This is a genomic window from Alicyclobacillus sp. TC (assembly GCF_016804365.1).
Classification (GTDB): Bacteria; Bacillota; Bacilli; order Alicyclobacillales; family Alicyclobacillaceae; genus Alicyclobacillus_I; species Alicyclobacillus_I tolerans.
In genome coordinates, this window is sequence record NZ_CP044434.1 from 1,728,124 (window position 1) to 1,843,466 (window position 115,343).

Here is a 115,343-nt window from a genome sequence, read left to right on the forward strand (position 1 = left end):
CTTCTCGATTGCGTCGATTCCCGTAAGGGTACGATCTCGTTTCAGCAGGCGCCTGCTCTTGCTGACGCAATTTAGCCTTTTCTGCTTCCAGCCTTGCTTCTTCTTGCAAAATACGTGCAACCTCAGCTTGTTGCTGTTCAGCCAACTGCTCTCTGAGCGCCTCTTGATACTCTTTGTTTGCCAATTCTTCAATAAATCGAACCGATAGATCTTGTCCGAATAAAGTAGAGATGGCTTCCTGATAATAAATATCTACTTTCTTTTTTTGAAGCCATTCCTCAGCGCCAGCCTGTGCCAAATGAGCTACAGCAATCCAACGTTTTTCATCTTTAGAGGCTGTCTGTCCAGATTGCAACAACCAGCTTGCCTGCTGCAGAAACCGCCCGGCAAGCGGTTCTATGTGTAAATAGAGTGTGGTCAAAGCTTCTATGAGGGAAATAGCTATTTGTTCAAAATTTTGTGAAAGCCATTCATCCTCTAAAAATTGATATTGCACCCCTAAAGGAGTTAGTGTCTCATCTGTTTTGTGAAGCAATAGGAAGCCATTTTGCAAATACTCCGCCAAAGATTGACGAACTTCATTTGGAGAGTCTTCAAGAAGGGATTGAAGAGGAGGCAATCGAAGTGCTAATTTTTTCTGTGATGAAAATACAAAAACGCGATCGACAAAGGAATGGAGAGAAGGGCTTTCCATCTCCATTCCTGAAGCAAATAGGGCGCAAAATGAGCGGATAAAATTCACTTGCTAGACTACCTCCTAGACATTGCTGTTCTGCTGAGTGAAAGGTCGTGGTCCGCAACGCCAGGTACAACACCCATCATCCAACCGTTCAGAAAAAACGTGTGACATCCCGATAGGTTATGACAACGGTCAAGAGCATTAGTAATCCAAAACCGACTAAATGAACCAACCCTTCTTTACGCGGGTCGATAGCTTTTCCACGTATCAACTCGACAAGCATAAAAAGCAATCTGCCACCATCAAGCGCTGGTATGGGAATTAAATTAAAGAGACCAAGATTGAGCGATAAGAGTGCAGTGATATACATCACCTGCCAAACACCTGTTTGTGCTTGCTGGGAAATGACATCTGCAATGCCGACAGGACCAGATAAATCGTTGAACTGATGACGTTCAATCACTTGAGCATAGAGATGAATGGCATTCACACTGTTGGTGTAAACAGATTTAAAGCCTTGGGCAAAAGCATCGAAAGGATTATGTGTCAAAGTACTGTCTATGCCTATAATGGGTGTAGACTGGTATAATTCCGGCCTCACCAGAAGCCATTTTTGATGCCCATCGCGCTCCACCAAAAGCGGGATGGGTTTGGGAGGATTCGATTTGTCAGCAACAATCACTCGCTTAAGATCGTACCAAGTTTGAATAGGCACTCCGTTAGCCTGAACAATTCGATCGCCTTGTTGCAAATGAGCTTCAGCGGCAGGTGTATTCGGTAGCACTGCACCCACGACAGGAGCGCTCGATGGAACACCTACATGCAAGAAAACAAGTGAGAAAAGAACTCCTGCCAACAAAAAATTCATCACTGGGCCGGCCAAAATAATCGAAGCACGCGCCCATAGGGACTTACCAATCATTTGCTCCCCTGGGGAGACTAGAGGAATGCTGGAACGGAGACTGGTCTGCAAACGAGCATGCGGTCTGACTGAATAGGAGCGAATACCGTCTGCTGTTTCCATGGTAATAAACATGTGCTTGGTCAAATCCAGATTAACCAACGTCCCCACGGTCCGCCCTGGCAGTGAGTCGGGCTCACCAATGGCGTCCATACGACCGCTGGAATCAAGCGAGAAAGCTAGCTGCTCACCTTTTTTGAAGTATGCATCCTGTGGCATTTCACCCGCAAGTTGTACAAAGCCGCCAATAGGAAATAGGCGTAACGAATACTCTGTACCGTTTTTGCGAAAAGCAAATAATTTGGGCCCCATACCAATAGCAAATACAGGCACGGCTACTCCATTACGTTTGGCAACATAGAAGTGGCCAAACTCATGCAACATGATGCATACCACAAAAACCAATACTATCGCGATGACCGAACGGAGCGTGTGCACCAACGGCAACCACCACATGGATACACCCTCTTTCCCTACTTAAACATCCTGCCCTAATTCTTCTTTTTGTATAAGAAGCCAGGCACGACGTCTTACATCTTCATCAATATGGAGCGCATCTGAAATCGACCGAGGTACCGCATAATCACTAGACTGCAACAGTCGCTCTACAATCTCCGCTATATGGAGATAGCCAATGCGCTGTTCAAGAAACGCTTGTACAGCCACTTCGTTGGCTGCATTTAACACGCAAGGCATGGCGCCTCCCGCTCGACCTGCTTCATATGCTAAACGAAGGGCTGGAAAACGTTCCAGGTCAGGTTCTTCAAACGTCAATTGACGCAGCTTGACAAAATCAATTCGTTCTAAATCCAGCTTTACTCTGGCAGGATACGTGAACGCATATTGAATGGGCAAACGCATATCATGGTTGCCTAACTGGGCAACAATTGAACCATCTACATACTCCACCATGGAGTGAATAATACTTTGCGGATGGACGAGTACCTTTATTTTATCATATGGCGCAGAAAATAAATGATGCGCTTCAATGACTTCTAAACCCTTATTCATAAGCGTGGAACTATCCACCGTAATTTTGGCGCCCATTTTCCACGTCGGATGCTGTAAAGCCTGTTCTAGGGTAACCGACTTCAATTGTTCCATGCTGTAAGTGCGAAACGGTCCCCCGGAAGCTGTTATGTAAAATGACTCTACTTCTTGACGTTTCCCGGCCAGAAGCGCTTGAAAAATCGCAGAATGCTCACTATCCACAGGAACTAGGCTCGATCCGTTGACAGACACGTGCTCCATGATTAAATCTCCTGCCGCCACCAACGTCTCCTTATTTGCCAGCCCTACCACAGCACCTTGAGAGATAGCGCGCCAAGTAGGAGCAATTCCTGCAGCACCGAGCACTGCAGAGATCACAAGATGGGCTGGAACGGAAGCAGCTTCTTCCAAGCCAGCCTGACCGACGCCCACATCACAAGGGAGTCTGCCATGAAATAGTTGAATCAGTTCTTGCCGCGAGTGTTCATCCTGTACAGAAACGTACTGAGGTGCAAACTCATCTATCTGTTGTTTGAGCAACCTCATATTCTTTCCTGCACTCAGAGCTACCACCTGCCATGCAGGAGAGAGGCGTCGAACAACATCTAAACTGTTACAGCCAATGACTCCAGTGCTGCCCAATATGCTGACCTTCGACACAGAATCACTTCTTTTCTTTCCAGTATGTTCAAAATTTCTAGGAAAAAGAAAACCACAACATACCATATGTATGGACCATATAAAACATAAACGGAGCAGCGAACAACAGACTATCTACTCTATCCAAAATGCCGCCATGTCCGGGTAACAAGGTACCCGAATCTTTGACTCCTGTACTTCGTTTGTAAGCTGATTCAATCAAATCGCCAAGCTGAGATAAAATAGAAATTCCAGCACCTAGCCCCAGTAAAGCGACCAGATGAATTTGTCCTACAGCTAAACCAAACAGAGCCGCACCTACTGCTGCACCCAAAATGCCGCCGAGAGACCCGGAAATAGTCTTCTTTGGTGAAATGTCAGGCCATAATTTAGGTCCTTGCAACCAACGTCCGACAAAAAAAGCAGTAGTGTCACTCATCCATACCGCGATTAAAAAGGACCAAAGAAAAAACCAGCCATGAGGAACCAATCTTAATTGAATCATGCTGTGTCCGCCAATGCCGATATACAGCATTCCAACAAAGATAGGAGCAACTTGGGCCAGATGGTTGCGATTTCGAGTCAAAACAGGCCACAATAGGCAAAGAGCAACCATAACTGCAAGAGAAATGGGATGGTACCATCCAGTATCAAACTCTATATAAGTGACAGCTATTACAGCCAAATACATCAAAGATTGACGATAAGAAACACCAAACATCCGCACAAACTCCGTAACACCTGCGGCTGTCACCAACCATACCGCAATTTCCCATGGCCAAGCATTGGGCAGGAGCAAAACGATCAAGATTACAGCCACACCAATGGTCGCTGTAAGTACGCGCTGTTTGATCATTCTCTCACCTACCTATATCGCCAAACCGGCGCTGCCGGCCACTGAATTCTTGCAGAGCCCGGAGAAGATGCTGCCGATTAAAGTCAGGCCAGAGTACGTCGGTAAACCATAATTCAGCATATGCGGATTGCCAGACGAGAAAATTGCTGAGCCTTATTTCTCCGCTGGTGCGTATGATAAAATCGGGATCAGGCTGATGGGCGGTGGAGAGTTGAGCAGCCAAAGCACTTTCATCAATATCTTGTGGAGCTATTCGCCCCTCTGCCACTGCTTCGGCAAGTTTACGCACGGCGAACACAATATCCATACGCCCTCCATAATTGAGAGCAAAATTAACGTTCATCCCTGTATTTTGTTTGGTTCTCTCCAACGACTGCAATACTGTCTCACGTGTATCGGCAGGTAATTGTTCAGTATCGCCAATCACACGAATCCGCACATTGCGTTCCATTAATTCATCAATTTCCGTAATAAAAAACTGGCGAGGCAACTTCATGAGAAATTCCACTTCACGCTGTGGCCTCTTCCAATTCTCGGTAGAAAAGGCATAGAGGGTAAGATATTCAATACCTAAATCATCACAAGCCCGAATCGTCTCTTTCATAGCTTGCATACCTGCATGGTGACCAGCGATTCTCGGCAATCCACGACGCCGCGCCCAACGGCCATTGCCGTCCATGATGATACCAACATGCTTAGGCCGAACTGCAAGCGAATCGATGTCAGGATTCTGTCCTCGGTTGTCCCAACCCCATCTCCAGCGCACCGATCATCCCTCACAATCCGGCGACAGTTTGTTAAATCCAATAATTTCCAATCTTAAACCTATACTTCAAGCAGTTCTTGCTCTTTACCAGTCGCAGCTTTGTCTATTTCACCAACGAACTTGTCTGTGAGCTGTTGAATCCGCTCCATCAATCTACGAACATCGTCTTCCGAAGCATCTCCATTCTTTTCAGCTTTTTTCAACTCGTCATTAGCATCTCGCCGAACGTTACGAATAGCCACGCGTGCTTCTTCAGCCATCTTTTTAACCTGCTTGACAAGCTCTTGGCGTCTCTGTTCCGTAAGGGCTGGAATAACTAAACGAATAACAGAACCATCGTTGGCAGGATTCAGACCCAAGTCAGACTTCTGAATAGCTTTTTCAATCTCACTCAACATACTTTTCTCCCAAGGAGAGATAACCAACAAGCGCGGTTCTGGAGAAGTTACACTTGCAACTTGTGGAATGGGCATCTGTGAGCCGTAATATTCTACGGTTACTTTTTCAAGCATAGCCGGCGTAGCTCTACCCGCCCGAATTGACGCCGCATCCTTGCGAAATGCTGCTACAGCCTTTTCCATACGTTCTTCTGCATGCTTCACAATTTGCTCTGTCATACTTTCACTCTCCTGACCATTGTACCTACCGCTTCGCCCATGACTGCTCGGCGAATATTGCCCGATTCTCCCAAAGCAAAAACAAGCAAGGGAATATTGTTATCCATGCAAAGCGAGGTTGCTGTAGAATCCATAACACCAAGACCTTGATTTAAAACATCCATAAATTCTAATTCATCATATTTGACAGCTGTTGGATCTTTGAGCGGATCAGCCGTATAAACACCATCCACTCCATTTTTGGCCATTAAAATGACCTCCGCTTCAATCTCAGCGGCGCGCAGCGCGGCGGTTGTATCTGTAGAGAAATATGGATTACCCGTACCACCTGCAAAAATAACCACTCGTCCTTTTTCTAAATGACGAATGGCTCGTCGGCGAATATACGGTTCGGCTACCTGACTCATTTCCACCGATGTTTGCACCCGTGTATCGACACCCAATTTTTCCAAAGCATCCTGGAGCGACAAAGCATTCATGACGGTTGCCAGCATTCCCACATAATCCGCTGTTGCTCGATCCATTCCACGAGCACTGGCCGAAACACCTCTCCAGATGTTTCCTCCCCCGACCACAATAGCCATCTGCACACCTAAATCCGCAACTTCTCGAACCTGTAACGCAATGTTTGACATCATTTCAGAGTCAATGCCATATCCCTTATCCCCTGCCAGAGCTTCGCCACTCAGTTTGAGAATGATCCGCCTGTACTTAGGTTGGGGTGTCGTCATAAATTGAGAATGCCTCCTCATGATAAGAACTCATCCAATTTTGAGCCCTATGGCTTTATATATTGCGGGGACCAAGACAATACCTGGTTTGCAAAAGGGGAACACATAGTGTCTCCACGCCGTGTTCCCCTGCTTATACCGCAAAGGCCAGTGCCATTAAACGCGAACCTGCGACATGACCTCTTCAGCAAAGTTACTCTCTTTCTTTTCAATACCTTCACCAACAACAAAACGTGTGAAACGGCGGATAGAAATATTCTCGCCTATTTGGGCAATTTTCTCACGCACCAACATCTCCACTGTCTTATCTGGATCTTTGACAAACGGCTGGTCTAGAAGGCAAATTTCTTTCAAATATTTTTCAATACGTCCATCCACAATTTTATCCACAATATTTTCCGGCTTACCTTCATTCAAGGTTTGCGCCCGAAGAATTTCGCGTTCTTTCTCTATAAACTCACTCGAAACTTCATCGCGACGCACATAAAGTGGATTAGAGGCAGCAATATGCATAGCGATATCACGAACCAATTGACGAAAATCTTCGTTTTTGGCCACAAAGTCAGTTTCACAATTCACTTCAACCAAAACGCCAATCCGTCCACCGCCATGAATATAAGCTTCCACCAATCCTTCCGCAGCTACACGACCCGTTTTTTTAGCAGCAGATGCCAGTCCGCGCTCGCGCAAAACTTCCATCGCTCTCTCCATATCCCCATCGGCTTCAGCTAAGGCGCGCTTACAATCCATCATACCTGCACCTGTTTTCTCACGCAATTCTTTGACCATTGACGCTGTAACTTCCATCTCATTTCCTCCTCAATTCAGCAAAAACTTAGAATACCATTTGAGCACATACCTAACGAAGTTCTTTCAACACGCATTAGTGCACAAAAAAGGTGACGAGCCACAGATGCTCCCGTCACCTACTAGCTCCAATCAGGCAGTGGTTTCTTCCCCTTGACCTTGAGCGCCTTCTAATACAGCATCTGCCAACTTGGCAGTCAACAGTTTAACAGCCCGAATAGCATCATCATTACCCGGAATCACATAATCAATTTCATCCGGATCACAATTGGTATCGACGATGGCTACAATTGGAATACCGAGCTTACGCGCTTCTGCAACAGCAATCCGTTCTTTGCGCGGATCAATCACAAACATAGCGCTCGGCAATTTCTTCATACCTTTGATGCCGCCAAGAAAACGTTCCAAACGCTCAGCTTCTTTGCGAAGCAAGATAACTTCTTTCTTAGGCAAGCGTTCAAAAGTCCCATCTTCCTCCATACGCTCCAACTCTAGCAAACGCTGGATACGTTTTTGGATGGTTGGGAAGTTGGTCAATGTACCGCCCAGCCAGCGCTGATTGACATAAAACATACCACAGCGTTCTGCTTCTTCTTTTACAGCTTCTTGAGCCTGCTTCTTAGTGCCAACGAACAGGATGGTTTCGCCATTCGCAGCAGTGTCACGAATAAAATTATAAGCTTCTTCAACTTTGCGAACAGTTTTTTGCAAATCGATGATATAAATCCCATTGCGCTCCGTAAAAATATAACGAGACATCTTGGGGTTCCAGCGACGGGTTTGATGTCCAAAATGAACACCCGCCTCCAACAATTGTTTCATAGAAATAATCGCCAAAGATAACTCCTCCTAAACGGTTTGTCCTCCGCCCTCGTCATATGAACCTGCGACCAGTTGGACCCGCAAGCCATCAGATAAGCGTGTGTGCTCCACTTCACTGTGGGCATTGCACCGTTCTCCAATATATCACAGCCTGCGTAAGACTGCAATGACCCACTCCATCAATTCAGAGTCGGCGGCATATGCAAGGCTTGTTCCACACGTAAAACCTCAGCAACTGGTAAGGATAACTGTTGAGCAGCCTGTTCTACAGTCAAGCCTTGAGTTAAAGCATCGAGAATCTCAAAGTAACGTGGAGAAAAGGAAGGAGATTCAACTGTTTCTGCAGCTTCAGGTTTCTGAGCATTCAATGCTGCACCAACCTCTTCTCGAGACATTTCTATTAACTGTTTCATCAACAGTTGTTCACCCGCCAATGACTGACCCACATCATCAAATCTCGAAACAACATGCTCATTCTTTGAAAAAAATTTTATATGGTGAGGTTCGTCTTTTTGAAGCATCTCTTCCAATTGATTGAAACGTTCTTCTAATTTGCCAACACGCTCATCCATGGTTCGTTCTAACGCGTCTAAATTGGATCGCAATTCCATGTAAATATCTTCTAAAATTTTCACAACTTCTTCATTAACTGCGGAAATCATAGCTTGCGGACTTTCCTTTGCTTGAATGACTTGTGGATTGGCCAGAGCACCGGAGCGCAGCCAACGAAAAATACCTTTTAACCCACCATATTGTTTCCATCCCCCCGTAGAAGTATAGAGTACGACGACCATAGCCGCACAAAGTAGACCCATAGCTCCTGTCAACCACATATCTGTTCACCTCCTAGTATATTACCGAAGTACTGGCGGCCTTCATCGCTAAACACAGCCGGAATCGCCTGGGCCTGGATAATGCAGAAAACCTCAAGTCTGTTGCCGCCGCGCCACTGGGCATTGACACGGCAGTGGATGCGTACCGACTGCATTTGCGCCTGCTTCTCCAGTAAATTCGCTTCACAGAGTGGCCCTTAGAACGACTCCATGCCGAGATCGAAAAGCGCCTCAAAGCTGCTGTTGCGCGCAAATTGACATACATCATTCATGCCTTGTTGCGTGACAAAAAGCCATACGAACCAATCGCGTAAGATCATATATTGGACTGAATCTGCAAACCCGTCTGTCTCTGACAGGCTTATATTGATACCCTCAAAAATCACTTCCCTTCATAGGTCTTAGAACTCAATAGAGTACTTAACATTAGATAGATGATCTTTCTTCAAATCGTATATGTACCCTTGATAGCAGTACGAATTTGTAACAACTCTGTCTGCAAATCAAACTCAATAGTTCGACCCGTATTGCCTCCAAAATCAGTTGAAACCAACTCTACTCCAGCGTCTCGCAAATAGTTTTCTACTGCTTCAGCATTACGCGGGCCCACTCGGAGAATATCGGAATTGGCCGATCCGCTAAACATTTGCGCACCACCCGCAGCTTTGGCTTTCAACGAACTGGGCCGCAAACCCTGCTTTGAAAATTCATCCAACAGCCAATCCAAAGCGAGATCGGCATATTTACATACGTTTCCTGAAAAATTAGGTGGTGATTGAGGAAGCATAATATGAACTAAACCGGCTATATTTTTCCTTGCATGGTATAAAACCGCGCCAACGCACGAACCGAGACCCGTTGTCCCAATTCGATCTGGCCCTGAAACGATTGCCCCTTGAGCAATACCTACCCGAATCAGTTGGCTTTCTTGAATCGAGGGTAAGGTGAATTCACACATCATTATCCCACCCCAGCGCACTGAACAGCTTGACCATAGATTGTGGGTGAGGGAGAAGGAAGAAATGGCCATCGATGTTCATTTGTCCTTGCCATATTTGCGTGTTAATCAAAATCGCTTGATCGGCTATATCACCAGAGAAAGCAAGGCCGATGTCGAGAATGGCACCAGCCATGTCCACAGCAATCGACGGTACTGAAAGAGTAATTTGCAGCGACGCGAGTTCACTGATGGCGGTGACATAGCTGCCAGAAAGAATATTTCCAACTTCCGCCAGCGCTGAAAGCTGCAATTCTTCAAAAAGAAGCCCTTCATGACCTGTCAAATTCAGCTGATGCAATAGATGTTCCGCACTTTGCATGGGTAAAAGCAGAAACATGCTTCCATTCATCTGCCCCCAATTTGTAAAAAGATGCCGACAACAGGCGCCTCTGGACCGCCAGCAATATCTGCAATCTCGTCAAACGGGCATAATCTAGCAGCTGTGACGGACATTTGTACACTTTCTTGCAACAATACAGACAACGCAGTAGCAGCATGACCAGCGCCCACATTGCCGACTTCACGGAGAATATCTTGCTGTCGATCATCCAGATTATAGAATACACTCATGTTTCTTAACGTTCCTCCTGCTCCCGCAACTCCTTGAGCTGCAACTGTTCAGCATGATTAAAAAGGCGAGGCAAATGGAGGAGAATCAGCACTTGTTTCTGATGTTCTGCAATCCCCTGCAAAAATTCTGCGGAAAGTCCACCTACCATCGAAGGAGCAGGTTGAATATCCGAATCTGCAAGTGTCACTACATCTGTAACCGCATCCACTATCATACCTACCATCATATCTTCCACTTGTACAATGACTATACGGGAATCATCTTGCTGCAAGGAAGAAGCCAATCCCAGACGCTCACCGAGATCGACCACAGGCACAATGGTGCCGCGCAAATTCACAACACCTTTGATAAATGCGACCGTACGCGGTACACGTGTAATTTCCATAGGCTTCTCAATAGACAATACCTGGGTTACTGAGGCACCGTATTTTTCCTGACCTACAGCCATGACGACAAATTGTTGCTCCATGTCTATCACTCCTTACCCCGAATTTTTCGACTGCCAAAATATAAAAATCAATTCAAGTCTTTGAGAGTTTGTTAGCTTCATGCTGATAGCCAGGCATCGAGATCGAGAATGAGTCCCACCGTACCGTCGCCGAGAATGGTCGCTCCAGAAAATCCTCGCACGGACTGCAGATATTTCCCCAATGGTTTGTTGACAATTTCCTGCTCTCCAACAATATCATCGACAAGTATCGCCAAACGACGATTGCCTTCTTTACAGAGAATGGCTGACCAAGGAAATTGAATGGCCGACGATTGTTCGTAAAAAGCATCCCCCGCATCCAGCAGCGGGATGAGCCCATCTCGATGGCGCAAAAAACGTTCTCCACCAATGGCTTCTAAATCTGTTTCGTAGACTTGCAATACTTCTTCCACACTGCCAAGAGGGACAGCAAAAGATTCGTTACTCACCATAAACAGCAAGGCAGGTAAAACAGCCAAGGTCAGAGGCAACTGAATACGAAAAGTAGTCCCCTTCCCCTTTTCCGAGAGAATTGAGATTTTACCGCCCAACGATTGCACTTTATTACGTACCGCATCAAGCCCTACACCACGTCCGGAAATATCGGTGATTTTTTCAGCAGTAGAAAATCCGGAGGCAAAAAGAAAATCATAAATTTGTTCAGGCTTAAGCATAAGTGCAGATTTCTCATCGACTAATCCGCGCGCAATGGCTTTGTTTAATACTGCTTCCGAATCAATACCTCCGCCATCATCAGCAACTTCTATGTAGACGTTTTGTCCGGAAGAGAAAGCAGAAATTTTTAATGTCCCTGCCTCTGGCTTGCCCGCCTGGCGACGTATATCCGCTGACTCAATACCGTGATCGGCCGCATTGCGAATAATATGCACCAAAGCTTCACCCATCTCATCGACAACAGTCCGATCGAGTTCTGTTTCTCCCCCTTCCATAAGAAAATGAATTTCTTTTTGTAATGACTTGGAGAGATCTCTAACTAAACGAGGAAAACGTTGAAATAACGTATCTACCGAAACCATGCGTAAGGACATGAGTCCAGATTGTATATCGCCAGAGATACGGCCAAGTCTATCGACCATTTCTCGAATGACAGCCGTCTGTCCAGCCTCAGTAGCACTGGCTAGTTGAGAGCGAGCAATCACCATCTCACTGAGACGATCGAGTAGATGATCGATTCTCTCGATGGGTACACGCAATGTCCTCTCTACCTTCATGGGTGCAGCAGGTTGCTTGGCAGATTCTTTCTGCGAATCCACCTGATCTGCTGTAAGACTCGGGGTTGGTGAATGGGCTGCCGCAGAAGTTGTAGTTGGATCTGTCCGATGTGTCGAAAGATATTCTATAAGCGGTACAAAAGTTACATTAACCACTTCAGAAATATTAGAGAGATTGCGCATAGCCTCTTCAGCAGAAATTTCTCTTAAAACAGCAAGAAAGGCAATGTTTTCAGAATACCGGCCATCCTGTAAATGTTCTGCACTCGGTGAACATTCAAGAATATCTGACCACTGCTCCAATTCTCGCATGACAACCAATGCGCGGACTGATTTCATCTGACAGTCTGGAGCAATATTCACAGTCAGAACTCCAGCCAAGAGTCCCGCTTCTGCAGCTTGAGATGCAATGTGCAAAGCAATATCGGTGAAATGTCCTTCTGTGGTATCCACTGTCGCCGCAACCTCTGGATGAGGTGACACTGCTGCGTTTGTTAGACGTTGATAGAGTTCCTGCAACGAATGAATAATAGCATCGTCTGAACCCGTTTCATCTATCCCACTGTCAATAATTCGTTCTAACTGAAGAGAAAGCTGATCAATCCCCGACAATAGAATATCGGGACTATCTGTGGTCAACCGTCCTGGATTTTCTCGAAACACGCCAAGTACATCTTCAAGGCGATGAGTCAAAGTGGCCATTTTTTGAAATCCCATGCTTGCGCTCATTCCTTTGAGTGTATGCGCAGCACGAAACATGGCCGCAAACAATTCATCCGACGAGCCCTCAGATTCAAGACGTAGACAGAGATCATTCAGAAGTTGCAGATTATCGCTTGTTTCTTCTATAAAGGCTTGTAAATACTCAGCGTTTTGCAAAGCTGGCATACCCTCCCGCCAATTTCTGTTTTTATCCTTATGTTTAGGCTGGCTTTATCCAGTTGAAAAAAACGACTTTCCAGGCCAAAACCGATGCAGAAAACCTCTCCACCCGCCTCGATTCGGCTCATTAAGGCGCAGAAAATTAGCCGCTATCTGCTCCATACAGCGCGAGGCCGTACTGTTGGGAAACGATATCAATACTGGCACTTGACGCATCACTGCTTGCGAAACAAAATCATCCTCCAAAATAAATCCAAGCGTTTCCAATTTCCACTCCAAAAATTTCAATGCCGCGGCAGACAATCTTTCAGATGCCTCTCGTGCGTCAGTCAATTTCAATGCGCGATTAATCACCAGACGAACAGCCGGCAATTCGTCAAGAGGTCTTTCCTCATACAGCAGCTTAAGAAAAGCATAGGCATCAGAAATTGCCGTAGGTTCTGGCGTCGCCAGTAAAATCAATTCGTCCGATCCGGCAATCCACTGAGCTGATTGATGATTGATGCCCGCACCAAGATCAATAATCACTGTGTCAAAATGGTTGGATAAATTCGCCAATTGTTCCTTAACTCTGACCATAGCCGCATCGTCCAACATATCGGAGTGCAAGCCGCTACCTCCAGATAAAAAAGAAAGGCCATGAGGACTAGTAGAGATGACATCAAAGAGTTGTACGTCTTTCGCTAAATCAAGAACTGTGTGAAAGGGTCTGGTATTGAGCAAAAGTTCAATGTTGGAAAACCCTACATCAGCATCCACGATGAGCGGCGTCTTCCCTTTTGCTTTTAATGCCAGCGCAAAATTGACACAGAAATTGGATTTACCCACTCCTCCCTTACCACTGGCAACAGCAATGACACGTGTTTTGGCAGGCAGTCCCCCATTATCCATGCTTCTTTCTCTCATTTTGCTGCGCAGGCTTTCGGCTTGATCGCTCATGGATGCCCCTCCCCGAAAACAGATTTTAAAACAAAATCTTTTGTGCTCGGTGAGATATCATCAGGTACATTCTGTCCAGTCGTAATATAGGAAAGCGGCTTTTTAGCCTTCCAAATCAATTCTGCCGCCACACCATAAGAAGAAGTTTCATCTAATTTAGTAAATAAAAATTTATGAAAAGGAATGGTAGAAAACGCCTCTAACAATCTATTTAAATCTTCAGCTTTGGAAGTTAGCGAAAGCACAAGAACAATCTCATCAATTGGCGCTATAGAAAGTAACGTCTGAACGTCTTGCGTCGAACGTTGGTTAAAGTAATTTCTTCCTGCCGTGTCCATCAGTAATAAATCACAATGAGAGAGTGAATCAACAGCTTTGTTTAAAGAAACAGCGTCTGATTCGGCCACTTCCAAGGGAATGCCAAGAATTTGCGCATAGGTTCGCAATTGCTCAATAGCTGCAATGCGATAAGTATCACAAGTAATTAATCCAACTTTTCGTTCACCTGAAAGTACATGCAGGGCTGCCAATTTGGCAATTGTAGTCGTCTTGCCCACTCCAGTAGGACCGACAAAAGCAACAATTCGCGATGTGGATTGAATAGGGGATGGTACAGCGAAAGTCTGAAACTGTTGAATAAACCAATTACGAAAAGATTGAAGCAAAAGTTGGTAATCCCCAACTTTAGGCATAGATAGCACACCGGACTCCTGCATCCATTCTCGAACAGTGTCAACCGAAATACCTTGTTGGACCAAAAGTTGCTGCAATTGAAAATGCTCTTGATTCATTCCGCCTACAAAGACAGTATTTTGGGAAGACAATTGTTGTAATCGATAGGTTAACTTTTTCATTTCGTCGAGGATAGGCAACAAAACTTGCCTTGTATCCTCTTGAGCCGATGTTATACCTATAGTAGAATTTGCAGAATGAATCTGAACGTCCCCTATTGACTGCATAGACATTGTTGAGGACATATTGGATGTTTCCCCTCGCAAAATGCGTTTCTGTTCCTCGGCTTTTTCTGAAACATTCTCTGGTTTGGCAGCAACTTGTCCATAAGCAGATGGATGATAGGCTGGAATTTTAACAGGTAAATCACCTGCTACCGCAGCCATTACTTCAATACGCTTACTCCGCCATATCAGCCATTTGCGAACATGAATACGTTTGCTGCTTAAAATGACAGCATCTTTCCCCAAATCAGAGCGTATACGCAATAAAGCTTCGGGCATGTCACGAACCACATAGCGTTTAACCATCATAGATTAACCACCCCGCCACTCTCAACTTCAAGCGTCGGATCCAACTCACTGTAAGATAACACCGTCAACTCCGGTAAAAACCTTACCAACCAGCGTCTAACAGCTAAACGCAATGTAGGATGAACCAAGAGTATAGGTGATTTGCCTTGCGCAGAGAGACGATTCGATTCTTCCCGCAGTTTTTTGTAAATTTTTTGCGACAGTGCAGGATCGAGTGCAACAAACACACTTTCCTCTTGATGAATCAATGATTCTTGGATCTTTTCTTCCACACTCGGAGAAAAAGTAAGTACTGTTAATGGTTGGCCTGGCACTCTGAATTGATGACAAATTTGCCTGCCCAATGCCTGTCTAACCTGTTCGGTCAACATATCGGTATCTTTGGACTGGCGACCAACATCCGCAAGAACTTCTAAAATAGTCGATAAGTCACGAATGGATACTTTTTCATGTAGCAAATTGCTCAATACTTTTTGCACTTGACCAAGTGTTAAATTGTTATTCAACACATCATCAACAACCGCAGGAGCTTCCGTCTTTAAGTGATCCAACAATTTCTTAGTTTCCTGTCTCGTCAACAACTCATGGGCATGTGCACGCAATGTTTCTGTCAAATGAGTTGCCATAACGGAGGACGGATCAACCACTGTATATCCAGACATCTCTGCCTGTATTTTCATTTCCGAATTGACCCATAAAGCAGGCAAACCAAAAGTAGGTTCTTTGGTAGAAATCCCAATAATAGTTGGATCTTCAACTCCAGGAGATATCGCTAGCCAATGCCCAAGCAAAACTTCTCCTCGAGCAATCTCTAACCCTTTTAAGAGAATGACATATTCCGTAGGTTTTAATTGCATATTGTCGCGCAAACGGATAGCAGGAATGACCAACCCAAGTTCAAGTGCCAATTGCTTTCGAATCATGATAACTCTTTCTAACATGTCGCCGCCCTGTTTAGCGTCCACCAACGGCACAAGACCGTAGCCAAACTCCAGTTCAATAGGCTCAACATGGAGCAGAGACAAAGCATTCTCTGGTTTTTTGTTGTCCTCTGTACGGCTCTTGAGCAATTGTTCTTGCTCTTTTTTTGCCGATCTTGCCGCATTTACCTGTACACGCCAACCAGTCAAAAAAGCGAGTGCAGAAATAGGAATCACGGGGATGACTCCAATTGGAGTAAATACACCCAGCAATAAAATAGCTGATCCAACCATATAGAGGGCACGCGGGAATTGAAAAACCTGGCCAAAAATATCCGCTCCCAAATTTGCTTCAGTAGCAGCCCTAGTCACCATTAATCCAGTGGCTGTCGAAAGCAACAAGGCTGGAATTTGACTGACCAGACCGTCCCCAACTGAAAGTAAAGTATACTGGTGGAGCGCTGTTGAGAATGAATCTTTGTGAATGACCATACCGATAATAAAACCACCAACAATATTGACCGCTACTATTAACATAGAAGCAATGGCATCGCCTTTCACAAATTTAGAGGCTCCATCCATGGCTCCGTAAAAATCCGCTTCCCGTTCAATATCTGCACGTCGCTTGCGCGCAGTGGCTTCGTCTATCAGGCCAGCGTTTAAGTCCGCGTCAATAGCGATTTGTTTTCCAGGCATTGCATCCAAGGTAAAGCGCGCCGCTACTTCAGCAACACGTTCAGCGCCGCGAGTAATAACAATAAATTGCACAATAATAATGATAATAAATACGATAAACCCCACAACTGGGTTACTGCCTATTACAAAAGACCCAAATGTATTAATGACAGCTCCAGCATTACCCTGCCCAAGAATTAATCGTGTGGTGGAAATATTCAGAGAGAGTCGGTAGAGCGTCATAATGAGTAAAATTGAAGGGAAGACAGAAAAATCAAGTGGTTCTTTCGTATTGATGGCCACGAGAAGAATGGTCATGGAGACGAAAATATTGACTAACAACAGTACGTCAAGTACAGGCCGACTCATGGGTATAATCATCATGACAATTATCCAGAGCAAAGCTGCCATGATTCCTAAATCTGAACGTTTCACGAATTCACCCCATTGCCTGTAAAGACTTTTTGTTGTTTCATAGCGTAAACATAAGCTAAAACTTCTGCGACTGCCTGATAAAGCTCCGCAGGAATCACTTGGCCAATTTCCACATCGCGGTATAGCGTTCTTGCTAGTGGTGGATTTTCTACAATTGCCACATGATGTTGTTCCGCTAGTTCACGAATTTTTTGGGCAGTATAATCCTGCCCTTTCGCCAGAACTTGTGGCGCTTCCAATTGGTCTGGTCGATACCAGATAGCTACCGCATAATGAGTCGGGTTTGTAATCACTACATCTGCTTTCGGTATATCCTGCATCATTCGACGCATGGCCAAAGCCCTAGCCCGCCTACGAATATTGGATTTAATCTGTGGATCTCCTTCAGTTTGGCGAAATTCTTCACGAACTTCATGTTTGGTCATGCGTAATTTTTTTTCATACTGACTCTTTTGAAAATAAAAATCCAATGCAGATAAAAGAATCATCAATACGGCAACTGTTATGGATAAGCGAAAAACAATACTGCCAAGCCAAGCGATGAGCGAATTGACGGAGAGAAAAGATAATTGACCTATACTTTGTGTCACTTGATGCAGCGACATATAGGCTGCGGCAACCACAATCGCCAGCTTGAGAATCGACTTTAATCCTTCCATAGCTGTCTGCGGTGAAAAGAGACGACGTAGTCCAGCGATAGGTTGGATTCTCTCCCATTTAGGTAACAATAACTTGGGAAGGAATAACGGGCCAACCTGTACAAAACCAGTAAAAGCAGCCGCAAACCAAAATACAAGTAGCAAGGGTAATAAACTACCCGCCAATGCAAGAAATTGACCACCAAACAAACCAGGAACATTTTGTGCAGTCAATGAGATGGAGCCTGCATAGGTAAGGTCTTTGTGAGCAAGAATTTGCCAGACCTCCCAAACCTTTGGTCCTAAAATTCGCAGGGCTGCCAAAGCGCCCAAAAGCATAATCGACGAAGTTAATTCGACACTTTTCGGCACATTTCCTTCTCTTCTTGCTTCCTGTCGTCTGCGTGGTGTTGCCTTTTCAGTCTTGTTTCCTGAGTCGCTCTCTGCAAATCTTTGCAGTTTAAGAATTAACATGGCTCTGTGACCTATCTCTCCAATACATGAAATAACTTATTTTAGGATTTGATTTTAGAACTTTTATAAAACGTTAAATATTAGAAAACCATATATCATCCTGTTAATTGCATAAAAGCAGTGACTTGACTGAATAGAAAGGTAAATAGAACATGAAATATAGACACAAACGCTGGAACTGATGCAGCAAAAACAGATAAACCAATAAATAATTGAATCGGTAACCCACTGAAATATACATTCATTTGAGGAACCGCTTTGGAGAGCAACGCAAACGTGACGTTGGTCAGCAGTAAAGCAACCAACACGGGAGCAGCCACTTGAACAGCATCTGCCGTAATCAGGTCCATCAATTGCTCAAAAGCTAAACCGAAAGTTTGCGGCAAATGAAATTGCCCTAAAGGAATGAGCTTATAACTATCCATTCCAGTTAAAGCCAGCCCATCCAATCCATCAGCACCTAAAAAAAACAGAGTAAAAATCATATTGAAAAATGTACCTGAAAGTCCTGTCACAAATGAGCTTTCTGGATTAAACAATTCTGCAGATGCAAAGCCAATTTGTACATCAATGATTTGACCCGCTAAATTTAAAATTGAAAAAATAGAGGTTGCTATAAATCCCATAAACAATCCTGTAACCAATTCCAGAACCAGCAAACCAACATATAAACCTGTTTGTTGAAAAGGAGAAGGTACTTTGGCTTGAACAGTAGGTAAAACCCAAAGAGCTAAAAAAACTACTAGACCAATTTTTACTGTTCTCGGCACAGCAGTCATGGAAAATAAAGGTGACGCTCCAATAAAACCTGCCATTCTAGCCATAATAAGAAAAAAATAACGGGTATTGCAGGACAGCTAAGTTCAACATATGATCACTGCACGTACTGCATAAGATGACCGAGAATCGATTGCGTAAAATCTAACATGCTGGTAATCATCCATGGCCCAAAGATGAGCAAAGCCACGATGACAGCAGCAATTTTTGGAATATAGGTTAGGCTTGGTTCCTGGATTTGCGTAGTAGCTTGAAATACAGAGACGATTAACCCAGCAGCCAGTCCTAAACCAAGAATCGGACCTACCAACTTAATAATCAACCACATGACCTGGGAACCTAACCCGACAATAAATTCTGCATTCAATCTTATTCAACTCCTACTCTCGTTTCATCGGCACTCCATACAACAATTCCAATTAGCTATAACCAGACAGAAGTGATTGCACAACCAAGTGCCAACCATCTACCATGACAAACAGCAAAATTTTAAATGGCAAGGAAATGATAACAGGTGGTAACATCATCATTCCCATAGACATTAATGTCGTAGAAACGACCAGATCGATAACTAGAAATGGTAGATAAATCATAAAACCGATCTGAAAAGCTGTTTTCAATTCACTGATGGTATAAGCAGGTACAAGTGCCGACATTGGAATTTGATTGACATTTTTAGGAGTCTGCATGTGCCTAAATTGCAGAAATAATTGTAAGTCATCAGGTCTCGTCTGTTTAGCCATAAATTGCTTAAACGGTATTTCCGCCTGACGCAAAGCAGCGCTTTCTGACAACTTACCTGCTAGAAAAGGCTGTAATGCATGCTGATTGGCTTGCTGAAATGTTGGTTCCATAACAAAAAAAGTAAGAAAAAGCGCTAAGCCAATCAGAACCTGATTGGGTGGAGATTGTTGCAAAGCTAGCGCACTTCGAACAAAAGAAAGCACCACAATCATCCGAGTAAAAGAAGTCATTAACAGCAAAATTGCCGGCGCAACCGACAGAACGGTCAGTAACAAAACAATTTGAACCGTACTGTCTACTGATTGGCGCGAATTAGATGTTCCCAACGACAAATGAAGACCCGGCAAAAAACTGTTGGTCTGATTGGAAGCGGTTGCTGCATATAAATTGGGATGATAAGCAAAAAAACAGATACAGACGGAAAGCAGCAACAAAGTGATTTGCCAATGTCTTTTTTTCATGATTTTCTCTCTTTGCTGTCCTTTCCCTTGGATTCCGCATAACGTTGACGAGCGTTTTCGACAGCACTCGACAACGAAGCGGCAAACGACTGTCTCGAAGGTTGGAGAGTAGCTTCCGATTCATCCCACGGTTCGGAAATCTGATCGAGCAGTGTAATATTTTCTCCAACCCCAAGCACATAGCGTTTTCCAGAGATTTCAACTACCTGTATAGAGCGATTTTGAGCTAATTGGCGGGCTGCAAGTACCTTAATCGTTCCGCGTTCAGCCACTGACGTCCGTCTGGCTAAAAAACGAATAACAACGATAATCAATGCAATAATAATCACAAACGAGAGTACAAATTGAAAATAAGTCATTAAAGGGGGACCGGCATTGGGCAAAGGCGGGCTAGAATTCTTGCTAGCTGCATATGCTACCACAGGCAACATGCCCATCTCATTAACGAAAGCTAGAAAAAAACTTCCCGCCATGACTGTAATTTTTCTACGCAAGTGCTTTTCGCACCGCTTCCACAACGCGATCGGCCTGAAACGGTTTCACAATAAAGTCTTTTGCTCCGGCTTGAATAGCATCGATGACCATAGCCTGTTGTCCCATAGCCGAACACATAATCACTCGAGCGTTCGGATCAATGGAGCGAATTTTCTTTAAAGCTTCTATGCCATCCATTTCAGGCATGGTAATGTCTAAGGTAACCAAATCCGGAGTTAATTCTTGGTATTTTTCTACTGCTTGGTTGCCGTCCGCCGCTTCTCCGACTACTTCAAAATTGTTCTTAGTAAGAATGTCCTTAATCATCATTCGCATAAATGCTGCGTCGTCGACAATCAAAATCCGGTTTGCCATGTTATTATTGACCTCCACATTTTATCTAATTTTATAAATTCCTCACTCGTTCAGAGGGGCTAATGATATCCGTAACCCGGACGCCAAAGTTTTCGTCAATGACCACAACTTCTCCTGTCGCGATTTTTTTATTATTTACAAGAATATCGACAGGTTCGCCAGCCAGTTTGTCCAATTCAAAGATTGAACCAGGTGCCAAATCGAGAACTTCGCGTATCATGCGCTTCGTTCTGCCGAGTTCTACTGTGATATTGAGTGGAACATCAAACAACAGTTCTAAATTTCGCGGTTGTCCATGAGAAGTTACTTCCAATCCGCCAAAATCCACAAATTCCGGACGTTGAACGGTGGTTGACGGACGATTTTTTAACGCTTCTGCCGAAGCTGCAACCTCTTTTTTTGCTGCATTTGGGATTTCTTCTTGTATCCCTGCAGTCAGATTTGCTGAAGGTTGTGAAGAAACCGTGTCGGTAATTTCCGGGCTCATATTTTCAGTTGATGAATCAGATGCATGAAATCCTAGTTTATTCAGCAATTCATCTGCAAATTGGAGAGGCATTAACTGCATGATGCGCGAATCAATCAGCTCCCCGACTTTCAAGGCAAACTCTACGTTGACCAACCACCCTTTAAAGCCAAGGTCAATACTGTCATCACTTGCCAAATCGACTACTCTGACATTCGGTGGAGAGATATCAATACGACTGCCAAAAATCTGTGACATAGAAGTAGAGGCGCCGCCCATCATTTGATTCATGGCCTCACCCACGGCACTTAGGTGGAGTTCATTTAATTCACCTGAAATATTCGTTCCATCTCCACCAAGCATCAAATCGGCTATCGTTTTGGCATCATCCAGTTCAATGGCCAGTGCGTTCGAACCTTTTAATCCCACTGTATATTCTACAGTAACTAACACATATGGTTTGGGAAACTGATTAGGCAGTTCTTGAGCATTTATAATAGAGACACTAGGAGTAGTAATCTCCACCCGTTGTTGCAACAAGGTTGACAATGCTGTGGCAGCTGAGCCAAAAGAAATATTGCCAATTTCCCCAAGGGCATCCGCCTCTTCATTGGTCAATGCCTGATTTTTCTCGGATGTTTGATTTCCTCCTCGAAAGAGTGCATCAATTTCTTCCTGGGAGAGTGCTTGTTGATCGCTCATGATCCGCCTCCTCCTTCCATTCTCTCAGTATGCGGATGGCCATTTTTCCGCGCATTTTGCCAATTCTAGCTGTAAATGTGGGCACTTCGTCTACGTAAACCGTGACAGGCGCAGAAATTGGATGATTGAGGGGAATCATATCCCCCACCTGTAACTCCAAGACATCACGCACTGTCAATTCAGCCTGACCCAGAGCGACAGCCATAGAAACTTCCATACCTTGCATATGGTTGGCGAGTTTCATTTGTTCGGCTGAGCTCGATTCCCTGTCGCGTAAACCATCCATGAAAAACTGGGTGGAAAGATTATGCATAATAGGCTCTATCGTCACATGCGGAACACAAAGATTGATGAGTCCTGTGACTGGTCCCACTCGGGCACTTAAAGTAATCACAAGCACCGTTTCGTTAGGTGTAGAAAGTTGCAAAAATTGCGGATTACTTTCCACAGAAAGAAACTCAGGTTGTAAATCAACCACATTGTGCCAGGATTCGCGAAAAAACTGCTCAGTCTGTTCAAGAAATGGTCGCATCAGAGCTTGCTCAATCTCTGTTAATTCTCGTTCTTTGTAAGGCCCTTGCACAACACCGCCCATCATCCTATCGATGATGGCAAAGACAATTTGCGGGTTGATTTCCATCACAATTTTTCCTGGCAACGGATGAAACGCCAACAGTTCTATCACTGTTAATATCGGGATCGAGCGAATAAATTCCTCATAGGGAACTTGATCGACCGACTCCACTTGAATCTGCACCACACTTCGCAACTGTCCGGATAAATATGTGGTCATCAACCTGGCAAAATGTTCATGAATGCGCGAGATAATGCGAATGTGATCTTTCGAAAAACGCATAGCACGCCGAAAATCATACGTTCGTACACGAGTAGAAGCTGCCTCTTCACGAATGTCTTCTGCTTTGACTTCGCCTTTCGTAAGCGCTGATAGCAATGCGTCAATCTCAGATTGAGAGAGCACCTCCGACAACCGACTCTCCCCCTCTCTATTGAACGACAATTTGCGATAAATAGACTTTTGTCACATCGCCATGCGGTAACTCTGCATTAACGGTCTTTTGAATGGCCGTACGCAATTGATTAAATCCCGAGACTTGCTGTAGTTCACTAGCCGTAAACTGACGCATTAACCCATTCACGGAGTTCTCAATTTCTGGCATCATGACATTGATTTCATTCTTGGTGCTGCTTGAATCCGCCTGTAAAGTCATGGTGAATTGAATCAGTCCACTTGACCCTAAATTTGTTGTCATTTGTGGAAATGAAACCTGCAACTGGGCTTCCTGTTGAGGAGTCAAAGCAGGTTTGGCGGCAGGAGTGCGTGGGTGCAGCAAAAACAGATAAGCCCCTACGCCAAGCACACATAATATAGCAATAATTAACAAAATGATGACCATCCAAATCAGCGGCTTTTTCAAACGCTCTCTCCTCTCCTTGCCACCATGCCCAGCATACCTACCTGTTGCAAGAAAGCGGCAACACGCTGAGTCACTTCTTCTGGGCTCTCATGAATGACGTATTTGTGGCCATTTGTCAGAGTAATAATGGTATCGGGCGTTTTCTCAATTGATTCAATCAGAATAGGATTCAACCATAGATCTGAACCATTAATTCTCTTTAAGGCAATCAACTCTACCGCCTCCATTGGGCGGCCACCCAGAAGGTGGCCGCAGCGAAAAGATATCAGACGTTATTCATCAGCGTCTGAAGAATCTGCTTGTCCGTAGAAATGACTTGTGAATTTGCAGCATAACCATTCTGGGCGACAATCATTTCCGCAAATTCTTGAGTTAAATCCACATTAGACTGCTCAACAGCACCAGACTGTAAAGTACCACTAGTAGAACTCGGCTGGCCAAAAGTGGCCTGCCCTGAATTGCCTGTTACGCTCCACTCTGAATCGCCAATTTTTTGTAATCCACCGTAATTGGGAAATGTAGCAAGCGCCAGGTAGCCAATTACGTGAGTATTTCCACTTGTGTCAGTGACCGTAATGGATCCGTTTGAACCAATGGTGACGTTTGGATTAGAGGCAAGGGTCCAAGAACCAGTGGTCGAGCTTGAATTGGGATTGCCTCCAGCCTGGGTTACTAATGTATTAATATTAATGGGTACTAGATTACCTGTATTGGGGGAAGAATTGCTGGAACTGGTTACCTCGTAACCCAACACCACATTGCCATTAGGCAAAACTAAATTGCTGTTGGCGTCCAGTGAAAAATCTCCTGCACGCGTATAGTAGACAGAGGAATTAGAACCAGATAACTGATTGTTGGTAAGAGCTATGCTGCTATTCGGATCGGGTGTTACAGCAAACAATCCTGCACCATTGATGGCCACATCCAAAGGATTGCCCGTCGTTTGATCCGCTCCTTGCGTCCATTCATTTTGAATGGCTTCAATTTGTGTCCCCAGTCCAACTTGCTGTGCGTTTACACCGCCCGATAAATTGGTGCTAGTAGAGGTAGCACCTGTATACGTTGGCGCAGTCGCACCTGACAAAGTTTGACTCAGCATGTCAGCAAATACCGCACGTGCCGATTTATAACCAATGGTATTGACGTTCGCAATATTGTTGCCAACTACATCAAGGTCAGTCTGAAACGCATCCATTCCAGACACAGCAGAACCTAATGAGCGTAACATGGTTCATCCTCCTCGTTGTCCACAGAATTTTATCCTAATATTTTTCGAGATCTCTTTGCTTTTCATTGAAACGGTTCAGTCGCTCCCCGTTTCACAGTCTCCCTTGCGGGTCCAACTGCGGAACCATGACCACACTGTCGATTTTGGTAATCACTTCATTGGATAGTTCAGACCAGGAAGTAATGACCGTACGACTTGGCACGTGCACTAGGAAACCATTTTTCCCATACATCAATAAAGCTTCCTTACCACCTTTGGCTGCAACGCGATCGACCCCTTGCCCAATCTGCTCCCAATCCTTTTTAGAAAGCTCTATACCCCTTTCGCGCAATCTCATTGCAGCATGACCACTGATTTTCAAATTGGCCACCGATTCGCTCTGCTTGTTTTGAACCGATTCAGCCTTCTGTAAAAAATCCGCAAAAGGTGAGACAGATGGAGCTTGGGAAGTTTGATTGGCCGTTGAAGAAGTATTGTACAACTTCGCATTGGCACCAGACTGCAACCGGCCGACTAAGGAATACGGCAACGGCTCGCCTTTCATTTAAGAGTTCATCTCCTCAACATCAGACAACGGGTACGCCTGTTGATTAATCAGCACTTCAGGACCGTTTTGTCCCATCTGTACTCCGCTCACCTGACCAGTCACTGTTTGACTGCCGTTTTTGATTTGGACAGTGGTACCAAGTAATTGATGAGCCAATAGCATACTGATATCCGTCACTAAATTTTGTACTTCTGTCTGAGTACTACTTGTGGATTGAGCTACAGCAGTCATTTGCTGAAGCGCTGTAAATTGGGCAAGTTGAGATAGAAATTGGGTATTCGACATAGGGTTCAGTGGATCTTGATATTTCATTTGTTGAACCATCAGTTGCATGAATGAGTTTTGACTCAACTCCTGATTGCTCAGTATGCTCGATCCATTGACTGACATGATATTCCCTCCTTAAACTTTGATGTCAATACGAGAAATTTGAGCCTCATGACTACCCCGCTGCCCGATGGACCATCGGGTTGCAGTACTCGATACAGCCAGTTCTGCAGATGGCACACTTTTGCTAGAACGGCTAAAGGGTCGACCTGAAGATTGCTGCCCACCCGTAAAGGACTGACCATTTTGCAATCCCACTGCTAAACCACTCAGTTGAATTCCGCTTCCTTGCAAGCTCGTTTGTAGTTCGGAAATTTTGGATTGGAGCCATTGCAAAGTAGCGGACTGTGAGGCCAACATTTGTATTTGGATGCCCGCATCCGTTTTTTGAACTTGAATGGAGATACTCCCCAACCCTTCCGGATGAACCTGAACGGTCAATTGCTGAAGATTTTTTTGTTTACCAAGCACGATAAACTGATTCATCATCTGCACGGCATCAGGATGCTGCAAATGAAACTGCAGTTGCCCAGATGTACTGCCCGAAAATGGATCCAAAGACATTTTCGTGATTTGTGCACTAGTTGGTTCAATCCATAGATTTTGTTGCGAACTAGGAGATGCGGTTTTCACAAGCAATTTTTTGAATGATAGAGTAGAAATGCTCGATTTTCCACGATTACGGGAAACATTCTTTGCTGAATTGGACAACCCGGTAGACTGATTCACTTTCAATAACCTCTGTCGATGGCGGATGGAACGACTTAACGTAAGACGAACATCCGTTCGAGACAAATTTGTAACAATAGCTTTAGCAGATTCAGCCTCCATCGATGATTGTTGCAATATCCCTCTTTTGATTAGGGGTTTTTGGGCTGAACTGCTTTCGTCAGCATTGACAGTCTGGTTCCATAAGGATTCCGGTACCGCCGTTTTTTTATCCTTATTGGATCCTTCAACAGAAATCTTCCCATCCGCAAGATAAGAGGTTCTAGAAACCGCAACACTTGAAAACTTTTGAGCAGTAAGCAATATGTCGGATCGAACAGACAAGTGTTTAACTTTCTTTACTAGACTTGAAAGTAATGTTAAGGGTTCTTCACTCATTGCAAAAAAATCTTTTGGCTTTTTTCCATTTGCATGTATTTGCTCTGTAACGGCCCTATGCGCTCGATGAAACGAATTTTTGTTCAACATCCTCTGGGTTTGCACCGGAACTGAAAAAGGCACAGACGCAGAAACAGGTTCTTGTTGAACAGAAGAACTTGCATGCTTTGCTACTCTGGTTGACTGCCCATGCAGATCATTGGCATTGCCTTTCTGTCGTAAATGTCCCTTAGCCTTTCGGGATAAACTATTGTTCGCATCTAACTTTTCCATCCCGTTACCCAGCAAATGGTGAAAAGAGATTTGCGAAAGTCTATGAGATTGGGAAGATTCGTTCGATTTTATCTTCTCTGCAGAAAGTTGGCTTTCAGAAGTACCCTGTTGGAATAACGCATTCATATGACTCATCATCATGTTCGTAATCACCTCCTTTCAATGTTTTTGAAAACAAAGTTTGTTATCCGAAAGATTTCATTGTCCTCACTTCAATTAAGATTGATTCTGCGGTGCAAAACTTGCTGCCATACTCAATAGTTCACTTGCCAAGTTTGGGGGAACATCGGCTAAAATCGCTCCCGAATCACTTGCAGGCATTTGCGCAATCGTCCTGGCTGCTTCTTCGGGAGTCATTTTTTCCAAGACTGCCGCTGCACTTTGGGGATCCATTTGAATAAGGATATTACTTTCTGCTTTAGCGGTTGCATTGGCAGAAATTTGTGATTTCAACTGACTTTGTAATTTATCAATTTCCTGCTGCAGCACATGTATTTGTTGAATATCCGAGTCCACTGAAGCTTGCAGCCGGTTATCGGTCGATCGCGCTACAGACAGTTGACTTTGCAAAGATACAACTTCCTGTTGCGCAGCAGTTGAATGAGATGTTTGTGGCTTCCCTTGAAATAGCCGCTGAGCGGTTTTCATCACTGGAAATCCCACGAAAGACAGTGCTCCACCAATTAATCCAACTGCAATGAGCACAGTCAGTATCAAGAGCAATCCCCATATTAAAATGCGCTTCACTATGGAATTGGACCCCGCAGTCATATCCTTAGCCACCGGCAGTTTGACTCCTTCCAAAGCGAATCATTGCAACTTCATCTGCTTCACGCTGCACACTCGCTGCAACTTCAGCCTGCCACTCCTCGTCCAACTTACCCACAATAGATTTCCATTTCTCAGATTGTTGATGAGCTTTATGGAGTTGAGTACGTTTTAGATTGGCTTGACCTTCCAATTCAGAAAGCCATTCCTGATACCTCATGAGTTGTTGTTGTAAATATCGAACACGCTGTTCCCATAAGGGCCAGTCTTGAAGCAAAGAAATATCGGCCCGATTGTGCATCGCCATCGTCAATTCATCTTTCAAAGACGCCATTTGCTCGGTGACAGATACGATTTGAGAAAGCGCATACGCATACTCTCTTTCTGCCTGTTCTTGCAATTTGCCTTGAATCTTTCCAAAACGTTTGGAAAATCTATGAAAATCATTCATGTCGTTACCCCCACCAACTCAGCTAATCTGCGCATTGTTGTGGAATAGTCTTCTTTTTCTTCTTTGTCCTGGCGTAGAAACTTTACAATCTCAGGCATTTTTCGAATAGCCATGTCAGCATCAGGATCGGATCCTGGTTGGTAAGCTCCTATACGGACTAAATCTTCCACATCTCGATAACGCTGTAGCCAACCTCTCAAAACACGTGTCGCTTCCAACTGTTCTGAACTAGCAAGAGTCGGAAAAAGCCTGCTAATACTAGCTAAAACATCAATTGCCGGAAAATGTCCCGAATGAGCAATTTTTCTTGAAAGAACCACATGGCCATCTAGAATGCCGCGGACAGCATCGGATATCGGATCATTTAAATCATCTCCGTCCACAAGAACAGTGTAGAAAGCGGTGATGGTACCACGATGACCGGCTCCAGCACGTTCGAGAAGCTTCGGCAAAGCTGCAAAAACAGAGGGAGTATAGCCTCGACTGGTTGGTGGTTCTCCAGCGGCCAACCCCACTTCACGTAAAGCCATGGCAAAGCGAGTAATCGAATCTAACATGAGATTGACGTGTAAACCTTCATCACGAAAAGACTCTGCAATCGCTGTAGCCACATGCGCCGCTTTTAATCGGACAAGCGCAGGCTGATCTGATGTGGCCACTACTACAACACTTCGCGACAAGCCTTGCGAACCAAGATCGTGCTCTAAAAACTCCCGAACTTCTCTTCCCCGTTCACCAATGAGGGCAATGACACTCACATCCGCTTCTGCATGTCTTGCAATCATGGAAAGAAGTGTTGATTTGCCAACGCCGCTCCCAGCAAAAATCCCCATTCTCTGCCCACGTCCTACCGTCAACAGCGAATCGATTGCACGTATGCCTGTAATAAACGGTTTATCAATCATCAATCTCTGCAACGGATGAGGAGAAGAAGTCTCCAGCTTAGCTTCTCCCTCTTGATCATCCAGACTGGGTCCATCATCCATCACTTGACCCAAACCATTCAACACGCGTCCTAACAATTGCATGCCTGAGGGAACCACAAGTGAACTCCCGGAGACAATGACATCCGCTCCAGGAGCTACTGCGCGAATTTCACCCAACGGCATTAAGACAAGGCGCTCATCGCGAAAACCGACAACTTCAGCCAGGCACTCTGTTCCCAGTTCAGATACAATTCGACAAACATCACCCACCATAGCACGAGGACCGATAGACTCAATGGTCATACCTACAACTTTCGTTACTCGACCAGTCAAGCGAAACAACCGTGTCTCAGATAATTGTTGAAGAAATTTATCCAACGGCTGACTCATGGCAAGACACTCCGTTCAATGAATTCCTTGAACAAAGGGTGTAATAGCTCTATTTTTGTCTCAACCGTTGCATCCACACGCCCCACATTACTGCGTATCTCAAAACCACCTTGAGTCACCGTTTCGTCTGTAATCACGATTATTTCTTGTTGTAGACCTTGTTGATGAACGCGATCTAAAAACCACTCAGGTAGACGCCGATAATCATCTGGATGAAGATGAATTTCAATTTTTCCAGCATCAAGAACGACACGGAGTGCTGATTTTATTTCCTCTTCAATTTCTGCAGGTTGCAAATGCAATTCTCTATCCAAGAGGCGACGCAAAGATTCCATTACTGCAGTCGATAAAGGTTCAACGACATGACCAGCAATCTTCGCAGGCAACTGACTACATTCCATCATCAACTGAATGAATTCATCCATATATTTTTGATACTGAACCTCAAATTCTTGATAAGCATGCCATTTCCCCTCTTCATAACCACTCTCATAACCAGCCTGACGAGCTGACTCAGTAATACTGGCAGCATCCAATTTCGCTTTTTCCAAAAGCCGTTGAGCGGAACGTTCCGCCTCAATGAGCAAAGCTTCTACTTTTCTTCGCTCAGCTTCCCAAAATTCAGCTAGTCCAAACTGATGTGGTTCACAAGTATGATGAGCAACCAATTCACTGACTGATTCTGTCGATCGCAATTCTGGCGCTGGAATTGCAGTTGAGCCACTGATATGAATATTTTTAAGGGTGTGCTTCATAACATTAGACAATGATATCGTCACCCCCGCCCCGAGCCACAATGATTTCTCCAGATTCCTCAAGTCGACGAATGACACCTACAATACGTTGCTGGGCATCTTCCACATCCCGCAAACGGACAGGCCCCATAAATTCCATATCTTCCTTAAAGGTCTCGACCATCCTCTTTGACATATTTTCAAATACAATATTCTGAACTTCTTCACTGGAAACTTTGAGCGCAAGTTGTAAGTCTTTTGGATCGACATCGCGAATAACGCGCTGAATGGAACGTCCATCCAAAAGCACAATATCTTCGAAAACAAACATTTTACGTTTGATTTCATCAGCCAATTCTGGATTTTCCAATTCAAGAGTCTCCAAAATAGCTTTTTCTGTACTGCGATCTACACCATTCAAAATTTTAACTACCGCATCCACACCACCAGTTTGCGTACTGTCAAACGAGGCCATAGTCGATAATTTTTCTTCTAAAACTTCCTCGACATTCGCAATTACATCAGGAGAAGTGCCGGACATCAGAGCTATTCTGCGAGCAACGTCTGCTTGTAAATTGTGCGGTAAAGCCGAGATAATAAGGGATGCCTGAGCCGGTTCTAAATAAGTAAGCACCAAAGCCATAGTTTGCGGGTGCTCATCTTGCAAAAAACTCAACAATTGGTTTGGATCAGCTTTTCGGGCAAAATGAAAGGGACGTACTTGCAGGCTTGCCGTCAATTTTTGCAAAATACTCTCTGCTTGCTCCGCACCCAGAGCTTTTTCTAATGCTTCTCGAGCAAACGAGATACCACCTGTTGTGATATATTCTTTAGCCATGGCTATATCCCGAAACTCTTTCAGAACAGACTCCCGTTGTTCCAAATCCACTTTACTCAAGTTGGCAATTTCAAAGGTCAGTTGTTCAACCTCTTCAGGAGTCAACTGCTGATAAATTTTGGCTGCCACTTCATGCCCTAACGAAATCAGCAGAATCGCTGCTTTCTGTCGTCCAGAAATTTTTCGAGCCTTTTGCACAGAAAAGCACCCCCTTCCTCATCAGGAATCCATTAACCAAGAGCGAAGCAAACTAGCGAATTCTTCAGGCTTTTTACTTGCCAAAGTTGCTAACTGTTCTTTCATTTTTTCTTCATCACGTAAAGGCAAATTTCCCAGTTCTTCAACCGCATCATTAGCAAAAACAAGTTGTTCATCCATCTTAAGTTTTGATCTTTGATTGCGCCTGTATAAGAAAAAGCCCCCACCAAGAACAATTAATGCCAGCAAACCAAGACCAGCATAGAGTAAACTGTTGTTTTTCTGCGGAAATTGCACTGGCTGCTGCTTATTGAATGGCATAACCGCAACTGAGATAGAATTTCGATTACCAGGCGCAGCTTGTCCAACTGCGTTTGCAACAAAATTTTTAATTTGATTTAAAGTGGATGATGGAATCGACTGACTAGTCCCATTGAGAAACACAGCCACCGAGTATCCATTGATTTGGACCGGATCGGCAACCTTTGTTGTATTGACATAACTGTTTGCATAATTCGTTGTGGACTGTGAACTAGTGGAAGTGCTATTGCCAGTCGAACCGTTTGCCGCATAAGTAGACAACCCTGGATTTGTGCTCGCTTGTCCAGCCGGTCCACCTGCTGCACTGCCATTTGTCGAAGAACTGCGTATTGTCTGAGTACTGGTTGGCAGACCTGTAGTTTGGCCTGGGGCAGGCTGTAGAATATGTGATTTAGTAGTTACCTGATTAAAAGAGATATTCGCATGAACCATAACCACCGCGTTGCCAGTACCCACTATTTGATCCAATCCTGCTTGCAATTGTTGAGTCATACTTTGATCAAGCTGTTGACGAATAGCGATTTCAGAAGATGTCGTAGTGGAAAGACCCAATGCTCCATTAGCCGAATCAGAAGAGGATAGCGTAATTCCGTTTTGATCAACCACCGTAACATTATTGACACTTAATCCCTTGACTGAATCAGCGACCAATTGCTGTATCCCAGCCACTTGTGCAGGTGACAATTGAACTCCTGTCCCTAACTGAAGGAAAACGGAAGCTTTAGCTGTACCCTCCGGCTGCGAGATGAAAATTTGCTGCTGAGGCATAACAATGTAGACTTGAGCACTCTCTACCCCATTGATACTTTCAATAGTATTGCTCAGATTTTCTTGAAGCGCATTTAAAACTTGTAAGTTGAACTGATCCTGCGTCATTCCAAACGAAGATGAAACCGAACTGTATCCTATGTAACCCGATTTTGGCAATCCCGCCATAGCGAGCTGAATCCGAGCTGTATTGGCATCGTTTTGTGGAACCAATACGGACGAACCCTCAATCTCGGAAGGAATTTTTAAATTTTCTAATTGTGTTTGGACTTCCCCCAAAGATTGATTGTCAAGACCAGACATTATCGTAACGTAGTTTGGACGCAAAGCAATCCAAAGGATTGCTATGAGCGCTACCAAAAAAGCCACTATCGCAATCAGTATGTTTCTCTTTTGATTAGGAGTAAACGAAGACCATCGACTTCGGATCCTCAATGCGTAACTCTTGATTGTCTCGCCCAAGTTTGCCCACCTTGTCCTTTATCTAGCTGACCCTTGCCCACATGAGGTAGAGGAATACTGCGGCAATCTCACTACACTTGCATATTCATGACTGTGTTGTAAGCATTAACCACACGATTATTGACCTGAACCAGCGCATCCAAGGCAATCGACGCCTTTTGTTCAGCAACCATAACTTGATCAATAGAAATATTGCCACCTTCAGCATAATCGATTGCTGTTTGGTCGGCATTCTGAGACAGTTGATTCACTTGTCCCAATGCATTCTGAAGATATTGCAGGAAATTTTCACCTGAAGTATGGTGAGCTGAAGATTTGGACGATGTTTGTAAAGAAGGGATGATTTGAGAAAGGCCAAATACAGGATTTACCGTCATCACTTACCCCTGCTTTCTCTATAAAATCTAACTATTTACCAAGATTAATAGCAGACATCATCATACTTTTTGTAGCATCAAACGCTGTAGCATTTGCTTCATAGGCACGACTGGCGGACATCAAGTCTACCATTTCAGTGCTTATATTTACATTAGGCATTTCCACATAGCCATTTACCGCATCTGGAGAAGAAGGATCGTAAACGAGCTTAAATGGACCAGGTGCCTGTACAATCGCAGATACTTGAACACCGTCCGTAGCGTTCGATACATTTTGAACACCAGCTTGTTGCAAAGCGTCAGCAAAACTACCCGAAGCAGCAATGGGTTGCAATATAGCAATCTCTTTACGATAAGGGCCACCTTGAGGAGTACGAGTAGTATCTGCATTCGCGATATTATTAGAGACAACATCCATGACCAAACGTTGCGCGGTCAGCCCAGAAGCACTGATGGATAAACTCCCCATCCATCCCGCCATCTTCATCAGCCTCCATTGATTGCAGTTTGCAATCTTTGAAATCTCATTTGCATATCTTGAACTAACGCATTATAACGAATTGCATTTGCTGCCATTTTGGCCATCTGACTATCCAGACTCACATTGTTACCATTATTTTCAATACTAGTATTCGAGGTTGTAATAACTGGATTACTTTGTAAAAAAGACGAAACATTGAGATTCGCAGTGTCTGAAAAGATTGGAATATATTTTTGCTGCATGAGTTGCGAGGATTGATTTAGAACATTCGAGAAAGTCACATGCTCGGTTTTATAACCCGGAGTATTCACATTAGCAATATTATTGGCATACACCTGTTGGCGTAAATCGGCAATCTGCAGCGCTTTATCCAAAGCGTCCATTGCTATTCCATCAAGCACATAAACTCCTCCAAACCTTTTCACACATCACACAGTCAATATCAAGCTTTATTTCTTCAGTGAACGCTACTTTATTCGTCAATAACCGACAAATTCCTGCACAAAAATCCATTATCTCAAAACAAGTGGATAAGAGTTTTTTACTCCAGTTTTGAATCCAGCATCGAGAATGGCAAAAAAATAAAGCGCCCCAAATCCGGGACGCAAAAACAACTCGAGAAACTTGCTTATATTTACTGAGTATCTATGAATCAGATTTCACTTGGATTGAAAAAATCATCGTTTACGCTAAAGACTTATAGAATATATTGACTCAGATCACGATTAACAACAATATTTTTCAATTTTTCATCCACATATTCAGGTGTAATTGTCACTTGTCCCAGATGAACCTCAGGAGCTTCAAAAGACAAATCCTCTAGTACTCTTTCAAGTAAAGTATGCAAACGTCGGGCTCCAATATTTTCAGTTTCCTGATTGACTTTTTCCGCCATCTCAGCAATACGCAAAATCGCTTCTTCTGTAAATTCAACATGAACCCCTTCAGTTTCCAGAAGAGCGGCGTACTGTCTAAGCAGCGAATGTTTAGGTTCTTTTAAAATTCTCACGAATTCTGCAGCGGTCAATGGTTCTAATTCAACACGAATGGGAAAGCGTCCCTGTAATTCCGGAATTAAATCAGACGGTTTAGCCATGTGAAATGCTCCTGCGCCAATAAATAAAATATGATCTGTTTTGACTGCCCCATATTTAGTGGCTACAGTAGAACCTTCAACTATTGGAAGTATATCTCTCTGCACTCCCTCCCTTGATACATCCGGACCACGAGAATCTTTGCCAGCAATCTTATCTAATTCGTCTATAAAAATAATGCCTCGATTTTCTGCACGAAAAATGGCTTCCGATGTTACTGAATCCATATCGATTAACCTTTGGGCTTCTTCTTGAGCAAGAACTTCTCGAGCTTCCCGTACGGTCATTTTTCTTCTCTTACGATTTTTAGGTAGTAGATTTCCTAAGGCTTCCTGTAAGTTGCCAAGCCCTTCCGCTCCAATTCCCGGCATAAAACCAATCGGAGCCTGAGTTTGTTCTTCAACATCTATTTCAATCAGGCGTTCTTCCAATATCCCCATATCCAGTTGTTGTTTCATCCTTTTTCTCTCATTACGAACCGATTCAGAAGGTTGATGGTTATGCTGTTGACCACCAGCAAACAGCATCTCGAATGGATTGACACCTGATTTTTTAGACTCCGGATCGGGAACAAGCGCCTCCAAAATCCGTTCGTCAGCAGCTTTGCGCGCTTCATCTTGCACACGTTGCATTTGTTCAGATTTGACCATGCGTATAGCTGTTTCAACGAGATCGCGAATCATCGCTTCAACATCTCGTCCAACATATCCTACTTCCGTGAATTTTGTCGCTTCAACCTTAATAAAAGGCGCGCCAACCAATCGACTTAAGCGTCTCGCGATTTCTGTCTTACCTACGCCTGTTGGTCCAATCATTAGAATATTTTTGGGTGTGATTTCTTCCTGCCATTCCACATTGAGACGACCTCTTCGATAACGATTACGCAATGCAACAGCAACAGCTCGCTTCGCCGCCTTTTGACCGACAATATATTTATCAAGTTCTTCAACAATCTGCTTTGGGGTCAAATCCTTGTCCAATCCAATTCCTCCTGTATGAACTTTATTAATTTTCTCACTCTCCAACTGATTCCACGATAATATGATCATTTGTAAATACACATATTTCGGAAGCAATTTGTAATGCGTTTCTGGCGATTTCCGCTGGTTTCATGGAAGTATTACGAGCCAACGCACGTCCAGCTGCCAGCGCATAAGCTCCCCCTGAACCAATGGCACAAATACCATCATCAGGCTCAATCACTTCGCCGTTTCCTGAAACAATAAAGAGAGCGTCTTTATTCATAGTCAATAACATCGCTTCTAAATTTTTTAAAACTTTATCGGAACGCCACTCTTTGGCCAGTTCCACTACAGAACGGGCTAAATTACCATGAAACTCTTCCAATCGCGCTTCAAATTTCTCAAATAAAGTAAATGCGTCTGCAACCGAACCAGCAAAACCAGCTACAACGGAACCATGGTAAAGACGACGAACTTTGCGAGCCCCTTGTTTCATGACCATACTATTCCCAAGAGTGACTTGGCCATCTCCAGCCATGGCACCTTGGCCATCTTTTAATATGGCAAATATCGTTGTTGCATGCATATTCATCAATTATCATTCTCCTTTAGATAAAGCACGGGGATGCGTTTCTTGATAAACTTTTGAAAGCCGTTCACGTGAGGTATGCGTATAGATTTGAGTACTGGACAAACTTTCATGACCTAATAATTCTTGAACTACCCGTAAGTCTGCCCCCCCGTCCAGTAAATGAGTAGCAAAAGAATGGCGAATCTTATGGGGACTTAAGGGCTTCATACCATATTTCATTTGTTCGACTCTCTTTTTTAAAATTCTCCTGATACTGCGATCTGTCAGTCGAGTCCCGTCTCGCAAATTGACAAATAACGGGTCACTAGATGTCAAATTTTCACTTCGTTTTTGAAGGTATTTTTTTAAAGCAGACACAGTTTGAGGGCCAAACAAGACATACCGTTCTTTCCTGCCTTTACCTCTGACGAGTGCCAATCCCTCATTCAAAGAAATATGGCCAATATTTAAATTCATGCATTCAGATACTCGTACACCAGTAGCATACAGGAATTCCAACAAAGCCCGATCTCGTAAATCTGCCAGAGTATCCCCATGAATAGAATCGAGTAACTCATTCATTTCTTCTTGATAATAATACTGAGGAAGTTTTTTTTCCAAACGAGGTGCGGAAACTCCATCCATTGGATTGTGCTTGATCATAGAACGATCAACGAGGAATTGAAAAAATTTTCTATAGCAAGAAATTCGACGAGCCAACGTAGTTTTGCTCATACCATCCTTTCGTTGAGCAGCAAGAAATGTCCGAATATCCAAACTGTCGATATCCGACCATTTTTCAATTCTCTGCTGAAAAAAATCAAGAAGATGGACTAAATCTCCAGCATATGCACGCAATGTATGATTGGATAAACGCATTTGAAATTCTAATTGAGTTAGAAATTCATCTATTGCTAGAGACAACCTGCTATCATTTTTCAGTTTAGACATAATGTCCCACTCCATGCAAAAATTTCTGCAAGTCATATAAAGCTCTCTCTGACAATTTTTCGGCTCGCTTTTTTTTATCAACAATTTTTTCATCGAGAGGAGGGAGCAGCCCAAAGGTAGCATTCATCGGTTGAAAATATTTAGAATCCGTTTGGGTGATATAGTGAGCCAGACTCCCAATAGCTGTAGTTTGGGGGAAAACGAGAGGATTTAAATTTCGGGCTAGTCGACCCGCATTAATTCCAGCTACCAGTCCAGCCGCAGCTGATTCCACATATCCTTCTACTCCTGTCATTTGGCCCGCAAAAAACAAATAGGGATTCATCTTGGCTTGATAAGTAGGATTGAGTAATTTAGGACTATTGATATATGTATTGCGATGCATCACACCAAAACGAACAATTTCCGCATTCTCGAGACCAGGAATCATTCGAAATACCCTGGTTTGTTCTCCCCATTTAAGATGTGTCTGAAAACCTACCATATTTAACAAAGTAGCAGCTGCATTGTCCTGTCTAAGCTGCACAACAGCAAAGGGACGCTTGCCTGTCCGCGGATCAGTCAAACCCACAGGTTTCATAGAGCCAAACAGAAGTGTCTGTTTTCCTCTTTTCGCCATAACTTCTATAGGCATACACCCTTCAAAATACTTCTCTTCTTCAAACTCTTTAAGAGGTGCTGTCTCAGCATGAACAAGGGCGTCATAGAAATCATCAAATTCCTGTTCTGTAAAAGGACAGTTTAAATAATCAGCATCTCCTTTGTCATAACGAGATTGCGCAAACACTTTATCCATATTGACTGATTCTCGCGTTAATATTGGCGCAGCAGCATCGAAAAAATACAAATAATCTTCTCCCATTAAACGGGCAATCTGCTCCGACATGGCTTGAGATGTCAAAGGCCCAGTGGCAACGATACAAAGTTGATTTTGTGGTAATGCCTTTACTTCTTCCCTATAAATTCGAATAAGCGGATGATTTTCTAAAGTTTTGGTAATATCTGCAGAAAATTGTTCACGATCGACCGCCAACGCGCCCCCCGCTGGAACCGCTGTAAGATCAGCTATACGAATAATGATTGAGTCTAGCCTTCGCATTTCTTCTTTAAGTAGTCCCACTGCATTTGTCAAGAGATTCGAGCGCAGAGAATTGGTACAAACAAGTTCAGCAAAGTACGGAGTATGATGGGCAGGAGTACTTTGTGTCGGCCGCATCTCATACAAATCCACTTCTATTCCGGCTTTAGCTAATTGCCAAGCGGCCTCTGAGCCAGCCAGCCCCGCTCCGATCACAGTAACCCGAGGCACCTTCATCTTCCTCTCATTATCCACATAGATAGGTTATTTCTGTTATATTAATTCGCTATAGTCTACAATCATTTAGGAACAGAGCCAACAATCTCCACAGAAGGATGCGCAGACTCATTACTACAAGTTATCCACGTCTTACCCTTCGATGTTTTTTCAATCATTGGATATCCACAGACAGGACAATCCTGACCCGTTGGTTTATTCCAAAGAACATAATCACAATCAGGATATCCTGTGCACCCATAAAAAACTTTTTTCTTACCTCGCCTTTCTACAAGCGGTTTGCCACACTTTGGACAATTAACCCCAACTTCTTTCACCAGCGCTTTGGTGTTACGACATTCAGGGAAACCAGGGCAAGCTAAAAACTTACCGTATCTCCCCGTTTTATACACCATCATTCGTCCACATTTATCACACTGCACATCTGAAACTTCATCTTGAATTTGTACATGTTCAAGAGAAGCCTCTGCCTCAGAAAGTTCTTTCTCAAATTCTTTATAGAAATTTTCCAGAAGATTGACCCATTCCGCTTTACCTTCCTCAACCAAGTCCAGTTCAGACTCTAATTGAGCAGTAAAATCCACGTCAATTAATTGTTGAAAATTCTTCATCAATAAATCAACCACAATTTCTCCTAATTCCGTAGGTACAAACCGTTTATTTTCCAAAACAACATAACCACGTTTTAAAATGGTATCCATAGTTGGAGCATATGTGCTCGGTCTACCAATTCCTAATTCCTCCATAGCCTTGACTAAGCTTGACTCAGAATATCGCGGGGGTGGTTGAGTAAAATGCTGTTCCGGAACATAATCCGGTTTATCAAAAGATTGATTTTCTTTTAAGGCTGGTAACATCTTCATTTCATCTTCAGATACATCATCTTGCCCTTCAGTATATAAAGCCATAAAACCAGGAAATCTTACAACCGAACCAGTTGCCCTAAAAACAGCTTCTCCAGCCAAAAGATCTACAGAAGTAGTCTCAAGTTGAGCAGAAGCCATCTGACTGGCTACAAATCGCTCCCAAATTAATTTATAAAGCTTCCACTGTTCTTTAGAAAGATAAGGCTTAAGAGACTCTGGATCACGTAAAACAGACGTAGGTCTTATCGCTTCATGCGCATCCTGTGTAACGCCTTTGGATGTATACTGCCTTCTCTCAGAAGGAACATAATCTTTTCTGTAGCGCTGCTCAATCCAATGAGCAGCCTCATTCTGCGCAGATTCAGCAACTCTGGTTGAGTCAGTTCTCATGTAAGTAATTAAACCAACTGTACCTTCATCTCCAACATCTAAACCTTCATAGAGTTGTTGGGCAATAGCCATAGTTCTATAAGCCCGAAAACCGAGTTTGCGAGCTGCTTCTTGCTGTAAGGACGAGGTAATAAAGGGTGCACTTGGATTGCGCTTTCGATCTGTTTTTTTAATGCGTGAAACCACCAAAGGTAGATCTTTAACATGTTCAAGCAATTTCTTAACTTCTGCTTCATTTTGCAAAACAGTTTTTTCATTCCCGTAACCATAAAAACGAGCAATAAATTTTTGTCGACCTACCGTTAGATTGGCATCAACCGTCCAATACTCTTCAGGTTGAAAAGCGCGAATCTCGCGCTCTCTATCCACAATGAGTCGAACAGCAACCGACTGTACTCTTCCTGCAGACAATCCTTTTTTTACTTTTCTCCACAGAAGTGGACTCAGTCGATATCCTACCAATCTATCAAGTATCCGGCGAGTTTGCTGCGCATGAATTAAATCTTTATTCAATTTTCTTGGTTCCTGAAAAGCGGCCTTGATAGCATCTTTGGTAATTTCATGAAAAACAACCCGACAAGGAGTATCTTCTGGGATATCCAGAATGTTTTGAAGATGCCAGGCAATCGCTTCACCTTCTCGATCCGGGTCGGCAGCCAGAAAAATTTTTTTTGCTTTTTTTCCGGCATCCCTTAAACTCTTAATGACATCTCCCTTTCCACGAATAGTAATATAATGCGGTTCAAAATGATGTTCTACGTCAACACCAAGTTGACTTTTCGGCAAATCTCGAACATGTCCCATTGAAGCTTTCACTGTATATTTTTTGCCAAGATACTTCCCAATTGTTTTCGCTTTGGCTGGCGATTCAACAATGACCAAATAATCCGCCAAACCGTTTCCTCCTTCGTGGGCCAACTACAATACTTTATCCAAACAAGTATCTGCAAAAATGACTAAAGTAGCATCTTTTATAAATCTAAGACAAAACACGAAAATGTATTTTACTAGATAGATGGATAGTAACCTATTTTATTGAAAATTCTTGAGCGTCTTGGTTCACCCATATTATCATCCGAGGAAAATTGTTTGCAAACGCATTCTACTGAACTGATTCACCAAATCACGTCATCCATTGATTTACTGAATATTTTTCCGAATGAATCTTCCTCCAGGGAGACGTTCCACCCACCCAGACAACTCCGTTTCGAGCAGTATGGCATAAATACTCTCTTTTGGCCAACGGAGAATCCTCATCAGTTCATCTATGCCAAGCGGTTCCTCTAGTTGTTGAAGAAGGATTTTCCAATTTTCTGGTAACGAATGAAGATTGCTCTTGTTCTTTTCTATGCCCATTTCGAGCAAAAATTCTTCAGGATGAATCAATGGTTTAGCTCCATCATATAATAATTGGTTACTTCCTTGACAATGCACACTCGTAATGGGTCCCGGAACCGCATAAACTTCTCTGCCAAGATTGAGTGCTAATTCAGCAGTTGTCAACGCTCCAGAATGATGTCCTGCTTGCACTACAATCAGGCTTTCCGAGAGAGCTGCTAATATCCTATTGCGTTCAATAAATTGATATTTCTTCACCCTTACATTGGGTGCATATTCGGAGACACAAAGCCCCTCTTCACTTATCTTTTTTTGAAGACTGGAATGCGTTACGGGATAGGAGATATTTAAACCCGAAGCCAGTACAGCAATAGTTTTGCCCGGACCTTGCAAAGCCGCTTGATGAGCTTCACCATCTATTCCTAATGCCATCCCAGAAACAACAGTAATATGTGCGAAAGAAAGCACACCAGAAATCCATCGACACGCTTCTAGTCCATATGGAGATGCTCTGCGTGTGCCAACCACACCTACATTTTTTTGATTTAAAAGTTTTTTATTTCCTTGATAGAATAGCCATATAGGAGGCGAGGAGAGATTGAGGAGACGCATAGGATAATCCCTGCTAACTTTACAAATAAAACCAATATTTTGTTTCTGTAGCTTTTCCTCAATCTTTTCGATTTCTATGCTCCTTCTCCAGAGACACCATTTTTCCAATTTGTATGAATATTGAGGTATGAGAGATTGAAGTTCTTGTATATCTGCTCGCCATAGATAGGTGACATCCGGAACTTGCTCCAGCCAATGACGAGTTGTATTTGGCATTAAGAAAGGAGCACAGGCAAGTCCTAGATACATTTGACTCACATCCAATTCTCTATCCCCTCCTCAAGGTTTTATCTTGTCCCTGCTAATATTTTTTGTCGATAATAAAAAAGAGAATTCTACTCCTTAAAGTAGAATTCTCCAAAAATATCGATATAGTTCATTAACGTTTTATTTTACAGCGCTCCAACAATCCCTTCTCTTCCAATACCGAGTAGAGCGTAGAACCCATCTCCGACGGTGTAGGAGCAACACGAATTCCACATGATTCCATAGTTTTAATTTTTGATTCCGCTGTACCACTGCCTCCAGAAATAATTGCACCAGCATGCCCCATACGGCGTCCAGGAGGTGCAGTTGCACCTGCAATAAAGCCTACTACAGGTTTGGTCATGTGATCACGAACAAATTCAGCGGCCTGCTCTTCAGCTGTACCACCAATTTCACCAATCATAATCACAGCTTCCGTATCGGGATCTGCCTCAAACATTTTCAAGACATCAATAAAATTCGTTCCGTTTACTGGATCGCCACCAATACCCACTGCAGTAGATTGTCCAATATCACGCACTGTCAATTGATACACTGCTTCATAGGTAAGTGTTCCACTGCGAGAAACAACGCCTACTTTTCCAGGTGTGTGAATATATCCTGGCATAATACCAATTTTGCATTCTCCAGGAGTGATAACACCAGGACAATTAGGACCAATTAAACGAGTATGACGCCCTTCCATAAAGCGTTTAACTTTAACCATATCCAGTACAGGAATCCCCTCGGTAATACAAATCACCAAGTCTAGCTCAGCATCAACCGCTTCCATAATAGCGTCAGCCGCAAACGCAGGCGGTACATAAATTACAGAAGCATTAGCGCCCGTTTCACGCACAGCTTCAATGACCGTATTAAACACAGGGATTCCTTCAACAGTGCTTCCACCTTTTCCTGGAGTCACACCGCCTACCATTTGAGTACCATATTCAATAGCCTGTTTAGTATGAAATAAACCTTGCGAACCGGTAATGCCTTGCGTAATAACGCGTGTATTTTTATTCACTAAAATACTCATTCGGTTTCCTCCTTAAACCAGAGCAACCATCTTCTGAGCTGCATCGGCCAACGAATCGGCAGCAACAATATTCAGCCCGGATTCGTTCAAAATTTTCTTACCCAACTCTACATTTGTCCCTTCCAAACGCACAACCAACGGTTTATCAAGACCAATTTGTCTAGCTGCTGCTACCACACCATTGGCAATAATGTCACATTTCATAATCCCGCCAAAGATATTGACCAAAATCCCTTTGACCTTACTGTCGGATAAAATAATTTTAAATGCTTCTGTAACCTTTTCTTCACTTGCTCCGCCGCCAACATCCAAGAAATTGGCAGGTTCCCCACCATAGTATTTAATGGTATCCATAGTAGCCATGGCCAACCCAGCGCCATTTACCATGCAACCAATATTGCCATCTAAAGCAATATAGGAAAGTCCAAATTTAGAAGCTTCCGTCTCTTTGGGATCTTCCTCATCTAAATCGCGCAGTTCCTGAATCTCAGGATGGCGATACAAGGCATTATCATCAAAATTCAACTTTGCATCTAGCGCCATAATCTGCCCATCCCCTGTTTCAACCAAGGGATTGATTTCTGCAATTGAACAATCTTTATCCACAAATGCGTGATAAAGAGCGGTCATAAATTTGACGGCTTTATTAACCAACTCGTTAGGAATACCAATAGAAAATGCCAAATTTCTTGCTTGATAGGGATTGAGTCCCGTTGCCGGATCGACCGTTTCTCTAAAGATTTTTTCCGGTGTCTTAGCGGCCACTTCCTCAATTTCCATACCGCCTTCTGCCGAAGCCATCATGACAACGCGTCCACTTGCACGATCGAGAACCACGCCTATGTAGTACTCTTTTTTGATATCGGTCAATTGCTCAATCAATAATCTTTTGACCACCTTGCCAGTTGGTCCCGTCTGATGGGTAACGAGTACCTTCCCCAACAACTCTGAAGCATGAGCCTTGACCTCATCTAAAGATTTGGCCAGTTTGACGCCCCCTGCTTTACCGCGTCCTCCCGCATGAATCTGAGCTTTTACGACTGCTTTCCCACCAAGCGCTTTGGCGGCCTCTACTGCTTCTTCCACTGTAAAAGCGACACTACCCTGTGGAACAGCAACGCCATACTTGGCGAGCACAGCTTTCGCTTGATACTCGTGAATGTTCACTCTCCACGGCCTCCTTAACATTCAAACAAAGCGCGCGCTGAACTGATGTCAGTGTTTGTTCAGCACACGTCCAACCTCTAGCATAGAACAGCAAAAAAGGAATTACAACTTTCCGATCACGATGTCTGTGAATCCAATGAAAAAAGCTGCACTAAAGGCAGCTTACATGGTATTTTTCAAGAACAAAACTTTTCTGACCGAGCCATCTTGTTCCATGAGTAGTTACCCAGTTAACCAATCTTACAACTGATGCGCCTGAACAAGCGAAACAATATAGCCGAGTAACATACAAAGAGCAAGTACAGCAAAAGAACGGGATGATGAACGGGCAGTATGAATAAAAGAAAGCCAGAATGCTGGAATAAAACCAATACTGGCGAAAAAAATAGCTAATATGACCCAGCGTTCAGCATGAGGTAGGACAAAAAAAGTTGCGATAGAACATATAGCAGAAATGGCGCAACAGAGATATGCAAGAAGCGTAAGGACAAAAGGTAATTTTAAATACGATTCTCGCCAAGTGGTAAGACGTCGCTTTTGACGAAATGTTCGCAAATCCACCACTTGGCTGCGTTGACCCTCTGCTTGCCTCGATTTAGCCGTTTTCTTGTTGGGCTCTTGCATAAGCTCACCTCGCTGCACCAATATTGTTGCTCTGATGGTATCTCTCCGGTGTCTTTCTTGCAATAGTTATTCTGGATAATTTGAAACTATCCGTTACATGATGGCAAACCATTGCTCTTTTGATATATGAAATATACACAGAGTGTAGACAGAATTCACAAAGTCCATATATCGGTTGTGGAGGTTAACACAAATTGATGGGAAAAACGTATAGTGCAGTTTTAGATGGAATTGATAGTTTACCGGTAGAAGTAGAAGCAGATGTATCCAGAGGATTACCTTCCTTTCAAATTGTTGGGCTACCAGACTCAACTGTGAGTGAGTCTAAAGCCAGAATCCGTTCTGCCATTAAAAACTCCGGAATTGAATTTCCCAACAAAAGAATTACTGTCAACCTCAGTCCTGCTGGAATTCGTAAACGCGGGGCAGGTTTAGATCTGGCCATTGCTTTGGCTATTTTGCAAGCAGCAGGACATGTTGAAAATTTCCCTCAAAAAACAGCCTGGATTGCTGAACTAGCTTTAACAGGTGAACTTCGACCTGTACCTGCCGCATTGAGGTTGACACAAGCTTTTTGCATTGATGAGTGGCATCATGTTGTTGTTTCTAAACATCAGCATGATGCAGAGTGGTTACCAAATCCAAAAATTTGGCTATCCGCCGACAACTTGCGGCAAATATTAGCATGGTTTCAAGAAAAAATCCAACTCTCTAGTCCGGATTTACTTGCTCCAATTCAATCTTTTTCATCAAATAATGATTTTTCACACATTCACGGATTGGATTGGGCGAAAAGAGGCTTGGAGATTGCTGCTTCCGGCAGAATGCATACCTTGCTGATCGGGCCACCGGGCAGCGGTAAAACAACATTAGCACAGCAAGCAGTCTCTATTTTCCCTTCATTGTCTATGTTACAAGCTCAGGAAGTCATATCAATTCACAGAGCCTATTCACGCGAGATTAACAATTCACTTATGGCACCTGTAGTTCAGCCCCACCATTCATGTTCTGTGGCTGCTATGATTGGTGGAGGCAAACCCATTTATCCTGGAGAAGCCACTTTTGCACACCATGGGATTCTGATTCTAGATGAATTGCTTGAATTTCCCTCAACAACCTTGCAAGCTCTTCGCGAGCCTCTAGTTGAAGGGACCATTCGTTTAGCCAGAGGAAATGGAGTTAAATTGCTACCAGCCCAATTTACACTGATTGCAACTACTAATCCTTGTCCGTGCGGAGAGTATGGATTTGGAGAATGTTCTTGTACTTCTCAACAACGAGAGAAATATTGGAAAGCGGTACGTGGTCCGCTTTTAGACAGATTCGATCTGTGTATCAGTGTAGGACGTCAAACATATAAAGAAAATGATGCGTATACTATAGAAACCTCCAAAACCATTCAAAAACGAATTGTTAAAGCCAGGGAATTACTTGATAAAAACATACAAATACCCTGGGAGAAAACTACCAAGAAGCTTTTAGACAAATGGGCCGAGCAACTGCGTTTTTCTTATCGAGCCGTCCTCAGTGTTCAAAAAGTAGCCCATATAATCGCATTACTTGAGCAAAGTTCAAGTATACATCACTCCATTCTTGAAGAAGCTATTTCCTATCGCAATACTTCCATAAGGTGAAGCAAAGAAACTTAAATGTAGACCAGTCTATGACAGCACATACTACAAGAATCAATTTTCATAGGTAAAATGTGAAAAAGATATAACTTCTTCTCGATACATGACAATATCAATCCAATCCAACTGGATTTCAGGAAACTCAATAGAGTTGAACATAGGTTGCTCGTGCACCAAATAATATTGCAACAGCTTGAACATTCTTTTAATTTTCTGGGTAGTAGCCGCTTCATTGCTATAACCCATAGTTAACGATGCACTTCTGGTTTTAACTTCTATGGCAATGATTTTATTGGATTTTTGTGCTATGATATCCAATTCACCGAAAGAACATCTCCAATTATGAGATAAAATATGCCATCCCAAGGTTCGTTTGACATATTCCCTAGCCAAACGCTCGCCTTTCTGTCCTAATTCACGATTCCCGCTCATTGGCAAATAAATAGGCCAAAATATGAGCCACTGGCTCATATAATTCCTCAGGAATAACATCATCAATTTCTAATTTCAATAATGAATGAACTAATTTTTCATCTTCCCAAATCGGCACATGGTTTTGATGTGCGGAGTCTATTATTGCTTGAGCGACTTGTTCAACGCCTTTAGCCAGCACGCGCGGAGCAGCATCAACTTGTTGGCGGTATCTTAACGCAACTGCCTTTTTGACTTTCACTCTGCATCACCCGGTTTTTCAAAGTGATAAGACCATTGTTTCAGTTCCCATCCCAACGGTTGTAAAATATTTTTAACCACCGCGCCTAGCGATTGAATTTTCTTCAAAAATTTCTCATGTCCAGTTTCGATATGAACAAATAAAAGAGGTTGTAAGGTTGTAATATGCATCACCACCGGCTGTCGCTCATAGACAAGGTTAAGCACCATATGATGCATAATCTTTCCACCCACTGCTAACTTTGTCTGTCGTTTCGCACGCCATGGGAAAACTCTTGCTCGTTGGCTAGAATGCGTAGAATAGGAAAGGAGACCTGCACCATTCCGTTCAAATGGATTAACCACCACTGCAGATGAAAAACGATTCAACAAGATTTCTTTACGAATAGGGAGTACCCATGGAGATTTCATATCGTCCAAATTCAGTTTGGCAAAGGAAATAAACTGGGCTAGTCCATCTCTTGTACGAATAAACGAAAAACGGTTCTCTCTGATTTGAGGTTTGTCCATTATACCTGTTCGCACTAATTTTTCCATATCATTTTGACTCACCAATTGCTCTACCATAGACCAATAACGTTCAATCATGGGATGAATAATTTGTTCCAGACTACCATTTTTTTGGTCACTCGCATTTTCCGCTGAGGCTATACTCCCTGCCATCCAGTCAAGGATAACTTTTCTCCAGCCCCATTCGGCTTGCTGAATCTCTCGGCTTTTCCAAAATTGTGCCGGCCAATCATGCAACGTATTCGATTCAGGTTCATTAAGAGCTTGAATTGAAGTCGCTTGATGCAAGGTTGCTGGATTTTTTGTTCTTTCAGCTATCGTACGACTTTCAGTAGAAATTTTGGCAGATGGTTGAGTTGATGAAATATTGGAAGACGGTGATGTGGGATGAGATATTTTATTCACGGAAAGTCATCCTTCGCGATTTCTCATTATCGTTTGAACAGGAGAAAAAGATTGACGATGATGGGGCGAAATACCATAAATATTCATAGAATCAAGATGTTGAGAAGTGCCGTAACCCACATTATTTTCCCAATCATAGAAAGGGTATTCCTTTGAAAGATTTTTCATGTAACGATCTCTCCATTCCTTCGCCACAATAGAAGCGGCACCAATGGATAAGCATCGTATATCCCCTTTAATAACGGACAGAGTTAGTGAGTTCACTCTGTTTTGTAAACTATCATTTCCATCTACCAATACCCAGTCTGGTGTCCATTTTAACTCTTGAACAGCCCGTTGCATAGCTAATAAACTAGCTTGACGTATATTCAAATGGTCAATTTCTTGTACACTAGCCGCCCCTACTGAAATATCGAGAGCAATTTCCTGAATTTTCTCCAGTAAAACCTCTCTTTTTTTGGCGGTCAACTTTTTCGAATCTGTGATACTCTGAAGTTCTGCTATTGGAACATCTGGAGAAAAAATAACAGCTGCTGCAACAACAGGCCCCGCTAAACACCCCCTACCTACTTCGTCTACTCCTGCAAGTAAAACTTGTTTTGAACCTACAAGCCAACGTTCCACTTGCCAAGAACGAACCAGCATGTACACCACCTTTGATTTTCAAACTTTATCCTTTCAATAAAAAGCAATTTTGCCATATCAACTTAGCAACCGTTTAACATTGAAAAGACACTGCTTATTCTATCGAGATCATCAATAATAATCTATCCGTTAATGGCTGATTCATTCTACTCAGCACTCTATTCTTGCCCGTGTACCCATTCAAAAGACACTCTGCCCAGTTTACCCGTCTGCAGTTCACGAAGTAGAGACTCTGCCATACGTTCTAAATCCGGACGCGCACCAGACATTAACATGCCTTTCATACGGGTCATTTTTTCAAACAAATCTAAAAACGCTTCCGCTCCTTCAGGTTCATCGAGAGAATATGAATCATAGGAATGCGCTTCAATTTGCCATCGTTCTTCAACCAGATGCGGGTAATTTCGAATTAAGAATTGTAGTGCATGTAACGCCAAATCTACATGATCTAAAATTTCTGGTTTTATAGCCCCACTCATAGCCAAGAGATACCCATCTTCAGGGGAATCTATTTTGGGCCAAAGCACTCCAGGGGTATCCAGCAATTCAATGCTACCTATACGTACCCACTGCTGGGCTTTTGTAATTCCCGGACGATCACCTGTTTTTACAGCAGAACGTTTGGCCAATCTATTGATTAACGATGATTTGCCCACATTGGGTATACCCACCACCATAGTACGCAGAGGACGTGGTCGCATGCCCCGGCGCGCTTCCCGTTCGCGTTTAGCCTTAGCTGCCATTTCTAAAGCAGGAATAATCCGCTGTACTTGACTACCCGTTTGCGCATCGACAGCTATAGCTGAAATACCTTGATGTTCAAATTTCTGTAACCATTGCTTCGTTTGGCTTTCATCTGCCAGATCCTTGCGAGTCATCACAAGCAAGCGTGGCCGTGCTCCAATTAAATCTTTCAGCAAAGGGTTGGAACTGGCCATTGGCAATCTCGCATCGACTAACTCAATAATTGCATCAACCATTTTTATGGAAGCTTGAATTTCCCGACGTGCTTTGGCCATATGTCCAGGAAACCACTGAATCGTTTGCAATATCTTTTCACTTCCATCACATATAATTTTCTGTTGAAATCAGATCCGATAAACTACCACAGATGAAACTATACTGAAATACGAAAACTAAGAAAGGGCCACCCGGCCCTTTCCTAACGCATTTACTTTTACTAACGCAAATCAGCGTACGGCTTAAACTAGCGAATTTCTTTAATGCGTGCAGCCTTGCCAGACAATCCACGCAAATAGTACAACTTCGCTCGACGAACTTTACCGCGACGCATAACTTCAATCTTTTCTACCTTTGGAGAGTGTAATGGAAATGTTCTTTCTACACCAACACCATAAGATATTTTGCGCACAGTATAGGTAGCACTGATGGCTGAACCACGACGCCGAATGACCACGCCTTCAAAAACCTGAATACGCTCACGCTGACCTTCACGAACTTTCACGTGCACACGCAACGTGTCTCCCGGGCGGAAACTAGGAATATCTGTACGTAATTGTTCCCGCGCTACTTCTTGAAGTAAATTCATCTAGGATTTTCCTCCCTTACCTTCGACGTTCATGCTTGTTTGCAAGCAGCGGACCGTCGAGATCACGCGCGATAATATACCATATAAATTCATCAAGGTCAATTTTTTAAAAATTTCACCTAATATAAAATGGTACAATAGAACAGGTAGTCGTACGACTACCTGTTCAAAATGCATGTATTAAGATGGAGACGTGCGAGTAGAAAACTTTACTTTTAGCTTTTTGTCTTCGTCCAGCATTTTAGAAACTGAATTCCGTTCTTGCTGCGAGGAACGCATCTTCCTCAAATGATGCAAAATCTCCATATCTCGCTCCCACTGTGGGAGCTCTGCATGTTTGTTCATGCTTACCAACTCCCCGATGGAAAAGTCCATCGCGGCATTCCTAAAAAGAAGCATTTCTTAAAAGTTACAATTGACGATTACTCGCCACCATTGTAAAACTGCCCGCAACGCTTACGGAGTTAGCTGACGGGTTCGGGAGCAGGCATTCCCTACATCAGTGAAAGACTGATGATTCACCCCTGTGATTGGGTTCTCCGCTTCTCTTAGGAATTCAGCGACGGCATACTTTATTATATGCCTCTTTGCTTGTTTTGCCAACTGATGAGCATATCTGAAATGATATAAACTCTAATCTTTGAATTGTTTTACAAGTGACAAAGGAATGTTTACCTTGGCGTATTTTTTATTCAGGTTAAACAGAATGGTGTCTGTAGAAATTTGTATAGGTCCCACTTCCGATATAGAACCCACCGAACTCGTTTCTACTTCACGAATTTGACCACTGCGTTTTCCGACCATGACCGTCATTAAAACATGCGAACTGGCTGGAAACACTTCTCCCGCATCCCATGTGGCTAATTTTTCCACATCCACACCAGGGACAATCATGGTGAACACCCAGCAATACTCGTCTACTACATATTGTTGAGGCTGCAGATACACAGGCGTTCCCATCTTCTCTACACCTTCTAGCACTTTAGCATACGTTTGAAATACATCGGGGCTTGGCAAAGGATCAGAAGGTGCCCAGTGACCATTGACAAACGAGAATGCGGACTGCCCTTGCTGAAAAAATTGAATATTCGTGTCTCCCTCATGTACACCTAACGAAACTTCATTTGGTTTTTCAACTGAACCATAGACGGTAAATGATGGATTTATAGAATTATCAACTAAATTAACACTAGCCTTAATTTGATATTGATGAAGTTGAAGCCCCTTTTGAATAGCCGTCTGAATGATGGGCCATGCTTCAGCATCCGTTTTCGCTAAAGAAATGGGTGGCACTTGATTTAAGGTGGTCAGAGGTTTTGGCGAACATCCAACCAGTCCAAAACAACCAAGCAATGCAGCTACAATCCATAGCTTATTGGACTTCATCTGCTTTCACCCGCTTTCTTCTGTCATTCAAGCGCAGTCCCCAGCCAATGAGACCAATGATTATAAAAATACCAATAGAGACTGGGAGTACTGGCGTATACGAACGTTGAATGATTAAATATTCACCCGTTCCGTATATGGAAAGAGCTAAATCAACCTTACCTGGTTGCCAATGAACAGGCTCTACATTGACAACGTTGGTTCGATATACACGCCAATTTCGATAAAGTTGATGATCTCGATATAGATAAGAAGAGAAATATCGAGTTGGCACGTCTCTCATCGCACTTGGATCATCCGTGATAATTTCAGGTGCTCGATTTCCAACAGAAGGTAATACAGCTTCAAAACGCAACGAGGAACCAAGGGGAGCCTCATATACTGTACGAAACTGTCCTGCACTATTGACCGACAAAATATAGGCTCTTTGAGCGTTGACAAAAATAGCATCTGGTCCACCCTTGGTAAGCGGACCAATCACAATATCATGCGGTAGTGATTGTGTCAACGAAGCATGGAAGCTAGCTACTACTTTATTTTGAGTTAAACTGACAATTTGCAGTAAATTGGCTCCTTCGAGCAATACCTGATTGGCGCCTGGTCGAGTAAATGAGCCTTCACCAAGAATAATTTGCGTTTTGACTGGAACTTGCACTGTATGACCTTGCCAACTTCCGGTCAAAAGTCCTCCTTGAATCTGCAAGGGTGGATTTGCAGGTGTAACATTTGCGTCAGATAATAATTGATTCCATTGCTCTTGATCTTGCTCCCAGGTTTGTGCAGCCAAAGCCAGAAAATTGCCTGAATAACTGGCTGGTTCTAAACCTAATGCTGCGGCGCTGGCAGGTGAAACTGGAGCCGTCAAATACATAATGGCATGTTGATTGACAATCTTCCAATGTGAAACTGACAAGGGGAATGTAGGCGCCACCAAATTCCAAAGTGAAACTTGAGCTAAATCACTCAACGGTAGCGGTTTAACTACTGCTTTGCCGTGATCCGAAAGTATTTCCATTAACTCATACTCGTGTTGAGCGGTCTGTAAAAGATTATACAGAGAGTCAGGCTTACTTGTAGCTTGACTAGCTAAATCACTAAGTTCTGCATTGCTAGGTAATACACGATTGAAAGTGACAAGTGCAGGTCCTTGCGGAGTTGAAATGGTCGACCAAGGCAATGCAGGAATATCTCCAGGAATCAAACTCATTTTTCCATATTTTACGATCTTAAAATGTGTCAAAAACGGCCATTCACTGTAGGGAAGCCATAGATTCACCAGCAAAATTGCAGCCGCAGAAACCAGTACGGTCTTCCAACCTGCTTTCGTAAACCATATAGCCAAAATACACAATCCCAGAAGCATGATGACAGTAAAAAGCACACGCAACCCTGTAGGATAAAAGGATACGCTTGAAATTCCTTGACCAAGCAAAAGAGCAAACAGCGTGAAAGTAATCCATTTTTTGCGCGATTGGATGCGAATAGTTGTCAGCCAGAGCACAATAATCACGATGACAGCCAGTACGCCAAGCAAAGCAAAATCTTCAACCAATGGTTTAACAACCCAAATATTCATAGCATTGACAAACAGCGCCCAAAGCAGATAGACAATCCAAAGCCATCGACGACTACGCTTCAATGTTTTGTCCATCTTGCACCTCCTTGCCAAACCGCCCATATCCCCAAATCAGTAAGAGAGTTGAAAAAGCAAAATACAGAGCTGTCATGGGATTGTATTCCCATACATTTTCTGTGAAATTATGAATCACAACCGCTAAAATACCTGCAAATCCTCCAATAGCTAAAAACTTATCTCGTCCCCAAGCTGCTTTGGCAACTTTTTTATACAGCTCATAAAGAAGGGAAAGTTGCATACCAGCAAACAGAACAAGCCCCACCAATCCAGATTCGCCCAATGTCTTTGCGTAGTAATTATCGGAGTAGATTCCACCTCGATAAGTTGCAGCAACTTGTCCTCCGTAATGGCCTAAGCCTGCGCCAAAAAGAGGATTTGCCGCCATATGATCAAACGCCGTTAACCAACGGGCAATGCGGCCTGCTTCAGCTGATTTAAGAAAATAGACCGGTGAGAACAAATCAGCAAATCGATGATGTATAGATGGTAGAAAGAATGCCACAACACCTACGACTAAAAGAATCAGTAACAATCTCCGCTCAAAAATGAGCGCGGTAATCAACAATGACAACGCAAAAGCTAACCAAGCTCCTCGTGTATAGCTGAAGAGTAACGAAGCTAGACAAAAGACAGCGCCAAGAATATAAAACATTTTTCTCCAGCGATTGGTTTCACGAATAGCTAAGCTGATTAAAAGTGGTGAAGTCATAGCTGTAAATGCGCCCATTTCATTCGGACTCTGTAATACAGAAAAGACACGCGTACGAACATGTTCGTTGACGTCATTAAACGCTTGGGGGACCGGAGCTTTGGTGACATACTGATAAATTCCATTTGCTCCAATTAGAACAGCGGTAGAAGCAAGAACATGAAGTAACTTTGGCACATCTTCTTCATCGACAACAAAAGGCATTAAAAAAGTATAGAGCATGTAATAAATGTCATCCCGCAACCCTTGAACAGCAAGAATAGGTTGTCCAATATTAGAAAACATCATAGCGAAGCAGAATAGAATGTACCAGCCGGCAAATTTTTGCCAGAGAAATAATTTGGGTTTTTCGCCTGCCAACCAACGTCGCAATGCTACAACAGCTAATATGAGTAGCACTACGACATCCCAAATAACACCAATGGGATGGATATGCGGTAGACGCAATGCATAATCGACAATGGGATACGCCATGTATAATACCATGGCGTATCTAGCAACGCGGTGATGCTTGAGACCTAACCTGGCATGGCGCGGAAGATGTGATTGATCGCGCTCAGACTCCTGCATTAACAAAGAATTCACTCCCGTTTCACTGATTAGGAACAACCCCGCCCCTTATTTCACGAAAGCCATTAAGTTCAGCGAATCTGAAGTTCGAAAGCGGGACGAATCTCTCCTACCAAAGTTCCGCTGTGATTAACGAGAGACGGCCGATGCCAGCGGTTTAACGCATTTTTCTCTTCTGCGGTTAAAAGCTGCAATTGACTCAGCGCTTCAATTACAACTGGTCCCACCGCACGGCTGTTACCATCGTCAATCTTTAAGCAAAGTCCTATTCCTTTTTCTACCCATCCTACACAATAAACGCCTTCTGCTCCGGCTTTTGCAACTACTCTGCCAGGCATTGACATCATTAAATCTGTACAAAGTCGTTCGCTACCAGCTACAAGTTTAGGATTATCCATCATAGCACTTGCCAAACGTTTTAAAGCCCAGGCAATTTTTTCTTGCGGATTTTCCTGTCTAACACTCTCTGCCAGCTTGGCATATAGCAGCGCAAAACGATGAATGGGCATAGCAAACACTGGTACACCGCATCCATCGACTCCCCATTTCACTTTGTCAGACTCTATTTCACAAACTGCTTGCAATACTTGAAAAATATGCTCTTGAACTGGGTTATCGCGCTGGTCATATGTATCCAGTGGAGCATTTAAAAATTTTGCTAGCGCAAGCATCCCGGTGTGCTTTCCAGAACAATTGTTATGCAACGCGGTGACTACTTGACCATTTTTCAACATCGTCTCATAGGTTTTTTGATGATAAGGAGCATGGACACCACAACGCAAATCATCGACGGAAAGACCCAGACGAGCAAGTAAACTTTGTACAAGTTCAGTATGCTCCGGCTCACCACTATGTGAAGCACAGGCTACAGCCAGTTCCGCACTGGACAATTGAAAACTGTCAGCAGCTCCTGTCAATAGAAGCGGCAATGCTTGCAAAGGTTTGGCTGAAGAACGAGCAAACATAACACGATTAGGATCGCCAGTTGAAGCAATCAGATTGCCCTTGAAATCTATCACGACTAAATCGCCGCGATGTACACTTTCTACAATTTCACCACGTGTGACTTCAACGAGAAGTTCGCTCATTTTGTGCCAACCTTTCCATTTTACGCTGCTTGCGATATTCAAAGCGAGCAGGCGCAGTTTGATAATGCCATTTCTCCTCTTCCGTTTCCGGAATCACACCAGGTACAGGAGCAGGTCTTCCATCAGGCCCCAGTGCAACAAACGTCAAATACGAAGCGCCTGTTTGTTTGACTTGCCCAGTCATCAAATTTTCGGACTCTATACGCACAAAAACTTCCATTGAAGTTTTGTGCGTATATGTTACAAACGCCTCCAATCGAATGGCTTCCCCAGCTTTAATAGGTTCCAAAAAATCCAGGCTATCTGAAGAAGCTGTAACCACTGGCATACGGGCGTGACGCATTGTGGCGATGCTTGCTATTTTATCCACATAAGCCATCACTCGCCCGCCGAAAATAGTACCATAATTATTGGTATCTGGAGGTAGCACCAAGTCCGTCATAACGGTTCTTGAAGCAGATACTGGCTTGCTTTTCACTGTTAGGCTCCCTCACTTCAAGAAAGTTCTCTTTTCGACAAAATCCATCATCAAAAAGTCCCTTCCCAATTGTAGTGCCAAGAGCCGTTGGCTTCAACTTTTTACCCTCATGACCGTCTGTTTTTGACGTTCCCAGGAAGCTAACATGGACGAAGGGCTAAAAGCCCACTCACGATGTCCGATCTCTCGGTATATTCCAAAATGCAAATGGGGTGGAAACTTTCCAGCCGTACCAGGTGGTCCGTATCCTGTTGAACCAACATAGCCAATCACTTGACCAGGACGCACTAAACTGCCTTGTTTCACGCCTTTTGCAAAAGAAGATAAATGAGCGTAATAATAGTAGTAGTTATCTCCGTCTCGTATCCCTACACGCCAGCCGCCAAAACGATTCCAACCCATCAATTCTACGTATCCGTAACTGCAAGCCAGCACGGGTGTACCGTAAGAAGCAAAAATATCGACACCTTCATGAATTCTTCTACCGCCAAAACTTCTTCCCGCACCAAATGTATGCTTGACAGTATAATTATAACGTTTATCTACTGGAAAACAGTGACCCTCTGGATGCAAACCAAATGTCTCAAAAATACGTGAGAAGGCAAAGACTCTGTCCATTGCCACAGGATCTTGAAACAATGCCCACACGCATTCATCCAAATCACTCTCACCGCTTTCCAAATCAATCCAAGAGGCAAGGGCAGCAATTCGATCTTCTGCTTCAATTTGACTGGCAATCCGATCACGATTGGCATCTACACCTAGACCTCCGAATAAACTAATGGTCATCGGATCGATATCGTGACTATTTGGATTCGATAGACCAGACCAGGCTACATCATCAAAAGCATATCCATAGAACGGATGCTCATTGCGATCAGCCTTTGTCTTGGACAATTCAGCGTATCGATCGATCCCTGCTAAAATCCCCCAAGGGACATCAAAACGCTTACCGTACTGTTCATAAATAGGCTGTAATTTTATTTCGGCTTTCGTAGCTGCTTGAGCAATGGATGTGGTTTGTCCCCACGGAACAAAAATTGTGAAGGAACAGAATGTGGCCAAGAATACTTGCAGTTTGGGCTTATTTAGAAATCCCATGCGATTTAAATATCCTCCCTTCCTGCTCTTCTTAAACTCCAGAAGTGTTTAGAATTCATTCCACGACCATCTCATCTTTACCATTTCCCAAGTCAACGCGGATATGCTCTTTTGTGGACTGGAAAACGCATGATAAAATATCCATGGACGTAAATAGCAGATACTAAGGAGAAGTGAAGATTGAAATCTTTTTCTAAAATTGAGTTTCCCGTTCGTTCCACAGATTTGGATGTAAATGCGCATGTGAATAATGCGAAGTTTCTCGAGTATTTGGAGTGGGGACGAGAAGATTGGTTTGAACAACGCGGTTTTAAATACGACGAATTAAAAAAACAAAACCTCATCACAGTTCTTGCTCGTATGGAAGTTGACTATCGTCGGGAAGCTAGGCAGAACGATACAATGACCGTCTATACTTGGTTAAGCGCCGTCGGTCGCAGCAGTATGCAAATGGAACAAAAGATTTTGAACCAGTATGGGGAAATGGTCACGGAAGCAAAGGCTACAGTAGTAACTGTAAGTGCCAAAGAGCGCAGACCCATAGCCGTACCGGATGAAATCCGAAAACACATAGCTTTGGAATCACCTGCGCTAGTGATAAATTAATCAGAAAAAGGATTATATTTATCGATCTCGTTAATTTCAAAAGATGAATATCCCATTTTCTGTAATTTATTCCGAAAATCTTTAGGCAACGGATCGCGCACAATATGTCCATCGGCCATTTGCAACATAAAGGCGTGCAGCCATTGATGGGGTGCTTTATCCGCATTTTCATTATTCAATTCTCTAATGGCGCGGCCTCCCTGATATTTAACATCGTCAACCAGAGCATGTCCAATATGTTTCATATGGGCGCGTATTTGATGTGTCCTGCCAGTAATGAGTTGCAGGCAGACAACTGTCGATTTACCATTGCTTACAATAGGTTCAAAATCCGTTCGAGCGGGTCGAGCATCTGATGCATCAGATATAACGGTACGATTGTTTTCTCGACGTGAAATAGCCAACTGAATAGACCCGCGATGCTTAATCTCTCCGTGTACTAACGCTATATAATACTTCTCAATCTGACCATTTTGAATCTGGCGAGAAATTTCCTTAGCCGCCCAGCCATTTTTAGCAAAAAGAACAATCCCGCTTGTATTTCTATCCAAACGGTGAAGAGGTGCCGGACTGTATGTATCCGAATCTGCATCACCTTTTTGATAGAGATATGCGGCAACTTGATTGACTAATGTATGCTTGTGCTCGCCCGCCGCACCATGTGTTAAAACACCTCCTGGTTTGTGCACAGCCAACCAATCAGAAGTTTCTTCTAACACTTCAATATCTGTTCGGATGCCGGAAAATTTATGAGGCGACTTTTTGACATTCTCATAGTCATCACGATGAATAAAGAGAATTAAACGATCACCCGTATCTACAATTTGATCCGGTTTCGCTTTTTTTCCATTGAGTTTAACGCGGCCTGTACGAATCATCTTATATATCCCTGACAAGGGAATACCGGGAAGCATCTGCCGAACCACACGGTGTACCTTTTTACCAGCTTGCATTTGGGTAATTTCATGTTCTATCAAATAACATCCTCATTTCCAACTTTTATAGCATTAAGGTTTCCCACAAGTTAGCTCTTTGAACCGGATCGCCATGAGCTGGACAAACCCAATTAAATGACAAATTCCCGACTTCTTTTATCGATTTACGCAATGCTTGTTTATCCCAAGTTAAGAACCCCGGTGATGGCTTTAATTGACCACGACGCGTTGTCACCAAGTCCCCAGCAAACAATATATCATTGTATCGTAAAGAAACATGTCCCAAGGTATGACCAGGAGATGGAATAATTTCAATGCCACCTATCTGTTGCCCAGCATGGTAAGAATGAGTGATGTGTGGACGCTCAACTTTCATAGTTCTTTGAATCAAACCCCTTACTCCCTTTGCCTTCGCTTGTCCATGAATGTAAGGAATCTCTATTTCGGGAGCCCAAATGATAGCTGATGATTGATCCTGAAGCCATTTTGCGTTTCCAATATGATCAACATCCATATGCGTTAACAGAACATGCGCAATATCTTTTGGAGTCATTCCTAAATTGGCCAATTCTTTTTTTAATTGATCTCTTTTGGATGAAAGACTTGTATCAATCAATACAGGTTCATCGGATAAAACCAAATAAGCATAACTACCTTTAGTAGAAGTTAATAAATGTACATGAGGAGCAATTTCCATCTCATCACCCACAAGGAGAAAAATGTATAGGACTATAATTCGTATCATACAAAAAAACTGTCAGGAGTTCAGCTCTGTTTATACAGAGCATTCTCCCAACAGCCACCTGTACTCCTGTTGCCTGGCAACGACCTAGGTTCCCAGGGGTCTTCACCCCAAGTATGCTCGGCGCTGGAGGTCTTCACGGTCGTGTTCGGGATGGGTACGCGTGTATCCCCTCCGCTATGGTCACCAGACTCTTCTTTCCTTTCCAACTGTCTCAGCAAGAGGGATTTTCCTTGGTGAAGGCCTCGACCGATTCGTATCCGTCCGCTCCACGCCTCACGACGCTTCCACGCCGGACCGATCTACCTTATCGTCTATAAGGGGTCTTCCTTCCTTGACGGAATGGGATACGTTATCTTGAGGCAGGCTTCGCGCTTAGATGCTTTCAGCGCTTATCCCTCCCCGACTTGGCTACCCAGCTGTGCCCTTGGCAGGACAACTGGTCCACCAGCGGTCGGTTCATCCCGGTCCTCTCGTACTAAGGACGAACCCTCTCACGTATCCTCCGCCCACGGCAGATAGGGACCGAACTGTCTCACGACGTTCTGAACCCAGCTCGCGTACCGCTTTCATGGGCGAACAGCCCAACCCTTGGGACCGACTTCAGCCCCAGGATGCGATGAGCCGACATCGAGGTGCCAAACCTCCCCGTCGATGTGGACTCTTGGGGGAGATCAGCCTGTTATCCCCGGGGTAGCTTTTATCCGTTGAGCGATGGCCCTTCCACGCAGTGCCACCGGGTCACTAAGCCCGACTTTCGTCCCTGCTCGACCTGTCCGTCTCGCAGTCAAGCTCCCTTGTGCCTTTACACGCCCCGCGCGGTTTCCATCCGCGCTGAGGGAACCTTTGGGCGCCTCCGTTACCTTTTAGGAGGCGACCGCCCCAGTCAAACTGTCCGCCTGACACTGTCCCCACACCCGATTCAGGGTGCCAGGTTAGAAGACTAGCATCTCAAGGGTGGTATCCCAACATCGACTCCACACAGGCTGGCGCCCATGCTTCTGTGTCTCCCACCTATCCTGTACATGACATGCCCGTCTCCCATATCAAGCTACAGTCAAGCTCCACGGGGTCTTTCCGTCTAGCCGCGGGTAACCTGCATCTTCACAGGTATTACAATTTCACCGGGTCTCTCGTTGAGACAGCGCCCAAGTCGTTACGCCTTTCGTGCGGGTCAGAACTTACCTGACAAGGAATTTCGCTACCTTAGGACCGTTATAGTTACGGCCGCCGTTTACTGGGGCTTCAATTCAGAGCTTCGGGCTCTCGCCCTCACCCCTCCTCTTAACCTTCCAGCACCGGGCAGGCGTCAGCCCCTATACTTCGCCTTTCGGCTTCGCAGAGACCTGTGTTTTTGCTAAACAGTCGCTTGGGCCTTTTCACTGCGGCTCTTCTTCAGAGCGCCCCTTCTCCCGAAGTTACGGGGCCATTTTGCCGAGTTCCTTAACGAGAGTGCTCCCGCGCGCCTCCGTGTTCTCCACGCGCCCACCTGTGTCGGTTTCCGGTACGGGCAGATGCATTCTCCCTAGAGGCTTTTCTTGGCAGTGTGACCTCGAGCGCTTCGGTACTCTTCTTCCCTCCCCATCACCGCTCAGAGTTCTCGCCGCGCGGTTTTCCCTGCGCGACCCCCTTGCGGATTGGACGGCCTCTTCCATCCGGCCGCTCGCTCTAGCCTCCTGCGTCACCCCTTCAGTCATGCAAATCCATCTGGTACGGGATTCTCAACCCGTTCTCCTTCGACTACGCCTCTCGGCCTCGCCTTAGGTCCCGACTAACCCTGGGTGGACGATCCTTCCCCAGGAAACCTTGGGCTTTCGGCGGAGGGGATTCTCACCCCTCTTTTCGCTACTCATACCGGCATTCTCACTTCCATAACCTCCACCTTCCCTCTCAAGAAGGCTTCTCCGCTTATGGAACGCTCCCCTACCCTGTGGTCTTCCCACAGCCATAGCTTCGGTGTGTGGTTTAGCCCCGTTACATTTTCCGCGCAGCGTCACTCGACCAGTGAGCTATTACGCACTCTTTCAATGATGGCTGCTTCTAAGCCAACATCCTGGTTGTCTATGCACCGCCACATCGTTTCCCACTTAACCACCCTTGGGGACCTTAGCTGTTGGTCTGGGCTGTTTCCCTCTTGACTACGGATCTTAGCACTCGCAGTCTGACTGCCACGGTTCAATGAAACGGCATTCGGAGTTCGACGGAGCTTGGTAACCCTGGTCGGGCCCCGCACCCCATCGGTGCTCTACCTCCGTCCCTCATCCGTGACGCTAGCCCTAAAGCTATTTCGGGGAGAACCAGCTATCTCCGGGTTCGATTGGAATTTCTCCCCTACCCCCAGTTCATCCCCCGGCTTTTCAACGCCGGTGGGTTCGGGCCTCCATGCGGTGTTACCCACACTTCACCCTGACCAGGGGTAGCTCACCCGGTTTCGGGTCGATGGCAATCAACTTCTCGCCCTCTTCAGACTCGCTTTCGCTTCGGCTCCGGCTTCCCTGCCTTAACCTCGCTCATCACCATCACTCGCCGGTTCATTCTACAAAAGGCACGCCGTCATCCTTTCGGACTCCGACTGCTTGTAAGCACACGGTTTCAGGTTCTCTTTCACTCCGCTCCCGCGGTTCTTTTCACCTTTCCCTCACGGTACTCTCCGCTATCGGTTGCCAGGGAGTATTTAGCCTTAGGAGGTGGTCCTCCCTGATTCCCACGGGGTTCCTCGTGTCCCGCGGTACTTGGGGCCTGCGCTACCTCCCTCGACAAGCTTCGCCTACGGGGCTCTCACCCGCTCTGGCCGACCTTCCCATGTCGTTTGGCTCCCTTGTCTCCTTCGGCCCAGGCAAGACCCTGCCTGGCTGCGCATCCCCTCTACCCCATGATGGCAACGGGGGTCCCCTTCTCCACCATCATGGTTTAGGCTCTTCCGCGTTCGCTCGCCACTACTTGCGGAATCACTCTTGTTTTCTTCTCCTCCAGGTACTGAGATGTTTCAGTTCCCCAGGTTCCCTCCGTCTATCCTATACATTCAGATAGCGGTACCGGCCCATCACGACCGGTGGGTTCCCCCATTCGGACATCCCTGGATCTTCGCTCGCGTACAGCTCCCCAAGGCATTTCGGTGTTCGCCCCGTCCTTCTTCGGCTCCTGGCACCTAGGCATCCTCCGTGCGCCCTTTCTACCTTCACCTTTCTTCCCTCTTGCTGATTCAGTTCTCAAGGTCCTTCGAGCTTATCCCTCTCTCAAGGCATAAGTAGCTTTCGCTAAGTTCTCTCCCGAGAACCCTCAAAACTAAACACGCACGCCTCTCCACCAAACCCCTCTCTCTTCCCTAGAAAGGAGGTGATCCAGCCGCACCTTCCGATACGGCTACCTTGTTACGACTTCACCCCAATCATCGACCCCACCTTCGGCGGCTGGCCCCCTTTCGGGTTACCCCACCGACTTCGGGTGTTGCCAACTCTCGTGGTGTGACGGGCGGTGTGTACAAGGCCCGGGAACGGATTCACCGCGGCATGCTGATCCGCGATTACTAGCAATTCCGGCTTCATGCAGGCGAGTTGCAGCCTGCAATCCGAACTACGAGCGGTTTTCAGGGGTTCGCTCCAGATCGCTCTCTCGCTTCCCGTTGTGCCGCCCATTGTAGCACGTGTGTCGCCCAGGACATCAGGGGCATGATGATTTGACGTCATCCCCGCCTTCCTCCGACTTGCGCCGGCAGTCACCTGTGAGTCCCCACCTCTACGTGCTGGTAACACAGGTCAAGGGTTGCGCTCGTTGCGGGACTTAACCCAACATCTCACGACACGAGCTGACGACAACCATGCACCACCTGTCTCCTCTGCCCCGAAGGGACCTACCATCTCTGGTATCGTCAGAGGGATGTCAAGCCCTGGTAAGGTTCTTCGCGTTGCTTCGAATTAAACCACATGCTCCACTGCTTGTGCGGGCCCCCGTCAATTCCTTTGAGTTTCAGTCTTGCGACCGTACTCCCCAGGCGGAGTGCTTATTGGGTTTCCTTCGGCACTGAGGGTGGTACCCCCCAACACCTAGCACTCATCGTTTACGGCGTGGACTACCAGGGTATCTAATCCTGTTTGCTCCCCACGCTTTCGTGCCTCAGCGTCAGTCACTGTCCAGCAAGGCGCCTTCGCCACTGGTATTCCTCCACATCTCTACGCATTTCACCGCTACACGTGGAATTCCCCTTGCCTCTCCAGTACTCAAGTCCTACAGTTTCCAAGGCATTCCCAAGGTTGAGCCCTGGCCTTTCACCCCAGACTTGCAGAACCGCCTACGCACCCTTTACGCCCAGTGATTCCGGACAACGCTTGCCCCCTACGTATTACCGCGGCTGCTGGCACGTAGTTTGCCGGGGCTTCCTCTCGGGGTACCGTCTCGCAAAGAGCATTCCCTCTCCTTGCCGCTCTTCCCCCTTGACTGAGCTTTACAACCCGAAGGCCTTCCTCGCTCACGCGGCGTTGCTCCGTCAGGCTTGCGCCCATTGCGGAAGATTCCCTACTGCTGCCTCCCGTAGGAGTCTGGGCCGTGTCTCAGTCCCAGTGTGGCCGGTCACCCTCTCAGGTCGGCTACGCATCGTCGCCTTGGTAGGCCTTTACCCTACCAACTAGCTAATGCGCCGCGGGGTCCTCTCTCAGCGATGCCGTAGCATCCTTTCCCGCATCAGGCATGCGCCTCATGCGCCTATCCGGCCTTAGCACCCGTTTCCAGGCGTTATTCCGGTCTGTTAGGCAGATTCCCCACGTGTTCCTCACCCGTCCGCCGCTGGTATCTTTCGATACCCGCTCGACTTGCATGTATTAGGCACGCCGCCAGCGTTCGTCCTGAGCCAGGATCAAACTCTCAATGTCTAATTCCTTCTCCCTCGCTCCCTCGAGCTCGGGCACTTCTTCTCTGGCGTTTGGTGATTCTTGTGCGTGTTTAGTTTTCAAGGTTCTCTCGCTGCCAAGGCTCTCTTTCGCGTCCCCTCTTGCAGCGACAGCGACTATCTTACCTTCTTTTTGTCGAAAAAGCAATAGCTTCTGTCGAAAAAAATCGGTTTTTTTCATTGCCTGCGAAATAATTTCCTAACAGATGGTCAAATCGTGTGATTTTCAACCATCAAGCCCGCTCCAATCTCCTTTTTCAAATCGTTCAATGACAACGTGATCGGCCTCAGACAAATTTGCATGAAGTAACATATCGGGTCTTCGCTTCCAAGTACGATATAACGACTGCATTCGTCGCCATTCAGCAATTTTCCCATGGTGTCCAGAAAGCAACACTGGCGGCACGGATATTCCACGAAACACAGCAGGCCGAGTGTATTGTGGATACTCCAAAAGTCCATGGCTATGCGATTCTTCCGCTAACGATTCTTGATTACCAAGCACACTTGGAAGAAGTCGTACAACCGAATCAATAACTGCCATAGCCGCTATTTCTCCGCCTGTCATGACGAAATCTCCCAGCGAAATTTCGTCAGTTACCCAAGTTTGGCGAACGCGATCGTCCATTCCTTCATAATGTCCGCAGAGAATAACCAAAGATTTCTTTTGTGAAAATTCCTGAGCCATACTTTGCCGATAAGTCTTTCCTTGGGGAGTCATGAGGAGAATTGCATCTGGTGTCTCACGCTCTTGTAAAGCTTCAAGGGCACGGAAAATGGGTTCTGGTTTAAGAAGCATACCTGCACCGCCACCAAACGGATAATCATCCACAGTGCGATGCCGGTCAGTTGCATAATCCCGAAAATTTATACACTGAAGCTGAGTGGCTCCCGAATCTTGTGCACGTTTGATAATACTTGTCTCGAAAAAGGGAGTAAATAGTTCTGGAAACAATGTTAAGACGTGAAATTTAAGCATGTTGACCTTCTCCTGTCTCTTCCTCAAGCAATCCCGCGAGAAGATGCACTGTCATCCGCTTCTCATCTAAAGAAATATTTAATACGCATGAAGGAATGGCAGGAATCAAAAGTTCTTTTGTTTGATCTGACTTTTTCACAACATACACATCATTCGCACCCGGTTGCAGCACTTCCATTAATTCTCCTAAATACTCGCCAGAGTCTCGATATACCTGAAGACCAATTAATTGGTGAATGTAGTAAGTCCCTTCCGGCAATGGCTCCAGCATCGATTCAGGAATACATAATTCTGTTTTACGCCAATCTTCCACCTGAGAAATAGACTGGATGTGTTCAAAAGTGAGGATCCAAAATTTTTGATGTTTCTTGGCTGATTCTACAAAAACTTCTTGAAAGGGGTCTTGATTAGGACGACGAATCCATAATTGAGAACCTTTCGAAAATCGAACTTCTGGGAAGTCAGTACGAGGATATACCTTAACCGCCCCTCGCAAAGCATGCGGCGATACTATCACACCCACAGTAAAAAATTTTTCTCTCATGTAGATCCTCCTTTCTCCTTGATTGGAGGTTTGTCCAATCTATTTATCTTTATAATATTTGAATGCTAGATCACCCTATAGGAATATCACAACGCAAAGAATGGGCAAAAGCGCAACGCCCGCCCATCCATTCTATGATGCTTGGCGAAAAATTCCGTCCCAAATCAAACAAGTTTATTCTTGGAAGGATTGACCTCCACGACGGATATCAACAACCACACCATCTTTCACAACAATTTCCGATCCCATTAAAATTTTACTCCAGTCATCTCCTACTCGAACATCAACCACTGTTTCAACATTCATATTTTGAATCTCCGTCCCCAACTCTAGCTGTTGAATTTGTTGCATTTGTTGGAGAAGTTGTTCGCGTTGCATGAGACGATTGTTTTTTTCCGTCTCCACTTGCTCGCGAACCTGTTTAGCTATTTCGCCACCTTGACTCATAGCTTGTTCAATCGCTTGCTTACCTTGTTCCTCAATTTGTTCTAACTCATGCCCAAGTTGCTCAATCTGTTTGCGATGTTCCTGGATAATTTGCTGCTTCGCCATCTCTGTCAAAATAAATTTCACCGCTACTGGTTGACGAATTTGCACAATATTCGCTCCTTTAAATTTCGAACTGCGCTCTACTTCTATTTTAACGCTGATCGCTGTTTTAACGTTTTGCTTCAATTTCTAATTGTACTCGAAGTCCTTGACGATGTGCAGAAGCTGCTAGTATTTGACGCAACGATTTTACAATACGTCCTTGGCGTCCTATAACTTTGCCAACATCGTCCGGATGCACATAGAGTCGATACGTGACAGAACCCCCATCGATTGTATGAGCATCTATTTGAATGTCCTGTGGATAATCGACAATAGCTTCTACCAGAAAGCGAATCAATTTTTCCATCAAACCCGCTCCTGACACCCGCAGATAAAATCAATGACTGGAAAATTCGATGATAAATACAAGCAGCCAAAGCCGGCAAAATGCCGGCCTGGCTTACTGATGAATTTATTTTGCTTGCCGAGCCTCATGAAATTTCTTCAATACCCCCTGCTTACTTAACAGATGACGCACGGTGTCAGAAGGTTGGGCTCCCGTTGAAAGCCAATGCAGGGCACGTTCTTCATTAATGCTAATTTCCGCAGGATCCTTGAGCGGATTATAAGTACCAATCTCTTCAATAAAACGTCCATCACGAGGCGAACGAGATTCCGCAACAACCAAACGATAAAAAGGAGCTTTTTTAGCACCCATTCTTTTCAAACGAATTTTGACTGCCATCAATTATCATCCTTTGCATTCATTATTTTTTCTTTTTCTTATGATGTCGACGAGATTTTGGAAAATTGGAACCCTCTGCTGAGAGAGGGAATTTGCCCAATTCATCTTGTAAATTAGGAATTCCACCATCCATCCCGAGCGACTTCAGCGCACTAAGCGCATTTCGGCGTCCCATTTTTTTGCCAATTCCTGAAAATTTTTTCATCATCTGACGCGTCTGCTCAAATTGATTGAGAACTTGGTTTACCTCACGAACGGTGGTCCCACTTCCCATTGCCACTCGCCTACGCCGACTTGCATTCATGACATCAGGATTGGCACGTTCCTCTTTTGTCATGGAAGTAATGATAGCATCCATGCGCAAAAAACGCTTATCACCGAGATCGACATTCTCCAAACCCTTCATTTTGTTCATCCCGGGAATCATTTTCATGATTTGATCGAGTGGGCCCAAATTGCGAACTTGTTGGAACATCTCACGAAAATCATCCAGCGTAAAAGATGCGTTGCGCATCTTTTGCTCCATTTCCCGCGCCTTTTCCATATCCACTGTTTGTTCGGCTCGTTCAATCAGGCTAAGAACATCTCCCATGCCTAAAATGCGCGAAGCCATACGATCGGGATGGAAAGGTTGCAACGGTTCAATCTTCTCACCGAGACCAACATACTTGATGGGACAGCCCGTGGCAGAACGAATCGTTAATGCCGCTCCTCCACGCGCATCGCCGTCTAATTTGGTGAGAATGACACCCGTGAGACTGAGCCTTTGATGAAAAGTTTCTGCCACATGTACCGCGTCCTGCCCAGTCATGGCATCAACCACAAGCAAAACTTCATCCGGCTCAGCGAGAGACTGGATATCTTCCAGTTCTTTCATTAAATCCTCATCAATGTGCAGGCGTCCTGCGGTATCGACAAGTACAATGTCAGCCCCTTGAGCTTGTGCAGCGCGCAATCCTTGCCGAACAATCTCTTTGGGAAGTTGGGACTGACCCAGTTGAAAAACTGGGACATCAATCTGAGTTCCTAGAACCTCCAACTGTTGAATGGCTGCTGGACGATAGACGTCTGCAGCAATCAGGAGCGGACGGTGCTCATGCTGTTTGAAGCTAAGGGCAAGCTTGGCAATGGTGGTGGTCTTACCAGCACCTTGCAGACCGACCAGCATGATAACCGTGGGCGGCTTGGCTGCCATCTTGATTTTCGCTTGCTCGCCACCCATCAACTCGGTCAACTCTTCATAAACAATCTTGACGACCTGTTGTCCAGGCGTCAAACTGTTTTGCACATCTACGCCTACTGCACGTTCCCGAACGCGATCGACAAACTGTTTAATCACTTTTACGTTGACGTCCGCAGCAAGCAGTGCAAGACGAACTTCCCTCATGGCGAGAGCAACGTCTTCTTCTGTAAGTTTGCCTTTACTGCGCAGCTTGCTGAGCGCTTTTTGCAAACTGCTTGACAATGCTTCAAACACGCAGATCCCCCCTCTCCTCGCCAAACAGGAATTGCTTCCACTCTTCCAATATCCTGTTTATTGGCTCCATTTCTTCGTCTGACAGGTCAGGATGATTTTGAGTCACACGATGCCAAGCCGCCTGCAAGCACTTCAACCATTCCTGTTGACGCTGATGGTGCGCCAGCAAACCAAGTTGTGACTCATACCGTTCCAGCACTTCTTCTGCACGCGTGAGATTGTCATGAACAGCTTGTCTGGATACTCCATGCTGGGCGGCAATCTCTCCATACGACCAGTCATCGAAATAATGAAGTTCAAACATTTGTTGCTGGCGTGATGTGAGAAGCTGACCATAAAAGTCATACAACGCATTGACACGTGCGACCTTTTCTATCATATTCGGCTCCCGCCCCACTGTCAACCTCCTCACCTTGACAACATTATTCTGCCTCGCAAAGACTCTCCGCAAATGCGCGCGCTGAAAAAGGTTGAAGATCTTCCTTGCTCTCACCAAGCCCAACCCATTTCACAGGAATGCCTAGTTCCTGTACAATCGGCAAAACCACACCGCCTTTGGCTGTGCCGTCCAACTTGGTTAACACAATGCCACTGACTTGAACCACTTCGCGAAATACTTTTGCTTGCGAGATGGCATTTTGCCCGGTCGTTCCATCCAACACTAACAAAACTTCATGAGGCGATCCCGGTAGTTCCCGGGAAGCAACTTTGTAGATTTTAGCCAATTCTTTCATAAGGTGATCTTTATTCTGCAAACGACCTGCCGTATCACAAAGAATAAAGTCCACTTTGCGCGACTTGGCCGCCTGAATGGCATCATAAACGACTGCAGCCGGGTCGGCTCCTGCCACGTGACGCACTACATCGCAACCAACACGCTCGCCCCAAGCGACCAACTGTTCCGTTGCGGCGGCTCGGAATGTGTCTCCTGCAGCCAATAATACTTTTTTCCCTTGCGATTTATAATAGTGAGCCAACTTGCCAATCGAAGTTGTTTTACCAGCACCGTTGACACCGACAACCAAAACAAGTGTAGGTCCGTCCGCTGCTACAGATGGTGTTGGATCAACTTTCTCCAATGCTTCAGTGAGCGCTTGCGCCATTAAAGGCGGAAGTTCAGATGGTTGTTGAATTTTATTTTCTCGAGCTAATCGACGAACGCGTTCGACTACTTGAAGCGAGGTTTCCATACCCATATCGGCAGCCAAAAAAGCTTCTTCCATCTCTTCATAGACAGAATCGTCCAATCTGTTGGAAGAAAACAAGTGGCCTAATCTGCCAAACAACGCTCCTCGACTTTTCTTTAACCCCTGCTTAAATCGTTCAAAAATACCCACATTATCCCTCATTTCTCTGGCCCATAAGCTTGACTATTCAAGAAAGTTTAGGCTGGTTCATCTTCCCAGTCTTCCGCTATGCGCACACTCACCATGGAGGATACGCCTAATTCTTGCATGGTCACACCATATAGCACATCAGCGGCTTCCATAGTACCGCGACGATGCGTGATAACAATAAATTGTGTTGCTGCGGCGAAAGCTTGCAGTTGTTGAGCAAAACGACCTACATTGCCTTCGTCGAGAGCAGCCTCCACCTCATCAAGAACACAAAATGGCACAGGTCGAACACGCAAAATGGCAAAAAGTAACGCCATGGCTGTCAAAGCTCGTTCACCACCAGAAAGCAAATTGAGACTCTGCAATTTTTTCCCTGGTGGTTCAGCGATAACCTCAATACCTGTTGTCAACAGATGCTCTGGATCTGTCAACTGCAAATCTGCTCGTCCACCTTGAAACAATTGACGAAATACAATCTGAAATTCAGAGCGAATCTGTTCAAAAGTTGCTTGAAACCGTTCTTGCATCTGCTCATCAAGATTTTGTATGACATCTAATAATTGCGCTTTTGCTGCAAGAACATCATCTCTTTCCGATTGCAAAAATTGCAGACGCTCTGTTAACCGATTCCACTCTTCCCAGGCACTCACTCGCACATGACCCATGGATTGCAATTTTAAACGAAGGTTGCGTACCGTTTCCCTGGCTTTCTCCACATTCTCCAGACGTTCAAGTTTAGAGATAGCCCACTCGTAAGTCATCTCATACTGTTGACCCAACTTTTCGAGGGCATGGCGCAATTCTGCATCTGTGCGCTCTTCAAGCACTGCCAAGCGATGAGTCCGCTCTTCCACAGCTGCTAAAGCAGCTCTCGCTTCATGGACTGCTTTGTCCTTGACGCGCAAAGAAGACTCTAAAACTTGACGTTCCTGGCGCAACCAGAGCATGCGATGCTCTATCTCTTCTTTTTCTTGAAATGAATTTTTCAGACGCTCCTGCAATTCTTGTTCCCGCTCGGCAAGTTGGGCAAGTAAGGCAGCAAACTCGCTTAAATCCTTGTCTGCCGTCTGCAAGCGCTGTTCTAATTTTGCCTTTTCTCCTGACAATTCCTGAAGACGCTGCTGATTGGCGCTCTTCTCCTGTTCAAGAGTAGCCATTTGGACTCGCAAAGCAGTCAATTGCTCCTGCGTTTGTTGAGCATTTTGATCCCAATCTTGAATTTTTTTGCGAATTTCTGTTAATTGCTGTTCACCTTGTTCAATACGTGCTTCCGTCTCTTCGACTTTCTCAGCTGCCTGTTGCAGACGAGTACGGCGCAATTCGTCTGATTCCTTACTTTCTTCTATTTCAAATTGCACAGCTTGCCATTTTTCTTCCGCATTGACCAAACGCAGTTCTGCATCACGAATGGATGCTTCGGCCACCGTCAAACGTTCGGCTATTTCCGTACGTTCCTTGGTCAGCGTCTGTCCCAATCGTTCTATTTCACGCATGCGATTCTCTACAAGGGCTAGTTCTGCTCCTGCCTGTTGTTCTTTTTCCTGCAACTCTGCAAGTCGTTCTTCGGTTTCCTGTTTTTCACGAGTACGTCCCAGCAATCCAGGACCTTTTCGTGCATGGCTACCACCTGACATCAAGCCACCTGGAGCTACCACATCACCTTCAAGCGTCACCAACCGTACCCGATAGCGCAGCTTACGCGCCAAACGATTGGCGTCTACCAAAGTTTTCGCCACTACAACATTGCCAAGAAGATGAGCAATCGCCTGTTCGTAATTTGAGTGATATTGAAGCAACTGGCTGGCCACACCAAGCGCGCCCTCATCTTGCTTAACAATGGCCGCTTCTTCCTCAGAAAGGTAACGACCTCGAATCACAGAAAGCGGCATAAACGTAGCTCGACCCGCATGGCGTTGCTTCAAATACTCAATTGCCCGTCGCGCATCTTCTTCTGAAGCCACCAGCAAATTTTGAACTGCTCCACCCAGTGCGGTTTCAATGGCTAACTCCAACTCTTTGGGAACCCTGATGAGGTTGGCTATACTACCATAAATATGTTCTAAACGCCCGGCATCTTTCGCCTGAAGCACCGTTTTTACCCCGAGCGCGTAACCATCATAGCCAGATTCCAAATCACTCAATAATTCAACACGTGATTGTAAGGCCGCCAGTTCCTGACGCAAACGCTGGCGTTCTTCTTTCCATCGGCTATCTTCTTTACCTAGCTCGCGAAATTGTTGCGAAACTTCCGATAAACGCTGATCCATGGAAGCGAGCCCTTCACGCTCTTTTGCCGCCATAACCTTGTTAGCTTCTAATATCTCTTTTGCCTCTTGGCGAAGCTTGTCCAAACGCTCTGCCTCGGCCACCAGCCAAGCTCGCTGTTTGCTATCGGCGGCATCCCGTTCTTGTAAAGAACGATAGATATTGCGCGCCGTAGCAGCTTCTTGATGCCATGTAATATAAAGGTTATTCAGTTCTTCCAGCTCTCGCTCTAGCTTTGTCCTGTTTTCCGTCAATACCAAGGCTGAAAGCGTCCGCTCTTCTTGACGCATTTGCGCCCAATCTGCCGCGATTTCACTCTGGCGCAAGTCTATATGCTTTTGACGCTCCGCCAGTTGATTTAATTCACGACGCGCCTCTTCTACTTGATTTTGCCGATCCGCTTGAGCTGCGAGCAGATGAACGCGTCGTTCTTGATAGACCGCTGCCTCGCGAGTCCATTCCTCACGTTGCGCTGTGAGTCTTGCAAGCTGCTCTTGAACCATTTCCATTTCTTCTTGCTTTTGTTCCAGTTGAAGATTTTCATGCTTCAGTTGCTCTTCTGATTCACGAAGCCGATCTTTGGCGGCAGAACGTTGGGACACCAAAGAACTCGATTCGGCAGCCAACTGCTTTCGTTGCTCAGAAAGACTATCGATGTCGTGCATGAGAATTTGAGCTTCAGTTGTCTTCAATTCAGCCTCAATATCCAGATATTCGCGCGCACGTTTAGCTTCGACAGCAAGCGGCCGCTCCTCCCGTTCCAACTCAGCAATGATATCGTCAATACGGGTGAGATTGGCATCTGTCTCCCCCAGTTTTCGCTCCGCTTCCTTGCGGCGATGTTTAAATTTAACAATCCCTGCCGCATCTTCAAAAGGGCCACGCCGATCTTCGGGGTGCGTCGAGAGCATTTCTTCAATACGTCCCTGACCAATGATGGAATAAGACTCTCTGCCAAGCCCAGAATCCATAAAAAGTTCTAAAATATCTTTTAAACGGCAAGGCTGTCGATTTAATAAATATTCACTTTCCCCTGAACGATAGACACGGCGTGTGATATTAACTTCTTTGTATGAAACAGGCAAGTGCCCATCTTCGTTATCCAGCGTAAGTGAAACTTCACAAAAATTCACGGCACGTCGCGTTTCACTGCCAGCAAAAATAACATCTTCCATACGATTGCCGCGTAAAGATTTGGCACTTTGCTCACCAAGCACCCATCGAATAGCGTCTGCCACATTGCTTTTGCCACTGCCATTGGGCCCTACAACCGCCGTCAGTCCAGGGGAAAACTCCAACGTCGTCTTATCGGCAAACGATTTAAATCCTATCAAATCAATCCGTTTGAGAAACATTTTCTCGCACACCGCCTGATGAACGGACCAGATGATCGTAAGCTACATGAGCCGCTTGCTGCTCCGCTTCTTTTTTGGAACGCCCAGTCCCCATACCAAACTGTTCGCCTCGAATCAAAATTTCCACCACAAATTCGCGCGCATGCGCTGGTCCGCGTTCTTCAATTGTTACGTAGCGCACCATCTCGCCTTGCATATGCTGCTGTACCCACTCTTGAAGCAATGTTTTGTAATCTGTACCCAATGTGGCTTGATCCAAATGAGCTAACATATGTTGCTGAACAAAGTTCCAACAAGCTTCTATTCCTTGATCGAGATAGAGTGCGCCGATAAAAGCTTCAAAAACATCGGCAAGTAAAGCAGGACGCATGCGTCCGCCTGAACGTTCCTCTCCACGGCCAAGCCGCACATGTCTTTCAAATTCAAGTATTTTCGCAAAACGAACTAAGGAAGGCTCGCAAACTAAACTAGCTCGCATACGCGTCAGTTGTCCTTCAAGCAAATCAGGGTACTGTCGATATAAGTAGTCACTGATCAGCAATTCCAAAACTGCATCACCCAGAAACTCTAACCGTTCATTGTCACCTAAACGAGATTTTCGATGTTCATTGCGATAAGAAGCGTGCGTAAAAGCCTGAAGCAATAATTGCGTGTCTCGAAACTCTACACCACATTTTTTTTGCAGTTCTCCTAAAGATTGATCACGAGTGGAACGATCTCGTTGTAAAGTATCGCCTGTATGTTTTTTCATCTTGGTGACCTTCCCCTACTGGATGTTGAGGGACAGGCGCTCACAAATAGAGCAAGTGACTGTCCCTCAACATCCCGTCCTTTTTCTTGTTCGGTTATTGAGTGGCCTGGAAAGGTAAATGAACCTCTCCAGGCATTATAAACTTAGTTTTCCATAAAACGGCGGATAATAATCGAGGCATTATGGCCACCAAATCCAAACGAATTGGACATGACCGTATCCACCGCCTGCTCACGTGCCTTGTTGGGCACATAATCTAAATCGCATTCTGGATCAGGGGTTTCATAGTTCATAGTAGGTGGAATCATTCCGGTTAAGATGGTCATGACACTGGCCACAGCTTCAACGCCGCCAGCGGCGCCAAGCAAGTGTCCTGTCATAGATTTAATGGAGCTCATACTTAATTTGTAAGCGTATTCTCCGAATGTTGCTTTTACAGCCATGGTTTCTAATTTGTCGTTCAGATCGGTAGATGTACCATGAGCATTAATATAGTCTACATCTTCTGGACGCAACCCAGCATCATCGAGGGCTGCTTGCATCGCCAAAGACGCTCCAAATCCAACCGGATCGGGGGCAGTAATATGATGGGCATCTGCAGACATACCATAGCCAACGACTTCTGCCAGAATTTTTGCACCGCGGGCCTTAGCTGATTCTAAGGATTCCAGAACCAAAACACCAGCACCCTCACCCATCACAAATCCATCACGATGAGCATCAAAAGGTCGACTCGCTTGCTCAGGACTGTCATTTCGTGTAGATAGTGCCTTCATATTGGCAAAACCGGCCAGCGCTAAATCACAGATTGTAGCTTCTGCACCGCCGCATATCATTGCATCGGCAGCACCGCGAGCAATAATCTTGTAGGCGTCGCCCACAGCATGTGTACCTGTCGCACAGGCGGAAACAGGGGCCAAATTGGGACCTTTAGCCCCAAACATAATTGATATTTGGCCACTTGCAGAGTTAATCATCATCATAGGTACAAGAAATGGAGATACTCGTTTAGGACCGCGATCGCGCAGAACGTTGTAATTTTCAAGCATGGTCTGCAAACCGCCAATACCGGAACCAATGTAAACACCTACGCGGGCCGCGTTCTCTTCCGTAATCTGCAAACCAGACTGGCGGAGAGCCTGTACAGCAGCACCGACCGCAAACTGTGCATACATATCAAAGCGACGAATTTCTTTTTTCTCAATGTAATCTTCCGCCTGAAAGCCTTTGACCTGTCCAGCAATTCTTACTGGATACTCACTCACGTCAAAACGATCGATTAAACCGATTCCCGATTTGCCCGCAAGCAAATTCTGCCAAAAAGATTCCACGGTTGAACCGACTGGGGTAACTGCACCAAGACCTGTTACAACTACACGTTTTTGCACAGCTTCACCTCCTCTGTATATAACAGAAAGCCCCGGCAATTGCGCGGGACTCCGTATCACACCACTTCACTCCATAATTATTGGTGGGAGGAGATGTAGTTTACAACGTCGCCAACTGTTGTAATTTTCTCAGCATCTTCATCTGAGATTTCCATATCAAATTCATCTTCCAATTCCATAATAAGTTCTACAACATCCAAAGAATCCGCGCCAAGATCTTCTTTAAAAGTAGCTTCCGGAGTCACTTTGGCCCCGTCAACACTCAGACGGTCAACAATGATGGTCTTTACTCGTTCGAAAACGTCAGACATGCTATCACCTCCCGCGAAAGAGTATACTACATGACCATTCCGCCGTCGACATGCAGAACCTGCCCTGTCATATAAGCGGCGGCCTCAGAGGCAAGAAAGGCTACCACTCCAGCCACATCCTCCGGTTTTCCCGCGCGCCCGAGTGGAATGGACGCACTCAATTTCTCCAGTGTTGCTTGGCCTAACACATGGGTCATATCAGTTTCAATCAGACCTGGCGCAACCGCATTGACAGTAATATTGCGAGGAGCCAACTCTCGCGCCAGCGATTTGGTAAAACCAATGAGCCCTGCTTTAGAGGCCGCATAATTTATTTGTCCAGCATTACCCGAAATTCCTGCTACGGAAACAATAGAAATGATTCTTCCACTGCGTGCTTTCATCATAGGACGGGCAACTTCTTTCGCCAGATAGAACGCACTGCTTAAATTCGTGTCCAGAACCTCCTGCCAATCCTTGTCCTTCATGCGCAAGAGAAGATTGTCGCGTGTAATACCAGCATTATGAACAAAGATATCTAATTTCCCAAACTTTTCGATTGCTGTTTGCACTAGTTTTGTACATTCTTCCGGACGGCTGACATCAGCCTGCACAAGATAAGATTCCCCACCTGCCGCTTGTACGAGATGTGCAGTTTCCTCAGCTTTTTCAAGGTGACCCGCGTAATTTATGACAACTTGCGCACCTTGCTTGGCAAATTCCAAAGCAATCGCTCTTCCAATTCCACGCGAGGCTCCTGTGATTAAAGCAACTTTAGACATAGCTCACCTGCTCCTACATAGCCAAAAACGGCTCAAGTTAAACTAGATGTTATTTCCTACGAGACAGCATCACTCTGTTAATGCCTGCAATGTCTCATGCAAAGAAGGCTCATCCTCTACGCGCAGCGTGCGAACATTTTTGTCAATCTTTTTAATAAGTCCACTCAGCACGCTTCCCACACCAAACTCCACAAACGTCTGTACACCTAAATTCACCATGGTATGAATATCATCCACAAAACGCACAGGAGAGTATAATTGACGCGACAGCGCTTTCCTCGCAGCATCAGGAGTTTGATATGGCTCAGCATCTACATTGGCAATGACGGGGACGTCACCATCTCTAAAGGGGGCTTCTTGTAGCAAGCTATCAAACGCTGCAGCAGCAGGGCGCATCAACGAACTGTGAAAAGGTCCACTAACAACCAACGGAATAACTCGGCGCGCTTTATGCTGTTTTGCCAGTTCAGATGCATTGCTGACTGCTTTTTGGGTTCCGGAAATAACAATCTGGCCAGGGCAATTTAAATTAGCTAACTCCACTACGTCCGATCCGTTAGACGCTTCTGCACAAATGGCCGCCAGTTCCTCTTCTTCCAGGCCCATCACCGCTGACATAGCCCCCTGTCCAGCGGGTACAGCTTCGTTCATCAATTGTCCACGATGATAAACCAGTTTCACAGCATCAGCAAACGGCAGCATGTTTGCCGCTACCAAAGCGGTATATTCACCAAGACTATGTCCTGCAACTGCAACTGGCCGAATAGAGGATTGAGACTGAAAAACTCTCCAAGCAGCTACACCTGCTGTAAGCAATGCTGGTTGAGCATGATAGGTCAGGCGCAATTCTTCTTCAGGTCCTTCCAGACAAAGCTTGGTCAGCGAAAATCCGAGTGCTTCATCCGCCTCAATAAACGTCTGGCGAGCTAAAGGATAGTTTTCTATCAGTGATTTACCCATGCCCACTGTCTGGGCACCCTGTCCTGGGAAGACAAATCCAACCGTCATCCTTCTGCACTCCTTACCTTTCTTAAAATAAAAACTACACAACCTGTTTATCTAGGTCATACAACTGTTTTAGAGACGAATGGCTACTGATCCCCAAGTCAATCCGCCACCAAATCCAACACAAACAACCAAATCCCCAGTCTTTGCACGACCTTCGCGAACAGCCTCATCTAAAGCTATGGCTATGGAAGAAGCGGAAGTGTTGCCGTATTTGTCAATAGTGACCATCACCTTGTCTTCCGGCAATCCGAATCTGCGCCGCGCCGCGTCAATAATCCGAATATTGGCTTGATGAGGGACAAGTAGTGAAATATCTTCTTTCTGATATCCAACTTTTTCTAGCACTTCTTCTGTAGAACTGACCATCGCATTGACAGCAAACTTAAATGTCTCCTGTCCTTGCATTTTCAGATAATGCAAGCGCGCTGCCACAGATTCTGCTGAAGCAGGAATTCGCGAACCACCTGCAGGCATGTTTAAAAGATGCCCGCCCGACCCATCTGAGCCAAGCGAAAAACCAAGTATACCAGCCTCTTCACTCTCTTCGGCGCGTCCAAGCAGCACAGCACCCGCTCCATCACCGAAGAGCACACAAGTAGAACGATCTTCGTAATCAGTAATTCTTGACAACAAATCCCCCGCAACTACAAGCACATAAGAAAAGTGGCCACTTTCGATAAAAGAAGCACCAAGCGACAATCCATAAAGAAAACCGCTACAAGCAGCAGACAAATCAAACGAAGCTGCTTTTTTAGCTCCAATAGCATTTTGAACGAGATTAGCTGTAGCAGGAAACATCATGTCAGGAGTGACCGTGCCGCACACAATCAAATCCACTTCCGACGCATCAACCCCAGCTGCAGTAAGCGCCCTTTCGCATGCTTTGGCCACATAATCGGAAGTGGCTTCGTTTGCTTCTGCAATGCGACGTTCTCGAATACCTGTTCTTGTTACAATCCACTCATCGGATGTATCAACCATCTTTTCCAAATCCGCATTAGAAAGCACTCGCTGAGGCACCGCTGAACCAGTGCCTAAAATTTTTGCACGCACTCCCACGTTATACCATCCTCCTAAAATGTCTTCATCTCGTTCAAACTTCCTCTAAATTCAGAAATGCCTCCGATAATTTCCCTAGCAAGTTCTTTTCCACAAATGCCTGTGCCTGCCCAAGTGCCACGTACCAAGCGCGTACATTGCTGCTGCCGTGGGCTTTGAAACATCCTCCATTAACACCAAGAAACGGGGCGCCACCATATTCTGAATACTCAAATCGATGAAAAAACTGTTTTAATTGAGGTTTTACAAGCAAAGCGCCCAATTTGGTCTGAAAAGAAGAAACTAACGTAGAGCGAATCCCGGAAGCTAATCCAAGCCCTAGACCTTCAGCCAATTTTAATACCACATTGCCGGCAAACCCGTCGCATACCAGTACATCACAAATACCAGAGAGCACATCGCGAGCTTCTACATTGCCGACAAAATGCAAATTCGATTTTTTCAGCAACGGAAAGGTTGCCTTCGTCAAAGCATTTCCCTTCCCTGCCTCTGTTCCTACGTTCAATAGTCCAACTCGCGGTCGACTTGTGCCAAGAATCATTTCTGAATAATAGCTGCCCATAAAAGCAAACTGGCGCAAATTTTCTTCATTGGCATCCATTGTGGCGCCTGCATCTAAAAGCAATACCCCTCGACCATCAAAGGTCGGCATGACAGGAGCTAAAGCAGGGCGTAAAATTCCCGGTACGCGTCCAATAATCAGTAACCCAGCAGCAACAATAGCTCCTGTATTGCCTGCCGACAGTAATGCGTCTGCTTTGCCTTCGGCCACCATTTCAGCAGCTATAACTAATGAGGCATTTTTTTTTCGCCTTACAGCACGCACTGGCTCATCAGTACCGTCTATTTGCTCCGTGGTGTGAACGATTGTTACATTGACTGGAAAAGAATGAGAAACTGCACGAATTTTCTTTTCATCTCCAACCAGGATATACTCCGTATGCATTTCCTTTGCGGCAGCATCTAAAACAGCTTGTACAGGCGCCTGCGGTGCCAAGTCTCCCCCCATCACATCGACAACAAGCTTTGCCAAACATCTCCCTCACTTTCACAAGCCAAGCCATACTTTCAACAGTCATTGATAATTTAGAAATGGACTTTCAGGCATTCCATACCGGACCAGCAATCATCCAAATTTGACCTTTCAAAATAATTTTCTTTTCTACATGCGCAACGGCAAAACATCGCAATACATGCTTTCGTCTCGCCACAACTTCTACCCGCGCATGCACAGTTTCCCCTAGATAAGCTGGATTGGCAAATCTCAACTCGCTTTTGGCGGTCACTGCAATATCCGCATCCACCATGGCTGTCGCAAGAGAATTGACCTGAGCAAACAAAACATGGCCGCGAGCAATCTGATAGCGATGAAAGACGTGCTGCGCTTCAATCGTCAATTCTGACACCGCGTATTCATTGAGACGAAGCTCTTTTAATTCCCCAGTGATTTCTTGTTGATCAAGCGAGCGCAACGCATCATGGGATGTCTCTGCCAGACGGCGAATACGCTCGCGCGCTTCAGGAATCGCTAATTTTTGCCGATCCAATCGAATGGTGGCCACACTTACGCCAAAATGTTCAGCCAATTGCTCATCCGTGGCAAAGGGATGTTTTTGAATATACATCCTCAAGAGTCCGTGGCGCTCAACCCTTTTCAGTTTACCATCCATCCTTTAACACGTGGTCGGCAAAGAGTTGCAGAACTCAGTCGATATTGTAGAACTCAAGTTCATCTGTACCGGACACACTCTATGTTGATAATGACAACAATCTTAACTGATATTGATTTTTTTAATAACTGGTACTAATGCTAACTGCCTGTAGACCTACTGACAAGTATAAAGTTTCACCAAAAACAGACGTTTGTTGACAAAATGACGTCGCAAGTGAAAGAGAGTTGATAGGTCATCATTGCAAAACCGAAATATTTTGACCTTATCATCTTCCGATAAATGAAAAAAGCCAGCCTGTCGGCTAGCTGTGTTTTTACACTTTACTTAACGGACAACACTGTTCTGCCCTTATAAGTGCCGCAATTTTTACAAACATGATGAGTCAGTCGATATTCGCCACATTGCGGACACGGCTGAATTTCCGGAGCCGTCAGTTTAAAGTGAGTGCGACGCAGACGTTTGCGCGTCTTGGACGTTCTATGTTGCGGTACAGCCACGTACAACACCTCCCTTGCCACTACCGTTCAACATCTTACTCTGATTCAGGGGAAGAAAGCAAGTCTTTTAAAATTTCTAATCTCGGGTCCACTTTTCGCTTTTCACAAGAACAGTCGGCCATATTCAAATTTTGCCCACACTCCTGGCACAATCCGCGACAATCAGCCCGACAAAGAGGCACCGATGGGAGGGCGAGCAATAATGATTCTTCCACCAAGTCATCCAATATAACTTTATCATCAGGCGCATAAACAGCATCGATTCGTTTGGCTTCCTGCTCATTCCAGCTATAGCGTTCTTCCACTGGAGCATGCAAACTAGCCGTAAAAGGCTCAAGACATCGCGCACAGCGGTACTCAACTTCAGTATCGGCAGCACCAGCCACATTCGCAAAGTTATCCACCATCGAAACAGAGAGATGGACATCAGCCACTTTGGCTTCCAATACATCTTCAGAAGCCGCCACCATCTGGTTTGTAGAAAAGCTCTCATCCATCAGAAGACTTTTTTGGTCTATCAATGTTTTTCTAGAAAACTCCAAAGTCATGACCATCACCCCAGCACTGACTCCAATCCATTTGAGCCGAAGTACAAGCATTAGAAATTATGACGCACCATCATACGTTTCACAATGATTATCCTTTTCCAGTTCTCGTAAAACTTCTTCCATTTGCGCTTTTGCTGACTGATAACCAATATCAATCGCAAGTGCTGCTTTCGAAAACTGCGAAATCCCTATACTGGTCAGTTGCGGCGTAATCGCTATATCCGCTGCACTGCGTACCGATTGATAGACCTGTTCCTGCATGATATCAAGAGATTGAAAAAAAACATCAATCATGGATTGAGGTAAAGTGGTCTGGGAATTTACAGAAACATCCACAGCGATGACTTTCGAAGCGCCCAGATTGCGAACCGCTTCAATCGGAACGCGATCGAGCACCCCTCCGTCTACAAGCACAGCGTTTTCCGTAAACACGGGAACAAAAACGCCAGGAATGGCAATGCTGGCACGCACCGCCTCGGCAATGTTGCCATGGGTAAAGACAACACGCTGTCGGCTTAATAAGTCGGTTGCAACAATCGCTAAAGGAATTTTCGCCTGTTCAATATTTTGACCTTTGGTGAGCATATGGACCATCTGCTTCACCTTTTCACCATTTACCATTCCCATTTTAGGAACAGTAAAATCTACCCAGTGACGCCAACGAAGCGTGGTGGCAAGCTGCTCCATAAACACAGTGCGCATGCCTGTCGCATAAAATGCTGCAATCAGGGCTCCCATGCTCGATCCGCTGATGTAATCAATGGTGATTCCTGCTTCTTCAAGCGCTTTGATAACACCTACATGAGCAAATCCTTTTGCACCACCAGAGCCTAAGGCTAGCCCAATGCCCACCCTATCGTCACCCCACAGACATTTATGATTGAGAACGATGCAATCTGGCGGCAACGGCAGCAGGAACAAACGCATCTACCCTACCACCATGTTTCACGATATCCTTTATCAAAGAGGAGGCTACATGCCCTGTTTCCGGAGTCGCATAGAGAAAAAGTGTAGGGATGCCGGACAATGCCTCATTCATGTGTGCCATCCGGCGTTCTGCGTCAGTATCCAAACTGTCACGCAAACCGCGTATGATTGCCACTGCCTGCTCTTCGCCTGCCAAGTCAGCAACCAATCCACAATACGAACGCACCCGAATTTTCCCCTTCACTTCTGCGGGCACCGACTGCTCTAGTAGCCACTTCCTGTCTTCTGCAGTAAACATCGGTTGTTTATCAGGGTTTTCCATAATAGCCACTACAATTTCGTCAAAGACAGGTAAAGCACGCATCAAAACACTAAGGTGTCCATTGGTGGGCGGATCAAAACTGCCTGGATAAATTGCACGTTTCACCTGAATTCACTCCATGTTTATCCTATTTCATTTCATCTTGTCTCTTGCTCAACCCATCTCTTCAATAGCTACAGGTTCATATACGGTTACAGCGATATCGCCATAGACGCGGTTTTTTTTCATTTCAATTCGACCGATTTGTTCAGGGAGTTGCACCTGCTTGGGACTTTCCAAAATCATTTTGGCAAAGTGCAAAGGATGGCTGGCGACCCATTCCAATATGGGCAGCCATAAGCCTTTTGCGTAAGGCGGATCGACAAAAATCCAAGACAATTTCCGTTCTTCTTGAAGCACACGACAGAGTGTCTTCTGCCAATCCGATTTCCATACCTGCACGCTCTGTTCTGCACGCAGTCTTGCCAAGTTCGTTCGAACGACAGACAGACTCACCGGATGCACATCCGCAAAAATAGCTTCAGGAGCCCCTCGACTCAAAGCCTCAATGCCAAGTGCTCCCGATCCGGCAAACAAATCCAGTACTGTATCCCGAGGAGAACTCGGACCCAACAAATGGAACATTGATTCTTTGACGCGATCGGTCGTAGGACGCGCAAAATCACCGGGAGGCGATTGCAAAGGATGTCCGCGCCACAACCCGGCAATGACACGCATAGCGCCTCCTCCCCCCTCCAGCAAATCACGTTTTTCTCACAAACCCATCCTTACATACTTCTCCACTCTACCACAAGCAGCCAAGTGTAAAAAATCTCCTATTTGCCGTTTAATTTATCATTCATCTGTCTAGGATGAGAGTATCAGCCGATGATGGCTGTTGAAAACCTGAGTTGCGCGAGGTTTCCCCATCCTCACGAACTTGTGGTTTCTCCTCTCCCAGAGAAACGTGCCCAAGGCTGATCGCTTTGGGCACGCAAAAAATCCGCGCTTACCCGGGCGCGGGTTTTTTGTTGTCTCTGTCAGCATAACGAGTCAAGAAGTCTGAGAAGCTTTCATTTAATTCTTCTGAAAAATGGATGCTAGAAATGGAACTCCCATAGTATAATTCTGAAAAGCACATAAGGAGGAGAAGCCTCTGTTTATCCGCAATTGTTTAACCAACGCTTCCGAATTGACCATCGTTCATCCCAACAGTACGATTCAATCTGCACTACATCACTTGCAGACCCATCTTTCCTTACCCTGTGCAGATGAAAACATGCAGTTTCACGGACTGATTAGCAAGCGTTCTATTTTTGACGGATTTTTGGCTGCCCATGAAAATCATATCAGTTTTTCAGAGTTTTGCGAGCAACCGGCAACGCATTGTATTCTTAGAAATGTCAAAACATTGACCTTGGAAGATCCATTTGAAAGCACCATTGAGATTATTACCGAACAGCCTTTTGTTCCCATTGTGGAAAATGATTTGTTCCTCGGAATTGTCAAACGTTCTTCCATACAAAAAGCGCTATCCGTGGCTTTCGCCACTCACATCCCTGCCGATCGCCTGCTGTTAGGTGTTGCTGAAACAGAAGGTGCATTAGAACGTTTGTTTAATATTACGCATCGCTTATCCTTGAATGTGGTAACCTGCGTAGCTCTCGATGCTGAAGAGTCGGCACTCAACCGTAGAGTGATACTCAAAGTAGAAAAAACACCCAAATTGCCTTTGCTAGTTCAACAATTAGAGAAGGCTGGTTACTTGATTATCAAAGTCAATTAAAATCTTGTTTTTCTATGAATACTATATCCAGGCCCCCAGGGAGCAATCTGGGAAAATAAGGAAATGAAGTGGCCTGAAGAATTGATTTGAAATGAGGTTTTTTCATTGACAGGCGAATATTGGACGCTTACCAAGGCACATCAAGCACTCGCGCGGCGACAGTTGTCGGCGCGCGAATTGGCTGAAGCGCATCTTCAACAGATTCATGCGCACAACAGTCAACTACGTGCTTTTTTGTATATCAATGAAGATATTTTACAATTAGCGCAAGAGCAGGACAAAAAACGAGCACAAGGAAGTTTTCTGCCTCCCTTGGCCGGACTCCCTATCGCGATTAAAGATCTGTTTCACACAAAGGATATGCCCACCACTTATGGCAGTCGTTACTTTGCCCATCATCAGCCACTCGCCGACGCTCCAAGCGTAGCCCGTTTACGAGAACTTGGCGCCTTATTGATAGGCAAAACACATTTGCACGAATTTGCATTCGGCACGACAAGCGAGAATATCCACTATGGACATGTCCGCAATCCATGGAATCGTTCTAAAATTGCTGGTGGTTCCAGTGGCGGATCGGCCGTGGCGTTGGCAAGTGGTATGAGTTTAGCCGCCCTTGGCACAGACACGGGTGGTTCCGTGCGTATCCCCGCCGCTTTAACAGGCACCGTCGGTCTGAAACCCAGCTTTGGCCTCATTTCAAAAGAAGGCGTCTTCCCACTTGCTCCATCGCTCGATCACGTTGGACCAATGACACTTTCTGTAGACGATGCTGCCTGGATGCTGAGTTTACTCACTGCTTCGTCCCATGAACAGGCTATGCGCATGTCGCCAGACGATCACCCCTATCTCCCTTACTCACTTCCTGAACCGATTCGCGCCGGTGTGATACGTCCTTATTTTTTTGATCGCTGTCATCCTGGGGTGGTAGACAAAATCACATCCTTGTTGCGTGTGTTGGAAACCCGATGGCTAAAACGCATTGATTTATCTTTGTCCGGTCTAGAAAGAGTACAAGAATATCAGCGGGTATTGATTACCACAGAAGCCTATGCTCTTCATCGACAACGACTTCAAGAAAACGACAGCCTGTTTGGAGATGATGTGCGTGATCGCTTGAACAGCGCTAAATCGCTAAGTGCGATTGAATTTTTAGATGCACTGCATTTTCAAAAAGAATTTACAGCCGAAATGACGGAGAAATTCGCAATAGTGGATGTCCTTGTTATGCCAACGGTTCCTATTCCTGCTACGGATATTGGTCAATCAAAAGTTTTTGTGGGTTCCCATGAAATGCCCGTGCGAAGCCTGCTTAACCGCAATACGCAACCGTTCAACTTCACCGGTTTGCCAGCACTCAGTATTCCTGTCGGGCTTTTGGATGGCCTGCCAGTGGGCTTGCAGTTGGTAGGACCGCTTGGTTCAGAGAGAAAGTTGCTTTCCATTGGAAAGTTTATAGAAGAAGCGGTGCAATGGAACCCTCTGGCCCCTATGCACCGCACTTGAAGAGAGAAAATAGAATGATGTGACGAATCAAATCAGTATAGTGCAACTAAGATCGACTGAGCGGCATGGCACGCACCGGAGCCGTCCGAATACCAAGTACAGACTGGTAATGTTCTATCAACTGACGAGTTGGGCGTTGCCAGTCCAACTCGGATGCAATCTGTGCAGCGTGGGAGCAGATATGGTCTCTCCACTCACGATCTGCAAACAGTTGGTTGACTTTCTGCAAAAGATCCCCTGCCTGCTGGCTGTTGTATATAACGCCAGCTTTTCCATATTCCAATACTTCCCGCGTAGGTGGACTGTCTGCTGCAATAATCGGCAAACCGCTTGCCATGGCTTCAAAAAGTACCAATCCTAGCGTCTCCGTCGTGGACGGGAAGACAAAAGCATCAGACGATTTATAAGCTTGCGCCAGTTCACGACCATGCAAATAGCCGACAAACGTGGTTCGTGTACCTGCAAAATAACGTTCCAGTTCAGCACGATGCGGTCCATCACCGACGATGGCCAAATGATACGGCTTGTCCTCTTGCACGCACTCCAGTAACTGTTCGATCCGTTTTTCAGAAGCCAATCTGCCCACATACAAAAGCAATTTATCCGTATCTTTCGCGTTTGGCGCTAAACGATGCCTCATTTCAGGAGAAGGAGAGGTTTCTTGATAGAGCTTCAAATCAACTCCGCGTTCCCACAGACCTACATTTTTAAAGCGTTGAGCCAACAATATTTCCTGTGTAGCTTTAGATGTGCATAAATTAAGAACAGCCCGATTATGCAAAGTACGAAAATACCACCATAAAGCCGGTTCGAGAAAATCCAAATGATAATGACGAGCGTAAGCTGGTACATTCGTATGGTAAGAAGCGACTAACGGCAAGCGCAATTTCCATGCGTAATAGATAGCCGACAAACCGACGAATGCGGGATTGACGGTATGAATTAAATCAGCTTGAAACTCTTGGAGAGGTGCACCGATTTTCCTGGACGGCATGGGAAACTTTTTTTCAGGATAGAGAAAAAAGCGCATTGACGGCAAGGAAACAATTTTTGCTCCGGCATATTCTTTTGGCGCACCTTCAGGCGCAAACAGCAAAACCTCGTGGCCTTCTGCATGCAACTTTTCCAACGTTGCACAAAGACGCGTGACAATGCCGTCCGTCCCCGGCAAAAAAGTTTCCGTAAACATCGCAATGCGCATTCGTTCCTACCTCCAGGTCGCAGTTGGCGCAATCACATTTGTTTGAATTCGATCGCGATAGCGCTCTGCTGTCTCAATCAAGTCGCGAATCAACTCGTCCGAGAGCAGATGAGGTTGCAGCCCCAAATCAAGCAGTTTTGTATGAATGGCGTTGTAATAATGTTCTTCTTTTTCTACACGAGGATTCTCCAAATGATCAATACTCACTGTCAATCCCATCTCAGCAGCCACACGTTGTACACGCTCTGCCAATTGAAGGACTGAAAATTGTTCGGTAAATTGATTGAAAACACGGAACTCACCGCGATCGGCCGGATGAAGCGCTGCTAATTCAACACACTGCAAGGTATCGCGAATATCGAGAAAAGCCCGTGTCTGTCCGCCTTTTCCATAAACCGTCAAGTTATAGCCAATGGCAGCCTGGATACAGAAGCGATTAAGCGCCGTACCAAATACTCCATCATAGTCGATTCGGTTGTAAAGACGTTCATCCCGTTTTGTCTCCTCGGTCCACAGTCCATATACGACTCCCTGATTTAAATCAGTGGCTCGAATCCCCCACGATTTGCAGGCGAACATAATATTGTGACTGTCATGAACTTTAGAGAGATGATAGAAAGAAAATGGCTGTTTGGGATAAGGGAGAACATCCACTCGCCCCTTATGTTCAATACGGATATAGCCTTCTTCAATATCAATATTCGGCGTGCCATATTCACCCATTGTACCCAATTTGATGAGATGGCAGTCAGGAACGAGTTCTTTCATAGCAAAAAGCACGTTTAAATTGCCAACTACATTGTTCACCTGGGTGAAAACAGCATGTTCCCGATCGATCATGGAATAGGGTGCAGAGCGCTGCTCACCATAATGAACGATTGCCTCAGGTTCAAACGCTTTAAAGGATTCGTGGACAAATTCGTAATCTTGCAAATCTCCGCGGAAAAGCGTAATCGTTTTTCCTGTGATCTCTTTCCAAGCAGAAATACGCTCTTCAATAGATGCAATCGGCGTCAGTGACTGTGTGCCAAGTTCTACATCCCATTCTCTGCGTACCATATTGTCTAGAATGGCTACTTCATGACCTCGCTCTGAAAAATAAAGCGCTGTGGGCCAGCCACAAAACCCGTCTCCACCAGCAATCAAAATTTTCACTGAATACATTCACCCCGTAGATGAAGTTCGGCAACATACACCGACATCCGCTGACTGTCCCATTTGGACAAGCCCTCAGTTCATCTACACTCTACAATGTTTGTCCGTTCTCGGCAAGCGCAGTCTCTTCCAATTGAGCTCCGTGAATTGGAAAACCTCTCGGAAAATTTATATTCACATGGTCGCCAACTTATCGATTTCCTATTCCTACATTGGCCAAAACGCTTCCCATTTTTACTCGCTGTCCGACAGTTTGGAGATTGTTCACCACAAAACCAGGAGAAGTCAGCAAAATAACCGTAGAACCAAGTTCAAATCGACCAAACTCTTCTCCTTTCAATTCTTCAACAGCTCCTTGAAACAAAGATTCGCTATGGTGAAGAAAACGATGACGGAATGGATGCATGCGCGGCATATGACGCAAACGTACGGAACCGACACCAAACGCACCAATCGAAACAAGCACATAAAAATGTTGGTCATTGACACGAAATTCTGTTACAACTCGTTCATTTTTCGCAAAAAGTAACGATGTCATCTTTTCGCCCAGCGAATTGACTGGATAAAGATGGCCTGGAATATGACGATGGGATACCCAAAGCCCTGAATAAGGAATATGAATTCGATGATAGTCGCGAGGACTTAGATAAATCACCCAAAACTGACCTCCGGTCAATCGATGAGCCAAATCTTCATCATGGAGCAAATTAAAAAGAGAATAAATTTGACCTTTAGCTTCAAACTGTTGTTGATCGTCAATTAGACCTGTACTGGTAACCAATCCGTCTACAGGTGAAACCAGTCCCTCTTTTGCCAGTGGTCGGGCAAAGCTGTGCAGCGATCGACAAAAAAAACTGTGCAAATTAGGGTAATCTTCTACTTTTCGGTCGAGCTCCCAAACATTGATTTGGTACTTGCGAACATACCAGGGAATCACTTTTCGACTCAGGCGCATCCTTGAAAATTTACCCAAAAAATACGTTGTTGTACTTCTTGGAATAAGCTGCATAGCAATTCTTTGCAGACGCTGCATGGGTCACCTCTAGTTTGGATACTCATCCAGCCAAGGATGAATTCCATATGGTTGTATGATCAAGCATACGGTCTGGAGATGTTCTTCACAAGATAAACAAAGAGGAGCCACCCTCCAGTCAATTTGACATGACCTTCGTGGTAGCTCCTCTGTTCTTCAACAGGACCCTTTTTGTCTGGTATCCTGATTAGAAGTTCTGACGACCCGACAATTGCTGTTCAGCGTAGGCCACCAGACGTTTGGTGATTTCTCCACCAACTGAACCGTTCTGACGAGAAGTCGTTTCAGCGCCGAGCTGAACGCCAAACTCAGAAGCGATTTCGTATTTCATTTGATCGAGGGCGCGAGAAGCACCGGAGACAACTAGGTTATTGCTACTTCCGTTTGCCATTTCCTTTCACCTCCCCTGCTCTTGGTACACCTATTATGAGAAGAGAACACTAGAAATATGTTTGCCACATTAAGCCAATACAAAAGTTGTACGGCCCCCGCTAAAACCCGTCCCAAAACTGTACAATTTTTAATATTTTAGCCCTGCCGAATCTGCTTCAAACAGATGTTTACGCAAACCTTCGTAAACCGGGAGCAGCCAAAATTCGTTTTCCTGCAATAGTTTCTCTGCCTCATCGCGAGCGACTTGCATGATATTTAAATCGCGAGCCAAATCCCCTACAGTAAATTCCGGCAATCCGCTTTGCCTTACGCCAAGAAACTCTCCTGGACCGCGCAACTCCAAGTCCTTTTCCGCAATCAAAAAACCGTCATCTGTACCAACCATGGTTTCAAGACGTTGCTTGGCCACATCTCCAGGCGGATCACCAAGAAGAATACAAAAACTTGCATTCGCACCACGACCAACGCGTCCGCGCAGTTGGTGCAACTGGGCAAGGCCAAAACGCTGGGCATGGTAAATCAACATGATGGTGGCATTGGGAACGTCAATACCGACTTCGATGACGGTTGTAGAAACAAGCGCTTGAATTTCACCTGCTATAAAGGAACGCATGATGGCGTCCTTTTCTTTCGCCGACTGACGCCCATGCAACATACTGACTCGATAGCCGGCCAAATGCGACTGCATCTGCTCGTACAGCGACACAGCCGATGTCGCCTCCAGTTTTTCCGAATCCTCCACAAGTGGAGCGACTATATAAGCCTGCCGACCTTTAGCCAGTTCACGACGAACCATGCGAACTGCTTTGTCTTCTTCACTGCTTCGCAACCAATATGTACGTACAGGCTGCCTGCCTTTTGGACGTTCGCGAATCACGGAAACATCTAAATCTCCATAGATGGCAAGCGCCAATGTACGCGGTATGGGCGTGGCAGACAGATAGAGAATGTCGGTGCGCTCCCCTTTTTCTTGCAACGTACCACGCTGTGCAACGCCAAAGCGATGCTGCTCATCGGTAATGACCAGCCCTAAACGAGCAAACTCCACATCTCCTGTCAGCAAGGCGTGTGTGCCTAAAAGGAGATCGACCTGATGGGCCGCCAGAAGTGCCAGAATCTCTCTGCGTTCGCGAATACCTGTGGAACCTGTGAGCAAAGCTACACGTACACCCAGTGGCTCAAGCCGCTTGCGAGCTTCAAGAAGATGCTGCTCGGCGAGAATTTCTGTAGGAGCCATCATAGCCACTTGCCAGCCAGCACGTACCATAGCATAGGCGGCAAAGAAGGCAACCCATGTTTTGCCCGATCCGACATCCCCCTGAAGCAGTCTCGTCATGGCACGTGGACTATGGAGATCATGATAAATCTCTTGCATAGCATCGTATTGACCATCCGTTAGCGTAAATCCTTCCAGCGCATCAGCAAACTTTTCGAATACATCAGAAGGTACATGACGGACGACTCCGTCTGACTGCAATTTGGCTTGAACACGATATCGCTGCAGTTGCAACTGGAATAAAAAAAATTCTTCAAAAGCAAGTCGCCGGTGGGCTTGTCGCAACTCCTCCCGGGTTCGGGGCCGATGCATGGCAAGTAACGCTTCATAACGATTTACCAGTTTATAACGCTGCCGCAATTCAAGCGGCAATAAATCAACAATTTGATCTTGAAATTGCGCCAGTGCTTGTTGTATAAAAGCAGCTATTTGCGGCGAAGAGATTTGTTTGCTTGAACGGTAGACAGGGTACATGGCCGCTTCTTCTGAACGTAGTCGCTGGTTGCCAAACTCTGTATGAGAAACGGCGATACGACGGTAACGTTCGCTCCATTTTCCTTGCAGAATGACAACTTCGCCTTCGCGCAGACGTTTTTGTAAATAATGTTGGTTAAACCACATAGCGTACGCAGGGGTTTGAAAATCAACCAGAACAGGTGCCTGGAGAATAGATTTTCCATTTTGCCAACGCAGTTTAGGCGACCCATTAATGGTCACCTGAACGCGCACCCTGTCACCATCCGCATAAGACAGCAGTGGACGAATACGCAAATCGTCATAACGGTAAGGAAAATGCGTGAGCAATGCAGCAACATCATGAATGCCAAGTTCGGCCAATGCCTTGGTTTTGGCCGGTCCTATACCAGCCACATGTGTGACAGGCACCTTTTCAAGCAAAACCGTTCACTCCACCGTGATAAAATAATCAAACACCGATTGACCGCCCTCTTGAAACTCCACTTCTATTTCCGTAAGCGCCACAATTTGCTGTCGAAGCAAGGACAAATCCGAAGTGGAAGCCGCCGATCCGGTATAAACGGTAATGAGTTCTGAATCTGGCTGAACAAGCTCTTTTAGTAAATAGACAAGGGCATCATTTGCATCTGGCAGAACGTTCAACAGTTCATCTTCAAGAAGTGCTAGAAACTGTCCTGCACGGACTTCACGATTTTGATAGACAGAATCACGGCTTGCTTTGGCAACCATTCCCACTCGACATTGAGAAACCGCTCGTTGCATGGCCAGATTATTTTCATCAAATCCAAGATGAGGAGAGAATGCAAGCAATGCAGCGATACCATGTACCGGAGTGCGCGTTGGAACCACAGAAACCCGTTTGTTTGCTTTTGTCATCAGTTGAGCAGCCTGCTCAGCAGAAAGAAGGACATTTTTATGGTTGGGTAAAAGAATCACTTGCTCTGCGCCACTCGCCTCAATCGCTTTGGACCAGTCTTCAATGCTTGGATTGGCCAATGGTTCTTGCCCTACCAAGACTGTCACACCAAGCGATTCATAGACTCTACGAAAACCTTCTCCATTGATAGCAGCAACAATCGCCATCTGGTCAATGTTTTGCACTTCCTCCGTAGAATCTTGAGCCGCTGGATACGGCCTTGAGTCTTGTTCAACTTGATGCAAATGGGCATTTTGCTCTGTCATGTTCTCTATCTTAATCTGCACAAGGGGACCGAACTGCAATGCCACTTCCAACGCTTGACCAGGATGCAGCGTGTGAACATGCATACGCAAATATGGAGGTGACGTTACCAATACCAAAGAGTCGCCACCTTCAGCCAGTAACTGATGACGCAAAGATTCGCCAGCTCTATCCACATCTCCAGCTTCTATCCGAATTAGAGCTTCTGTACAGTAACCGTAATGTCTGTGAGATTCAACCAGCTCATGAATAGTATCGCTGCTGATATTTTCAACATTCTCGGCAGGATAAAAGCTCTTCTGCTCTAATTTTGATGGATTAAAAGTATCCGTTTCCGTGTACTGGGGAGATGCCTGATCCTTATTCCATCTCGACACTGCATCCGCCATGCCTGCGAGAATATAGACGAGGCCCTGCGCACCAGAGTCTACCACTCCTGCTTGTTTTAAGACAGGCAACTGTTGCGGTGTAGCAGCCAAACTCTGTTTTGCACTCTCTACGATGACGGCAAACAAGGATGTCCAATCAGCATTCTCTTGGCGCGCTTCTTTCTGAGCGGCTTGTGCAACATCTCTTGCCACAGAGAGAATCGTCCCCTCAACTGGCTTCGAAACAGCTCGATAGGCAATTTGCACTCCTTCAAAGAAAGCTTTGGCAAACTGGTTTACACTAAAAGCGGTTACATCCACTTGACTGAAACCACGGAAAAGTTGAGAGAGAATAACCCCCGAGTTACCTCTAGCTCCCATTAAAAGGCCTTCCGCAAATATTTTACTGACTTCTGCACAGGTCTGAAACGATTTTCCGTGCAACGCTTTAATGCCTGCCGTAAAAGTGAGATTCATGTTGGTTCCTGTGTCACCATCTGGGACAGGAAATACATTCAAAGCGTTAATTTCCTCTTCATGCAGAGAAAGCTCAGCGTGCGCAGCGCCGAGCAGGATTTGCCATTGATGAGATGAGAGAAGAAAAGATGGATTGGCCATGCAGTCCTCCTATGAGTTGCTGGAAACGCGAACACCCTGAACGTAAATATTTACCCGACTGACTTCCGAACCAACACTTTCCTGCAGCATATATCGAACCTTCTCGCGCAGATTTTGAGCAACTTCATAGATGTTTGTACCATAGGAAACAATGATGTACAAATCTACTTCCACATCGCCATTTTCATCAATGCGAACTTCCACACCACGTCCTGGATTGTCCCTGCCTAACAGTTCTGTCAGGCTATCCTTGACCTGTCGTCGAGAAGCCATGCCTACCAAGCCATAACAATCCATTGCGGCATAACCTGCAACAGTGGCAATTACCTCTTCCATCACGGTCACTTGACCCAATTCCGTTTCAAAAGTCTTCGGCATGGGCAACCTCCCTATCTCCAACCAGCTATTTACTGCCCATTGTACTATATCAGGATATTGAGGAAAAGCGACGCGCAAAATGATTGCAGTCCAGTGACCCATATGCTAAGATGTCTGGGGTTAACGATCGACTGCAAATTCTGCCTTTGGGCAGCATTCGTAGCCAAGGAGGTGCTCCATCATGGCGAGACGCTGTGAAGTGTGCGGCAAGGGTCCGCAGGTTGGCCACAAAGTCAGCCACTCCCATATTCTCACCAAGCGCCGTTGGCTCCCTAACCTTCAGCCCGTTCGCGTCAACGTGAACGGAACCGTGAAGCGGATGCGGGTTTGCACAACATGCCTAAAATCCGGCAGGGTGACCAGAGCGGTTTGAATTTGGGTTTAACCATTACTGATGAAGAGGATTATTTCATTCAGCGAAAAAAGCACTCGTTTGCACGGGTGCTTTTTTTGTTCCCACTGACCTGCTCTGCAAAGTTGAAATGAGTCAGCAAATTCCCATCTCATGCTAGCTATACTATACATTTGACATTCATTAGTCCTTGGAAACCGTTCCCAACACTGCTTTGACAATACCACCTAGAAATTTTGGAAGTTTAATCGTGTAAAATTTCAACACACTTTCCCTCCCCTTTGGACCCATATCGCTGCGAACAGCGCCGCATGGTCACCATCTCTTAGGATGTATATTCAATTAAGGAGAAAATGTGCTGTGAGCCAAGCTTAAAATCGAGAAAGAAATTCCTGGACACGTTCTTTGGGGTGAGCCGCTTCAAAAATGGCCGATCCAGCCACTATGACATTGGCGCCCGCAGACATCACCTGTTCAAGCGTCTCCAGAGATATTCCGCCATCTACCTGTACATGTGCCGTACTGCACCCATACTCAATCAGCTTGCGTCTGACTTCAGAAATTTTGGGCAACGTGGCAGGAATTAAATGTTGACCGCCAAAACCTGGATTTACAGTCATGACTAAAACGAGATCGACATCTTCAACAATATAGGCTAGCGTATCTAATCCAGTAGCTGGATTAAATGCTATACCCGCTTGCAAACCAGCGCTGCGAATCATTTGTATAGCACGATGCACATGAGGAGTGGATTCAGCATGAATGGTCAGGCGATTGGCGCCTGACTTGGCAAAAGAAGTAATCCATTTTTCCGGGGCTTCAACCATGAGATGCACGTCTAAGAAAAGAGAAGGGAACGATTTGCGTAGGGCATCCACGACTACAGGACCCATACTGAGATTGGGAACAAAATGACCATCCATGACATCGACGTGAATCCATTCTGCACCTGCCACAACTACTTCGTCCACTTGCTCAGACAGACGGCTGAAGTCGGCTGACAGAATGGAGGGGGCAAGAATTTTTTTCAATATTGACGTCCCTCCTGTTCTATCTTATTGTTAACCAATGTTTGGTAATTGGTGAGACGCTCTGCAGGCAAATCTCCCCGTTCAACCGCAGCTTGTACAGCACAATTTTCTTCTTGCAAATGTAAACATCCTCGATAGGGACAATTTTGGGCAAAGGGAAAAAAATCAGGATAATAGAGTCGGACATCCTGAGAGGCCACCGACAAACTTAATTGACTAAAGCCAGGAGCATCAGCAACCCACGCGTTTTCACCGACTGAGAGAAGAGAAACATGGCGCGTGGTATGTCGACCACGCCCCATTTTTTCGCTAATTCCTCCAGTTTCAAGGGAAAAATGAGGTGCTAAGGCATTGAGCAAAGAAGACTTGCCGACACCGGATGGGCCTGCCAATACAGTGATTTCTCCTGTCAACGCCTCTTTCACATCTTCTAGCCCGATTTCTTTGCGACTACTGACGAAAAAAATGGGGAATCCAGTCAATCGGTATTGGTTAAACAAATCTTCTTTATCTTGATCCGTTGCAATATCACATTTTGTAAAAACAATGATAGGTCGAATCCCGGCCTGTTGAACAGCCACAAGAAGACCATCGAGCAAGTAGGTTTGAATGAGCGGCTCAACAATGGAAAAGATGACAAAAGCTTGCGTAATATTGGCAACTGGCGGGCGTAACAGTTCTGTACTGCGCGGCAAGATTTCTTCAATGACGCCTTCGGTTTCTCCCATCGGCACCAGTTGAACGAGATCGCCCACCAACACAGTCTGTCCTCTTTTTTTAAAAATACCGCGTGCACGGCAACGACGTTCTATTTCTTCTGTTGTATAAACATCAAAGAAACCACCGCGCGCACGAATGACTCGCCCTTGCAAGCACATCCCTCCTGATTGGAGCGTTTTCTGTTCTATCCCTGCACCTGAACGGTCTTGACCAGATTGCCATTCAAATAAACCTGTACCAGCCCATTTTCTCCGGGTTGCAAATAAAGCGTTTCTGTCCAACTTGTTGTTTGCGAAATCTCTTGATTAACGACTATTTGCCCGCTGCCTTCAGCATCTGTCAAAGCAATTTGCACATGTACAGGCCCCTGCCCAGAATTAACAGGAACAGTGATTTTCACCTGATGCGGGGTCGTATTCGGCGGCGGCGTATTCGATGTTGAATTCCCACCTGTACTGTTGTTACTCGACGAACCATTGCTTGAAGTGTTTGGATTGTCAGAAATGTACAGATTAATCGTTGAATTAGGTTGTACATTAGCACCCGCCGCAGGTGAAGTTTGTACGACCGTAGAACTCGGCTTTGTAGAATTGACAGGTGTAACTGTACCTACCTGTAATCCTACTGCTTCCAATGCTTTGACGGCATCAGCGTAGCTCATTCCTACCACATTTGGCACAGAAACACTGGATTGCCCTTGTGAGACATAAAGTGTAACAGTACTGTTTGTAGCCACAGTTGTCCCAGCGGGTGGATTCGTAGAAATCACTTCGCCTGAAGGAGTGTTGGAATTTGTCTCATTTTTGATGACAATATGGCTGCGCGTAAATCCCGCATCTACCAAAGTCTGTTCCGCCATATCTGCAATTACGCCAGTTAAATCAGGCATCTTGACTGTTGGTGCACCACTACTCACATAGATAGTAATGATTCTTGTTTGTTTGACTTCCGTCGGACCTTCAGGATTTTGATCGTAAACAACCCCTTTGGGTTTGTCGCTCGTTCCTCTGTCTTCCACTATCTGATTGGGTTGAAAACCGGCTGATTCCAATTTTTGAAGAGCGACTGATTCTTGATCACCCACCACATTGGGAAGATTTAAGTTGGGTACTTCCAGTACGCGAGTCAAAATGGTTAATGCAGCCCAGATACCAAGCCCGATGACCAAAAGCACTAAAATGGAATAGAGAATTTTTTGCCACCAGGGTCTTTTGGGCTTATTTTTATTTTTCTTTTTCTTCTTTTTGTTTTTATCCTGATCGTTACCAGTTATAGCACTATCCTCACGCACAACTGGCACGGCAATCGTTTCATCAGAAGCCTCCTTGGGCAGACTGAGTTTCTGCACATTTGGATGAACAAGCGCATCATCCAAGTCTTCCAACATGGCCGTCATGTCGGGATAGCGCCATTCAGGTGATTTCGCTAAACAACGTAGAACAATATTTTCGACACTTTGCGGAATGTTTCGGTTTAATTGTCGAGGTTCAACAAAGTCAGAACGCAGATGCTTAAGCGCCACACTGACCGGTGAATCACCAGAAAAAGGTAACTCTCCGGTCAACATCTCATACATCACTACACCTAAACTGTAAATATCACTTTTCACATCAGCATTGCCGCCGCGAGCCTGTTCTGGAGAAAAATAGTGGACGGAACCGAGTACTGAAGTGGCTTGTCGATCGTTAATGGTTGTTCCCGTAACAGCTCTAGCAATCCCAAAATCAGTAACCTTTACCAGACCAGATTTGGTTAATAGAATGTTATGTGGTTTAATGTCGCGATGAATAATTCGATGTTCATGAGCATGGGCCAGAGCTTCACAAATTTGCGCAGTAATGTCGACTACTTTCTCTACTGGCAATGGTGCTTCTGTCTTAATGAGATCCTTCAGCGTAGGACCATCCACATACTCCATGACAATAAAATACTCTTCGTCTGACATGCCAACATCATATAGATTTACAATATTAGGGTGAGATAATTTGGCCGCCGCCTGCGCTTCTTGCCGAAAACGCTGAACGAACTCTTCGTCACCAGCAAATTGGGGACGGAGCATTTTTACAGCGACTGTTCTTCCCAGCAGTTCATCTACTGCTTTATAGACGACTGCCATACCGCCGCCGCCAATCGTTTCCTGCAAACGATAACGTCCGCCCAAAATGCGCTCCGTCACGGTCTCTCACCCCCTTTACGATTCACTGCCAAAACTAACGTAATATTGTCCGAACCGCCTCTCGAGAGCGCAGTTTGAATTAATTGTGTGGCTATATCGTCAAGATCTTTACTGTCAAGCAATTTTGAAGCTTCTTCCATAGCTTGAAGAAGTTCATTCTCCTCCACAAGATTAAAAAGTCCATCTGTACAGAGCAAAAGAGTATCTCCTGTTGCCCAGGAAAGCGTTCTTACATCTGGATAATGGTGTTCTTCTGCACCCAGCGAACGTGTGACTAAATGCCGCTGTGGATGGTGCTTTGCCTCATCTTCAGTTAATTGGCCTCGCCTTACCAATTCTGCAACCAGAGAATGATCAGCTGTGATTTGCTCTAAAATACCTGCGTGGTAAAGATAAGCTCGACTATCCCCAACATGGGCAATATGAAGGGATTGAGGATGAAGAAGAGCGCAAACAATCGTGGTTCCCATGCCAAAATAAGCTGGATTATTTTTCCCAGTCAAATAAATGTGTTGATTGGCCACATGAACCGCTTCACGCAACAATTCTTCAGCATCCATATCCTCTGTCTGATGTTCCAGCAAATACTCACTCACTTTTTCAATGGCAATTTGCGAGGCTATTTCTCCCGCAGACGGCCCACCCATACCATCTGCTACCACACACGCTTGCCTGGGAAAAAGCTGAGGCAGAACCACATAATTGTCCTGATTCATTGGCCTGACAAGACCAATATGGGATTTGGCCGCAAAGAGCAATTTGCCACCTCCAGCAGAAGATTCAATAGAATAAAACCTTTCAATTCTCTCACAGTCTATCCAGAAAGAATGTATGCAAGTCAAGCCTTACGAAGATGCTCTGCCCGCAGTTGACCGCAAGCAGCAGAAATGTCATGGCCCATTTCACGTCGCACCGTTGCATGGACGCCAAGCGACTCCAGTTGTCGTAGAAACGCTTGTACACCCTGCACAGAAGTACGCTCCAAATTTCGCTCTGGCACATAGTTGACAGGAATCAGATTGACATGACAGGGCAAATCTTGTAAGAGTTTCGCCAATTCCCGCGCATGCTCCAAGCTATCATTCTGTCCGCCAACCAGCGCATACTCAAACGTGATTCTGCGTCCAGTCTTGCTGTAGTAATAGTGACAAGCTTCCATAAGTTTTGCAATAGGATAGGCCTTATTGACCGGCATCATGGCAGAACGCAATTGATCATTTGGAGCATGCAGGGATACGGCCAATGTAATGGGACGTCCATCATCTGCAAGACGTACAATACCTGGCACAAGACCTACGGTCGAGATGGTGATGTGCCGCAATCCAATATTCAGACCACGAGGGCTGTGAATAATATCAATAAATTTCATAGCCTCATCAAAGTTATCCATCGGTTCACCAGAACCCATCAAAACGACGGAAGAGACACGTTGCCCCCGCTCATCGAGCAATCGTTGACTGTACATCAATTGCTCAACCATTTCGCCTGCCGACATTTGCCGTATCATTCCACCCAGTGTTGAGGCACAGAACGTACATCCCATCTTGCACCCTACTTGCGTTGAAACGCAGACACTGTTGCCATATTCATGACGCATCAGTACAGTTTCAACGCTCACTCCATCAGGCCAACCGAGCAGAAACTTGGTGGTGCCATCAAAACGCGAAACTTGCCGGGTAATCTCGGTAGAATTTTGCACAAACGCAAACTCGGCTAATTTTGCGCGCAATATCTTAGATAGATTGGTCATCTGTTGGATATCAGTGACGCGTTTTTGATATAACCATTCAAATACTTGACGACCGCGATAAGCAGGTTCCTGAAAAGTTTCTGCAAACCAGCTTGAGAGTTCTTGTTCGCGCATGTTGTATAGATGAACTGCCATTTCAGAAATTCCTCTCTTCTGATTTCATCATTAAATTTGACTTCCATAGCTTCCTATACTTACTTGACATATCGATTGGCAAGACCATCTAAACTTGTTTCTCCAGTCGAACCATATAAAATCCATCCGTCGCATACCATTCAGGCGACAGTAAGTATCCTAGTTGAGTCAAATGCCGCCCTGCTAAAAGACGCTCCAACCGAGGAACCGCCACAACCTGAAATTCCTTGTGTTCCAATAAAAACCGTTCAACTAGCAGTTCGTTTTCCTCCGCCCAGAGCGTACAAGTAGAATAGACAATCCTACCTCCAGGACGAACGAAACGCGCCGCATTCCATAGCAATTCCTGTTGTAAAACCTTCAAACTTTCAATATCTGCAGGACTTCTGCGCCAGCGAATATCGGGACGATGACGCAATACGCCAAAACCGCTGCAAGGCGCGTCCAACAACACAGCATCATAGACTTCCTGCAAAGGCGGTTGATTACTGGCCTTGCGTGCATCCAACAAGCGCGGATGGATGATATCAATTCCTAATCTTGAAGCCGCTTCTTTGATCGATCGAACTTTGTGCAAATGCACATCCAGAGCATCAATCCGTCCTTGATTGCCCATGCGTTCTGCCATATGTGTAGTTTTGCCACCAGGAGCGGCACACATATCCAAAACACGCTCACCTGCCTGTGGATCCACAGCCTCCACCACAAGCATGGCTCCTTCATCTTGAAGAGTCATCCAACCGTCACCATAAACATCGAGTGAGCGGACATCTTGCGATAAACGTAAATGCACAGCTTCTTCACAAAGTGGCGAAGACTCTGCCGCACCCTCACCCAGTTGATGATGGAGACGCTGCAACAATTCTTCACGGTTGGTTCGCAACAAATTGACGCGCACACTGAGCGGAACAGGATGATTTTGCGCCTCCAGCATTCGGGTAGCAGCTTCAGCACCATATCGCTGACTGAGACCTGCGTATATCCATGTGGGCAATGACAAGGATAGAGCTTGGCGTTCTATCGGATCGGTCACATTCTGTAAAAGCCTGTCCAACTGCTGACGAGGTGAGCCGCGTCTCATCAGATTACGTAAAACACCATTGACAAAACCACTAGCGCGTGGAGCCGAAATTTTGCACATTTCAACCGCCGCGTGGATGGCAGCATAATCAGGTATACGATCCAGGTGAAGCAATTGGTATGCTGTCATGCGCAGAATCCATCGCACGTTGCTATCCAGACTTTGCAGCGAGCGTTGCAAACAGGTTTGCAGCCAAGCGTCAAGAAGACGCATTTGTTGCAAGGTACCGTAAACCAATTCTGTGCACAAACCTCGATCGCGCGCGTCGAGGGGGGAATTCGCCAATTGCTCGGCCAGCAGAATATTGGCATAGGCGTTTCCACTCTCCACGCGCGTGAGCACCGCCAGCGCAACTGAACGAGCTGTTATGGATGGCCGTCTTTGCACGAAAAAATCACCTGCCGTCCGTTTAACCCACGCATCCAGGCATCCGCAGGCATTCGCCTGCGCCCTGAAGGTTGCACTTCGATAAGTTCAATCCATCTACCATCACCGCAAGCTACAGAAACCAAATTCCCATTCATCACCACTTCGCCAGGAACCGCCTTCGCAGGTATCACAGTTTCCAGCAAACGCGCATTCCATAGTTTCATAGGCTCACTTTCCACCATCACTGACGCACCAGGCCAAGGTGTCAAAGCGCGAATTTGGCAATCCACCTGACATGCAGGCTGACAAAAATCAATCCATTCGTCCTCACGCAAGATACGTTCTGCATACGTCACACCTTCTGCAGGTTGCGGTTGTAGCTTACAACAGCCTGCCAAATAATTCGGCAAATACTGTATAAGTAATTGAGCACCCATTTCAGCAAGGCGTTGATGCAAAGTTTCCACATTGTCATTCGCGGCAATTTCAGTTTGAGCCGCAGCCAGAATAGGGCCGGCATCCAACTCGCGTACCATTTGAATAAGCGTTACGCCCGTGACCGTATCCCCTGCCATGATGGCCCTTTGAATAGGCGCTGCGCCGCGCCATCTAGGAAGCAAAGAAGCGTGGATGTTTAACCCACCCTGTTTAGCCATTTCGAGAAACCATTCTGGCAAAATCTTCCCATAAGCAGCTGTCACCATAACATCTGGAGAAAATGAGGCAACATACTCTCTCACCTCGGGGGTCTTGAGACGTTCTGGCTGCAACACAGGCAAGCCGAGACGAAGAGCCTCCTGTTTGACAGAAGGAGGCGTCAACAAACGTTTGCGGCCAGTTGGACGATCCGGTTGTGTGATAACCCGAAGTTGGTATCCTCTTTCAGCTAACGCCCTCAAAGCAGGCACAGCAAAATCTGGTGTACCGAGATACAATACGCGGTAATCACTCATTGCTGCGCCTCCGAAGCATAGGATTCATCTCTACGAATCTGTTCAGAAGTTAAATAATCAGTAAAGAGAATACCATCGAGATGGTCTATCTCATGTTGAATGCAACGAGCGAGCAAATCTTTGGCTTCTATTTCAAAAGTCTCTCCCTGTCTATTCAAAGCACGTACGCGCACATACGCCGCGCGTGTTACCTCACCGCTGATGCCAGGCAATGAGAGACACCCTTCTACAGAACGCTGAGTCCCGGATTTCTCTATAATTTCCGGATTAACCATTTCAATCAAGCCTGATTCCTTACCGATATCCATAACTACAATTCGCTTTGCAATTCCAATCTGATTAGCAGCCAAACCTATTCCTTCGGCATGATACATAGTTTCTGCCATATCACTTAACAACTTGCGAATAGCCTCATTGACGACTGGCACCGGTTTAGCGACTTGTCTCAAAACAGGGTCGTTGCCCGTACGGATGACACGCAACGCCATAAACATCCTCTCCTCTTCCCGAACTCCTTAACCTATACGACCTGCGGAGACATCTAATATACAGACGCCTTGTATTTTCCGCATTCGTTCATAGACAGTGTCAAACGCCTGGATGATCCAATCTCGCACATTGTTCCACTCAGGATACTTTACCACAACCTGATAACGATACCTATCTTCTACACGCAAAAGTCCAGCAGGCGAAGCTGGTAAAACAACAACCCCATCAGGAGCAGGATGACGCATCAATTCGCGAAAAAAGCGCTCGGCAGCACCTTTGGCATAACGTTCCTCTTGATGACTAGCGAGAAAAGCTGCTATCTCGCAAAAAGGCGGGTATCGATACTGTAATCGTTGATAACGCTCATATTGATAAAACGCGTTGTAGTCATGGCGCGCCGCAGCTACTATCGTATGGTGCTCTGGACGATAGGTTTGAATCAGCACGCTGCCCGGTTTTTCTGCGCGTCCAGCGCGCCCTGCTACCTGAGTCAGCAACTGAAAAGTTCTCTCCTCTGATCGATAGTCCGGTACCATCAGAAGTGAGTCAGCATTTAAAACACCCACCAGCGTAACATTGGGGAAATCAAGTCCCTTGGCAATCATTTGCGTGCCAATCAGAAGGTCCGCTTCTTGATGCATAAACTTATCCAACAGATCTTTATGCGCTCCTTTGCGCCGTGTGCTATCGACATCCATGCGCAATATGCGGGCAGTGGGAAACAGCTCTTTTAACGTATCCTCGACTTGTTGCGTTCCCAGCCCATACGGACGCATAGCAGCTTCAGCGCAAGCCGGACAACGCTCTGGTGCGGGCGTCGAATATCCGCAATAGTGACATGTCAAACGAAATCCACCTGTTTGTCCCTGCCGATGTAAGGTCAGATGAATACTACAACGCGGACACTCTACACCTTCGCCACAATGCCGACAAAGCAAGAAAGACGCATAACCACGTCGATTCAGAAAAAGAATCGTCTGTTCACGCCGTGCGAGCGTCTCCGTTAGAGCTTCCTGTAAGGCCCGGCTGAGAATACTCGTATGTCCATTGCGCAATTCTTCCCGCATATCGATGATTTGAGCAGTTGGTAATGGCCTTCCATTCGCTCGTTGGGGAAGACTGAGCATTCGTGCTTTGCCGGTTTCCGCCAAATTCATAGCATACAGAGAAGGTGTGGCACTTCCTAACAGGACGATAGCCTGACACAAACGAGCGCGCTCCAGTGCAACTTGGCGTGTATCATAGCGTGGAGATTCTTCTTGCTTATAAGTAGGTTCATGCTCCTCGTCAATAACAACCAAACGCAAGTTGGCGACCGGAGCAAAGATGGCCGATCTCGCTCCAACAGCAATGCATGCCTCGCCGCGGCGCAACCTCATCCACTCGTCTCGGCGTTCGCCATCGGATAAACCAGAATGCAAAAGTGCTACCTTAGAACCAAATCGGCTTACAAATTTTTCTACCATCTGCGGTGTCAAGGCAATTTCTGGAACGAGCACAATCGCACCACCGCCAGCTTTCACAATCTGTTCGATGAATCGCAAATAAACTTCCGTTTTGCCACTCCCAGTGACTCCGTGCAACACAAAAGTTTTTGATTCCTTGACAGCAAGTGCTTGACTCAGTTGAGCGAGCGTCCGTTGCTGAGCGGATGTCAGTTCTGGCAAAGACTTGGTGGACGTTTCTGAACTCAGTGCCAATTCTTCATAGAAAGCTTGCAAACGAGGTTTCTCACGCCATTGCATTTGTGCCAAACCTCGCTCAAGCAGTTGCTGAACACTCGAATGACTAGGGGTGATGGCCCATTTGGCAAGCGCAATTTCTTCATCCACCATTAAATCCGCAAGAATTTTCTTCAGCCAGTGCGCATTTGCCCGTGCACTGGAGAGTGCTTGTTGCAGTTCAGACAGACTAGCACTGCGCACCAGGACAGGGTATGCTTTGGCACCACTATCCTTACCTTTCTGACGGGGCATTCCTCGCAACAAAGAGGGCAGCATCGTCTCAATCGACTGCAGACGAGTCGCTGCGTAACGGTATGAAATAAATTCTGCCAGCGCCAGCAGGTCTGGTGTCAAAAGCGGCAGACTATCCAGCATCTCAAGCAATGGCTTCAACTCGACAGTCGATACGCCAGGGGGTCTGACATCGACAGGCGTCAAAGACTGAACATATCCTACCAGTTTGCGATTGGCAAAAGGCACTAAAACTCGACTGCCAAGCAGACGATGGATTTCCCAGTCATCTGGCACCGCGTAGGAAAAAGTCTTGTCCACTACGCGCGCCGCTACATTGACTACCACATTGGCTATCCAGCGGCGCACAGTTTAGCCCTCCTTGCGAGCATGCCAAAGCGCTGCTACTCTGTCGAGAATGATCTGGGCGATCTCGTTTTTGCTCGCTTTAGGCAAAGTTTCTACCTGTCCGTGCGCGTGATATAAGGTGACTTCATTTGTATCGCTTTGAAATCCAACACCGGGCAGCAAAATATTATTGTGAACAAGCATGTCCAATCGCTTTTGCTCCAATTTGCGCCGCGCTTCCTCAGGATTCCCTTCTGTTTCTGCTGCAAATCCGATCAAAATTTGATTCGTTTTTTGCTGACCCATAGTGGCAAGAACATCCGGATTGGAAATAAATTTAATTTTTGGAATCCCGTTTTGCTTCTTCCATTTGTTCGACAATCGTTCAGCAGGTCGAAAATCACTTGGCGCGGCTGCCGCAATCAACACATCGGTGTCTGAAAAACGGTGGGAAACCGCCTCCAGCAAATCGTTTGTACTCTCTATCCGTATCAGTTCAGTACCTTCTACCGGTGGTAGTGATACCGGTCCAGACACCAATGTCACCTCTGCACCACGTTCTACAGCCGCGCGCGCCAGCGCATAACCCATTTTGCCAGACGAAGGATTGGTTATGACGCGCACCGGATCGATAGCTTCAACAGTCGGACCAGCAGTAACCAGGATACGGCATCCCTGCAAATCTTTTTCTCGAGAAAGTACAGCGCGAATTACGCTGACAATATCTTCAGGTTCGGGAAGTCGTCCACGCCCCGTATATCCACAGGCTAGCGGTCCTTCTGCAGGATCAACCACCAACACACCACGCGACCGAAGAATTTCCAAATTATCAATAACCGCTGGATGATTCATCATGTGTACATTCATGGCCGGCACCACCATCAATGGACAGGTTACGGCAAGTGCTGTCGTAGTCACCATATCATCTGCCAGTCCGTGAGCTAATTTCGCTATGACATTCGCCGTAGCGGGAGCAATCACGTACAATTTGGCGTGATCGGCCAGATGAATATGTGCGATGCTGTCCGGACTCGGCTCATCAAACGTACTGACAATCACCGGACGTTTGGTCAAAGCTTGAAAAGTCAAGGGCGTGACAAATTCAAGCGCATGTTCAGTCATCAGAACTTGAACCGCATACTTTTCCTTGACCAAAAGACTCGCCAGCGAAGCCGCTTTAAAAGCGGCTATGCCACCTGAAACACCTAATAAAATATGCTTATCTTCCATAAAATTCATTTCACCTCCAATGCACTATACGCACGAGAAAGAGGGCAGGCCAACCCACTAGCGGGTTGCACTGCCCCCATGGCAGAGTCAAAGCTCCTTTTTGGCGCTCGTCGCAACTCAGGAAGTCTGTGCCCGCTCATAGCGAATGACACCGTCAGCAATTTCCCAAAGGGCGCGGCTTACATTCATGGTAGTGGATGATCCCGGCACATTCATATTGGCATCCTGTAACTTGCGTGCACGCTTGGCTGTAGCTACAACCAGCGCGTATTTGCTGTCCACTTTGGTTAACAATTTGTCAATAGAAGGGTAAAGCATTTACCATTCCACCTCCGAATTACCATTCGTTCAACAGGTAGAGATTGCGTTTCACACGACAATGTTCCGCTTCCATAATGGAAAGAATGCGAGATACAGCGCGATCCACCTGATCATTCACAATGACGTAATTATACTCGCGCATCATCTGCAATTCTTCTCTGGCCGCACCAAAGCGCAGACGAAATGAATCATCTGTTTCCGTGCCCCGTCCAAGAATACGCGACTGCAGCTCGGCTGCAGACGGCGGAATCAAAAATAAAAACACGCCATCCGGAAAGCGTCGTTTGACCTGCAGCGCACCCTGAATGTCGATCTCCAAGAATACATCATACCCCGCAGCTAACTGTTCTGCAACAAATGTCTTTGGAGTACCGTAATAATTCTCATAAACCTTAGCCCATTCCAACAACTCGTCAGCCTCAATCATGGCTTTGAACTGTTCGACTGAACGAAAAAAATAATTCACACCCTCCCGTTCTCCCTCGCGCGGAGCGCGAGTGGTCACGGAGACAGACAGTTTCATCTCTCGTTCTCTTTGCAATAACGCCTTGCAGACCGTCCCTTTGCCTGCTCCAGAAGGGCCGCTTAACACAAACAACAAACCGGGCCTTTGCACCTGACTGCTCATTCTTCATCCTCAATCATATGTTCTTTGCTCGCCATGCGATGGGCAACTGTTTCCGGTTGCACAGCCGACAGAATTACGTGTCCGCTATCGACAATAATAACAGCGCGCGTTCTTCGGCCGTACGTTGCGTCAATCAGCATACCGCGATCGCGCGCTTCCTGAATAATGCGTTTAATAGGCGCGGATTCGGGAGCAACAATGGCGATGATTCGGTTGGCTGAAACGATATTGCCAAATCCGATATTGATGAGTTTAATACTCATCACGGCTCCCCCTTGCGTACTTACGCCAAATTCCAAGCCTGCCACCAAACGAAAATCATGGAATCTGACGCAACGCTCAGTCTCATACCGACAAATCAAAAGTGCTTCCATTCTACCCTAGGGAGAATCATTGGACAAGAAGCTCAGAGAATCTCAACAAAAAAATCTGGCTAACGCTATATCAGCGTTGCCAGATAACCGGTACTGAACCTGCCTCGCATCATGCAGCAAAACGATGAGAATCATTCTTGTCTTTGGGGCGCAACGCATTTCTGCCTGCCCTGCGAATCGATAAAGCAAACGTGGGTATGGCCGCAAGGACCAAAACAATGGCCCACTGTGTCGGTGAAAGCGCAACGGTATCAAAAGCTCTGGCAATGGAAGGAACATAAAGCGTAATGAGAAACAAGAGCACCGAAGAAACAACCGCCAGAATAAGCCATATATTTCCAAAAAAGTTTCGTTTCAAGATACCGCCTTCCAGTGAACGACAATCAAAGACGAGTATGAGCTGGGCCATGGTGAGAGTTGCGTAGGCCATGGTTTGAGCCAAATGCAAATTGTGTTCGCGCTGCAGCGTATACATGAACACAGCCAGCGTGACAATTCCTATTAAAATGCCACGGCTAAGAATCTTGGTACCCATACCACGTGCGAAAATGCCTTCATGGACATTGCGCGGGCGGCGTTTCATAATGTCTTTTTCCGCCGGATCGACCCCTAAGGCAATCGCAGGTAACCCGTCAGTCACAAGATTGACCCAAAGAATTTGAATAGGTTGCAACGGCAACGGCAATCCAATCAACATGGCTAAAAACATAGTCACGATTTCTCCAACGTTAGATGCTAGCAAATAGCGAATAAATTTTTTGATATTGTCGTATATGCCGCGTCCTTCCTCTACGGCTGCTACAATGGTGGCAAAGTTGTCGTCTGCCAGGACGAGCGAAGAAGCTTCTTTAGCCACATCGGTTCCACTTTTCCCCATGGAAATCCCAATATCCGCCTGTTTGATGGCAGGGGCGTCGTTCACACCATCACCCGTCATGGCAACTATTTCTCCGTTCGCCTGCAAAGCACGAACTATACGTAACTTATGTTCTGGGGAAACTCGGGCATAGACAAACGTCTGCTTAGCAAGTCGCAATAAGTCTTCATCGCTCAACTTGTCTAACTCTGCACCCGTTAAAACTTTACCGCCTTCCGGTAAAATCGTCAGTTTTTTGGCAATCGCTGTAGCCGTTTGTTGATGATCGCCTGTGATCATGACAGTGCGAATACCTGCCTCTCGGCATTTTAAAATGGCTTCGTAGGCTTCTTCACGTGGTGGATCCATCATCCCGCACAATCCTACAAAGACCAAATCACTTTCCCAATCGCCAGCCATTGCAGCTTCTTGGGAAGGGAACATTTTGTAAGCAAAAGCGAGATTGCGCAACGCTTCGTTGGCAAAACGATCATTCATCTCGACAATAGATTTTTGCAAACCAGCTGAAAGACCGACCTCTCGCCCACCTGAAAACATGCGTGTGGATTTTTTCAACAACACGTCAGGTGCACCTTTGACAAAAGCCATGTATTCATTGCCATGCTGAACAAGTACGGACATCATTTTGCGTTCTGAATCAAATGGCCGTTCGCCAAGCCTTGTATAGACACTGTCTGGTTCAGTAAAACCAGCTTTAGCGGCCATAACTAGCAATGCGCCTTCTGTTGGATCTCCTTGAACTTGCCATTGACTTCCATTCTCTGAGTTTTTTTGTACCATCAACGCATTATTGCATACTGCACCAATTTCAATCAGACTTTTCAGAGCAGCCCGTTTATCCGGATGAACTTTTTGCCCAGCAAGTAAAAATTCACCGGCTGGTTCGTAACCCGTTCCACTGATATCGTAGGTCACACCATCAGCATAAACGTGCAAAGCAGTCATTCTGTTTTGCGTCAATGTACCCGTTTTATCTGAACAAATTACTGTAGCACATCCAAGCGTCTCCACAGATGGTAATTTGCGAACAATCGCATTACGTTTAATCATTCTCTGTACGCCAAGTGCCAAAGCAATCGTGACAATGGCTGGCAATCCTTCTGGAATAGCAGCCACCGCCAGAGAAACACCAGCCAGAAACATCTGTACCCAAGGATGCCCGTGCAATACGCCAGTCAAAACCACAACCACCGTCAAACCAAGAGCCAACCAAACGAGCACCTTTCCCAGCTCTTCAAGACGTTTCTGCAATGGAGTCAAAGTATCTTCGGATTGTTGCATGAGATGAGCTATTTTTCCCATTTCTGTTTGCATGCCTGTGGCCGTCACAAGAATTTCCGCTTTACCACGTGTCACCATGGTTCCCATATACACCATGTTGCGTCTGTCACCGAGAGGAGCATCTCCTTGTACGGTCAGGTCGGGTTGCTTGTTGACAGGCAACGACTCTCCTGTCAATGCGGATTCTTCTACCGCGAAATGAGTGGCTGTTACAATGCGTGCGTCAGCTGGAACGCGATCGCCATCGGCAAGTAGCACCATATCGCCAGGAACCAAATCACGCGCTGGCAGCGAGAGAACTTGACCTGCACGGCGTACCCGAGCAACAGGTGCAGTAAGTTCCTTGAGCGCTGCAAGGGATTTTTCCGCTCTCACTTCCTGTACAAAACCTAGTACTCCGTTGAGAATGATAATGGCAATGATGGTGATAGCATCGGTATACTCGCCAAGCAATCCTGAGATGAGCGTGGCAGCTAATAGCACTAAAATCATGAAATCGCGAAACTGATTCAAAAATACGGTTAACAGGGAGACTTTGTTGCCTTCTGCCAACTGGTTGGCACCAAATTGTTGACGGCGCATGGCAGCTTCTGTTTCCGAAAGTCCATCTTGAGAGGACTGTAATTCTGCCATACAGTCAACAACGCTGAGTGAATGCCACTCCTTTTCCACCGGATCCACCCCTTTACTTGCATGTCCCTGCATGTCTATGCTTGTACTGTTTGGCTTATACCGAGAAAGCGAGGAACCGTCATGGATGGATTAACTCTGGCAACACTTGTCAGAGAATGGAAAGAAGAGTGGGTTGGTTGTCGCGTGGATAAAATCCAGCAGCCTACGGCAAGCGAGATTCTATTGTCGCTTCGTCATCGGCAAGGCAGTCGCTGGCTGCTTCTCTCTGCGCATAAAGCCTACGCGCGTGTACACTTTTTAACTGGACAGAAGCCGGTAGCTCCCCCTGAGCCACCTCGCTTTTGCATGCAGTTGCGCCGTCATATAGAGGGTGGTCGCCTGCTTGATGTCAGACAGTTGGAGCTCGATCGCGTTGTACAGTTCTTTTTTTCTGCTCGCAGCGAATTAGGGGACTTGAACTATTTTGTATTGACACTTGAGATTATGGGAAAACACAGTAATCTTATCCTAACGACCGCCCATCCCGACGGACAGCCCGATGAAATTATAGACGCCATTTACTTTGTGGATAGTTCCAAAAGCAGAGTTCGCCAAATATTGCCAGGTATTCCATACGAATTTCCTCCTACACAAAAGAAAATACATCCGTTAGAGATGACAGCAAAAGATTTACCCCTTCTCGACAAGCAAGATTGGCTGGGCAAAGCCAATCAATTGTCATTGATCAAACAGATCGCTGGTTTAGGTCCAACGAGCGCCCGTGAATCTCTTTATCGTTGCAGCGATGTGGCAGAGGAAGCCCAACTGGTGTTGGAAATCCGACGATTAGCCACCTTCTCCTTGCGACACCCAGAACCACACATAGGACTCGATGAAGAAGAAAAAGCAACAGCCTACGCTCCTTTTCCGTTACACAGTTATCCAAAATCCATCGCTGTGTCGAATATGAGCGAGGCTGTAGCACAAGTATTCCATCGTCTAGTGGCAATTCATCAAGAAACCGGTGAATACAAAGCATTAAGTGATGCCATTCGCAAAGCGCAAGATCGCTTGCGTGGAAAGCTTGCTAAAATTTCCGCTTTGCAAGAAGATAGCCACGAACATGATCGATTGCGAATGTTTGGCGAATTGTTGCTCGCCTACGGTTATTCGCTTCCTCGTGGAGCCAAAGAAGCCGTACTGCCAAGTTTTGAAGATGAAGAGAAAATGATTCATATTCCTCTCGATCCGGCTAAAACAGCCATGGAAAACGCTCAGACTTATTTTCGCCAAAGCAGTAAACGTAAGCGCAGTATTGAAATTCTAGAACAAGAAAAGAGATCGGCAGAAGCAGATTTGCTTTATCTGGACAGTGTTTTGGCCCAACTGCAAGACGCTTCTTTGCAGGAATTACCAGAGATTCGTAAAGAATTAGAAAACGAAGGATTCCTCAAAAAAATTGAAATACGCGGCAAAAAACCTGCCAAACAGAGCCAACGCCCCTCACAGCCCGATCACTATTTGTCCAATGACGGATGGAGCATCTGGGTTGGCCGCAACAATCAACAAAACGATCGTTTAAGTATCAAGAGTGCTCGACCGCACGATCTTTGGCTGCACGTCCAAGACGGCGCCGGCAGCCATGTGTTGATTCGCCGCGAAGGCAACCAAGAAATCCCGCAAAAGACGCTTGAAGAAGCCGCTCTGTTGGCTGCGTATTTTTCCAAAAGCAGAGATTCATCGAACGTGGCAGTTGTCTATACAGAGGCTCGACATGTATGGAAACCCAACGGGGCAAGACCCGGTCATGTCCTTTATGATCATCAACAAACTTTGTTTGTCACGCCGAGGCAAGTCGACATGGAAGCGTTATTAAAGAGAAAAAATCAAGTATAGAGGGAGTGGTTTGTCCCGTGTTGAGACATAACATCAGAAGATTCATCCAGAGTCGGTTGCGGCCAACCGTCAAATAGGAGACGAAAATCCATCCATTGAGCCGTTGCCATTTTTTCTTCTTTCAAGATTGTGGGCGAACACGGCCAAATCGCTGACAATGTGCAAAGCACATCTCCTCGCTGAATATGTTCAGCGAGTTTTTTAGCTAGCTCAACACCGAGCTCACCAGTTCCATGCTCAAGCATGTTTTCTTCCCACCAGTCTGCCCATAATCGAACATCGGAAAGGGTAGCTGTCAAAAAAAACGATTTGACCAAATTGAAGTAAACGGTTAAGAAATCAGCGAGATCGCGATGATTTCCTAGAGAAAAAAATATTTCTTGAATAGCTTTGTGCGTTAGATAATGTGGAGCATCAATTTCCCGTTCGCTAAACACCACATGCGAGATACTCTGGATGACCCGCCATGTGCGCAGCGCAAAGAGACGGCCACGTTTTCCGCTGCCCGCTGCTTGACGGGATAACTCATAAAGATAATGAACTACAGGTTCTACATAAAACGCTTGACTTTCCGGTAAGAGGTGACCCAGCGCCAATTGTTTGTAAGTTCGCACAACACGCTCTGCAATGGTCCAAGACTCCGCGTTAACCGAGTCGCAACCGTGTTGATACATGGCTTCTAGAGAAGCTAGCAAGAGTCCTGTTTCTCGCTCTTTGACGGCAACACCAATGATTTCACTCCACTGATCCAGATAACTTTGATGCACATTGATAATGGCCTCCTCTTCGGTGGCAAGCGGTAATTGCTGAGCAGCCTCGAGCATGCGCTGCAGACAATACGTTCCTGTGACGGAATCGCTGACAGAAGCGGCCCGTTTGGCAATGTCACAAATTTGTTCAATGTTATCAAGAGCCGAACGCCAACGTTGACGCTGCACTGCCCGGCGATAATCGCGTAAAATGAGAGCAACAATTCTTTCAGGCTTTAACAGTTGGACAACCGCATACATATATAAAAGCATAGAAAGAAAGCAAATCAACACCAGCACTAAATCCGCACTCATTTCTTTCTGCAACTGAGGAGAGAGCGGATCGCGCAAAGGTTCATGGATTTGCGCCATTAGAAAAAAACTGTGCATGATGGTAACTAAATAAATCAGAAATAGCGAGCCATTATAAGGCATACGCACGTAAAAATCGAGAACTCGGTGAGTGTAGTTGGATGCCGTCAATTGAATAGCCACCAGGATGATGGAAATGCACAAAGCCAAAATGGTAGACAACGACGAGACTATCGTATTTAAATAATTGCGCGCAGTATCCGTGTCCCCTTGAAACAGCGTGGGCGGATGAAGAAAAACCAAGGAAATGATGATGATAGAAACGAAAACATGAAACAAAAACGAAGACGAAATCGCAGATAAACGCTGCCGATGCGGCCGCTCAATCGAATGATTGCGCAAAATAGGCATCTTCGTCCTCGCTTTCCAAGTTGTCATAGTCAATTCTTCCCTTATTTTTTCAAGATAAAACACAAAAGTCACAGAAATAATGCCTTTTCATCCTGCCCTAACTGATTTATGATAAAACAGGTCATGTCCGAATCTTGAGAGGAGACGACAGTGCATGTCGACAGAGCCAGTCAGTAAACGACTTGCAGCAGGTGCCAGTATGCCTGCACCTTCAGACAACGTTCTTACCAATACGCAAAACGCCGTTCATGAAGCGCTACAGCGCCTCGGTTATGACGATACGGTATATGAACTGTTGAAGGAACCCGTTCGCGTCTTGACCGTTCGCATTCCAGTGCGTATGGACAATGGAGAGACGCAAGTTTTCACCGGTTATCGCGCCCAACACAATGATTCGATTGGGCCAACCAAGGGTGGCATTCGCTTCCACCCAAACGTCACACTTGACGAGGTGAAGGCGCTTTCAATATGGATGAGTATCAAGTGTGGCATTTTTAATCTGCCCTACGGTGGTGCAAAAGGCGGAATTATTTGCGATCCGAGAGAAATGTCCATCGTGGAACAAGAACGTTTGGCAAGGGGCTATGTCCGTGCAGTCAGCCAAATTGTTGGCCCTGCTAAAGATATACCTGCTCCAGACGTATATACGAATCCACAAATTATGGCTTGGATGTATGACGAATATAGCCGTATTCGCGAGTTGGACTCACCTAATTTCATTACCGGTAAACCGCTCGTACTAGGCGGTTCACAAGGAAGAGAAAAAGCCACCGCCCTTGGTGTTGTCATAGCCATGCGTGAAGCTGCCGCCAAGTTGGGTAAAAATATGCAAGACCTTTCTGTTAATATCCAAGGTTTTGGAAATGTAGGAAGTAATGTAGCACTCATTTTGCATGAAATGGGTGTCCGAGTCACT

The 115,343-nt window shown here is 45.6% G+C and carries 116 protein-coding genes, 3 rRNA genes and 1 riboswitch (2 of these 120 only partly in view); of the genes, 7 read left to right on the plus strand and 112 right to left on the minus strand.

Annotated features, from left to right (window positions below; genetic code table 11):
• From FY534_RS08550 to FY534_RS08790, 50 genes are all read right to left on the minus strand, one after another.
• Window positions 1-742 carry the beginning of a PolC-type DNA polymerase III gene (locus tag FY534_RS08550; RefSeq protein WP_238413467.1) on the minus strand. It extends 3,689 nt beyond the left edge of the window, so only the first 742 of its 4,431 coding nucleotides appear in the window; it begins with the start codon at window positions 740-742; the stop codon falls past the left edge of the window.
• An 88-nt stretch (window positions 743-830) separates the two neighbouring features.
• Window positions 831-2,096: an RIP metalloprotease RseP gene (rseP, locus tag FY534_RS08555; protein ID WP_203114311.1), complete on the minus strand. Its 1,266-nt coding sequence runs from the start codon at window positions 2,094-2,096 to the stop codon at window positions 831-833.
• 21 nt (window positions 2,097-2,117) lie between these two features.
• Window positions 2,118-3,290 (minus strand): 1-deoxy-D-xylulose-5-phosphate reductoisomerase, encoded by a 1,173-nt coding sequence (dxr, locus tag FY534_RS08560; protein WP_203114312.1) that lies wholly within the window; start codon window positions 3,288-3,290, stop codon window positions 2,118-2,120.
• Between the two features lie 37 nt (window positions 3,291-3,327).
• Window positions 3,328-4,125 carry a phosphatidate cytidylyltransferase gene (locus FY534_RS08565; RefSeq protein ID WP_203114313.1) on the minus strand — a complete coding sequence of 266 codons (798 nt, stop codon included), beginning with the start codon at window positions 4,123-4,125 and terminating at the stop codon, window positions 3,328-3,330.
• Between the two features lie 4 nt (window positions 4,126-4,129).
• Window positions 4,130-4,891: an undecaprenyl pyrophosphate synthase gene (locus FY534_RS08570; protein ID WP_072874095.1), complete on the minus strand. Its 762-nt coding sequence runs from the start codon at window positions 4,889-4,891 to the stop codon at window positions 4,130-4,132.
• A gap of 59 nt (window positions 4,892-4,950) precedes the next feature.
• Complete coding sequence (gene frr, locus FY534_RS08575; protein WP_072874096.1) at window positions 4,951-5,508, minus strand: ribosome recycling factor; 558 nt, start codon at window positions 5,506-5,508, stop codon at window positions 4,951-4,953.
• The gene (pyrH, locus tag FY534_RS08580) at window positions 5,505-6,239 is read right to left on the minus strand and encodes a UMP kinase (protein ID WP_072874097.1); all 735 of its coding nucleotides are present in this window, start codon (window positions 6,237-6,239) and stop codon (window positions 5,505-5,507) included. The genes frr and pyrH overlap by 4 nt, the downstream gene beginning before the upstream one ends.
• 156 nt (window positions 6,240-6,395) lie before the next feature.
• Window positions 6,396-7,046, minus strand: a complete 651-nt coding sequence (gene tsf, locus FY534_RS08585) for a translation elongation factor Ts (RefSeq protein WP_203114314.1) — start codon at window positions 7,044-7,046, stop codon at window positions 6,396-6,398.
• A gap of 132 nt (window positions 7,047-7,178) precedes the next feature.
• On the minus strand, window positions 7,179-7,883 hold the full coding sequence (gene rpsB / locus FY534_RS08590) for a 30S ribosomal protein S2 (RefSeq protein ID WP_072874099.1): 705 nt from the start codon (window positions 7,881-7,883) through the stop codon (window positions 7,179-7,181).
• A gap of 164 nt (window positions 7,884-8,047) precedes the next feature.
• Window positions 8,048-8,701 (minus strand): response regulator transcription factor, encoded by a 654-nt coding sequence (locus FY534_RS08595; RefSeq protein WP_203114315.1) that lies wholly within the window; start codon window positions 8,699-8,701, stop codon window positions 8,048-8,050.
• Between the two features lie 445 nt (window positions 8,702-9,146).
• Window positions 9,147-9,659: a chemotaxis protein CheD gene (locus tag FY534_RS08600; RefSeq protein WP_203114316.1), complete on the minus strand. Its 513-nt coding sequence runs from the start codon at window positions 9,657-9,659 to the stop codon at window positions 9,147-9,149.
• Complete coding sequence (locus FY534_RS14665) at window positions 9,652-10,050, minus strand: chemotaxis protein CheC (RefSeq protein WP_238413468.1); 399 nt, start codon at window positions 10,048-10,050, stop codon at window positions 9,652-9,654. The genes FY534_RS08600 and FY534_RS14665 overlap by 8 nt, the downstream gene beginning before the upstream one ends.
• Window positions 10,047-10,271 (minus strand): chemotaxis protein CheC, encoded by a 225-nt coding sequence (locus tag FY534_RS14670; protein ID WP_238413469.1) that lies wholly within the window; start codon window positions 10,269-10,271, stop codon window positions 10,047-10,049. The genes FY534_RS14665 and FY534_RS14670 overlap by 4 nt, the downstream gene beginning before the upstream one ends.
• Window positions 10,272-10,276: 5 nt before the next feature.
• On the minus strand, window positions 10,277-10,741 hold the full coding sequence (locus tag FY534_RS08610) for a chemotaxis protein CheW (RefSeq protein ID WP_072874105.1): 465 nt from the start codon (window positions 10,739-10,741) through the stop codon (window positions 10,277-10,279).
• 77 nt (window positions 10,742-10,818) lie between these two features.
• Window positions 10,819-12,861 (minus strand): chemotaxis protein CheA, encoded by a 2,043-nt coding sequence (locus FY534_RS08615; RefSeq protein WP_203114317.1) that lies wholly within the window; start codon window positions 12,859-12,861, stop codon window positions 10,819-10,821.
• Window positions 12,862-12,906: 45 nt separating this feature from the next.
• Window positions 12,907-13,794: a P-loop NTPase gene (locus tag FY534_RS08620; protein WP_072874107.1), complete on the minus strand. Its 888-nt coding sequence runs from the start codon at window positions 13,792-13,794 to the stop codon at window positions 12,907-12,909.
• Complete coding sequence (gene flhF, locus FY534_RS08625) at window positions 13,791-15,059, minus strand: flagellar biosynthesis GTPase FlhF (RefSeq protein ID WP_203114318.1); 1,269 nt, start codon at window positions 15,057-15,059, stop codon at window positions 13,791-13,793. The genes FY534_RS08620 and flhF overlap by 4 nt, the downstream gene beginning before the upstream one ends.
• On the minus strand, window positions 15,056-17,065 hold the full coding sequence (flhA, locus tag FY534_RS08630) for a flagellar biosynthesis protein FlhA (RefSeq protein ID WP_238413745.1): 2,010 nt from the start codon (window positions 17,063-17,065) through the stop codon (window positions 15,056-15,058). Before flhA ends, flhF begins: the two co-directional genes overlap by 4 nt.
• A 20-nt stretch (window positions 17,066-17,085) precedes the next feature.
• Complete coding sequence (gene flhB / locus FY534_RS08635; RefSeq protein WP_203114320.1) at window positions 17,086-18,201, minus strand: flagellar biosynthesis protein FlhB; 1,116 nt, start codon at window positions 18,199-18,201, stop codon at window positions 17,086-17,088.
• A 95-nt stretch (window positions 18,202-18,296) separates the two neighbouring features.
• On the minus strand, window positions 18,297-19,058 hold the full coding sequence (gene fliR, locus FY534_RS08640) for a flagellar biosynthetic protein FliR (protein WP_370541568.1): 762 nt from the start codon (window positions 19,056-19,058) through the stop codon (window positions 18,297-18,299).
• A 17-nt stretch (window positions 19,059-19,075) separates the two neighbouring features.
• The gene (gene fliQ, locus FY534_RS08645) at window positions 19,076-19,345 is read right to left on the minus strand and encodes a flagellar biosynthesis protein FliQ (RefSeq protein WP_072874111.1); all 270 of its coding nucleotides are present in this window, start codon (window positions 19,343-19,345) and stop codon (window positions 19,076-19,078) included.
• 52 nt (window positions 19,346-19,397) lie between these two features.
• Window positions 19,398-20,183: a flagellar type III secretion system pore protein FliP gene (gene fliP / locus FY534_RS08650; protein WP_203114322.1), complete on the minus strand. Its 786-nt coding sequence runs from the start codon at window positions 20,181-20,183 to the stop codon at window positions 19,398-19,400.
• Window positions 20,180-20,677, minus strand: a complete 498-nt coding sequence (locus FY534_RS08655) for a FliO/MopB family protein (protein WP_203114323.1) — start codon at window positions 20,675-20,677, stop codon at window positions 20,180-20,182. Before FY534_RS08655 ends, fliP begins: the two co-directional genes overlap by 4 nt.
• Window positions 20,670-21,032 carry a response regulator gene (locus FY534_RS08660; RefSeq protein WP_072874114.1) on the minus strand — a complete coding sequence of 121 codons (363 nt, stop codon included), beginning with the start codon at window positions 21,030-21,032 and terminating at the stop codon, window positions 20,670-20,672. Before FY534_RS08660 ends, FY534_RS08655 begins: the two co-directional genes overlap by 8 nt.
• Before the next feature lie 31 nt (window positions 21,033-21,063).
• A complete protein-coding gene (fliY, locus tag FY534_RS08665; protein WP_203114324.1) occupies window positions 21,064-22,200 on the minus strand; it encodes a flagellar motor switch phosphatase FliY in 1,137 nt (378 codons plus the stop codon).
• Window positions 22,163-23,179: a flagellar motor switch protein FliM gene (fliM, locus tag FY534_RS08670; RefSeq protein WP_238413746.1), complete on the minus strand. Its 1,017-nt coding sequence runs from the start codon at window positions 23,177-23,179 to the stop codon at window positions 22,163-22,165. Before fliM ends, fliY begins: the two co-directional genes overlap by 38 nt.
• A 25-nt stretch (window positions 23,180-23,204) precedes the next feature.
• Window positions 23,205-23,636, minus strand: coding sequence for a flagellar basal body-associated FliL family protein (gene fliL, locus FY534_RS08675; protein ID WP_072874117.1), 432 nt, complete (start codon window positions 23,634-23,636; stop codon window positions 23,205-23,207).
• Complete coding sequence (locus FY534_RS08680; RefSeq protein ID WP_129583568.1) at window positions 23,633-23,863, minus strand: flagellar FlbD family protein; 231 nt, start codon at window positions 23,861-23,863, stop codon at window positions 23,633-23,635. Before FY534_RS08680 ends, fliL begins: the two co-directional genes overlap by 4 nt.
• A 38-nt stretch (window positions 23,864-23,901) precedes the next feature.
• The gene (locus FY534_RS08685; protein ID WP_072874118.1) at window positions 23,902-24,864 is read right to left on the minus strand and encodes a flagellar hook-basal body complex protein; all 963 of its coding nucleotides are present in this window, start codon (window positions 24,862-24,864) and stop codon (window positions 23,902-23,904) included.
• Between the two features lie 91 nt (window positions 24,865-24,955).
• On the minus strand, window positions 24,956-25,408 hold the full coding sequence (locus FY534_RS08690; protein ID WP_203114325.1) for a hypothetical protein: 453 nt from the start codon (window positions 25,406-25,408) through the stop codon (window positions 24,956-24,958).
• The gene (locus FY534_RS08695) at window positions 25,409-25,801 is read right to left on the minus strand and encodes a flagellar hook assembly protein FlgD (protein WP_072874119.1); all 393 of its coding nucleotides are present in this window, start codon (window positions 25,799-25,801) and stop codon (window positions 25,409-25,411) included.
• Between the two features lie 12 nt (window positions 25,802-25,813).
• Window positions 25,814-27,259 carry a flagellar hook-length control protein FliK gene (locus FY534_RS08700; RefSeq protein ID WP_203114326.1) on the minus strand — a complete coding sequence of 482 codons (1,446 nt, stop codon included), beginning with the start codon at window positions 27,257-27,259 and terminating at the stop codon, window positions 25,814-25,816.
• A 75-nt stretch (window positions 27,260-27,334) separates the two neighbouring features.
• Window positions 27,335-27,901, minus strand: a complete 567-nt coding sequence (locus FY534_RS08705) for a magnesium transporter MgtE N-terminal domain-containing protein (protein WP_072874121.1) — start codon at window positions 27,899-27,901, stop codon at window positions 27,335-27,337.
• Window positions 27,894-28,337 carry a flagellar FliJ family protein gene (locus tag FY534_RS08710; protein WP_203114328.1) on the minus strand — a complete coding sequence of 148 codons (444 nt, stop codon included), beginning with the start codon at window positions 28,335-28,337 and terminating at the stop codon, window positions 27,894-27,896. Before FY534_RS08710 ends, FY534_RS08705 begins: the two co-directional genes overlap by 8 nt.
• Window positions 28,334-29,653: a FliI/YscN family ATPase gene (locus tag FY534_RS08715; protein ID WP_072874123.1), complete on the minus strand. Its 1,320-nt coding sequence runs from the start codon at window positions 29,651-29,653 to the stop codon at window positions 28,334-28,336. Before FY534_RS08715 ends, FY534_RS08710 begins: the two co-directional genes overlap by 4 nt.
• Window positions 29,650-30,420 carry a FliH/SctL family protein gene (locus tag FY534_RS08720; RefSeq protein ID WP_203114329.1) on the minus strand — a complete coding sequence of 257 codons (771 nt, stop codon included), beginning with the start codon at window positions 30,418-30,420 and terminating at the stop codon, window positions 29,650-29,652. Before FY534_RS08720 ends, FY534_RS08715 begins: the two co-directional genes overlap by 4 nt.
• Window positions 30,413-31,423 carry a flagellar motor switch protein FliG gene (fliG, locus tag FY534_RS08725; protein ID WP_072874125.1) on the minus strand — a complete coding sequence of 337 codons (1,011 nt, stop codon included), beginning with the start codon at window positions 31,421-31,423 and terminating at the stop codon, window positions 30,413-30,415. Before fliG ends, FY534_RS08720 begins: the two co-directional genes overlap by 8 nt.
• A gap of 21 nt (window positions 31,424-31,444) precedes the next feature.
• Window positions 31,445-32,974 carry a flagellar basal-body MS-ring/collar protein FliF gene (fliF, locus tag FY534_RS08730; protein ID WP_072874126.1) on the minus strand — a complete coding sequence of 510 codons (1,530 nt, stop codon included), beginning with the start codon at window positions 32,972-32,974 and terminating at the stop codon, window positions 31,445-31,447.
• A 71-nt stretch (window positions 32,975-33,045) separates the two neighbouring features.
• Window positions 33,046-33,351, minus strand: coding sequence for a flagellar hook-basal body complex protein FliE (gene fliE, locus FY534_RS08735; RefSeq protein WP_203114330.1), 306 nt, complete (start codon window positions 33,349-33,351; stop codon window positions 33,046-33,048).
• A gap of 31 nt (window positions 33,352-33,382) precedes the next feature.
• Window positions 33,383-33,832 (minus strand): flagellar basal body rod protein FlgC, encoded by a 450-nt coding sequence (gene flgC / locus FY534_RS08740; protein WP_129583569.1) that lies wholly within the window; start codon window positions 33,830-33,832, stop codon window positions 33,383-33,385.
• Between the two features lie 5 nt (window positions 33,833-33,837).
• Window positions 33,838-34,233 carry a flagellar basal body rod protein FlgB gene (gene flgB / locus FY534_RS08745; protein WP_203114332.1) on the minus strand — a complete coding sequence of 132 codons (396 nt, stop codon included), beginning with the start codon at window positions 34,231-34,233 and terminating at the stop codon, window positions 33,838-33,840.
• A 296-nt stretch (window positions 34,234-34,529) separates the two neighbouring features.
• Window positions 34,530-35,975 carry an ATP-dependent protease ATPase subunit HslU gene (gene hslU, locus FY534_RS08750; RefSeq protein ID WP_203115576.1) on the minus strand — a complete coding sequence of 482 codons (1,446 nt, stop codon included), beginning with the start codon at window positions 35,973-35,975 and terminating at the stop codon, window positions 34,530-34,532.
• Complete coding sequence (gene hslV / locus FY534_RS08755) at window positions 35,941-36,480, minus strand: ATP-dependent protease subunit HslV (protein WP_072874128.1); 540 nt, start codon at window positions 36,478-36,480, stop codon at window positions 35,941-35,943. The genes hslU and hslV overlap by 35 nt, the downstream gene beginning before the upstream one ends.
• A 6-nt stretch (window positions 36,481-36,486) precedes the next feature.
• A complete protein-coding gene (xerA, locus tag FY534_RS08760) occupies window positions 36,487-37,410 on the minus strand; it encodes a site-specific tyrosine recombinase/integron integrase (protein WP_203114334.1) in 924 nt (307 codons plus the stop codon).
• Complete coding sequence (trmFO, locus tag FY534_RS08765) at window positions 37,403-38,725, minus strand: methylenetetrahydrofolate--tRNA-(uracil(54)-C(5))-methyltransferase (FADH(2)-oxidizing) TrmFO (RefSeq protein ID WP_072874130.1); 1,323 nt, start codon at window positions 38,723-38,725, stop codon at window positions 37,403-37,405. The genes xerA and trmFO overlap by 8 nt, the downstream gene beginning before the upstream one ends.
• Window positions 38,726-38,787: 62 nt before the next feature.
• Window positions 38,788-40,875, minus strand: coding sequence for a type I DNA topoisomerase (gene topA, locus FY534_RS08770; RefSeq protein ID WP_203114335.1), 2,088 nt, complete (start codon window positions 40,873-40,875; stop codon window positions 38,788-38,790).
• Between the two features lie 246 nt (window positions 40,876-41,121).
• A complete protein-coding gene (gene dprA, locus FY534_RS08775) occupies window positions 41,122-42,189 on the minus strand; it encodes a DNA-processing protein DprA (RefSeq protein WP_238413747.1) in 1,068 nt (355 codons plus the stop codon).
• Window positions 42,190-42,310: 121 nt separating this feature from the next.
• The gene (gene sucD, locus FY534_RS08780) at window positions 42,311-43,216 is read right to left on the minus strand and encodes a succinate--CoA ligase subunit alpha (RefSeq protein ID WP_072874133.1); all 906 of its coding nucleotides are present in this window, start codon (window positions 43,214-43,216) and stop codon (window positions 42,311-42,313) included.
• A 12-nt stretch (window positions 43,217-43,228) separates the two neighbouring features.
• Window positions 43,229-44,383 carry an ADP-forming succinate--CoA ligase subunit beta gene (gene sucC / locus FY534_RS08785; protein ID WP_072874134.1) on the minus strand — a complete coding sequence of 385 codons (1,155 nt, stop codon included), beginning with the start codon at window positions 44,381-44,383 and terminating at the stop codon, window positions 43,229-43,231.
• 240 nt (window positions 44,384-44,623) lie between these two features.
• The gene (locus FY534_RS08790; RefSeq protein ID WP_203114337.1) at window positions 44,624-45,007 is read right to left on the minus strand and encodes a hypothetical protein; all 384 of its coding nucleotides are present in this window, start codon (window positions 45,005-45,007) and stop codon (window positions 44,624-44,626) included.
• Window positions 45,008-45,204: 197 nt separating this feature from the next.
• Between FY534_RS08790 and FY534_RS08795 the strand changes: the two genes are divergently transcribed.
• Complete coding sequence (locus tag FY534_RS08795) at window positions 45,205-46,641, plus strand: YifB family Mg chelatase-like AAA ATPase (protein ID WP_238413471.1); 1,437 nt, start codon at window positions 45,205-45,207, stop codon at window positions 46,639-46,641.
• A 51-nt stretch (window positions 46,642-46,692) separates the two neighbouring features.
• Here the strand turns inward: FY534_RS08795 and FY534_RS08800 are convergent, their stop codons facing one another.
• The 12 genes from FY534_RS08800 to FY534_RS08855 all read right to left on the minus strand — a co-directional run bounded on the left by FY534_RS08800 (window position 46,693) and on the right by FY534_RS08855 (window position 57,387).
• Entirely contained in the window at window positions 46,693-47,109 is a 417-nt protein-coding gene (locus tag FY534_RS08800) for a YraN family protein (protein ID WP_165611978.1), read from the minus strand.
• A complete protein-coding gene (locus tag FY534_RS08805; RefSeq protein WP_072874138.1) occupies window positions 47,054-47,311 on the minus strand; it encodes an EscU/YscU/HrcU family type III secretion system export apparatus switch protein in 258 nt (85 codons plus the stop codon). Before FY534_RS08805 ends, FY534_RS08800 begins: the two co-directional genes overlap by 56 nt.
• Window positions 47,308-48,225: a hypothetical protein gene (locus tag FY534_RS08810; RefSeq protein ID WP_203114339.1), complete on the minus strand. Its 918-nt coding sequence runs from the start codon at window positions 48,223-48,225 to the stop codon at window positions 47,308-47,310. Before FY534_RS08810 ends, FY534_RS08805 begins: the two co-directional genes overlap by 4 nt.
• Window positions 48,226-48,231: 6 nt before the next feature.
• Entirely contained in the window at window positions 48,232-48,870 is a 639-nt protein-coding gene (locus FY534_RS08815) for a ribonuclease HII (RefSeq protein WP_203114340.1), read from the minus strand.
• A gap of 158 nt (window positions 48,871-49,028) precedes the next feature.
• Window positions 49,029-49,919, minus strand: a complete 891-nt coding sequence (gene ylqF / locus FY534_RS08820; RefSeq protein WP_238413472.1) for a ribosome biogenesis GTPase YlqF — start codon at window positions 49,917-49,919, stop codon at window positions 49,029-49,031.
• 158 nt (window positions 49,920-50,077) lie between these two features.
• Entirely contained in the window at window positions 50,078-50,419 is a 342-nt protein-coding gene (gene rplS / locus FY534_RS08825) for a 50S ribosomal protein L19 (protein ID WP_072874142.1), read from the minus strand.
• Between the two features lie 438 nt (window positions 50,420-50,857).
• A riboswitch (cyclic di-AMP (ydaO/yuaA leader) is annotated at window positions 50,858-50,991 on the minus strand.
• Between the two features lie 61 nt (window positions 50,992-51,052).
• Window positions 51,053-51,805: a hypothetical protein gene (locus tag FY534_RS08830; protein ID WP_203114341.1), complete on the minus strand. Its 753-nt coding sequence runs from the start codon at window positions 51,803-51,805 to the stop codon at window positions 51,053-51,055.
• A complete protein-coding gene (locus tag FY534_RS08835) occupies window positions 51,792-53,456 on the minus strand; it encodes a hypothetical protein (protein ID WP_203114342.1) in 1,665 nt (554 codons plus the stop codon). The genes FY534_RS08830 and FY534_RS08835 overlap by 14 nt, the downstream gene beginning before the upstream one ends.
• Window positions 53,434-54,720 carry an O-antigen ligase family protein gene (locus tag FY534_RS08840; RefSeq protein ID WP_238413748.1) on the minus strand — a complete coding sequence of 429 codons (1,287 nt, stop codon included), beginning with the start codon at window positions 54,718-54,720 and terminating at the stop codon, window positions 53,434-53,436. The genes FY534_RS08835 and FY534_RS08840 overlap by 23 nt, the downstream gene beginning before the upstream one ends.
• Window positions 54,721-54,791: 71 nt before the next feature.
• Entirely contained in the window at window positions 54,792-55,808 is a 1,017-nt protein-coding gene (locus FY534_RS08845) for an asparaginase (RefSeq protein WP_203114343.1), read from the minus strand.
• The gene (locus tag FY534_RS08850; RefSeq protein ID WP_072874166.1) at window positions 55,789-56,250 is read right to left on the minus strand and encodes an acyl-CoA thioesterase; all 462 of its coding nucleotides are present in this window, start codon (window positions 56,248-56,250) and stop codon (window positions 55,789-55,791) included. The genes FY534_RS08845 and FY534_RS08850 overlap by 20 nt, the downstream gene beginning before the upstream one ends.
• A 129-nt stretch (window positions 56,251-56,379) precedes the next feature.
• Window positions 56,380-57,387: a M23 family metallopeptidase gene (locus FY534_RS08855; RefSeq protein ID WP_203114344.1), complete on the minus strand. Its 1,008-nt coding sequence runs from the start codon at window positions 57,385-57,387 to the stop codon at window positions 56,380-56,382.
• A gap of 180 nt (window positions 57,388-57,567) precedes the next feature.
• Here FY534_RS08855 and FY534_RS08860 point away from each other — a divergent pair, with 180 nt between their 5' ends.
• Window positions 57,568-57,993, plus strand: a complete 426-nt coding sequence (locus tag FY534_RS08860; RefSeq protein WP_072874147.1) for an acyl-CoA thioesterase — start codon at window positions 57,568-57,570, stop codon at window positions 57,991-57,993.
• Here FY534_RS08860 and FY534_RS08865 read toward each other — a convergent pair.
• The 27 genes from FY534_RS08865 to rsmD all read right to left on the minus strand — a co-directional run bounded on the left by FY534_RS08865 (window position 57,990) and on the right by rsmD (window position 83,747).
• Window positions 57,990-58,970: an RluA family pseudouridine synthase gene (locus FY534_RS08865; protein ID WP_203114345.1), complete on the minus strand. Its 981-nt coding sequence runs from the start codon at window positions 58,968-58,970 to the stop codon at window positions 57,990-57,992. The two genes, FY534_RS08860 and FY534_RS08865, sit on opposite strands and share 4 nt — an antisense overlap.
• A 22-nt stretch (window positions 58,971-58,992) precedes the next feature.
• Window positions 58,993-59,625, minus strand: coding sequence for an MBL fold metallo-hydrolase (locus tag FY534_RS08870; RefSeq protein ID WP_203114346.1), 633 nt, complete (start codon window positions 59,623-59,625; stop codon window positions 58,993-58,995).
• A gap of 119 nt (window positions 59,626-59,744) precedes the next feature.
• Window positions 59,745-59,861, minus strand: a 5S ribosomal RNA gene (gene rrf / locus FY534_RS08875).
• A 42-nt stretch (window positions 59,862-59,903) separates the two neighbouring features.
• A 23S ribosomal RNA gene (locus FY534_RS08880) occupies window positions 59,904-62,853 on the minus strand.
• A 146-nt stretch (window positions 62,854-62,999) separates the two neighbouring features.
• Window positions 63,000-64,535: ribosomal RNA gene (locus FY534_RS08885) — 16S ribosomal RNA — on the minus strand.
• The 16S, 23S and 5S rRNA genes sit together here, the layout of an rRNA operon.
• 243 nt (window positions 64,536-64,778) lie before the next feature.
• Window positions 64,779-65,531, minus strand: coding sequence for a tRNA (guanosine(37)-N1)-methyltransferase TrmD (gene trmD / locus FY534_RS08890; protein ID WP_203114347.1), 753 nt, complete (start codon window positions 65,529-65,531; stop codon window positions 64,779-64,781).
• Entirely contained in the window at window positions 65,524-66,075 is a 552-nt protein-coding gene (gene rimM / locus FY534_RS08895) for a ribosome maturation factor RimM (RefSeq protein WP_203114348.1), read from the minus strand. Before rimM ends, trmD begins: the two co-directional genes overlap by 8 nt.
• 174 nt (window positions 66,076-66,249) lie before the next feature.
• Window positions 66,250-66,672: a YlqD family protein gene (locus FY534_RS08900; protein WP_072873836.1), complete on the minus strand. Its 423-nt coding sequence runs from the start codon at window positions 66,670-66,672 to the stop codon at window positions 66,250-66,252.
• 61 nt (window positions 66,673-66,733) lie between these two features.
• Window positions 66,734-66,973, minus strand: a complete 240-nt coding sequence (locus FY534_RS08905) for a KH domain-containing protein (protein ID WP_072873835.1) — start codon at window positions 66,971-66,973, stop codon at window positions 66,734-66,736.
• Window positions 66,974-67,078: 105 nt separating this feature from the next.
• On the minus strand, window positions 67,079-67,351 hold the full coding sequence (gene rpsP / locus FY534_RS08910; protein ID WP_072873834.1) for a 30S ribosomal protein S16: 273 nt from the start codon (window positions 67,349-67,351) through the stop codon (window positions 67,079-67,081).
• Between the two features lie 22 nt (window positions 67,352-67,373).
• Window positions 67,374-68,828 (minus strand): signal recognition particle protein, encoded by a 1,455-nt coding sequence (gene ffh, locus FY534_RS08915; RefSeq protein WP_203114349.1) that lies wholly within the window; start codon window positions 68,826-68,828, stop codon window positions 67,374-67,376.
• A complete protein-coding gene (gene ylxM / locus FY534_RS08920) occupies window positions 68,821-69,225 on the minus strand; it encodes a YlxM family DNA-binding protein (protein ID WP_238413474.1) in 405 nt (134 codons plus the stop codon). Before ylxM ends, ffh begins: the two co-directional genes overlap by 8 nt.
• A gap of 25 nt (window positions 69,226-69,250) precedes the next feature.
• On the minus strand, window positions 69,251-70,177 hold the full coding sequence (gene ftsY / locus FY534_RS08925; RefSeq protein ID WP_370541524.1) for a signal recognition particle-docking protein FtsY: 927 nt from the start codon (window positions 70,175-70,177) through the stop codon (window positions 69,251-69,253).
• Between the two features lie 35 nt (window positions 70,178-70,212).
• A complete protein-coding gene (smc, locus tag FY534_RS08930) occupies window positions 70,213-73,785 on the minus strand; it encodes a chromosome segregation protein SMC (protein ID WP_203114350.1) in 3,573 nt (1,190 codons plus the stop codon).
• Window positions 73,766-74,536, minus strand: a complete 771-nt coding sequence (gene rnc, locus FY534_RS08935) for a ribonuclease III (RefSeq protein ID WP_072873830.1) — start codon at window positions 74,534-74,536, stop codon at window positions 73,766-73,768. The genes smc and rnc overlap by 20 nt, the downstream gene beginning before the upstream one ends.
• A gap of 143 nt (window positions 74,537-74,679) precedes the next feature.
• A complete protein-coding gene (fabF, locus tag FY534_RS08940; RefSeq protein WP_203114351.1) occupies window positions 74,680-75,924 on the minus strand; it encodes a beta-ketoacyl-ACP synthase II in 1,245 nt (414 codons plus the stop codon).
• A 77-nt stretch (window positions 75,925-76,001) separates the two neighbouring features.
• Window positions 76,002-76,235 carry an acyl carrier protein gene (gene acpP, locus FY534_RS08945; RefSeq protein ID WP_072873828.1) on the minus strand — a complete coding sequence of 78 codons (234 nt, stop codon included), beginning with the start codon at window positions 76,233-76,235 and terminating at the stop codon, window positions 76,002-76,004.
• Window positions 76,236-76,261: 26 nt separating this feature from the next.
• Window positions 76,262-76,996, minus strand: a complete 735-nt coding sequence (gene fabG, locus FY534_RS08950) for a 3-oxoacyl-[acyl-carrier-protein] reductase (protein WP_072873827.1) — start codon at window positions 76,994-76,996, stop codon at window positions 76,262-76,264.
• A gap of 69 nt (window positions 76,997-77,065) precedes the next feature.
• A complete protein-coding gene (fabD, locus tag FY534_RS08955; RefSeq protein ID WP_072873826.1) occupies window positions 77,066-78,004 on the minus strand; it encodes an ACP S-malonyltransferase in 939 nt (312 codons plus the stop codon).
• Window positions 78,005-78,073: 69 nt separating this feature from the next.
• Window positions 78,074-79,063: a beta-ketoacyl-ACP synthase III gene (locus tag FY534_RS08960; protein WP_304503211.1), complete on the minus strand. Its 990-nt coding sequence runs from the start codon at window positions 79,061-79,063 to the stop codon at window positions 78,074-78,076.
• A gap of 34 nt (window positions 79,064-79,097) precedes the next feature.
• A complete protein-coding gene (gene plsX / locus FY534_RS08965) occupies window positions 79,098-80,096 on the minus strand; it encodes a phosphate acyltransferase PlsX (RefSeq protein ID WP_203114352.1) in 999 nt (332 codons plus the stop codon).
• Window positions 80,097-80,163: 67 nt separating this feature from the next.
• The gene (gene fapR / locus FY534_RS08970; protein WP_072873824.1) at window positions 80,164-80,733 is read right to left on the minus strand and encodes a transcription factor FapR; all 570 of its coding nucleotides are present in this window, start codon (window positions 80,731-80,733) and stop codon (window positions 80,164-80,166) included.
• A 323-nt stretch (window positions 80,734-81,056) separates the two neighbouring features.
• On the minus strand, window positions 81,057-81,233 hold the full coding sequence (gene rpmF / locus FY534_RS08975) for a 50S ribosomal protein L32 (protein WP_072873823.1): 177 nt from the start codon (window positions 81,231-81,233) through the stop codon (window positions 81,057-81,059).
• Window positions 81,234-81,268: 35 nt separating this feature from the next.
• Window positions 81,269-81,781, minus strand: a complete 513-nt coding sequence (locus tag FY534_RS08980; protein WP_203114353.1) for a YceD family protein — start codon at window positions 81,779-81,781, stop codon at window positions 81,269-81,271.
• A gap of 57 nt (window positions 81,782-81,838) precedes the next feature.
• On the minus strand, window positions 81,839-82,708 hold the full coding sequence (locus FY534_RS08985) for a patatin-like phospholipase family protein (protein ID WP_083574150.1): 870 nt from the start codon (window positions 82,706-82,708) through the stop codon (window positions 81,839-81,841).
• The gene (coaD, locus tag FY534_RS08990) at window positions 82,656-83,135 is read right to left on the minus strand and encodes a pantetheine-phosphate adenylyltransferase (RefSeq protein ID WP_072873821.1); all 480 of its coding nucleotides are present in this window, start codon (window positions 83,133-83,135) and stop codon (window positions 82,656-82,658) included. The genes FY534_RS08985 and coaD overlap by 53 nt, the downstream gene beginning before the upstream one ends.
• Before the next feature lie 48 nt (window positions 83,136-83,183).
• Window positions 83,184-83,747: a 16S rRNA (guanine(966)-N(2))-methyltransferase RsmD gene (gene rsmD, locus FY534_RS08995; RefSeq protein ID WP_203114354.1), complete on the minus strand. Its 564-nt coding sequence runs from the start codon at window positions 83,745-83,747 to the stop codon at window positions 83,184-83,186.
• A gap of 454 nt (window positions 83,748-84,201) precedes the next feature.
• Here rsmD and FY534_RS09000 point away from each other — a divergent pair, with 454 nt between their 5' ends.
• Together FY534_RS09000 and FY534_RS09005 are read left to right on the plus strand one after the other, a co-directional pair.
• Window positions 84,202-84,795, plus strand: coding sequence for a CBS domain-containing protein (locus FY534_RS09000; protein WP_129583543.1), 594 nt, complete (start codon window positions 84,202-84,204; stop codon window positions 84,793-84,795).
• Between the two features lie 105 nt (window positions 84,796-84,900).
• The gene (locus FY534_RS09005; protein ID WP_203114355.1) at window positions 84,901-86,298 is read left to right on the plus strand and encodes an amidase; all 1,398 of its coding nucleotides are present in this window, start codon (window positions 84,901-84,903) and stop codon (window positions 86,296-86,298) included.
• Window positions 86,299-86,344: 46 nt separating this feature from the next.
• Here FY534_RS09005 and FY534_RS09010 read toward each other — a convergent pair whose 3' ends face one another.
• The 7 genes from FY534_RS09010 to FY534_RS09040 all read right to left on the minus strand — a co-directional run bounded on the left by FY534_RS09010 (window position 86,345) and on the right by FY534_RS09040 (window position 94,377).
• Window positions 86,345-87,499, minus strand: a complete 1,155-nt coding sequence (locus FY534_RS09010) for a glycosyltransferase family 4 protein (RefSeq protein WP_072873817.1) — start codon at window positions 87,497-87,499, stop codon at window positions 86,345-86,347.
• Window positions 87,500-87,505: 6 nt separating this feature from the next.
• On the minus strand, window positions 87,506-88,654 hold the full coding sequence (locus tag FY534_RS09015) for an NAD-dependent epimerase/dehydratase family protein (RefSeq protein WP_072873816.1): 1,149 nt from the start codon (window positions 88,652-88,654) through the stop codon (window positions 87,506-87,508).
• Window positions 88,655-88,844: 190 nt separating this feature from the next.
• The gene (gene asd / locus FY534_RS09020) at window positions 88,845-89,687 is read right to left on the minus strand and encodes an archaetidylserine decarboxylase (RefSeq protein ID WP_203114356.1); all 843 of its coding nucleotides are present in this window, start codon (window positions 89,685-89,687) and stop codon (window positions 88,845-88,847) included.
• Window positions 89,688-89,874: 187 nt separating this feature from the next.
• A complete protein-coding gene (locus FY534_RS09025) occupies window positions 89,875-90,078 on the minus strand; it encodes an alpha/beta-type small acid-soluble spore protein (RefSeq protein WP_072873814.1) in 204 nt (67 codons plus the stop codon).
• Between the two features lie 129 nt (window positions 90,079-90,207).
• Entirely contained in the window at window positions 90,208-92,253 is a 2,046-nt protein-coding gene (gene recG / locus FY534_RS09030; RefSeq protein ID WP_203114357.1) for an ATP-dependent DNA helicase RecG, read from the minus strand.
• Window positions 92,254-92,259: 6 nt separating this feature from the next.
• Window positions 92,260-93,999, minus strand: coding sequence for a DAK2 domain-containing protein (locus FY534_RS09035; RefSeq protein WP_203114358.1), 1,740 nt, complete (start codon window positions 93,997-93,999; stop codon window positions 92,260-92,262).
• A gap of 9 nt (window positions 94,000-94,008) precedes the next feature.
• Complete coding sequence (locus FY534_RS09040) at window positions 94,009-94,377, minus strand: Asp23/Gls24 family envelope stress response protein (RefSeq protein ID WP_072873811.1); 369 nt, start codon at window positions 94,375-94,377, stop codon at window positions 94,009-94,011.
• Window positions 94,378-94,558: 181 nt separating this feature from the next.
• Here FY534_RS09040 and rpmB point away from each other — a divergent pair, with 181 nt between their 5' ends.
• Window positions 94,559-94,750, plus strand: a complete 192-nt coding sequence (gene rpmB, locus FY534_RS09045) for a 50S ribosomal protein L28 (protein ID WP_072873810.1) — start codon at window positions 94,559-94,561, stop codon at window positions 94,748-94,750.
• Window positions 94,751-94,912: 162 nt separating this feature from the next.
• Here rpmB and spoVM read toward each other — a convergent pair whose 3' ends face one another.
• The 15 genes from spoVM to FY534_RS09120 all read right to left on the minus strand — a co-directional run bounded on the left by spoVM (window position 94,913) and on the right by FY534_RS09120 (window position 111,152).
• Window positions 94,913-94,993, minus strand: coding sequence for a stage V sporulation protein SpoVM (spoVM, locus tag FY534_RS09050; protein ID WP_129583545.1), 81 nt, complete (start codon window positions 94,991-94,993; stop codon window positions 94,913-94,915).
• 107 nt (window positions 94,994-95,100) lie between these two features.
• Window positions 95,101-95,751 carry a ribulose-phosphate 3-epimerase gene (rpe, locus tag FY534_RS09055; RefSeq protein ID WP_072873857.1) on the minus strand — a complete coding sequence of 217 codons (651 nt, stop codon included), beginning with the start codon at window positions 95,749-95,751 and terminating at the stop codon, window positions 95,101-95,103.
• Window positions 95,752-95,756: 5 nt separating this feature from the next.
• Window positions 95,757-96,632: a ribosome small subunit-dependent GTPase A gene (gene rsgA / locus FY534_RS09060; protein ID WP_238413476.1), complete on the minus strand. Its 876-nt coding sequence runs from the start codon at window positions 96,630-96,632 to the stop codon at window positions 95,757-95,759.
• A gap of 32 nt (window positions 96,633-96,664) precedes the next feature.
• Entirely contained in the window at window positions 96,665-98,656 is a 1,992-nt protein-coding gene (gene pknB / locus FY534_RS09065) for a Stk1 family PASTA domain-containing Ser/Thr kinase (protein ID WP_072873807.1), read from the minus strand.
• Complete coding sequence (locus FY534_RS09070; protein ID WP_072873806.1) at window positions 98,653-99,414, minus strand: Stp1/IreP family PP2C-type Ser/Thr phosphatase; 762 nt, start codon at window positions 99,412-99,414, stop codon at window positions 98,653-98,655. Before FY534_RS09070 ends, pknB begins: the two co-directional genes overlap by 4 nt.
• 80 nt (window positions 99,415-99,494) lie before the next feature.
• On the minus strand, window positions 99,495-100,541 hold the full coding sequence (gene rlmN, locus FY534_RS09075; protein ID WP_072873805.1) for a dual-specificity RNA methyltransferase RlmN: 1,047 nt from the start codon (window positions 100,539-100,541) through the stop codon (window positions 99,495-99,497).
• A gap of 88 nt (window positions 100,542-100,629) precedes the next feature.
• Complete coding sequence (rsmB, locus tag FY534_RS09080) at window positions 100,630-102,009, minus strand: 16S rRNA (cytosine(967)-C(5))-methyltransferase RsmB (RefSeq protein WP_203114361.1); 1,380 nt, start codon at window positions 102,007-102,009, stop codon at window positions 100,630-100,632.
• Complete coding sequence (fmt, locus tag FY534_RS09085; RefSeq protein WP_072873804.1) at window positions 101,988-102,944, minus strand: methionyl-tRNA formyltransferase; 957 nt, start codon at window positions 102,942-102,944, stop codon at window positions 101,988-101,990. The genes rsmB and fmt overlap by 22 nt, the downstream gene beginning before the upstream one ends.
• Window positions 102,941-103,432, minus strand: coding sequence for a peptide deformylase (gene def / locus FY534_RS09090; RefSeq protein ID WP_072873803.1), 492 nt, complete (start codon window positions 103,430-103,432; stop codon window positions 102,941-102,943). Before def ends, fmt begins: the two co-directional genes overlap by 4 nt.
• Before the next feature lie 27 nt (window positions 103,433-103,459).
• Window positions 103,460-105,757: a replication restart helicase PriA gene (priA, locus tag FY534_RS09095; protein ID WP_203114362.1), complete on the minus strand. Its 2,298-nt coding sequence runs from the start codon at window positions 105,755-105,757 to the stop codon at window positions 103,460-103,462.
• Window positions 105,758-105,760: 3 nt separating this feature from the next.
• Window positions 105,761-106,966: a bifunctional phosphopantothenoylcysteine decarboxylase/phosphopantothenate--cysteine ligase CoaBC gene (gene coaBC / locus FY534_RS09100; protein ID WP_203114363.1), complete on the minus strand. Its 1,206-nt coding sequence runs from the start codon at window positions 106,964-106,966 to the stop codon at window positions 105,761-105,763.
• A gap of 117 nt (window positions 106,967-107,083) precedes the next feature.
• Window positions 107,084-107,284: a DNA-directed RNA polymerase subunit omega gene (rpoZ, locus tag FY534_RS09105; protein WP_072873801.1), complete on the minus strand. Its 201-nt coding sequence runs from the start codon at window positions 107,282-107,284 to the stop codon at window positions 107,084-107,086.
• A 19-nt stretch (window positions 107,285-107,303) separates the two neighbouring features.
• Window positions 107,304-107,915, minus strand: a complete 612-nt coding sequence (gene gmk, locus FY534_RS09110) for a guanylate kinase (protein ID WP_072873800.1) — start codon at window positions 107,913-107,915, stop codon at window positions 107,304-107,306.
• Complete coding sequence (gene remA / locus FY534_RS09115) at window positions 107,912-108,178, minus strand: extracellular matrix/biofilm regulator RemA (RefSeq protein ID WP_072873799.1); 267 nt, start codon at window positions 108,176-108,178, stop codon at window positions 107,912-107,914. The genes gmk and remA overlap by 4 nt, the downstream gene beginning before the upstream one ends.
• Before the next feature lie 220 nt (window positions 108,179-108,398).
• Window positions 108,399-111,152, minus strand: coding sequence for a calcium-translocating P-type ATPase, SERCA-type (locus FY534_RS09120; RefSeq protein WP_203114364.1), 2,754 nt, complete (start codon window positions 111,150-111,152; stop codon window positions 108,399-108,401).
• Between the two features lie 48 nt (window positions 111,153-111,200).
• Between FY534_RS09120 and FY534_RS09125 the strand changes: the two genes are divergently transcribed.
• Window positions 111,201-112,955, plus strand: a complete 1,755-nt coding sequence (locus tag FY534_RS09125; RefSeq protein WP_203114365.1) for an Rqc2 family fibronectin-binding protein — start codon at window positions 111,201-111,203, stop codon at window positions 112,953-112,955.
• Here the strand turns inward: FY534_RS09125 and FY534_RS09130 are convergent.
• Entirely contained in the window at window positions 112,946-114,454 is a 1,509-nt protein-coding gene (locus tag FY534_RS09130) for a DUF2254 family protein (RefSeq protein ID WP_203114366.1), read from the minus strand. The genes FY534_RS09125 and FY534_RS09130 overlap by 10 nt on opposite strands.
• A 172-nt stretch (window positions 114,455-114,626) precedes the next feature.
• Between FY534_RS09130 and FY534_RS09135 the strand changes: the two genes are divergently transcribed.
• Window positions 114,627-115,343: the 5' portion of a Glu/Leu/Phe/Val family dehydrogenase gene (locus tag FY534_RS09135; protein WP_238413750.1), read on the plus strand. 531 nt of this gene lie beyond the right edge of the window; the window shows 717 of its 1,248 coding nt (coding positions 1-717); the start codon lies at window positions 114,627-114,629; its stop codon lies beyond the right edge, outside the window.

Coding starts and splice junctions, on each gene's coding strand:
- rseP (WP_203114311.1), bottom strand. CDS start 2,096: ATGTGGTGGTTGCCGTTGGTGCACACGCTCCGTTCGGTCATCGCGATA.
- FY534_RS08565 (WP_203114313.1), bottom strand. CDS start 4,125: ATGATCAAACAGCGCGTACTTACAGCGACCATTGGTGTGGCTGTAATC.
- frr (WP_072874096.1), bottom strand. CDS start 5,508: ATGACAGAGCAAATTGTGAAGCATGCAGAAGAACGTATGGAAAAGGCT.
- pyrH (WP_072874097.1), bottom strand. CDS start 6,239: ATGACGACACCCCAACCTAAGTACAGGCGGATCATTCTCAAACTGAGT.
- tsf (WP_203114314.1), bottom strand. CDS start 7,046: ATGGAAGTTACAGCGTCAATGGTCAAAGAATTGCGTGAGAAAACAGGT.
- FY534_RS08595 (WP_203114315.1), bottom strand. CDS start 8,701: ATGTGGTTGACAGGAGCTATGGGTCTACTTTGTGCGGCTATGGTCGTC.
- FY534_RS08600 (WP_203114316.1), bottom strand. CDS start 9,659: ATGTGTGAATTCACCTTACCCTCGATTCAAGAAAGCCAACTGATTCGG.
- FY534_RS14665 (WP_238413468.1), bottom strand. CDS start 10,050: ATGAATGGAAGCATGTTTCTGCTTTTACCCATGCAAAGTGCGGAACAT.
- FY534_RS14670 (WP_238413469.1), bottom strand. CDS start 10,271: ATGAGTGTATTCTATAATCTGGATGATCGACAGCAAGATATTCTCCGT.
- FY534_RS08610 (WP_072874105.1), bottom strand. CDS start 10,741: ATGGAGCAACAATTTGTCGTCATGGCTGTAGGTCAGGAAAAATACGGT.
- FY534_RS08615 (WP_203114317.1), bottom strand. CDS start 12,861: ATGCCAGCTTTGCAAAACGCTGAGTATTTACAAGCCTTTATAGAAGAA.
- FY534_RS08620 (WP_072874107.1), bottom strand. CDS start 13,794: ATGAGCGATCAAGCCGAAAGCCTGCGCAGCAAAATGAGAGAAAGAAGC.
- flhF (WP_203114318.1), bottom strand. CDS start 15,059: ATGATGGTTAAACGCTATGTGGTTCGTGACATGCCCGAAGCTTTATTG.
- flhA (WP_238413745.1), bottom strand. CDS start 17,065: ATGGCAGCTTTGCTCTGGATAATTGTCATGATGATTATACCCATGAGT.
- flhB (WP_203114320.1), bottom strand. CDS start 18,201: ATGTTAATTCTTAAACTGCAAAGATTTGCAGAGAGCGACTCAGGAAAC.
- fliP (WP_203114322.1), bottom strand. CDS start 20,183: ATGAAAAAAAGACATTGGCAAATCACTTTGTTGCTGCTTTCCGTCTGT.
- FY534_RS08660 (WP_072874114.1), bottom strand. CDS start 21,032: ATGGCAAACCGGATTTTGATTGTCGACGACGCAGCATTTATGCGAATG.
- fliY (WP_203114324.1), bottom strand. CDS start 22,200: ATGAGCGATCAACAAGCACTCTCCCAGGAAGAAATTGATGCACTCTTT.
- FY534_RS08680 (WP_129583568.1), bottom strand. CDS start 23,863: ATGGAGGCGGTAGAGTTGATTGCCTTAAAGAGAATTAATGGTTCAGAT.
- FY534_RS08685 (WP_072874118.1), bottom strand. CDS start 24,864: ATGTTACGCTCATTAGGTTCTGCTGTGTCTGGAATGGATGCGTTTCAG.
- FY534_RS08690 (WP_203114325.1), bottom strand. CDS start 25,408: ATGAAAGGCGAGCCGTTGCCGTATTCCTTAGTCGGCCGGTTGCAGTCT.
- FY534_RS08695 (WP_072874119.1), bottom strand. CDS start 25,801: ATGTCAGTCAATGGATCGAGCATACTGAGCAATCAGGAGTTGAGTCAA.
- FY534_RS08700 (WP_203114326.1), bottom strand. CDS start 27,259: ATGATGATGAGTCATATGAATGCGTTATTCCAACAGGGTACTTCTGAA.
- FY534_RS08710 (WP_203114328.1), bottom strand. CDS start 28,337: ATGAATGATTTTCATAGATTTTCCAAACGTTTTGGAAAGATTCAAGGC.
- FY534_RS08715 (WP_072874123.1), bottom strand. CDS start 29,653: ATGAGTCAGCCGTTGGATAAATTTCTTCAACAATTATCTGAGACACGG.
- fliE (WP_203114330.1), bottom strand. CDS start 33,351: ATGACGGTAAATCCTGTATTTGGCCTTTCTCAAATCATCCCTTCTTTA.
- flgC (WP_129583569.1), bottom strand. CDS start 33,832: ATGGCGGGATGGATGGGGAGTTTATCCATCAGTGCTTCTGGGCTGACC.
- hslU (WP_203115576.1), bottom strand. CDS start 35,975: ATGATCATATTATCGTGGAATCAGTTGGAGAGTGAGAAAATTAATAAA.
- hslV (WP_072874128.1), bottom strand. CDS start 36,480: ATGAATATGCATGCAACAACGATATTTGCCATATTAAAAGATGGCCAA.
- xerA (WP_203114334.1), bottom strand. CDS start 37,410: ATGTCTAAACTGAAAAATGATAGCAGGTTGTCTCTAGCAATAGATGAA.
- trmFO (WP_072874130.1), bottom strand. CDS start 38,725: ATGAAGGTGCCTCGGGTTACTGTGATCGGAGCGGGGCTGGCTGGCTCA.
- sucD (WP_072874133.1), bottom strand. CDS start 43,216: ATGAGTATTTTAGTGAATAAAAATACACGCGTTATTACGCAAGGCATT.
- FY534_RS08790 (WP_203114337.1), bottom strand. CDS start 45,007: ATGCAAGAGCCCAACAAGAAAACGGCTAAATCGAGGCAAGCAGAGGGT.
- FY534_RS08795 (WP_238413471.1), top strand. CDS start 45,205: ATGGGAAAAACGTATAGTGCAGTTTTAGATGGAATTGATAGTTTACCG.
- FY534_RS08800 (WP_165611978.1), bottom strand. CDS start 47,109: ATGAGCCAGTGGCTCATATTTTGGCCTATTTATTTGCCAATGAGCGGG.
- FY534_RS08815 (WP_203114340.1), bottom strand. CDS start 48,870: ATGCTGGTTCGTTCTTGGCAAGTGGAACGTTGGCTTGTAGGTTCAAAA.
- rplS (WP_072874142.1), bottom strand. CDS start 50,419: ATGAATTTACTTCAAGAAGTAGCGCGGGAACAATTACGTACAGATATT.
- FY534_RS08830 (WP_203114341.1), bottom strand. CDS start 51,805: ATGAAGTCCAATAAGCTATGGATTGTAGCTGCATTGCTTGGTTGTTTT.
- FY534_RS08835 (WP_203114342.1), bottom strand. CDS start 53,456: ATGGACAAAACATTGAAGCGTAGTCGTCGATGGCTTTGGATTGTCTAT.
- FY534_RS08840 (WP_238413748.1), bottom strand. CDS start 54,720: ATGCAGGAGTCTGAGCGCGATCAATCACATCTTCCGCGCCATGCCAGG.
- FY534_RS08845 (WP_203114343.1), bottom strand. CDS start 55,808: ATGAGCGAACTTCTCGTTGAAGTCACACGTGGTGAAATTGTAGAAAGT.
- FY534_RS08850 (WP_072874166.1), bottom strand. CDS start 56,250: ATGACGGACTTGGTGCTACCTCCAGATACCAATAATTATGGTACTATT.
- FY534_RS08855 (WP_203114344.1), bottom strand. CDS start 57,387: ATGGGATTTCTAAATAAGCCCAAACTGCAAGTATTCTTGGCCACATTC.
- FY534_RS08870 (WP_203114346.1), bottom strand. CDS start 59,625: ATGGAAATTGCTCCTCATGTACATTTATTAACTTCTACTAAAGGTAGT.
- trmD (WP_203114347.1), bottom strand. CDS start 65,531: ATGCTTAAATTTCACGTCTTAACATTGTTTCCAGAACTATTTACTCCC.
- rimM (WP_203114348.1), bottom strand. CDS start 66,075: ATGAGAGAAAAATTTTTTACTGTGGGTGTGATAGTATCGCCGCATGCT.
- FY534_RS08905 (WP_072873835.1), bottom strand. CDS start 66,973: ATGGAAAAATTGATTCGCTTTCTGGTAGAAGCTATTGTCGATTATCCA.
- rpsP (WP_072873834.1), bottom strand. CDS start 67,351: ATGGCAGTCAAAATTCGTTTGAAAAGAATGGGTGCTAAAAAAGCTCCT.
- ftsY (WP_370541524.1), bottom strand. CDS start 70,177: ATGAGGGATAATGTGGGTATTTTTGAACGATTTAAGCAGGGGTTAAAG.
- smc (WP_203114350.1), bottom strand. CDS start 73,785: ATGTTTCTCAAACGGATTGATTTGATAGGATTTAAATCGTTTGCCGAT.
- rnc (WP_072873830.1), bottom strand. CDS start 74,536: ATGAAAAAACATACAGGCGATACTTTACAACGAGATCGTTCCACTCGT.
- acpP (WP_072873828.1), bottom strand. CDS start 76,235: ATGTCTGACGTTTTCGAACGAGTAAAGACCATCATTGTTGACCGTCTG.
- fabG (WP_072873827.1), bottom strand. CDS start 76,996: ATGTCTAAAGTTGCTTTAATCACAGGAGCCTCGCGTGGAATTGGAAGA.
- fabD (WP_072873826.1), bottom strand. CDS start 78,004: ATGACGGTTGGATTTGTCTTCCCAGGACAGGGTGCCCAGACAGTGGGC.
- fapR (WP_072873824.1), bottom strand. CDS start 80,733: ATGGATGGTAAACTGAAAAGGGTTGAGCGCCACGGACTCTTGAGGATG.
- FY534_RS08980 (WP_203114353.1), bottom strand. CDS start 81,781: ATGACTTTGGAGTTTTCTAGAAAAACATTGATAGACCAAAAAAGTCTT.
- FY534_RS08985 (WP_083574150.1), bottom strand. CDS start 82,708: ATGCGTTTGTTCCTGCTGCCGTTGCCGCCAGATTGCATCGTTCTCAAT.
- rsmD (WP_203114354.1), bottom strand. CDS start 83,747: ATGCGTGTCATTGCCGGGTTGTGGCGCGGACATCCTTTGCAATCGCCT.
- FY534_RS09010 (WP_072873817.1), bottom strand. CDS start 87,499: ATGCGCATTGCGATGTTTACGGAAACTTTTTTGCCGGGGACGGACGGC.
- asd (WP_203114356.1), bottom strand. CDS start 89,687: ATGCAGCGTCTGCAAAGAATTGCTATGCAGCTTATTCCAAGAAGTACA.
- FY534_RS09025 (WP_072873814.1), bottom strand. CDS start 90,078: ATGGCAAACGGAAGTAGCAATAACCTAGTTGTCTCCGGTGCTTCTCGC.
- FY534_RS09035 (WP_203114358.1), bottom strand. CDS start 93,999: ATGGCCAATCCATCTTTTCTTCTCTCATCTCATCAATGGCAAATCCTG.
- FY534_RS09040 (WP_072873811.1), bottom strand. CDS start 94,377: ATGCCGAAGACTTTTGAAACGGAATTGGGTCAAGTGACCGTGATGGAA.
- rpmB (WP_072873810.1), top strand. CDS start 94,559: ATGGCGAGACGCTGTGAAGTGTGCGGCAAGGGTCCGCAGGTTGGCCAC.
- rlmN (WP_072873805.1), bottom strand. CDS start 100,541: ATGGCAGTTCATCTATACAACATGCGCGAACAAGAACTCTCAAGCTGG.
- fmt (WP_072873804.1), bottom strand. CDS start 102,944: ATGAGTGATTACCGCGTATTGTATCTCGGTACACCAGATTTTGCTGTG.
- def (WP_072873803.1), bottom strand. CDS start 103,432: ATGGCGTTGCGTGTCATCCGTACGGGCAACGACCCTGTTTTGAGACAA.
- coaBC (WP_203114363.1), bottom strand. CDS start 106,966: ATGGAAGATAAGCATATTTTATTAGGTGTTTCAGGTGGCATAGCCGCT.
- rpoZ (WP_072873801.1), bottom strand. CDS start 107,284: ATGCTTTACCCTTCTATTGACAAATTGTTAACCAAAGTGGACAGCAAA.
- gmk (WP_072873800.1), bottom strand. CDS start 107,915: ATGAGCAGTCAGGTGCAAAGGCCCGGTTTGTTGTTTGTGTTAAGCGGC.
- remA (WP_072873799.1), bottom strand. CDS start 108,178: ATGAGTATTAAACTCATCAATATCGGATTTGGCAATATCGTTTCAGCC.
- FY534_RS09120 (WP_203114364.1), bottom strand. CDS start 111,152: ATGCAGGGACATGCAAGTAAAGGGGTGGATCCGGTGGAAAAGGAGTGG.
- FY534_RS09125 (WP_203114365.1), top strand. CDS start 111,201: ATGGATGGATTAACTCTGGCAACACTTGTCAGAGAATGGAAAGAAGAG.
- FY534_RS09130 (WP_203114366.1), bottom strand. CDS start 114,454: ATGACAACTTGGAAAGCGAGGACGAAGATGCCTATTTTGCGCAATCAT.